Raw genomic sequence first — 114,106 nt, 5'->3', positions numbered from 1 at the left:
GTGCATACGGATAACTCCAACAATGGTTCAACTCTTGTAGATCGTTTTGCTACCCCACCAGATATCGTGGACTTCTTTCTAAGGTCAACGGGAACCACTCAAGACAGAACCTACAATGCAACTTTGTCCCAGGCAATTTTCAATGCCCCCGCCTGGTTCGATTACCAACAGGGCAAAAAGCTAACTGAGCAAGCCACTGCAGAGTTCAGCGCCAACCAGCAGGGCATGATGATCCGCGTGGCCACGGCCTATTTTGATGTACTGCGCGCCTACGATGTGCTGGAAGCGGCCATCGCCGAGGAGCAGGCCCTGGCCAAGCAGCTGGAGCAGACCCAGCAGCGCTTTGAAGTGGGCCTGACCGCGATCACGGATGTCTACGATTCCCAAGCCGCTTACGACAGCTCGGTTGCGCGCCGCCTCACCGCCCAGGACGACCTGCTCAGTGATTTCGATGCCCTGTCGGTACTGACCGGCGGCTACCACGACGCGGTGGCGCCATTGAATGCCGGGTTCCAGGTGGCGGCGCCGGTACCGGCGGAGCGTGCCGACTGGGTAGAGTTTGCCCTGGCCAACAACTTTGAACTCAAGGCGGCGCGACTCAATGCCGAGGCAGCCCGCTACAATGCCCGTTCCGCAGCCAGTGAACATCTGCCTACACTCACCGGGACGCTGTCCTATAACAAGTTCACCTCAAATGGCGAGATACGTGAAAAATATCGGGACTTCAGAGGAGAGGCGGTCACAAACTTTCCTCTGGATTTGGACAATCGAGACACCACAGCAGCGATCACCCTGGATATCCCAATCTATACTGGCGGGCTACTCAGCGCCAATCGCCGACAAGCCCGCAACCAGTCTTTCCAGGCCCAGGATCTGCGCAATCTGACCGAGCGCAATACCATCCAGACCACCCGCACCCTGCACCGCGTGGTAGTTACCGACGTTTCCCGGGTTTCGGCCCGCCAGCAGGCGGTGGTGTCCGCCAAAAGCGCCCTGGACGCTACCCAGGCGGGCTACGAGGTGGGCACCCGCAATATCGTCGATGTCCTGCTGGCTCAGCGCACCCTGTTCCAGTCCCAGACCGACTATGCCAATGCGCTTTACGACTATATTCTCAACACCCTGAACCTTAAGCAGGTCGCCGGTCTGCTGTCCCCCAAAGACCTGCAGGAGCTGGACGCCATGCTGAACCCCGCGCGCACTGTGCCCCGGGTTGCCGAGCCCAACCCCACCCGCCCGCCGGCATCCTCCCGGTAATCTCGACCGGTGAGTGGGCCTGGGTTCGCTCACCGGTCTAGGCCAGCGGCCAGGCCCTCAATCTCATCCAGCAAGCGCTGCAAAGCCCCTTTGTTTGCCTCCGCCACTCTCCTGCCCCGTTGACCGGCCCCTTTGCGGCGGGTATCGCTTTCCAGCCAGGCGCGCAACTGTCGCGCCAGGGATTCCGCATCCCTGGAGATCGCCATACCGCCGGCCTCCACCAACAGTTGCGAGACCGTGGCAAAATTGTGCAAAAACGGGCCGCAGACTACAGGTACACCCCAGGCCGCAGGTTCAATCATATTGTGCCCACCGACAGGCACCAGGCTGCCGCCGACAAAGGCCACGTCACAGGCGCCATAAAAACGCAGCAATTCCCCCATCGTATCGCCCAACAAAACCTGATCCCGCGCCACTGGCGCACTGCCTTCACTGCGCCTAACCACCCGCAAACCGCGCGCCCGGCACAGCTGTGCGACGCTGCTAAAACGCTGGGGATGGCGGGGTACCAGGACCAGCAGCAAATCCGCAAATGCCCGCTTCAATATTGAGAAAGCATCCAGGATAATGCCATCCTCGCCGTCGTGGGTGCTGGCCGCGAGCCACACCTTGCGATTGGCAAAACCGCGCCACTGGTGCGATAGCACCTGGGCTTCGCTCGCCAGGCCCAGATCAATATCCAGATCAAACTTAATATTTCCGCCGGCTACAACCCGTTCTTTAGGCAAACCCAGTGAAACAAAACGCTCTGCATCCATGGGGTATTGAGCCACTACCCGTTCGAGATCCCGCAGCATGGCGCGGGTAAATCCGGGAAGCCGCCCATAGCCGCGCGCAGATTTTTCACTCAAACGGGCATTGACGAGCAGGCTGGGGATGCCCTGCTTCCGACAAAGGCGCAACAGATTGGGCCACAGTTCGGTTTCCACAATCACCAACATACTGGGGCGCAGGGCTTCCAGAAACGGGACAAGGTATTCGGGCAGATCGTAGGGGAGATAATAGTGCAGCAGGCGTCCGCCCAGAACAGGACGCAGTGCCTCGCGCACCCGCTCAGAACCCGTGGGTGTACTCGTCGTCACCAGCCACTGCCACCTGGGGTGGCGTGCGGCGAGCCTATCTATCACTGGTATTGCCGCGAGGGTTTCCCCCACGGAAACGGCATGCACCCACATCAGGGGAGCGCGGCTGAGACGCCCGGGTACCTGCCCCAGGCGTTCCCGCAGACGCTCGCGGTACGCGGGATGACGGCGGCCCCGCCACCAAAGGCGAAAAAGAATAAACGGTAATGCGATGCGGAAAAACCAGGAGTAGAGCGTCAACATGAACAGGTGTTATCAAACATTCCGTACCCGCAGCCCGGTGCAGGCATCCAGGTTCTTATCTTACACCTAGAAAGCACCATCGAGCCCCAGGTATTTTGTGCTCAGCAATCGACAACACGATAAAAATCCGAACGCGCCCCAAAGACACCGCATGCCATACCGACAGAGCGACACAAACGCAACCAGGGCCGCGAGCCCAGGCGTCGCCCCCCCAGGATCAGCCCCAGTGCACAGCTCACTCCGGCCATCAGGAGCTGAAAAACCGCCGACATCAAAATGCTGAACCGACTCCGACCCGAGGCGAGCTTCTGCTTAGCCAGGGTGATGCCCGCTGAATATTTGCGCCGGGACAACCAGCGCATATTGGCGCGGCACTCCGGTACAGCCTCATACACCCTGGCCTCCACACAGTGCACGATCTCTCCCCCCCTGGCACTGTATTCTGTAAAAAACAAAACATCCTCCCCCCCCCCGAAAGGATCCCGTTCATCAAAGCGCAGGCCAAAGGTACGAATCGCTTCCATGGGAATAAGGACATTGTTGGTGGCGCAATAGTTAAGCCGGTCACCGGTTTCGCGTCGCTTGCGGGAAAAAAATCCGGAATAGAACTCAGGCACAGAGTCTGGCAACTGCCTCACCACACTGCCACTGACCACCGAGTGTCCGCCAATTGCCTGTGCGTAGCCAAACAAACGGATCAACCAGTCCTGCGCCACCCACTCATCATCATCAATAAAAACCAGGTAATCCGCCCCTTTGCGCTGTGCCTCAGAGATACAGCGATTGCGCGCATAGGGAATACCCCGGCGCTCTTCCAGAACACAGAGGATTGGCAGTGGAAACTCTACCGAAAGGGATTCGACCAGCTGCGCCCCCTCCCTGCCTACGGGATCATTGTCCACTACCGTCACAGTCACCGCGGCAGCTGGTGGCAGCTGGAGCACAGCGAGACTCTGCAAGGCACCACGCAGCTGATTCGGCCGTTTGCATGTGCAAATACAGATATCCAACAGTAATGGCAATGTAAACTCCAATGACAGCGGAGAATCGGCTGTGGGTTCGGCAATAGGCGGGCAGCCTATACCCGTCGCGATTGCCTGTCTATAATACTGTGCTTGCGAGATTGCCAAGCGCCCAGACGGGCTTGGCTAAGAGAGGCACAAATACTGGTAACCCCCGCACCCTATTCTCGGTCAATCCATCCATGAAAATTATGCAATTGCTGCCCGCTCTCAATGCTGGGGGCGTCGAGCGCGGCACGCTCGATTTGGCTCGTGCACTGGCTCGGGCCGGACACCAATCGACGGTAGTATCCAGTGGCGGCGCCATGGTGACACAACTGGAGTCCGAAGGGTCACAGCATTTTACACTCCCTATCCATAAAAAATCCTTTATCAGCTTATTACAGGTTCGTCCACTTAGACACCTTATCTCGAAAGAGCAGCCGGATATACTCCACGTCCGCTCGCGGGTTCCCGCCTGGCTCGCCTATTTAGCCTGGCGAAAACTCGATGCAATAGGTCGTCCGCACCTGATCAGTACCGCGCACGGCCTGTACTCCATCAATCCCTACAGCGCCATTATGGCGAAAGCAGAGCGGGTCATCGCTATTTCCGAATGTGTGAGCACCTATTTACTGGACAACTATGCAAGCTATCTGCAGCACCGCCCGGAAATTATCTATCGCGGGGTAGACACCGATGAATTCAATCCCGGCGTGCAGGCCCCAGCCGGTTGGCGCAACGACATTGAAGCAGCGTTTCCGAACTTGCGGGGCAAGCGCTGGTTGTTATTGCCCGGCCGACTGAGCAGATGGAAAGGCCAGGAAGACTTTATCCAACTGATCCTGCGCTTAAGCCGCACCCGCAACGACATCCATGGCATTATTCTCGGTAGTGCCGAGCCCAATAAGCAGCGTTACGCAAAAGAACTCAAGCAAGCGGTCACTGATCTGCATTTGGACCAACACCTCACATTTGTCGGCCATCGCAGCGATATCCGCTACTGGTACAGTGAATCCGCGCTGGTGTATAACCTGTCCAAACGGCCGGAACCCTTCGGCCGTACGGTGATTGAGTCCGCCGCTATAGGAACACCTATTATTGGTTACAATATCGGTGGCCCCGCTGAGTCACTCGGGGCCTGTTTCCCTCAGGGATTAGTAGATCAGAATGATACAGAAGTTCTTTTTACGCGCACCCAGGAGTTACTTGAAGGCCCCCGGCAAAGGGCCCGTCTTGCGGTCCAATTCACACTTCAAAGACAAGTCGAGCGCACACTTGCCGTCTACCGGTCCCTGCTCAACATATCCCCCGGAGACCACTCCGGTGATTGACCTGAGCCACAGCAGGCCCTTTGCCAGCGGCGGTAACCGCCTGTGCTATCGCCACCCCCAGGATTCGCGGTTATGTGTAAAGGTGATGCGCCCCGGACGGGCCGCCGAGCTGCTGGGCCGCGCACCCTGGTACAAGCGATGGCGTGGTGAGGTCAGATTTGATGACAACCTGCGTGAACAGCAGGGATATGCGCAAAGGGCGATACAGCGAAACCCCGAAGGCCTCTGGCAACACCTGCCGCGCTGGTACGGTATACAGGAGACCAGTCTAGGCCCGGCTGCAGTGACCGATATGATTCTGGATGCGAACGGCGCTCCCGCGCCCACCCTGCGCCAATACCTGAATAAACAGGGATTTGACCAGGAGGTGCGCGAAGCGCTACAGCGCTTTGCCCTCTGGCTGCTGAAATACGGTATATTGACCAAAAACCTGATTGCGCACAATCTGGTACTCTGCCGACAAAAGGGGCAACTGCAGGTCTATGTTATTGATGGCCTGGGCTGTGCCTCCCTATTGCCCCTCGCGAAAATTTCCAACTTCTTCGCCAAACGCTATATCCGGCGACGAATCCAGCGTATGTGGCTGAGAGCGGAGTGGGAGATCTCCGATAAGAAAGTGCCCTGGAGAAAGTTTGAGTCCTACGGCTTAAAGCGCTAGCGGATTGACAGTCCACAGCGGCGAAGCAGCGCCCGCGCACAAACAAGATACTGATCCAGGGGCACTCGTTCCGATTGCGCAATCACTTCCTCCCAGCGCTCGCCAACCACCCCCTGATCCACCAGCCTCTGCACCGCCGCCCGAACCTTATTGGCCCGAGAACGGCAGGGAACGCGGATAATCCCCACCCGCGCACGGCTCTGCAATGATTCGAAGAGCATCGAAATGCTGTCTTCACTCACCCAGATCTGTTCCGCCGCCGCCATTTGCGCATGCACCCAATCCGGGGAACAGGACCGCCAGTCAACCAAATGCGCTTCTCTCCCGGCAATGCTTTCCAGCAAGCCCTCAGGCGTGCGCCGGCTGTTCGACAGGTACCAGTCGAGGGGCTGTGATAACAACTGTTCTACCTGGCGGCGCACAGGCCCGTCATCCCAGCAGAAGTGCCTGCTCGGGCCACCGAGCAATATCAGACCGCACCCCGGCCGCGCGGCGTTACCGGGCAGGGGGCCTGTCAGGGCCCCCTGGCTGAGAATGACATTCTCCAGGGGCGGCGGACGATCATGTTCCGGGACAATCGCAAAATCAAACCAGCGAAATGGGAACTGGGGCCGATTGATAGCGACGGCACGTCCACCGTAGCGGTAGCGTGCCGCCAGCATCGGCAGGCGGGTTCTGCGACCAGTGCCAATATGAAAATCCGGTCTGGGCAGGCTGGAGAGCCCTTTGGCAAGCCCCATTACAATACCATGGGCGGTTACCGACAGGGGTATATCTACGCAGTTCAGCTGCCCGCCATAACTGCTGTCAAGACCACGGACCAGCGCCGCGCTCTGTTTTTCGTGCGCGCGATTACCGTCGAGAAAACGCCAAACTGTCAGCGGCAAGAGACCATCCCAGAGTACAAGCAGAGAAGGGAGCAGCCGAACGCCAGCCGCGTCCCGGAAGACCGAGAAAGCGCAATGCTACCGCAAGCCTTCCAGCTATTGAAGCCCAATGCCATTCCGGATAGTCTCGCGCCCCTGTTGGCTCCCCCAGGGTGCCGGGCACGATCCCAAATACTCACGGCTCCCGAGTGATTAGATGTTAGACCTATTACCTGTACCCTAAACTGCCGTCTGTCGTAAACTTTCACGAAAACCAACTCAGCGGTATGGCTTCAATAAGCAATGCCCTGCTACTGACTGTTAAACGTACTGAACACAATTACAATGATGTTTGAATCTGGAAGTACACCCCCCCGCTCTTTCCCAACTCCCTATCGGCAGCAGGAGTCCAAGTGGATTGCCGGGTTACTGCAACTGGCACGTCTGGGACTGTTTCTGCTGTTATGTGGTTTTTATCTGGCACCGAAAGTTTCAGGAGTGCAAACCAGTTTCTATTTGACTCTCCTGCCGGCCTCCCTGCTCCTGATGCTCTGGCGAAAGGACTTTCGCTTTGTGTGCTCATGGCAGTTCATCGCCTTCCTGAGCCTGCCGATAATACTTGCTTTATCGACGCTCTGGGCCAGCGGCGACAATGCCGATGTGCAGCGGGAGGCCCCTTACTACTGGAAGCTGGTACTCTACCTGGCTCTTTTTTACGCTGCCATTTACTTCCTACTGGAGCGCTTTGGGGATGCGGTATTGCACCAGCTGTTGCTGGCTCTGATTGCAGTGGGTCTGTTCTCCGGCCTCATGTCATTGGCAGTCTATGGATTTGCCGATGGCTTCCAGCGTCTCCACCGTATCGGCGGAATATCCTTGCAAGGCAATATCGATAAGACCGCGATGCTGTTTGGATTCCACAGCTTGTTTTGCTGCTACGGCATCGCCCGGACCTCGCAACTGTGGCGCATACTGTCCTGGAGCGGTTTGTGTGTTTCCTGTATTTACGTAGTCCTGTCACAAACCAAAATCCCCATCGCAATGGCGGGGGCGGCGGTGCTGCTCGCGGCCCTGATTACGCCATCACGCCTGCTAAAGGCATGGGTATTGTTGGCATTGCTCGTCGTTATTCCCGTGACCTACCTGATTCTGTTTGGCGATCTCCCCCTGCTGCACCGGGGCACGGCCTACAGCATTCGCCTGGAGCTTTGGGGCAAGGTCTACGATGAACTTATGCTCTCCCCAATCATTGGTTCCGGCCTGGTTCACAAGCAATTTATCGAGATGGGCCATCTGCTACCACACCCACACAACTACCTGCTGGATGTGGCGCGTTTTTCCGGGCTACTGGGCATCCTTGCCTGTGCCTGGCAGGGCCTTGGTGCCCTATCAACGGTATTGAGCAGGAAAAAGCTGCTGAGCTGGATTCCCGGCTTAGTTGTGGTCTGGTTTTTGTTTGGCGTTCTGGCCATGCTGGTGTATGCGCAACAGCCCCTGGTCAAACCCAGCTATATCTGGTTCTTCTACTGGGTGCCACTTGCCATCCTGTTGGCGCGCAGCTACCGGGAGTGCAATCAACCCGGGTCTGTGGAAGTACCCTGTCCCCAAGTATTTCGCAACCGCCATTATCCAACCAAAGAGTCACAGGTATGAACGTCACCGTTTTTGGCACCGGCTATGTGGGCCTGGTGCAGGCCGCCGTACTGGCAGAAGCCAGTAACCGGGTAGTTTGTATTGACATCGATACCGATAAAATCGCCCGCCTAAAACAGGGGGAGATTCCCATCTATGAACCCGGCCTTGAGCCGATGGTAAAAAACGGGATCGCCACGGGTAATCTGACATTTTCTACAGATGCCGCCTGCGGTGTAGAACACGGGGAGCTGCTCTTTATTGCCGTTGGAACCCCACCGGACGAAGACGGCTCTGCCGACCTGCGCCATGTACTGACCGTGGCCAGGACCATCGCCGCGCACATGGATTGCAAGAAATACATTATCAACAAATCCACGGTGCCTGTGGGTACAGCAGACAAAGTGCGTGTAGCGATCGGAGAACAACTGGCCAAGCGCGGCATACCCGACCTGCCATTTGATGTTATTTCCAACCCCGAGTTTCTTAAGGAGGGCTCTGCGGTTGCCGACTGCATGCGCCCGGACCGCATCGTGATCGGCACCTCGGAAGCAGAATCTGAGCAGAAACTCCGCCATTTGTATGCGCCTTTCAACCGCAATCATGAAAAGATTCTGGTAATGGACGTGAAAAGCGCCGAGCTGACCAAGTATGCCGCAAATTGCATGTTGGCAACAAAAATCAGCTTTATGAACGAGATCGCCAATATCGCCGATAAGGTTGGGGCAGATATTGAGGCGGTGCGCCAGGGGATTGGCTCGGACCCAAGGGTGGGCTACCAGTTTATTTATGCCGGCATCGGCTACGGTGGCTCCTGTTTTCCAAAAGACGTTAAAGCCCTGATCTCCTCCGCGCGACAACAGGGTCTGAGCGCAGATATTCTCACCGCAGTGGAATCTCGCAACGAGCGACAAAAACATTACCTGGCTGACAAAATCCTGGCCCATTTCAATGGCAACCTGAATGGCCGGGTCTTCGCGCTCTGGGGGCTCTCATTCAAACCCAATACCGATGATATGCGCGAAGCTCCCAGTCGCGTGCTTATGGATCGACTGTGGGGGCAGGGCGCTATAGTGCGCGCCTTCGATCCGCAAGCCATGGAGGAGTGCCTGCGGATCTATGGAGCACGGGATAACCTCGTGTTATGTGATTCAAAGAATGACGCCCTTCAAGGAGCAGATGCCTTGATCATCGCGACCGAATGGCAACAGTTTAAGGCCCTGAATACCGGCGAACTCAAAGCGGCACTCAAGACACCCGTGATTTTCGACGGGCGCAACCAGTACGAGCTCGATGAACTGCGTGAAGCCGGTTTTGAATATTACTGCGTGGGTCGACCGGATATCGCCACTGCCCGGTAAGCCAGCCAGTGCGCGCACCAAACCCATACAAAAACCGGCATCCGCCGGTTTTTTCTTCTCGGGAATATCCCCTCAGGCGATACGAATCTGTGTCTCAGCGGTATCGGTGACATCACTCAACCAACTCCGGTGTGCCGCACTGCGCCCGTGCACCACCTCAAAATAGAGGCCTTGCAACCGTCCCGTGATTGGCCCGCGCCTGCCGCGGCCGATGGTGCGCCCGTCAAGGGTGCTGATGGGCAACACTTCGGCGGCCGTGCCGGTAAAGAATGCCTCATCGGCTATGTAGGCTTCATCCCTGGTGATGCGCTTTTCTACCACGCGGTAGCCACATTCCCTGGCCAATTCAATTACCGTTGCGCGGGTAATACCATCCAGGCAGGAAGTGAGTTCCGGCGTATACAGGATGCCATCTCTGACAATAAACACATTCTCTCCGCTGCCCTCGGCCACATAGCCCTCGGGGTCGAGTAACAGCGCCTCTTCACAGCCGTTACGCACCGCCTCCTGCAGAGCGAGCATTGAATTGATGTAATTGCCATTGGCCTTGGCTTTACACATGCTGATATTGACGTGATGGCGGGTATAGGAAGACGTATTGACCTTGATACCCTGCTCCAGCGCCTCCGGGCTCATATAGCTGGGCCACTCCCAGGAGGCGACAATCACATGGGTGCTCAGACCCTCTGCACGCAAACCCATTCCCTCGCATCCGTAGAACACCATCGGGCGCAAATAGGCCTGTTGCAGATCGTTCTCTCTCACCACCAGACGCTGGGCCGCATTCAGGGTTGCGGCACTGTAGGGCATGGGCATATTCATAATTTTCGCGGAGCGGAATAACCGGCGGGTGTGATCCTGCAGACGAAAAATACTGGCACCGGACTCCGTGCCGTAGGCGCGCACACCTTCAAATACCCCCATGCCGTAGTGGAGGGTATGCGTCAGAACATGTACGCGCGCATCGCGCCAGGGAACCAGCGCTCCGTCAAACCAGATAACGCCGTCGCGGTCGGCAAAAGACATGGGGGACAACTCCTACAAGTCCTAAAAAACAGTGTAATCGGGCAACAGCATGTTGCCAGGCAGTTAACCGAGCAATTGCTGCCAGCTTGCTTGAACGGTCTTTCTCTCCGCCGTGAAGCGGTCATCGCGCACAATCCCCGGCAATTGTTGTAGTGCCAGGCGATGACCTTCAGATCGGTAGGCTTTGTAGGCATCGATCAGATAACCGGCCTGTTTGGCCGGCATCAGGCCCGCGTCAACAAGACTTTCGAGAATGCGAATCGTATCCGTGTAACGCACTATCGAGGGCGCAGTTGGCGCCCAGGCCAGAGCGGCATATTGAACCAAAAACTCAATATCGACAATACCGCCAACACCGTGTTTGAGGTCGAAACCTTTATCATTGCCCTGATCCAGATGGGCACGCATTTTATCGCGCATTGCGATCACATCTTTGCGTAATTTCTGCTCATTTCTCGCCTCGCAAAGCAATTTCAAGCGCAGCCTTTGAAAGTCGTTGCTCAGCCGGGTGCTGCCCGCCACCGGGCGTGCGCGCACCAGAGCCTGGTGCTCCCAGGTCCAGGCGCTCTCGCGCTGGTATTTTTCAAAAGCGGTCATGGTAGTGACCAGCAGCCCCGAATTTCCGGATGGGCGCAGGCGGGTATCCACTGCATAGAGCGGGCCACTCAAGGTGCGAGTTTGCAGGATATGAATCAATCGCTGCGCCAGCCGGGTATAAAAGCGCAAATTATCAATGCCAGTGCTGCCATCAGTAACGCCCTGGGGATCGGCATCGTGCACAAAAACAATATCCAGGTCCGAACCGTAGGAAAGCTCCAGGCCGCCCAGTTTGCCATAGGCGATAATCGCAAAGCGCATATCCCCCTCCGACGCCCCGGCGGGTAGCCCGTACTTTTCTACCATTTGCATCCAGGCCAGATGCAGGGCGTGCTGCAGTATCGCTTCAGCCAGCCAGGTGAGGGCGTCACTGACTTTCATTAGCGGCAGAGTGCCACTGACCTCCTGGGCGGCAATACGCAAACTCTGGCTCTGCTTGAAGTATCGCAGCACCTCCATCTGCCATTCCAGATCCGTGGAACCGGTGCGCAGCAGTTCACGGCGCAACTCGTCAGAGAGATCCGCCGCCGCAGCCGGCGCCAGCAAGCGGCGGGAATCCAGCAACTCATCCAGCAGGATCGGATGGCGTGCCAGTTGCTCGGCGATTCTCGGGCTGGCACTGCACAGGCGCACCAACTGGCTGAGTACCGGGGGATTTTCATTGACCAGGACAAGATAGGCGCTGCGGCGCAGTACCGAGCGCACCAGGGGGAGCACCCTGTTGAGCACCAGCAGGGGCTGTTGCTGCAATCCGGCAACCGCCAACAGCAATGGCATAAACTGGTCCAGGCGTGCGCGGGATGATGCCGGCAGTGCGACTACCATAGGGGCGACATTCAGATCCCGCAGCAGGTCCAATGCCTCCCGCGCCGGGGTAAAGCCGGCATTGTTCAGAGCCTGCAGGTTGATCTCTTCACTGCCGTCCTCACTGACACTGCCCCACAGAGTCTGCCACTCCTCCGCTACGCGGGGCTCGGCAATATCCGCCGGCGGTGCGATTACGGTATCGAATTCGCGCTCGACCACATTGCGCACCGCCGCCAGTTCTCCGAACAACTGCGCCGGGTTATCGCGCCCGAGGGCGTAGGCCAGTCGCGCACGTTCTCTGTCGTCCTGTGGCAGCGCTTGCGTCTGCTGGTCTCTCTGCGCCTGCAGTGCGTGTTCCACCCGCCGCAGCAGCCGATAGCAGTCCGCAAGCTCCCCGGCCACGCCCGCCTCCACGTGCCCTTCAGTTTCCAGCAGCGGTAACAGTTTCAGCAAGTTGCGTTCGCGCAGGGCGGGGTTGCGGCCGCCGCGAATTAACTGGAAAGCCTGGGCAATAAATTCCACTTCGCGAATGCCCCCACGGCCCAACTTGATGTTGTCGCTGAGCCCCCGGGCGCGCACCTGGCGCTGGATCAACGCTTTCATTTCGCGCAGCGCCTCGATGGCACTGAAATCGATATAGCGGCGGTAGGTGAACGGGCGCAGCAGTGCCATCAGCTCCGTTGCAAAGCGCTTATCACCGGCCACCGGACGCGCCTTGACCATGGCATAGCGCTCCCATTCGCGCCCCTGGGTCTGATAATAGTCCTCCAGTGCGCTGAAATGACTCACCAGAGGCCCACTGTCCCCATAGGGACGCAGACGCATATCCACACGAAACACAAAACCATCGGCAGTGATGGTATTCAGGGATTTGATCAGGCGCTGGCCCAGGCGCTGGAAAAAGGTCTGATTTTCCACGCACCGCTCGCCGTCGGTATGGCCCGGCTCGGGGTAGGCAAAGATCAGGTCGATATCTGAGGAGAGGTTCAGCTCCCGCGCACCCAGCTTCCCCATACCCAGCACCACCATGGACTGCACCTGCCCCCGGCTGTCGCGGGGCTCGCCATAGCGCTGTACCAATTGTCTGTGGTGCCACTGCAGGGCGGCATCAATACACAGCTCTGCCAGCGCACTGAGACGCAGGCAGGCCCGGGAGATATCCCATTGAGTGGCAAAATCCCGAAAGATCACCTCTGTTGTCACACGGTTGCGCAGCCGTCGCAGTGCGCAGTCGAGGGAGGCGTCGCTATCAAAATCGGGTAGAGCCAGCCCGAGATCCGCGCTTTGCAACAACCTCAGTAACAGCTGTGGCTGGCGGCAGCATTGCCGGAAAAAGAATTCGGAACCGGTCAAACTCCGCGCCAACCCCCGCTGCAGGGCCTGATCCCTCAACAGGTCCTCGGCCTGGCTGACGCGCGCTTTGCCCGCCTGCTCACACCAGTCGCGCCAGTGCGCCTGCAACTGGGGCTTCAGGGATTCGGGACAGTTGGCGCATTCAAACATGGGGGCATGGATCCTTAGTGCGGGCAAAGGGCCGGGAGGCGGTTTCTCTCTCGCCGCACCCCTGGAGGAGGAACCCGGCAGCCGATGAGCGGCCGGATTCAGCCATTACGCCATGTTCATTGCCCGGGTGCAATCCAGTGGCCACTATCCACTAAGAGACAATCTCTGGCGGCGGTGCCACACGCAGTACTTCCGCAACCGTGGTCACACCTGCCGCCACCTTTATCGCACCGGACAGGCGCAGGCTGTTCATACCCTCGCGCATGGCCCGGCGGCGCAGCTGTTGCAGGTCGCAGTCAGGGGTGATCTGCGCCTGTAGCGATTCGCTAAACGGCAGTATCTCGTAAATGCCCTGCCGCCCCAGATAACCAGTATTGCGACACGCCAGGCAGCCTTCAGGGCGGTAAATTCTCTCTGGCATCGGCGCCTTCCAGGGGCGTACCAAGGCGTGCCAGTCGGCCTCTTCAATCCTGTCCTCGCGCTTGCATGAGGGACAGAGCGTACGCACCAGGCGCTGCGCCATGACCCCAAGCACGGTGGACTTGAGCAGGTAGTGGGGCAGACCCAGGTCCAACAAGCGTGTGACCGCAGTGGGGGCATCGTTGGTGTGCAGGGTGGAAATTACCAGATGCCCGGTGAGGGCAGCCTGTACTGCCATCTGTGCAGTTTCCAGGTCGCGGATCTCACCCACCATAATAATGTCCGGGTCCTGGCGCATGAGAGTGCGGATACCGGCGGCAAAATCAAAGCCAATGGCATGGTGCACTTGGGTCTGGTTAAAACGCTCCTCCACCATTTCGATCGGGTCCTCCACGGTGGAGACATTGACTGCGGAGGTGGCAAGCTGCTTGAGGCCGGTGTACAGGGTGGTGGTTTTGCCCGAACCGGTGGGACCGGTCACCAGGACAATGCCGCTGGAATGCGACAGCATTTTCTGCCAGCGGGCCAGATCCTCACCGCCGAGGCCCAGGTCACTGTAGGTGCGCGCCAGCACCTCGGGATCGAAAATCCGCATCACCAGTTTTTCCCCAAACGCAGTGGGCAGAGTGGACAGACGCAACTCCACCTCACTGCCATCGGGGCGCTTGGTTTTGATACGGCCGTCCTGGGGTTTGCGCTTCTCCGCCACGTTCATACGACCGAGAATCTTCAGGCGGCTGGTGACCGCCGCATTCACCTGATCCGGCAGCTCGTGAATGGGGTGCAGCACCCCATCGATGCGAAAGCGGATACGCCCGACCTGCCGCCTGGGCTCGATATGGATATCACTGGCACGCTGGTCGAAGGCGTGCTGCAACAGCCAGTCGACAATATTGACAATATGCTGGTCGTTGGCCTCGGGATCCTTGAGGTTGCCCAATTCGAGCAGCTGTTCGAAATTATGCGCTGCAGAGGTCCCCTGCAGGCCACTGGCACCGGAAATGGAATTGGCTAGAGAATAAAACTCGATACAGCAGCGTTTGATATCCGCCGGATCTGCCACCACACGGCGCACCCGGCGGCCACTGGTATGGGCCAGCTGCTCCTCCCAGCCGTGAACGAAAGGCTGTGCCGTGGCAACCAGCAGCTCATCAGCGCCTGCTTCCACACACAGGATCTGGTGGCGCTTGGCAAACTGGAAACTCATTACCTCGGTCACCGCACTTACGTTTACCTTGAGCGGATCGATATGGTAGAGGGGGTGGGTGGAACTCTCGGCCAGCCAGGCGCTGAGTGTATCGCGATTCAACAGGGTACCCGGGGCCTTCCGGTTGGCCAGGTCGCAGCTGGCGATATAACTGAGGGGGTGCATCTGGGCCTGCTCCGCCGTGCGCGGGGTGCCCGCGATACGGTTGGCATCCTGCCGGCTCACATAGCCCTGGGTCACAAGATCCTCCAGCAGTCCGTGTAAATCCAGCAACCTGTCCGCCGCTTTGCTCTCTGTCATTGTCAACCTCCTGTATTTACCTGTGACGACGCATTGTAGCCCCATCGCCGCGGTGCAACAGTGCGTCGTTAACGCACCGTTACCGAAATTGGTTCTATTGGGGTACCATGCCGCGGTTTCGCACCCCGAGCAATGGAGCTAACCATGGTCCTGTCGAATATAGCCAACCTGTTTGGCCGCTCCCCGATCAAGCCGATTGAGCAACATATGGCTGCGGCCCACGAGGCTTCCGCCGACCTGGTCCCCTTCTTCGAGGCCCTGATCCGCGGCGATCTGGTCGAGGCAGAACAAATCCAACTGCGCATCTCCGCCACCGAGAACCGCGCCGATGACATCAAGAGAGACCTGCGTCTGCACCTGCCCGACAGCCTGTTTATGCCGGTATCCCGATCCGACCTGCTGGAACTGCTGCACGCCCAGGACGAGGTGGCAAATACCGCCCAGGATATCGCCGGCCTCGCCGTCGGCAGAAAGATGCAGATCCCGGCCAGCCTGCAGCCCTTGATGACGACTTTCGTCGAGAGTGCCGTGGCTACTTCCTCCCAGGCGCTGCGCGCCATCAACGAACTGGACGAGCTGCTGGAGAGCGGCTTTGCCGGGCGCGAGATCACGATTGCCCGGCGCATGATCGAAGAGCTGGACGAATTGGAACGCCAATCCGACAAACTCGAAGTTGAGATTCGCGCTGCGCTGTTTGCCATAGAAAAAGACCTGCCGCCGGTGGATGTGATGTTTCTCTACCGGATCATTGAATGGACCGGTGACCTGGCCGATCGCGCCCACAGCGTTGGCAACCGTTTGCAATTGTTGCTGGCACGTTAGGGGGTTGTGCGGTGGAGATTCTCAGTCAATACGGCCATATTTTGCTGGTTTTGGCCTGTGTGTCGGGCTTCTTTATGGCCTGGGGTGTGGGCGCAAACGATGTTGCCAACGCCATGGGCACCTCCGTGGGCTCGCGCGCATTGACGGTCAAACAGGCGATCCTGATCGCCATGGTTTTTGAGTTTGCCGGGGCCTACCTGGCCGGCGGGGAAGTTACCGCCACCATCCGCAAGGGGATTATCGATTCGGAGGTCTTTGCCGCGCAGCCCCAGTTGCTGGTGTACGGCATGCTGGCTGCCCTGCTCGCCGCCGGTACCTGGCTGCTGATCGCCAGCGTCCTCGGCTGGCCGGTATCCACCACCCATTCCATTGTCGGCGCCATTGTCGGCTTCTCCGCGGTGGGCATCTCCACAGAGGCGGTTGCCTGGGGCAAGGTGGGCAGTATTGTGGCGAGTTGGGTGGTCTCGCCGCTACTGGCCGGTACCATTGCCTTCCTGCTGTTTCGCAGTGTGCAGCGCCTGATCCTGGATACCGAAGATCCCTTCGCCAATGCCAAGCGCTATATCCCCATTTACATGTTCGCCGTGGGCTGGATGATCGCTATGGTCACCCTGACCAAGGGACTCAAGCATGTGTTGAAAGATGCCAATATCCAGCTCAGTTTCATCCAGGATGCCGGTATTGCGGCCCTCGCGGGCCTGTTGGTGATGGGCGTCGGCATCGCCATGCTCAAGCGTGTCAAACGCGACCCCGCCAGTGAATTGGGAAACCGCTTTGCCAGTGTGGAGCGGGTCTTCGCCATCCTCATGATATTCACCGCCTGCGCCATGGCCTTCGCCCACGGTTCCAACGATGTCGCCAACGCGGTGGGTCCGCTGGCCGCTGTGATCAACACCATCCAGTCCGGCGCGGTCACCGCCAAAGCCACCATGCCCTCGTGGATTCTGTTACTGGGGGGCCTGGGTATCGTGGTGGGCCTGGCCACTTACGGTTTCAAGGTCATGGCCACCATCGGCAGGAAAATTACCGAGTTGACCCCCAGCCGCGGCTTCGCCGCGGAACTGGGTGCCGCCGCCACCGTTGTACTCGCCTCCGGCACCGGTCTGCCCGTCTCCACCACCCACACCCTCGTGGGGGCGGTGCTCGGGGTGGGCCTGGCGCGGGGAATTGGCGCACTGAACCTGCGCATGATCACCACCATCGCCGCCTCCTGGGTTGTGACCCTGCCAGCAGGTGCCGGTATTGCCATTCTGTTCTTCTATTTCTTCAAGGGCCTGTTCGGCTGATCCCGCGGCCTTTTGCTTTTGCGCACGGGGGGAGCACACACGCTCCCTTTGTCGCCGCGAACCCCATCACCAGTTTACCCTTCCCCTCCCCTTGGTATTCACCCGATAATCCCACCCTGGCGCCGCCGTACTGGGTTGCCGGGTTTTCAAGGGCTCGCACCGGCTTAGGACCGGTGCGACAAGTGATGAGGATGCGCGTGATGGCGACTGTCAGGGTACCCGAGCTAAAGGAACAATTGCGCCAGCTGATTGCCTGCCCCAGTATCAGCTCCACAGATCCGGCGCTGGATATGGGCAACCGCCCCCTGGTAGAGCTGCTGGCTGCCTGGCTGGAAAGTCTGGGCTTCGGTGTGGCACTGATGCCCCTTGAGGGCAGCCCGCACAAAGTCAATATGATTGCCACCTTAGGCGGCTGCGCGGACAGCCACAGCGGCCTGGTATTGTCCGGGCACACCGATACAGTTCCATTTGACCAGGGGCGCTGGCAATCGGACCCGTTCACATTGCAGGAGCGCGAGAACCGCTTCTACGGGCTCGGTACCAGCGACATGAAAGGGTTTTTCCCCCTGGCCATTGAAGCGGCCAAATCCTTTGTGGATCAACCCCTGCGCCAGCCCTTGACGATACTCGCCACCGCGGACGAAGAGACCTCCATGGCCGGCGCCCGTGCGCTGGTTGCCGCAGGCCGCCCGCGCGCGCGCTATGCGGTAATCGGCGAACCCACCGGCTTGCGCCCGGTGCGCATGCACAAGGGCGTGATGATGGAGGCCGTGCGGATTACCGGCCGCTCCGGCCACTCGTCCGACCCGAATTTGGGCGCCAGTGCACTGGAGGCCATGCACACAGTGATCGATGCATTGCTGGCTCTGCGCGAAGAGTGGCAGCAGAAGTATCAGCACCGCGGCTTTGCCGTGCCCGTCCCCACCCTGAACCTGGGATGTATTCACGGCGGTGACAATCCGAACCGGATTTGCGCTGCCACAGAGCTGCAGTTTGATGTCCGCCCGCTGCCGGGCATGCGTCTGGCCGAATTGCGCGCAGAGCTGGGCAAGCGCATACAGGCCAGCGGCGCGCGCAGCGGCATCCACATCGAGATGCGGTCGCTGTTTCCCGGCACAGAGGCCTTTGAGCAGGATGCCCACTCGGACTTGGTGAAGGCCGCAGAGACCCTCTGCAGCCAGGGCGCCGACAGTGTCGCCTTTGGCACCGAAGCGCCCTATCTCAAGCGCCTGAATATTGACACCATCGTGCTCGGTCCCGGGGATATCGACCAGGCGCACCAGCCGGATGAATACCTCGGGCTGGAGCGTATAGTACCGATGACGGAGATACTGCGCGGCCTGATTGCCCGTTTCTGTCTCTGATCGCATACCATGAAGACAAAGGCGGCAACACTGCAACAGGCTTGCCCGCAAATCCCTTAACACGTCAACAGACAGTAGAGTAACCCGGTGAGTGACAATAACGGCTCCCTCAACTGGTTCCGCCACGCGGCACCCTATATCAATGACCTGCGCGGCCGCACCCTGGTGATCGGGCTGCCCGGCGATGCCCTTGCGCACGCCAATTTTCGCAACCTGGTGCACGACCTGGCACTGCTTGCCAGCCTCGGGGTACGTCTGGCCGTGGTCCACGGTGCCCGGGCGCAGATCAACCGCGCCCTCAGCGAACAGGGTATCAAGAGCCGCTTTCTCGACGGCAATCGCATCACCGACCGGGACAGCCTGGAAGTGATCAAAGCGGCGGTGGGCAGGCTGCGCTTCAATATTGAGGCGGCATTTTCCCAGGGGTTACCCGACTCCCCCATGGCCCGTTCAGCCCTGAAAGTGATCTCGGGCAATTTTGTCACCGCGCGTCCGAGCGGCGTGCTGGAAGGCGTTGACCTGCGCTGGACCGGCACCGTCCGGCGCATGGAGGTCAACACGCTGGAACAGGCCCTGCACCAGGGCGCCCTTGTCCTGCTGTCCCCCCTGGGCACCTCCCTCACCGGTGAGCTGTTCAATCTCAATTATCTGGATCTCGCCGCAGAGGCCGCACGGGTACTGCGCGCCGAGAAACTGGTGCTGTTTCGCGCTCCAGCCCAGCTTGTGGTGGATGGCGAAGTGGTACACGAACTGAGTCTTGTGCAAGCCGAGCAGGTGGCGGCACGGGTGCACAGCGATACCCTGCAGTGCGCCATTCGCGCCTGTAATGCCGGCACTGCCCGCATCCACCTGCTCAGCTACTGCCAGAACGGCGCCCTGATCCAGGAACTATTCCGCCGCGAGGGCGCCGGCACCATGATCTACCGGGACAGCTACGAAGTGGTTCGCCGGGCGCGTATCACCGATGTGGGGGGCATCCTCGGCCTGATCCGCCCCCTGGAAAAACAGGGAGTTCTGGTGCGCCGCTCGCGGGAAAAGCTCGAAGCGGAAATCGCGCATTTTACCCTGGTGGAGGTGGATGGCACCCCGGTGGCCTGCGCCGCGCTCTATCCCATCAAAGACAACAGCAATTTCACGGGCGCGGCAGAAATCGCCTGTGTCGCCATCCACCCGGCATTTCGCGGTGGCGGGCGCGGCGCCAAGCTGATGCGCCATCTGGAACGCCAGGCGCGTGCGGTCAATATCCGCGAACTCTATGTGCTCACCACCCAGACCGAGCACTGGTTTATCGAGCAGGGCTTTGTACAGGCCGACGTCGGCGCGCTGCCCGCTTCGCGCAAGTCCCTGTACAACCTGCAGCGCAACTCGCGGATTTTGTGCAAGCGCCTGTGACGGGCAATCTCAACTGAGCGACAAAGCTCGAAATCCTTATCCTAGATAAAAGAAGATAAAATCGATTTATTGCAAACACATCCCATTAAAGCCCGCTTTTGTTAAACTGTCGCTCTGTTTTGCCCAGCTGGAACCTGCGTCATGCCCGAATACCGATCCCGCACTTCCACCGCCGGCCGCAATATGGCCGGCGCCCGTGCCCTGTGGCGCGCCACCGGGATGAAGGATGAGGACTTTCACAAGCCCATCATCGCCATTGCCAATTCCTTTACCCAGTTTGTGCCCGGGCATGTGCACCTGAAGGATATGGGCCAACTGGTGGCAGAAGAAATTGCCCGGGCCGGGGGCGTGGCCAAGGAGTTCAACACCATCGCCGTGGACGACGGCATCGCCATGGGCCACGACGGTATGCTGTACAGCCTGCCCAGCCGCGAAATCATCGCCGACTCGGTGGAATACATGGTCAATGCCCACTGCGCCGATGCCCTGGTGTGCATTTCCAACTGCGACAAGATCACACCGGGCATGCTGATGGCCGCCCTGCGCCTGAATATCCCAGCGATTTTTGTTTCCGGTGGCCCCATGGAAGCCGGCAAAACCAAACTGGCGGATCACAAGCTGGACCTGGTGGATGCCATGGTGATTGCGGCGACCGAAACGGCCACCGATGCCGAGGTCGAGGCCTATGAACGCTCCGCCTGCCCCACCTGCGGCTCCTGTTCCGGCATGTTCACTGCCAACTCCATGAACTGCCTCACAGAGGCTTTGGGCCTGTCCCTGCCCGGCAACGGCACCCTGCTGGCCACCCATGCGGATCGCCGGGAGCTGTTTCTGCGCGCGGGCCGTGAAATTGTTGCCCTGACCAAGCGCTACTACGAGCGGGGCGACAATCGCGCCCTGCCCCGCAGTATTGCCAATCCCGGCGCGTTCACCAATGCCATGGCGCTGGACATCGCCATGGGGGGCTCCACCAATACCATCCTGCACCTGCTCGCCGCCGCCCGGGAAGGCGAGATTGACTTCACCCTGGCAGAGATCGACCGCCTTTCCCGCAAGGTGCCACAATTGTGCAAGGTGGCCCCCAACACGCAAAAGTACCATATTGAGGACGTCCACCGCGCCGGCGGTGTGATGGCCATTCTCGGCCAGCTGGCATCGGCGGGGCTGATCGATACCGCACAACCCACTGTCTATGGCAGCAGCTTGCAACAGGCGCTAGAGCAGTGGGACATCTCTCGCACCGACGACACAACCGTGCATGACTTCTACCGCGCCGGTCCCGCGGGTATTGCCACCCAAATCGCCTTCAGCCAGGACTGCCGCTGGCAGACTCTGGATAGCGACCGTGTCGGTGGCTGTATCCGCTCGGCAAAACACGCCTATTCCGCCGAGGGCGGCCTGGCAGTGCTGTTCGGCAATCTGGCTCCGCACGGCTGTGTGGTAAAAACGTCCGGGGTGGATGAATCCCTCTGGCGGTTCGAGGGACCTGCCCATGTGGTCGAAAGCCAGGAGGCGGCGGTATCCCGGATTCTGGGTGGCCAAGTGCGCAAGGGCGAAGCCCTTATCCTGCGCTACGAGGGCCCCAAAGGCGGACCGGGTATGCAGGAAATGCTGTACCCCACCAGCTACCTGAAATCCCGTGGGCTGGGAGAACACTGTGCCCTGATTACAGACGGGCGGTTTTCCGGCGGTACCTCCGGTCTCTCTATCGGGCACGTGTCGCCGGAGGCCGCCTCCGGAGGCAATATTGCCCTGGTGCGTGACGGCGACCCCATCCGCATCGATATTCCCGCGCGCAAAATTGAAGTGGTTATTACGGATACGGAACTCGAGAGGCGCCGGCAGGAAATGGCGCGCTTGGGGAAACGGGCCTGGCAGCCCGTGGAGGAGAGACCGAGAAAAGTCAGCAAGGCCCTGCGTGCCTACGCCATGCTGGCGACCAGCGCCGATCGCGGCGCTGTGCGGGAAATTGAATAATGAAAGGCAAAATACAGAAAAAGGCCCCGCCAGCGGAGCCGGTTTCCCCTTTTAGTCTGCCATTTTGTAGGTGATCCGGTTGCGCACACCATAGCGCTCCACTGGCTCGCCATCCGCCATCTGGGGCTGGTATTTAAAACGCTCGGCGGCGGCCAGTGCCGAGCGGTTAAACACCCTGGTGGGATTGCCGGCACTGTCGTAGCCTCCCACCACCCGGGCATCGCGTACCGCGCCTGTTTTAGTCACGGTGAATTCCACTACAACGTAACCTTCGATGCCCCTGCGCGCTGCCGCATTGGGATAGCGCGGTAAGGGCTTGTACACAGGCACGGGATCCCGCGTTACCGTCAGCATCGTGTCACTGCTCGGGACAGGAGCCCTTATCGTAATCGTCGTACCCACCTCTGTAGGCGGTATTTCTTCAGGAGTGGTGGTTAGTTGCAGCGGTGGGGTTTGCGGTTTTACCGGCGGTTCATCTTTTTGCGTGACGACTTTTTTGTCTTCAATATGCACCGGCTGGATTGACGGTAAATCATCCACCACCGGCGCCTCTAGATCACTGGCAATCAAACGGCTCATCAGAAAAATCAGCCCGAGAGTCATCATGGCCGCAAACGCAAGTCCTTTCGCATAACCGGCAAGTAGTTGAGGGGGAAAAAATACAGTGCTGGCAATTGGCGGGTAAGCTCTATCCATAACACCTCTCCTATTATTGTTAGGGTGCGAAACCGGCATCCAGAGTGCCGAAAATGGAAAAAGCTGATCAGCTGATACTTATTATTAGCCTATTGCGGGCATTCAGTAAAGCCCTTTTATACAGAATTTTCACGTAATCATTGATTGTTCGTTCGTGTAACTATTCCAGAAGAATGGCACCGCGATGGTTTCAGTGACGTCACAGCGCTGGCGCCAGGACGCCCGGCACAGAAAAATTTCAGCGTTAGAGACCCCTGCCGGTTTCATGAGCCTCGGTCAATCAACCTGTGCACCATCGGCCAGACGATAAGTTCGAAACCCTGTAGCGCAGTTGCCAGGATTTGTAGGGCAAACCTACCGATCCTTACCAGGTGAACACCAAGGTGCACTTCTGACAGCCCTTCGCTGCAAAGGGCTGATACTGTCATACAGTTATTGGGTGAGATTATCAAAGGAAAAGCCATTTTTCACGGATGAAGGAGGTTGAGCGAGCTATCTCTCAAAGATCCGGACAGGAAAAAATATTAGCTTTAAGAACACCCCTGAAAATTACTTATTAAGCGCCTCACTCCACCCTAGTTCGGAAATCTCCGCACATCAATATCGGGAAACACTTAATTTTCAGGGTGCCTCGTATTCCTTGACCCTGTATTTTTTACTGTTCGATGGAGTTTGGCTGCAAAATTATTTCCAGACTACTTCCTGCGGTCAGCTGTCCAACAGGAATCGTGCAATGGTACGCAGACCCTGGCCCTTGGCACCGGTTGCCCAGAGGTCATTGGCACTGGGCTGATAAGAACCGGACAAATCCATATGCACCCAGTTGCGCCCCGCGTCCCGCACAAAGTGTGCGAGGAATGCCGCCGCGGTAGACGCGCCGGGGCTGCCATCTGCGCCGATATTGGCAATATCGGCAAAGCCGGAGGGTATCTGCTCCAGGTGCATAGGCTCCAGCGGCAAACGCCAGGCTTTTTCGTTTTCCCGCCCGGCGGCATCCAGAACCCGCTGTGCCATGGCCGCCTCGAAGCTGAATACCGCATTGAACTCGCGCCCCACCGCCACCTTGGCAGCGCCGGTCAGGGTGGCGGCATCCAACAGCCAGCGCGGCTCTGCTTCGGAGGCCGCAATCAGGCCGTCGGCCAGCACCAGGCGCCCTTCCGCATCGGTATTGAGTACCTCAACTGCAATCCCATTTTTATACTGGATAATATCGCCCAGCTTATAAGCGTGGCCGGAAACCAGATTTTCGGCACAGCACAGATACAGTTTCACCCGCTTGTTCAGGCCGCGGGCAATGGCCAGGGCCAGACCACCGCTCACCATGGCCGCACCGCCCATGTCGGATTTCATGGTGGCCATATTGGCCGAGGGCTTGAGACTGTACCCACCGGAGTCGAAGGTAATCCCCTTGCCCACCAGGCAGGTATCCACCGGCGCGCCGGCATCACCACTGGGATTGTAATCCAGCTGCAGCATCACCGGCTCGCGCACACTGCCACGGCCCACACTGTGAATACCCACAAACCCTTCGCGGAGCAGATCCTCACCGGCTATCATATGGTAGCGCACAGCATCGGGGGCCAGTTTCTGCAGCATCTCCGCAGCACTCTCCGCCAGAACCCTGGGGGAAATCCCATCCGGTGTGCCATTGGTGATCTCCCGCACCCAGCGCGCAGCGCTTTCACGGGAAGCCAGCTCTTTGCGCTCTCCGACATCCTCGCTGCCCCAGTCAATTCTGTTGGCGGCTTTGGGGTTGAAATACCCCATCCAGAATGCCCAGCGCCGCTCGATATCCCAGCCCTCACCACTCAGAACAACCGCGCTCACCCCTAGACCATCCAGGCGCCGTGCCGCGCGCTGCGCGGCTATTAACGCATCACCCTTGGCCGCGCCAATATGAATCCATGCATCACTGCCATTAAAGCTGAGCAGTGCAGAAGTTCCCCAGGGCGCCCCCGCCGTACCTTCCACCAACTGAACACGCATTACCTTTGACATACAAACCCTTTTTAAAACTCATGTACCAACTTTTCTGTAATCCCAATCCGTATTCTAACAATACAGCAAAAATACTCGACGGTTGCACCGTCAACGGAGCGACCGATAAACTGGTGTATAAAAAGCAGAAACGTCAGGAAAAGAAAATCCCCCACAGCCCGCTGCGCAGACAGGCAGAGTCTTAGTGGGAGGTATTAATCAGCGCCCAGGCCACCGGTTGATCTGGCCGGCGTCACACCACATCTGCACGATTTGGGCTTCCCCTTACCAATGCTTCAAGGCCCGATTCCAAAAATACAGGCAGCGGGCAAAACCGTTGTAGGCCTTGTTGAGGCACCAGCGCAGGCCGGGTATCCTGGATACCCGCGCCTTCCACTGCTCACCGGGCGAGTTTTCCCAGATGGCAATAAATGCCTCATAACCCACCCGCAACCTGCCCTCGGTATCCACCAAGTGCAGCCGTTCGCGCACAAACTCTAAATCCAGATTCAGCGCTTTTACCCTGTTGTTATCCAGATGCACATCTTCCCAATCCACGGCGCACAGTGTGGATTTCCTTTTTTGCGCAGTGATACCCGCGTTGCACACCGGGCAGGCGGAGTTGTAGAGCACACGAATCTTGTCGGCCATCACGTTCACAGCAGGAGTTGGTTATTCACAGCAGCGGCCCTGTCAGTTATCGTGGATGGGTGATATCCACCAGTTCCCAGGGCAGGCCCCGGTTGTGGTACAGCCGTTTCCCTTTATTGGGGTAATCACAAATATCGTGGTCCAGGCGCTGGCCGACAACAATGCATACAAGCAGCTCGTCACAGGTATTTTTCATGGTGTGCGGCAGGCCACCCGCCGGATAGCCAATAAAATCCCCCTCGGCAACGGAGTATTGTTCCTCACCGATCTGGACCTCAGCTACCCCCTGCAAAATATACACACATTCGTCTTCAAATGTGTGGCGATGCAACTCGGTGGATTCACGCCCTGGTTCAATGGCAATCCTATGAAAGCCAAAACCGGTTATGCCGGTGTGGTCGCCAAGGGATTGATTCTGGCGCACCGCATTGGGGTTGAGAAAATGCACCTTGCTCTCCGCGGCCATTTCCAGGATTTCCCGCTTCTTCAAAATCGACTTGTGCATATTTTCTCCTTGTTAGCCGATGCCACAAAGCCATAGGGTATTGAGACGGTATTATCACCCCAAACTCTGTACCGCAGAGGCTACCATACCAATCAGGCCGGTCCGGATATCTCCATACTGTCGGTTAATCTCTTTATCTCGCGGGCGCGTCCCTCCTCTCCCATCCGCCGATAGTAATTGACTAGGCGCACACCTAACTTGGGTATCAGCGGGTGCTGTACGTTCTGCGAAGCCAGACGACACAAGAGCGCCTCCAGCCAGGGCCAGTCTGCCGCTTCAGCGGCACGACGCGCCAACAGCAGGCAGACTTTGGCAGTGAGGGCGCGGGGATTTCCGGTTGCCTGCAAGTAGCGGCGGTAACCCGCCGCAAGCACAGACACTGCAATGTCCGGGTTGGCCGCGAGGGCGAAAAGGGCGAGGTTGGCGCGGTGGAACGCCTCGCTGTCCGGGGTCATCGCGGTCAATTCAATCGTGCGCTCAATCAGCACCAGACTGTGCGGGTACTGTCGCACGGCCGCCGTGGCCGCAGCCGTCGCTTCGACCAGTTTGCCCTCTTCCTGGAAGCGGTCAATCCGCGTCAGTGCGCTCCTCTGCGGCGAGGGCAGGACACCCTCCCCTTCTTCCGGCAGGGCCTGTACCGGTGGGCGCCAGTAGAGCAGCAGCAGAGCCAGGGCAAACCCCGCCAGCAGTCCTCCAGTATGGGCCCAGTAGGCAATACCGGCATCGCCATAGAAATAGCCGAACAATTCCTTGCCCAGCCACAGGGGCAGCACCAGCAGCGCCGGTGCACTGAATTCTCCGAATATAAAGCCGAAAGTGTAGAAAAAGCGCAGGCGCCGCACACCGTAGATGGCCACAAACATCCCAATAACTGCCGATACGGCCCCGGAGGCGCCCACCATCGACACATGGCTGCCGGATTCCACCAGCATGTGCAAACCCGCCGCGGCCAGACCGCCAAGCAGGTAGAACACGAAAAACCAGCCTCCCCCCAGCGCCAGCTCCACCGACAGACCAAACAACAGCAGGAAGACCATATTGCCGATCAGGTGATCCCAGCTGCCGTGCAGGAACATATGGCCGAGCAGCCCGGCAGGGTTGGGCTCCGCCGGCGTCAGACCCAGGGCCAGGCTGCTCATGTGGCCGCGCAGCTCGGCAAAACGCAAACGCTGCTGCAGCCACAGGGTCTGACCCTCCTCTTCCAGCCCGGGCAGCAGCCAGCGGTGGAATTCCGGGTTCCACAACAGTTCGCGGTAGATGAACTCCTCTCCCTCCGCCCCCATCTGCAGGCGCCACTCGGGGTGTACCTCATCCACGTACACCAGAAAACGCTGCTCCTCCAACCCGGGCAGATCAGTGCTGAAATAGTATTCCTCGGCCTGGCGCCAGCGGGCCTTATCACCACTCTGATAACCGGCGAACACTACTAGATTGAGGAGAATCAACGCAAAACACATCAGGGGGGGGCGGCGCCAGTCCGGTTTGTTCTGAATGGGGATAATCAGCACGGGCGCTTCCTTATTGTTATTGCACGCCCCGCCACAAACCGCGGCAATACGGATAACAGGAGTGGGACCATTATGGAGGCCAGCGCCGGAAAAATACTACGCTTGTCGGCTAAAACTCAATAGCTGTCGAATGCTATTGGCTATTGCTTTGTGATGCGCGTGTTTTCTGTTGTCAGCAACAGACCAACTGGGCCCGGGCCACGTCCGCTTTTCGCAGGTAACAACGCCGCTTGCGGTGGGTTGTTGCCGGCTCAGGAGACCTGGCGCGGAGGAGGCGATGGTCAGGTAATGCTGAGCCTGGCGAACATCAGCAGGCTGGAAAAGCGTCCTTAGTCGGGCTCTGATTTGTGGTGATTCCCCTGCGAAAATCGACGGAGGTGTCGATTCAGGCTAGGGGAAGGTGTAGATGAGCCCCGCGCGGATTACCAGGATGGTGGATTGTCGGGTCTTTATTACCAGCATTCAGTAATATTTGAGCCGGTGGCATCTCTCTTGCCTGCCTGATCAAGACTGAGGGTTGTGCAGTGCTTGTCCCCTGCCTGGGGGGTACCCGACACCGCGGTTGCAGTGAGCACAAAGGTGGTCGGCGTCAGAACCCCGGCAATGGAATAATAGCCATGCTCGGAGTCAATTGTATTTCCACCACTAATCGCTCCAGCCACGGTGCAGGCACCATCATTGTAGACACTGTAAGCCGTAAAGCAGCGCTGAAGCCGCTGTGCCACATCGTTCAGGACCACCTTGGCCTCTGCACGATTGCTTTTTCGCACATACTCCATATAGGAGGGATAGGCAATGGCAGCGATAATACCAATAATGGCGACGACTACCATGACTTCTATCAGGGTGAAACCCAAATGCCCATGAACGTTTCGTTTTTTCATGCTATTCCTACTTTACCGTATCCGTTTCCAAGACATACGTTTTCCATTACCAAACAGCGTACCGGGGCCGATATTAAGGTTACCGGAAGTATCCCCACCCGGTATATAGACCTTCTTACCATCGAAGATAGCCTCTGGGAAACTGATTATTGCGCTCTCGTTCTTCTTATTACCCGACTCTTCTTTAAGAATCGATTCATTGGTATAGCGTTTGTCCCCAAAGGCAATGAGTTCCATGGTCCAGCCCGAGGCGCCAAATGTACAGGGGTCCTCCGAGGTGACCAATGTCGGGAAAATCAGCCTGTCGTAGATCAGTAGGGGCTTACTGATCACCCGCTCTCCGGTAATATTTGATGGAATCAGGTTAAAATCCAGGAACCAACCTGATGTTTTTCCCCACCAGCTTGTGTCTGCATCACGGGTGATGGTGCGAGAATTGCCACGCTCAACAATTGTTTTTTCCATCAGATTGCTTCTGTCCGTCGTCGTAATCGGCTTATTTGCATCCACTATGCCGTAAAAACTGTTGACTACACTCCCCGCCGCATTGTCACTTTGCGTTAAATAGCTCCCGGTACCAAAGTACACCATCAATGCTCCCTGCACTGCCGGATTTGGCCCTAGGGTTGCTGCCGCTGTAATCGGCTGGACACGTCCACTGGCGTCCCGGGCGGTAAATAAAGGAGAGTCGCCAAAGGCGCTACCCCAGTCTGTGACCGCACCACCGAGGTCGAACTTCCACATATTCCCCAGGAGGTCCCCGGCATAGGCCGCTTTCACAATACCACTACTATTAATCAGCAAAGACGGGGTTGTCATGCCGTTTTGAACGCTATCATTGGTTGGCAACACGCGGATATCGTTGGGATTGGCCAAATCCACAATCACCAGCGCGGCCCTGTCATTGCCGGAGTTATAGCCATTGCCGAATATCAACTTCCAGCCATCCAGCGTTGGCGCAATCAGGGGCTTCCCTACAATATTGCCAATATCCGGGTGGGTACCGTCGAGTTCAAACAGTACTCTGGGACTATTTGGGTTTGTGACATCCAGCACAAACAATCCCTTAGCGCCGGCACCATAAGTCCCTACCAGTACATTGGCCCATTTGGAGTTAAAGTAGGCATCGCTGATATAAAGGGGTCCATCAACCAGGTATTGATGCTGGTTGTCCGGCGTGCCATAGTCGCTTGCCGCCAGTGTGGGTAATTTCGGGTAGGCGCCGTTGGGGACATAGGCAAAAATCTCTCTCCCCGTATCTGCGTTAAAACCATGCAACATGCCGTCATTGGCGCTGGCGTAGAGTACCTGGGTACGCTCTTTCTTTTTATCAGCATGGTAAGTGGCATAGGTATCGCCCCCCAGTCGGGAAGGCAATTTGGCATAATAAAATTCCCGATCACCCGCCAGGGCCGGGCTTGCATTGACCACATCCCCCAGTAGAGTGGACCGGGTACGCAGGCCGGCAACCGTTTCCCCCCGCACCCAATCCAGTCGATCTTTACCGGTTTGTTCATCATCGGGTCCAATCAGTGCGGTTTTCTGGGCGGTGGTCAGGTTGTCCCAGAGAAACTCAACTGTACCCGAATCCGTATAAGTCAGGATTTTACGGCCGGTTGCTGGGATTTTTCCCGAATCCGAGGTACTCCACAGGGAGGTATTTGCCAGTGTACCATCTTCCTTGAGCCTGATTGCCCGCACTTCCCCACTCCAGTCATTGGAGTTGAATAAAGCCTGAAAAATTGCCGTATCCGTGCCCAAGCGGGTGGAGTTGGCGGCAACCGAAGAGGCGGACCCCTGCCTGCTGCCGATTTCACTCAACACCTTTGAGAGTTGTTGAGAAAAAGTCGTTGCATCACTGGCGCTGTAGAATCCTCCATAGCTGTTGACAGAGGCATGCAGCAGGTCATCCAGTTTTGCCGGGTTGCCTCCTTCCTTTGGGTTGGGCCAGGCTATGGGGGTTTTGTCCTCGATTGCCTTGAATGCACCCTCGGGATCTACACTGCCGGTCACTCCCAGGCCGACACCGAAGGTCACCATATGCTGCCAGGTCGCCGGATCCTTCTTGGTTTCTACTTTGTTGTCCAGACCCGAGTGTAAATCGTTTTCCCAATACTCCATGGCAATATCTGCCAGTGTATTCGAGTGCCCATCATTAAAGGGCGCGCCATCGTCTCCGTCCGCATTGCCAAAGCCGGAAACGCTCGAATAATCGCTGCCATACCCATCGGTCATCAGGATTGTATAACTTGCCCGGCAGGCCACCTGCGCACCGGCAGCGTTTGTGCCGGGCCTGGTTGCCCAGGGGCCTTTGCTATCTGCACGGCTATAGTAGTTACCGGCGCTGCGCAGCGCCGCCAACAGGGGGGTACCGGCATTGGGGATATCGCTTTCGTACAAGTTATCGAAAAAGTCCTCGCGATCCTGGCCGGAGAAAGTCCGAACGCCACTGATTATGGTACTTGTGGGTTCACCATCAACCTCTCTATTACCTGCATTCAAGGTACCAAACCCCACACGCAACTCACTGCCCTGGGAGGCAAAGGCCCGGCCGACACCGGCACGGGCAAGCAATCCACGGGAGCGGTAATAGCTGTACCAGTTGGCGAAATTCTGTATTTCCTCCTGATAGGTGCAGGCTGCGGGATCTGCACAATCGGACCGCTTGGTACCGCCGGGGTAGGTACGCCCGGGCTTTATTTCAATACGGGTATACTTGGCGGGATCGAATACACTGCCACTGCCACTGTATTGAAAGTAAGTGGCCGGGAAGAAAGACAACCTTCCGTTATAACACGCATTCCGCTTATCTGAATTCTTGCCTACCTGATTCTTTAACCAGCAGCGCGCAGTTTGGGAATCGTTTCTTGTCAGATCTCTCCAGCCCTTTGTGGGGTTGGCCGGGTTGTGATAGGCCCTTTGGGGCAGAGCTGCAGGCCAGAAGGTGCCATTCTCCCCGGCCCAGGGATCATAACGCTGAGCCGGGTTGTAATAGGTTTTATTATTCTGTGATGAGCGATAATAGGCCGCCCATTTATTATTTCTATCAAACTGGGGCACCGCTTGGTCCCCACCCTGCCAGTAATCACAGCTACGGGTTTGATTTTTTGCGTAGGGACAAACCCCGTTGGGATACACGTAGGCCACCCTGTCGAGGTTATTAAAGTAATTGACCCCTGCCGAGGGGGTCACCTCGAACTGCATCGATCCGGAGTCGTCCAGAATAAACATAATATTGGGGTCGGCACCGGTTCTCAGGAACAGGGGTTGCTGCGACAGCGGCACAGACAACGCGCTGTGTACAGTGGCCAAACCAAGCAGACCACCAAGCAGCGCAATACTGTTTTTTCTTAGCGTTTTTCTAATTAATATCATAAGTCCAGCCATCAATACTTAGGGTCTAAAGGTGGATTGCAAGATGACAACGGCATTTTCTGTACCACCCACTCCTCGGCTGGTAATCCGGTAAGTGGGTGTTGATGGTATTTTGTTCCTGCTTTCCTGATCGACGCCACTGCCATCTGCGCCGCTATTTACCAGTTGCGTGGTCACCCGCTCAATCACATAAACCGGCCGTTTCGCCACCCCTTGCGGCTTCAGGTTTGTAGAGATGGAAGCCCCCTCCCAGGTATATTCCAGCCAGAAGCCGCTGTTGGTTGCACCCGCCATATCCTCCACCTGCCCTGCGGTATTGCCGTTAAAAGTCATGGTGTTGAATGTATTGAGCACCCTGTTTTCAGCCTCCCGCAAAGCCGCTTCCGCGGCCTGAAAGGCCAGTTGCCGGTCGCGCATATTGCCCGCCATCAACTCCTGCATACCACTGCCGCGCATCGCTGCCAAACCGATAAATGTCATCAGCAGCAGTATGACCAGGCCAACCAGCAAGGTGGCTCCGCGCTGCGGATGCAGCATTGAGAAAGTGGATGTTTGCTGCATAGTAAGAAGCCTCCATTCAGGGTAAAAGGCCGCGAATTGCCACGGTCGTGCTAAATACCTGCCGCAGACGCCGGTCACCGGGATCATCTACCGGAACACCATTAAACGTATATCCCTGCGGCTCCTGCAATACATTGTCCTCTGTACTGGCCACTAGCAGTTCCAGCCGTACGCTGGACACGGACCCCCACTGGTTCGCCGCTATCTGGTGCGCCGGGCGGTAGGTATCTGGTGTCCCGTCACTATTCGTGTCCACGCCATAGGTCAACTGCATATCCTCAACTCCTTGCAATAACTCCTGCGGACCGTCCTTGTTGACTTGCCTGAACAGGCTCGGGTTATTAGTGGTATTATTGGCGATATAGTAAAAGATGTTTTGAATCGTCAGTATCTGTGCATCCTTACCAAAAGTCTGCCTCTCATCAATATCCTCCGCGCCCCAGGTTGCAACCCGATTTCCCGGAGTAAACGAGCTGTCGTCCGTGTGTTGGACTCCGATCTCGGCACTACCGGCGGAACCGGTAAACCCGGTGGCCTGAAAAACCCGCACACTGTCGCAATCCGCCACTGCCAGTATGTCACCGGCACAGAGGCCGCTGTACTTATCTGTCTTATTTGTACCGTTGTCACACTCACCCGTCTCAACACCGGTATTTTCTATAAACAACTGCGTAGGGTCATTTTTGCGAGCGATCCCCACATTGCGGCCGCTGGCACTGCGGATTAAAAGCGCATCGGTTCCTGCCAACACTCCCCCATTTGGAGGTTCTGGATATTCGTCTTTCACTTTAGAGGCATCCATGCCGTCCACTGCCACCTCGTAGTTATAGGCCAATGTAGTTTCGTCCTTGAGGAAGTTTCTAAAAAATTTATTATCTGGGCCGAATGAAGCTACATTCAAACACCCCATATGGCCGGCCATACGAATGTCTTCACTCATAAACTCCATTGCCAGACGGCCGGTTTCCTGAACCCGGGACATGGCCTGTTGGGTGGTAAAAGTCAATTTGCTGGATAAAAAGAGCTGTACCACTCCCGCCATAAGCACCAGGCCAACGGTAATGGAAACCATCAGTTCTACCAGGGAAATGCCCCATTGCTTATACATACCCACCCCTCTAGATCCGCGTCATATACTGAAACCTGCTCACCTCACCATCGCCATTTGCACCGGCGGCATCCTGCTCCCCCCACTGAATTGTTACCGTGCAAACACCCACTGCATCACATGTAATGCCACCGGTTCCCGCCGGCAACCGCTCTGCAAGCAGCCCCCGCCACTGCGCCAAATCCCTGTTGACCAGATTGCCGGATGTGGTGGGTGCCTTGGCGTCCACCGCTAAATCGTAAGCGGCCCTCTGAGTGCGATTTGCCCGGATGCGGTCGAATAAATCATAAGCCAGTACATTGGCCTGGGAGCGCATATAAGCACTGTGGTTATACTGCAAGGCGCGGTTTTGCAGGGCGGCCAAACCCAGCAGGGAAGTCGACAGGATCAATACCGTGACCATCACCTCAATTAAGCCAGCGCCTCGTTGGCCGGTGAGCAGTTTCATATTTTCCTCTCTAGCAATCCAATTTCTCGACTGAAATTACCCCTGCACCACCAATCGTGATATCGCGTGCACTCTTCCCGCTACAATCGGAAATTTTTGCAGTGATTTTCACCTCGGCAAAAGGCCCCAGAGTGCCCAATCCGGTAAAGCGGATAAACCTGGCTGCCCCACCCGGGCCGACAGTAATTATGGCTTTATTATGCTCGATCTTCTTGACCCTAAGCACCTGCCCCACAATAGGCGCTGCACTATCCGAGGCCGCGCTATCCACAAATACAATCCAGCCATTGGACCAGGTATTCGCCGCTGTACAACCTGTACCGTTACCGCTTGCACAGATAGATACCCGGGCGCCGCGCTTTACCGCTTCGCTGCGGGTAAAGTTCAATGCATTGACAAACGCTTCCGACAAAGCCACGGAGCGATTGTTGTTGATCATGTCTGTAAAGCTGGGCACGGCAACCGCAATTAAAATGGCCAGCACAGCCAGGGTTACCATCAGTTCAATCAGGGTAAACCCCACCTGCCGTCCGTGTAGCTTGGAATTGCTATCGCCTTGCCTATACCACATTTTTTTCTTCCGCCCAGTGAGAAAAACCAGGGTTTAGTTTGCTGCCAGTTACCTGGATACACGGCGACCGCAGCGATATAGTGGGGAAATTACCATGTCGCGACGCGCCCGCTCCATTGCGGGCCGACAAACGGTGATTTCGGCGGATTTAAAGGTTTTGAAGCTGAGACCTGTGTCAAAAAACCCGGAGCAGGGGGATGACTCGGCAGGGCTTTACACTACTCGAACTACTAATCACCCTCACTGTCCTGTCAGTGCTCTTGATGATGGGATTGCCTAGTTTTACCCAATGGGTCCACAGCATCCGACTGGACACTGCAACCGAAGCGCTGTCTGCCAGCGTACAGCTGGCGCGCTCCAGTGCCGTTATGCGTAACCAGCGAGTAACCATGCGCAACCTGGGCAACTGGGCATCGGGGTGGGAGGTCTTTGTGGATTTGGACAATGACGGAGCGCGCGGCGGTGGAGAACCACTCCTGTTGAGCCGTGGCGTACAAACGGGCATTCGCGTAATCGCAAACAGACCGGTTAGGGATTACATATCCTTTGTGGGCACCGGCGAGAGCCGCCTCGCAGGCGCGCCACTGGGCGGCTTTCAGGCCGGCACCCTGCATGTTTGCGCCCAAGACGGCGAGGCCGGTTACGCACTGATTTTAGCCCCCGGCGGACGTATGAGAATGGAAAAGGCCAGCGCGGCACATTGTGCTTGATTTCGTCACCCAAAGGGGCAATGTGAATGAAACCGCCGCCTCAGCGCAGCGCCTTCGGCAGGGAAAAGCGGATATCCTCCTCGCGCCCATGCATCTCTTGCGGCGCGCTGGCACCCAGCTGCTGCAGCCTGGCGATCACGGCCTGCACCAGCACCTCGGGAGCGGAGGCGCCGGCGGTAATACCGATGGACTGCTTTCCCGCCAGCCATCCGACAGCGATATCGTCGGCACCGTCGATCAGTTCGGCATCGGCACCGCAGCGCTGGGCTAGTTCTCGCAGGCGGTTGGAGTTGGAGCTGTTGGGGCTGCCCACCACCAGTACCAGGTCGCACTCCAGGGCCAGCTGTTTCACCGCATCCTGGCGGTTCTGGGTGGCGTAGCAGATATCATCTTTGCGCGGGCCGCGAATATTCGGGAAGCGCACCCGCAGGGCATCGATCACCCGCAGGGTATCATCCATGGACAGGGTGGTCTGGGTGACATAGGCGAGATTATTCTCGTCTTTGACCTGCAACCTGGCCACGTCCTCCACGTCCTCCACCAGATAGATGGCGCCACCACCGGCGCTGTTGTACTGGCCCATGGTGCCCTCCACCTCCGGGTGCCCGGCATGGCCAATCAAGACACATTCAATATCGTCACTGCTGAATTTGCTGACCTCAATATGCACCTTGGTAACCAGGGGGCAGGTGGCGTCGAAGACACGCAGGCCGCGCCGGTGCGCCTCGCGCTGCACAGCCTTGGACACGCCGTGGGCACTGAAGATAACAATCACGTCCTCGGGTACTTCCGACAGCTCATCCACAAACACGGCGCCGCGCTTGCGCAGACTTTCCACCACGAACTTGTTGTGCACCACTTCGTGGCGCACATAGATAGGCGCACCAAACACATCCAGAGCGCGATTCACGATATCGATCGCGCGATCGACGCCGGCACAGAAACCGCGGGGATTGGCGAGTCGGATTTGCATCTTTACTTCTGTACTCCGGTTGCGTGTTCAGGAGAGCTTCAATCCTACTGAATCGAATCCACTGCAATGATCTTGACGTGAAAGTTCAGTGTCTGCCCGGCCAGGGGGTGGTTAAAATCGACAGTAACCTCCTCTTCACCAATTGCGCGGATCACGCCGGGCAACTCGCCGCTGCCATTGTCAAAGGACACTACCAGGCCCTCCTCCAGCTTCATATCCGGCGAGAAACTGTCGCGGCGCACGGTTTGCACATTGGCGGGATTGCGCTGGCCAAAGCCCAGTTCCGGGGGAATTTCAATTTCAGCTTCATCACCGGTTTTCAGGCCGAACAGGGCCTTCTCAAACCCTGGCAGCAGGCTGCCATCACCGACACTGAAGGCGGCGGGCTCCCCTTTAAAGGTGGTATCCACCTCTGTGCCATCTTCTAGCCTCAGGCTGAAGTGCAGGGTGACACGGCTGTGCTCGCCGATAGCGCCATTACTCATAACTGGTTAAACTTCCGCGTTATTTTTGGCTTTTTCACGGCCTTTTTCCACAAAAAAGAGCATTTCAATGACCAGCATGACGGCGCCGATACTGATGCCCATATCCGCCACATTAAACACCGGGAAATGCCAGTTGCCGTAGTACACGGAAATAAAGTCCCGCACATACCCCAGCAGGATACGATCCCAGAGGTTGCCGAGGGCACCGCCGAGTATCAATGCCAGGGCACAGGATTCCCAGCGCTTTCTGGCAGGCAGGCGCCATAACCAGATACAGACAACAACACTGAAACCGAGCGCTATAACACCGAGTAACCAGCGCTGCCAGCCGCCGGCATCGGCGAGAAAACTGAAGGCGGCGCCATAGTTTTCCGCGTAAGTAAACTGCAGCAGCCCCGGTATTATTTGCAGCGCCGGGCCCTGCATAAACCTGTCCACAGCCCACACTTTGGTGGCCACATCGAGGGCCACCACCACCAGCGCGAGCCCGTACCAGCGCCAGGGATGGCCCAAAAGAAAATTGGCATTAGGCATAGCGCCTCACCTCGCCTTCGCCCACCAGATTCTCTACACAACGCGCACAGATAGCCGGATAGGCGCTGTTTTCACCCACATCCGCGCGGTAGTGCCAGCAGCGTGCGCACTTGGGATGCTCCACTTTACGCACACTGACCTTGAGGCCCGCCAACTCAGTGGCCTCAGCGCCAGCGGCATCGCTGAGCGGCTGTACGGAAGTGGAGGAGCAGATCAATACAAAGCGCAGTTCCCCTTCCAGCGCCAGCAGTTTCTCGCGCAGATCCTCGCTGGCAAACAGGGTCACGGCGGCCTGCAGTGAGCTGCCAATCACGCCCGCCGTGCGCTGCGCTTCAAATACCTTGTTGACCGCTGTTTTCACCGCGGCAATGACTGCCCAGTAATCCGGACCCATATCGGCGCCCGCCGGCAGTCTGGGCAGCGGATACCAGGTTTCAAGGAATACGCTGTCCGATTTGACCCCGGGCATAAACTGCCACAACTCTTCTGCGGTAAAACTCAGAATAGGCGCAATCCAGCGCACGAAGGCCTGCACAATATGATACAGCGCCGTCTGCGCGGAACGGCGTGCAGTGCTGTCCGCCCGGGTGGTGTACTGACGGTCCTTGATAATATCCAGGTAAAATCCCCCCATTTCCACCACACAGAAGTTGTGCAATTTCTGGTAGATCTGGTGGAACTGGTAGCTGTCATAGGCGGCCAGAATCTCATCCTGCAGGCGCGCGGCCCTGTCCAGTGCCCAGCGATCCAGCGCCAGCAACGTGTTTTCCGGCAGCAGGTCCCTGTCCGGGTCAAAACCCGCCAAATTGGACAGAAAGAAGCGCGCCGTGTTGCGCAGGCGGCGGTAGGAATCCGCTGTGCGCTTGAGAATTTCCTCGCTGACCGCCATCTCACCGTTGAAATCAGTCGCCGACACCCACAGGCGCAGTACATCCGCACCGAGTTTGTTAATCACATCCATAGGGGCGACGGTGTTGCCGATCGATTTCGACATCTTGCGGCCCTCGGCATCCACGGTGAAGCCGTGGGTCAGCACCTGTCGGTAGGGGGCACAGCCATTGATGGCAATGGACGTTTTCAGGGAGGACTGGAACCAGCCCCGGTGCTGGTCGGACCCCTCCAGGTACAGGTCTGCGGGGAAGCGCAGATCTTCACGGCGCTCAAGCACCGCGAAGTGGGTCACACCGGCGTCAAACCAGACATCCAGGGTATCGGTGACTTTTTCGTACTGGTCCGCCTCATCGCCGAGAAATTCGCGCGGGTCCAGTTCGAACCACACGTCCATACCCCGGGCGTCGACCCGCTCGGCCACTTGATCCATCAGCGCCGGCGTGTCGGGGTGGATTTCGCGGGTTTCCTTGTGCACAAACAGGGCAATGGGTACGCCCCAGGTACGCTGGCGCGAAATACACCAATCCGGACTGCCGTCCAGCATGGCATCAATACGGGCTTTGCCCCAGCCGGGTACCCACTGCACCTTATCGGCCGCTTTCTGAGCCTGTTCAAGCAGATCACTCTGTTGCATGCTGATAAACCACTGGGGGGTCGCGCGGTAAATCAGCGGCGTCTTGGTGCGCCAACAGTGCGGATAGCTGTGTTCCAGCTTGCCCCGATGCAACAGTCGTCCGCGCGCTTCCAGCAGGTCGACAATCCTGTCGTCCACTTTGTACACATGCTCGCCGGCAAACAGTGGCACCCCATCCCGATAGACTCCGTGATCGTCGATATAGTTGAGGGTTTCAATACCGTAGCGCCTGCCCACCTGGAAATCGTCCGGGCCGTGGTCCGGGGCCGTGTGTACACAACCGGTACCGGCCTCTGTGGTGACATGATCCCCAAGGACGATCGGCAGCAGCTTGTCGTAAAAGGGGTGGTGTACCTTCAGGTGCTCCAGCGCAGCACCGCGGATATGCCCGACCACCTCACCGGCAAGGCCCACACGGTCCAAAACGGCCTCTTGCAGCGCTTCCGCCACCAGCAGGCGGCCCTCGCCGGTCTGTACCACCACATATTCCAGTTCGGCATTGACAGAAACCGCCTGACTGGCAGGCAGGGTCCAGGGGGTCGTGGTCCAGATTACAACCGAGAGGGGGCCGTCTCCCGCATGGCCACCGGCAGCATCGGCAATGACCAGTGCGGTCTCTTCGGTGACGGGATAGCACACATCAATGGAGTAGGAGACTTTATCCAGATACTCGACCTCCGCTTCCGCCAGGGCAGAGCCACCCACCACACTCCAGTACACCGGTTTGAAGCCCCGCGCTAAGTGGCCATTTTTTACCACACGCCCAAGTGCACGGATGATGTCCCCCTCAAACTGGTAATCCATAGTGCGGTAGGGATGTTCCCAGTCACCGAGCACCCCCAGGCGCATAAAGTCTTTCTTCTGCCCCTCTACCTGCCCGGCGGCATAATCGCGGCATTTCTGGCGGAAGGTTTTGGTGTCCACCTTGGTACCGGCCTTGCCGACCTTCTTCTCCACCCGGTGCTCGATAGGCAACCCGTGGCAATCCCAACCGGGCACGTAAGGGGCATCGAAACCACTCAGGGTTTTCGACTTGACGATGATATCCTTGAGGATCTTGTTGAGGGCGTGACCGATGTGAATATCCCCATTGGCATAGGGCGGGCCATCGTGCAGGATAAACTGCGCGCACCCGGCACGAGCTGCGCGGATTTTTTCGTAGAGCTTTGCCTGCTGCCATTGCTTCAGAATCGCCGGCTCGCGCTGGGGCAAATTGCCGCGCATGGGGAAGCCGGTCTCGGGCAGGTTAAGCGTTGATTTATAATCAGTCATTGGCGGCCTACTTCAGCTCCAGTAGTAAGATAATGCGTTTCTTTTCCACTTATCGGGGTCAGTGCGGGTTCCGTGCAAGCCAGGCTTTGGCCGCTTCAATATCCCCCGCAATACGGGTCCTGAGGATATCCAGTGAGGCAAATTTTTCTTCGTCGCGCAATTTGTGGCAAAACACCACCGCCAACTCACGCCCGTAGAGGTCGCCACTGAAATCAAAAAGATTGACTTCCAGTAATGGCCGCGCGCCCGCCCCCTCAACGGTCGGACGAAATCCCACATTCGCGACTCCCGCTATCTCGCTACGCCCGGTCACAAGGTCTGTGCCATCGGTCGCATGGGTGCGCACGACATATACTCCCACCAGAGGGGAGCGGTAGCGGTGCAGGCGCACATTGGCTGTGGGTGCACCCAATTGGCGACCCAGAGAGCGGCCGGGCACAACTCTGCCGGTAATCCGGTAGGGCTGTCCGAGCAGGGCCTGCGCCAATTCGAAATCCCCCCGCTGTAGCGCCTCGCGGATACGGGTACTGCTGACCCGCTCGCCACGGATTTCCAGTGTTGCCGTGTCCTCTACCGTGAAACTGCTCTGGGCTCCCATCGATTGCAGCAAGCGGTAATCGCCGCTGCGATCACAGCCAAAACGGAAATCATCGCCAACCACCAGGTGGCGAATACCCAGCCCCTGCAACAATACGCAGCGAACAAACGCTTCGGCGCTGAGGCTGCGCAGGAAATCGTTAAACTGCAGGCACAACACCCGATCGACACCGGCATCGAACAGCGCCAGCACTTTTTCTTTGAAGCGCATCAGGCGCGCAGGGGCTTTCTCCACGGAGAGGAATTCGTGGGGTTGGGGCTCAAATATAATCGCCACTGAGGGCAGACCCCGCTCCTGCGCGCGCTGATTCAGTTGCGCGATCATCGCCCGGTGACCCAGGTGCACGCCATCGAACGAGCCGATGGTCGCCACGCTTCCCCAGTGGCGGGGACGCAGGTTGTGCAACCCGCGAATTAGTTCGCGCTGCCGGGCCAAAGCGACCTTCCCATCCTGATAAAATCGAGCCGCACAGTATAACGGATTCCAACGGGGCGGCCAGTGGCCACGGATACCCCGTAATCAATGCCCCGCACACCATCCGCGGTGCTAACTGGTCGCACGGAAATGGCCGGGGCGCAGACCCGACGCAAACAGGACCGCAACATAAGTCAGCCCACCGGCGGTGACCACCAGGCCCATGCGCCAGGCCCGGCCAGACCAGGACCAGTCGCCCCACGCAGACCAGAAATACAATGCGCCGAGCAATACCCCCACCATTGTGAGGTTCGCCAGCAACAGACGCAGCAGAAAAATCCCCCAGCCCGCCTCGGGCTTGTAGACATCATCCCTGCGCAAGCCCCGGTACAGCAACCAGGCGTTGATCCCAGCCTGGCACGCGGTGGCCAGCGCCAGGCCCATATGGCCGAGCTTGAAAAAATAGTTCAAGGGGATCACAAACAGCAGGCTCAATACCATCTTGGCAGAAATCGCGATCAGCCCAAAACGCATCGGTGTATAGGTATCCTGCCGGGAAAAATAACCCGGTGCCAGCACCTTAATCAGCATAAAAGCCAGCAGACCCAGAGCGTAGGCCCGCAGAGACCAGGCGGCCATCTGCATATCCCTCGGCTCCATGCGCCCATACTGAAATAGGGTGGTGAGCAGGGGTTCAGCCAGCACGATCAGAGCCACCGCTGCGGGCAGCGAGATCAGGGTAACACTGCGTAGTGCCCAGTCGAGTGTATGGCGGAAGCGGCGCGGGTCTCCGTCGCTGTGCTGGCGAGAGAGGCTCGGCAGTATCACCGTGGCCACAGCAACCCCGAATACCCCCAGGGGCAGTTCGGTCAGACGGTCCGAAAAATACAGCCAGGAGACACTGCCACTGGGCAGAAAGGAGGCCAGCAGTGTATCCAGCACCAGGCTGATCTGGGTGACAGAAACCCCGAACAGTGCCGGCCCCATGAGCCGCAGTATTTTACGTACACCGGGATGGCTCCAGTCCCACCTGGGCCGCGGCAGTAACCCTTCCCGGGCGAGAAAAGGCAACTGAAACAGCATCTGCGCCACACCGGCCGCCAGAACCCCCCAGGCCAGCGCCATGATTGGTGGCTCAAACCAAGTGCTGGCCACTGTCGCGGCTGCTATCAGCATCAGATTGAGGAGCACCGGCGTCAGTGCGGGAATGGCAAAGCGGTCGAAGCTGTTGAGGGTGGCACCGGTAAAGCCCGCTAGGGAAATCAACATCAGGTAGGGGAAAGTGATTCGCAGCATATCCGCGGTGAGATCGAACTTCTCCCGCTCACTGCCGTCCCACCACCATCCAAAAGCAAAAATACCCGCCACAGCTGGAGCGCACATCACGCCCAGCAGGGTAATCAGCAGCAATACACCACCGAGGGCTCCGGCGACGCGGTCATTCAACGCCCGGGCTGCGGCAATGCCACCCTTCTGGCGGTATTCCGACAGTACCGGCACAAATGCCTGGGCGAAGGCGCCCTCGGCAAACAGCCGGCGAAAGAAATTGGGAATTTTAAAGGCGACGAAAAAGGCATCGGCGGCATCTCCAGCCCCGGCAAAGCGGGCCAGGGCTATATCCCGCGCCAATCCGGCAACCCGTGACAACAGCGTCGCGGCGCCCACGACTGAGCTGCTGCGCAGCAGCCTGGAAGCACCGGATCTCTCAAGGGGTTGTTCCCGAACTGAGGATGGCTGAGGCAAAACATCGGCTCCTGGGGATCGGTAAAGTCTGTTGGCTGACCAGTCTACCGCAATTCGGCTGATTACAGGGCGGCACAGGGGCGCTGCGATAGGGAACTCGCGAGCCTATAATAGTTACGACTTGGTCACGCGTCCCATGGAAGCGGCGGCGCTGGGAGTGAAAGGATGACCATCAACGCTTTGATTATTGCTCTGGCACTGGCGATAGTGCTCTACATTGCAGTGATGCGCGGGCCCCGTCCCCGGCGAATCCGTGTCAGCGTAGAGGCACCGCGCGACCAGCGCTACCGCCGCCTCCAATAAGTGGACGGCCGCGCCCGGTTGCCACATTTCGTCACAATTGCGCTGTAGTTTGCCACTACCGCGCCACGCCAGCGCCTCCTTGCGGCTTTTTAATACCATTCAAGCGGGCCGGATACACAACGGGTCCAAAAGAGCCAACGCAAGCCTCCAAGGAGCAGAACAATGAAAAATGCATTGATGGTCGCCACCCTGAGTTCCCTGATTGCCGCCGGCGCCCAGGCACAGGAACACCGTGAATCAAAACTGACACCGGCCAAACAGGCCACGGTCTTTACCAGTGCCGCCATCGCCGGTGCAGCCATGGGCGGGCCGGTCGGGTTTATCGCCGGAGCACTCGGTGGCGCTTGGCTCGGCGAACAGATCAAGCAAGCGGAAGAGACAGATATGCTGGCAACACAATTAACCGAGAGCCGTGCGGAGCTCAACAACCTGGCACAACAACTGGATGCAGCCAGACTGTCCGCAAACAATGCCGGCCAACTCGCATTGGATTCTCTGCAATTCCAGCTGTTATTTACCACTGGAGAAGATGAACTTCAGGAAGGACAGCGGCAGCAACTGAGTGCCTTGGCCGACTTTCTCAGACGCCACCCGCACCTGCAGATCCACCTGGAGGGACACGCCGACCCCCGCGGTAGCGATGGTTACAACAATGTGCTGTCGGACCAGCGCGCCCTGAGTGTTGAGCAGGCACTGGTATCTTATGGAATCGACCCCGCGCGTATCAGTCGCCGCGCGATGGGTGCCACTTACTCCCGGGCACCCCGCGGTGATGTGGACGCCTACGCGATGGAGCGCCGGGTGGACATTCGCTTTTCTCTGCCGGAATCCACCGCCGGACGTTTCTAGCTGGTGGTGGAACAGTGGGTTTTCAACCATCTGCGCAACAAGCCCGGCAGTGATCACAGATCGCAATTCTGCTTGCCACTGCCCCCACCAACATTACCTCGCTGTGCCTGCGGGCCCTCAGTGCCCGCCTTTTTGCTATTTGTCAGCGCTTTCGTGCATGATTCCCTACATATAAGGAAAAAAGCCGGAATCTGTCATGAGTGCAACCATTGCCATTGTCGAAGACGAGCACGCGATCGCTGCAAACTATCGCGATGCCCTGCGCCGCAACGGTTATCGCGTCGACCTGTACAGTGCGAGAATCGAGGCCATGGCGGCCTTCCGGCAGCGCCTGCCGGATCTGGCAGTCATTGATGTGGGCCTGGGCAGCGAAGTGGAAGGCGGCTTCGAGCTGTGTCGGGAGTTGCGCGCCCTGGCGCCCAGCCTGCCAATTCTGTTTCTCACCGCCCGGGATTCCGAGTTGGATATTATCTCCGGTTTGCGCCTCGGTGCAGACGATTACCTGACCAAAGATATTTCCCTGCCCCATATGCAGGCGCGTATCAATGCCCTGTTGCGCCGGGTAGAGGTTCTGCGCAATCAGGGCGGGGATGGAGAAGCCCTGACCCAGGGCAAGCTCGCACTGGATCTATCCACACTGCACTGCCATTGGGACGGGCAACAGGTGGACCTCACTGTTACCGAGTTCTGGATAGTCCACGCGCTGGCCAGGCGGCCGGGCCATGTCAAATCCCGCAGTCAACTGATGGAGGCCGCCCAGGTGGTTCTGGATGACAATACCATTACTTCACATGTCAAGCGCATCCGCCGCAAATTTCAGGCGCTGGATGAAAAATTCAACGCCATAGGGACTGCCTACGGCATGGGCTATCGCTGGCAACTGTAACGCTTTCTCCCCTTTGCGTCGGGCGTCCACCCGATGCAAAAGCCTCCACGAGCACTACCGATGAAGCTTCGCCGCCAACTCCTGCTTGTCAGCCTCGTTGCCCTGGCCCTGCCCTGGGCCGGTTGCCAGTACCTGCGCCAGGTGGATGCAGCCCTCGCCCAGGGGCAACTGCAGGCGCTGGAGGCCACCGCGGCAGCCATCGCTGCACGCCTCGCCAGTGCACCACAGCTCATCGCCCCGGATCCACTGCGCCAGGCCCGCCCTCCAGGTGCCCAACTCTACCTCAACCCGTTGCCCCAAGCGCCCTTCGTGGACGGCTACGGGGACGAGTGGCGCTCTCTGGCACTGAAACCCAGGGCACTGCTCGACGCGCAGCGCTCACCTTTAGCACAGGTTACACTGGGGCAATTTGGTGAGCGCGTCTATCTTCTGCTGACCGTCAGTGACCCCACTCCAGCCTATCATGATCCCCGCACCGGCCTGCTCTCCGCAGGGGATACCGTCGAGCTGTATACCGGCAACCGGCATTACACGCTACCTGTGGCGAGCCAGGGCGCGGCCAGCGCCCTGTGGCACGATCCCAGGGCCGGCCACTACGAGCGCGAGCTGCGCCTGCACGGACGCTGGACCACTTCCCCCACCGGTTACCAGTTGGAACTGGCTTTGCCCTATGCACTGACTGGCGGCGCTCTGTCGATCCAGGTCCGAGATCGCGCCCACAGCGATGGCGGCGCGCCGGTGCGCGCAGCCAGCACACTGCCTGCAGACGGGATACCCGGCCACCTGGTGCGGCCCCTAGCGGATTTGCACACGGAACTGGAGCACTTCGTCCGCCCCGGCCTGCGTTTGGCGGTGGTGGACAGTGAGGGCTTTCTGCTCGCGAGCCATGGGCAGTTGCAAATCAATGACAAAGACGGGGAACCAACCCCCTGGCTGCGCAACTGGATTTACCGCAAACTACTGGCACAGGAAGACCTGTCTCCGTTAGCAGTCAGCGGCCTGCCAGCGAGTGCCGGCGCAGATCGCACTCCCTGGCGACAGTGGTTCAGCGGCCCCCTGCAGTCCCGCATCGGCGCCGTCAGCGTACCGGTGATCACCCGTGCCGATGACGTCGTCGAACGACCACTGCTGGGGCGGGTACTGGTACTTCAGTCCGGTGCTGTCATGCAGTCTGTGACAGAAGGGGCGGCACACCGCCTGTGGCTGATCAGTTGCGCCGCTGCTGCCACAGCCCTGCTGCTTTTACTGGCCTATGCCAGCTGGCTGTCCTGGCGAATTCGCAAACTGCATCGCGCAGCCCGCACCGCTGTGGATGCCAGCGGCAAACTGCGTGGCGACTTCCCCATATCCCGCGCAGGTGATGAACTGGGTGCCCTGAACCGCACTTTTGCCAGCCTGTTGAGTGAACTGGATCAATACCACCAGTACCTACGCACCCTGGCCGGCAAGCTGTCTCACGAACTGCGCACGCCCCTAGCCATTGTGCGCTCTTCTCTGGACAACCTGTGCGAGGGCAACCTGGACAAAAACAGCCGCCGCTATGCCGAGCGCGCAATGGACGGCAGTGCGCGCCTGTCGGGGATTCTCAACAGCCTCTCCGCCGCCAGTAACCTGGAGGCCAGCATCCAACAGGCCGAACGGGAACCCTTCGATCTGGCGGATTTCCTCAAGGTGATGGTGCAGTGTTACAGCGACGCCCACCCCAACTTCCGTTTTCACCTGGACGTCTCCCCCGGCGAACTGATCTGTCATGGCGCACCGGAACTGCTGGCACAGTTGCTCGACAAACTGGTGGACAACGCCTGCAGTTTTGCCCCCGCAGGCAGTGAAATACAGCTGTCTGCGCATACCGGAAGAGAGGGCTACACCCTGTCTGTCAGTAATCGCGGCCCATTGCTGCCCGGCGGCTCTGTGCACAAGCTGTTCGACTCTCTCGTTTCCGTGCGCAAGGGCGGCAACAACACAGGCCACTTGGGCCTGGGGCTGCATATCGCCAAGCTGATCGCAGACTTTCATCGCGGCAGGTTGCGTGCCGGTAACCGCGCCGATGGCAGTGGTGTGGTGTTCTGCCTGGAGTTGCCGGCCCGGTAACCGGTGCGGCCCCCCAAGCACTGTGGCGAGCCCGACCATGGTTGACAAGCCAGTAACTGTGGGGATAATGTCGCGACCCGATCGGGCCCCAGGGCCTGTTAGTTACAGATTCAGGATTCCAGACAGGAGCAACCGGTGGCCAACTCACCTCAAGCGAAGAAACGCGCGCGCCAGAACGACAAGCGCCGCATGCACAACGCCAGTCTGCGCTCCATGGTGCGCACCTACATCAAGAAGGTAGTAGCCGCCATTGATGCGGGCGATGCCGAAAAAGCAAAAACCGCCTACGCTGAAGCGGTTCCCGTGATCGACCGCATGGCGGACAAAGGTATTATTCACAAGAATAAAGCAGCTCGCCACAAGAGTCGCCTGAACGCCCAGATCAAAGCGCTGGCTGCCTGATCTCATCGGGTAGCAGACTCAAAAAAAGCCCCGCAATGCGGGGCTTTTTTGTCACCGGCAGCGGAGAACCGGCACTGACATCAGAGCAAAACCAGGTTGTCGCGATGAATCAGCTCATCATCGTCGCGGTAACCGAGCAAGTCGATAAATTTTTCCGAGGGTTGTCCCTGAATCCTGAGACTCTCCCGACTGTCATAATTCACCAGGCCCCGGGCGACCTCCCGCCCCGCGCTATTGCGGCAGGAAACCAGATCTCCCCGCCGAAAGCGGCCCTCCACGCCTGTGACCCCCACTGCCAGCAGGCTCCTGCCTCTCTCCAGCAGGGCTGTCTCTGCCCCCCTGTCCAGTACCACAGCACCGCGCACCTGCAACTGGCCGGCAAGCCAGCGCTTGCGCGCCGCGAGGGGGCCCGCCTCGGGCAACAGCAGGGTACCCAGCGGCTCCCCTGCGCAAACACGTGTTATCACCGCTTCCCTGGCACCGCCAGCAATCACTGTGCAGGCACCGGAACGCGCGGCCAGTTGCGCTGCCCGCACCTTGGTAGCCATACCGCCGCGCCCCAGGCCGCTGCGCGATTCCCCCGCCACCTGCAATAGCCTGGGGTCCAGCGCGGAAGCCTCAGCAATCAACTCCGCACGGGGATTTTCCCGGGGGTCTTCGCTAAAGAGCCCGTCCGCATCCGTCATAATCAGCAGGGCATCCGCCTCTACCAGGTTGGCAACCAGCGCCGCCAGGGTGTCGTTGTCCCCAAAGCGGATTTCATCGGTCACTACGGTGTCATTTTCATTGACGATAGGTACGGACCCCAAAGACAGAAGGGTTCGCAGGGTGCTGCGCGCATTGAGATAACGGGTGCGATTGGAGAGGTCGTCGTGATCCAGCAGGATCTGTGCGCTGGGAATGTCGAAGTCACCGAAGGCCTGCTCATAAACCTGTACCAGGTGACTCTGCCCCACTGCGGCGGCAGCCTGCAATTGGTGGATGGATTCCGGTCTGCGACGCCAGCCCAGCCGATCCATACCGGCGGCAACAGCGCCGGAGGAAACCAGGACCACCTCTATTCCACGCGCGCGCAGAGCTGCCATCTGCGCAACCCAGGCCGAGATCGCCGAGCGGTGTACACCGCGCCCCCCGTTGGTTAACAGGGCGCTGCCGATCTTTATCACCCAGCGCTGTCCCCTGCAAAGCCTCTGTCGTGAAACGGATATGGCGTTCATATTTTTCCTGGCCTTCCAAGGCCCTGTGACACTGTCGTAAGGGACACGCCTGGCTCGTGCGCCCGGACCAAACTGGCGAGCATACTCACGAAACTTTTACAGCACTATTTTTTATCCAGCTGCTGTGGTCGCATGAGGTTCATTACGGCTAAATATATCCAGCCCCCGATCCAGGTAAATCCCAAACAAAAGGTAACCGCCCCACTAGTCAGCATTGAGCGGTTTTGTTTTTTCGCCAATCGAATGGCAAATAATGTTGGTACCACTGCCGTAACAAGCAATATATATGGCATCAAACTTATACTGATATTCATAGTATTTTTCTTTTAAGCGAAAACTGTCTGGCTCTGATCATAAAAACAATCGTCTGATTGTCAAACGAGACTCAATGCCAGGCCGGTTTGGGGCGATGTGGTAGCACACTGTCATACCGATGCCATTCAGGGACGATACTCGATATCCACATCGTCATCGTCCCGGCCCTCATTTTCTTCCTCCGATCCCCTCGCGGCCCTGCGCCTGGCGCGATAACTGTCTCGCTGTGTCTCAATGCGCTCGCGCGCTTCGCGCTGCATCTGCTGCTGCACTTCCAGCTCTGCCTGGGCCAGTTGCGGAACCTTGCCCTCCGCCTCCCGACGGGCTTCCAGAAAGTCCATCAAGCAGCCAACCAGCACACCGGTGCCCTCCGCGCGGATCGCAGCCACCCGAAACACCGGCCCGGTCCAGTTCAGGGCTGCAACAATCGCTTCACAGCGCGCTTCCAACTCGGCCGCGGGTACCAGATCGGTTTTGTTGAATACCAACCAGCGCTCGCGCCCGGCCAGGGTGGCGCTGAAGCAGCTCAGCTCACGCTCAATGGCGCGAGCATTCTCAACGGGGTCGGAGCCGTCGAAGGGCGCCAGATCCACCAGGTGCAAGAGCACCCGGCAGCGGGTCAGGTGCTTGAGGAAGCGAATGCCCAGACCAGCGCCCTCGGCGGCACCCTGGATCAGGCCGGGGATATCGGCGATCACAAAACTGCGGTGCTGCTGTACCTGCACCACCCCCAGATTGGGCACCAGAGTTGTGAAGGGATAGTTGGCCACCTTGGGTTTGGCTGCGGAAACGGCGCGGATGAATGTGGACTTGCCGGCATTGGGCAAACCGAGCATGCCCACATCGGCCAGGACTTTCAGCTCCAGCTTGAGGTTGCGCGCCTCGCCCGCTGTCCCATTGGTGGTCTTGCGGGGAGCCCGGTTGGTACTGGATTTGAAGCGGGTATTGCCGAGGCCATGGAAACCGCCCCGCGCAACCAGAAGGCGCTCGCCGGCAGCAGTCAAATCCCCCAGGGTTTCACCGGTTTCCGCATCAATCACCGTGGTACCCACCGGTACCTTCAATACCAGATCCCCCCCCTTGGCGCCGGTGCAGTTGCGCCCGCGCCCCTGTTGGCCAGCCTCGGCGATATAGCGGGGCTGGTAGCGGTAATCCACCAGGGTATTCAGGGAATCGTCGGCTTCCAGGTAGACCGAACCGCCATCACCGCCATCGCCACCATCCGGCCCGCCCCGCTCGACAAACTTTTCCCGGCGAAAGCTCAGGCAGCCATTGCCCCCCTTGCCCGCCTGCACGTAGATGGGTGCTTCATCGACAAATTTCATAAATCACTCCACTACCTCGGCGATTGTCTATTCCGTATCCTGCCCAAGCCGGCGACACCCACCAACCGGACAGGAGGAGGTTCCCCAAAAAACAGGGACTTACCCCGGGTATTCCGTAACGGTTTACTGCCTTGCAACAAAAAAGCCCCGCAGCAAGCGGGGCTTTTTTGAAGCTTGGGCCAGATTCTGCTCAGACTGTTTCGATGGAAACAAACTTGCGGTTATTGGGACCTTTCACTTCAAACTTCACAACGCCGTCCGCCGTGGCGAACAGGGTGTGGTCTTTACCCATACCAACATTCACCCCGGCGTGGAACTTGGTGCCGCGCTGGCGAACGATGATATTACCTGCAACAGCAGACTGGCCGCCAAAACGCTTAACGCCAAGGCGTTTGCTCTCGGAATCGCGGCCATTTCGGGTACTGCCACCAGCTTTCTTGTGTGCCATGAATCGTTACTCCTCTTTATGCCTTGATACCGGTGATTTTCACCTCGGTATACCACTGGCGGTGACCCTGGCGCTTCATAGAGTGCTTGCGGCGGCGGAACTTGATGATTTTCACTTTCTCGCCGCGGCCGTGGCTGACCACTTCGGCAGTCACTGCTGCGCCATTGACAACGGGAGCGCCGATATCAATCTTGTCGCCATCAACTACCATCAGCACCCTATCGAAATCGATGGATTCCCCAGTCGCGACTTCCAACTTTTCAAGGCGAAGTATCTCGCCCGCTTCCACGCGGTGTTGCTTGCCACCGCTTTCAAAAACAGCGTACATATTTTTCTCTGCTCCGGTGTGGACGACACGAAGCAGCGGACGGACTGTTGGGTCATCAACCGCATTTTGGGAGCTTGCGCCGCGTTGTCTAAACATCTGTTGCCGACGGGTCCCAGACGGCCCAGACCAGAGCCGATCGGTACCCGCAAACGGCGGGGCGCAGATTCTAATCAATTCACCGGGTTGATACAATAGCACCCCTTTACCGTCCGGCTCCTTCGGGCGGCCTCTGTCAGTCGTATAAGGAACTCATGCATGCTGCCTTTCCACAGGGTCGCCGCCGAAGACTTTGCCGCAGTCAACCAGCGTATTCTCGATCAACTGCACTCGCACGTTCCCCTGGTGGAAAACATCGGCCACTACCTGGTGGAGGCCGGTGGCAAGCGCCTGCGACCCCTGCTGGTGCTGCTCTGCGCCAGGGCCTGTGGTTATCGCGGTAATCGCCATATCGACCTCGCCACCATTATTGAATTTATTCACACCGCCACGCTGTTGCACGATGATGTGGTGGACACTTCCGAACTGCGCCGAGGCCGCCTTACCGCCAATGCCAAATGGGGCAATGCCCCCAGCGTTCTGGTGGGCGACTTCCTCTACTCCCGCGCCTTTCAGATGATGGTTGCCCTGCAGGATATGCGCATCATGGCAATCCTCTCGGATACGACCAACACCATCGCCGAGGGCGAGGTAGAGCAGTTGGTCAACGCAGGCGATCCCGACGTGGGCGAAGACAGCTACTTCACCGTTATCCACAAGAAAACCGGCGCCCTTTTTGAGGCCGCCTGTGAAACTGCCGCAGCCCTGGCCGGATGCACCAACGAGGTACAAACCGCTCTGAAACTGTACGGCCGTCACCTGGGACTCGCCTTCCAACTGGTCGATGATGTGCTCGACTACCGCGGCACCCCGGAGGCATTGGGTAAGAATGTGGGCGATGACTTGGCCGAGGGCAAACCGACTCTGCCACTCATCTACACCATGGCCAAGGGGACCCGGGCCCAGGCGCAACTGGTCAGGGAAGCCATTGAACGGCACAGTGCAGAGCAATTGTCCGGCATCGTCGAAGCCATTGAGGCTTGCGGGGCACTGGATTACACCATGGAACACGCCCATGTTGCCGTCGATAACGCAAAAGCACAGCTGGCTTTTCTGCCCGACTGCGCACAAAAGACGGCCCTGCAACAATTGGCCAGCTTTGCAGTGGAAAGAGAGGTCTGAGGCCCCGGGAGATCGCGCCAATCCGACCGCCAAACGGGTTACCGGGGTAGGATGATGCGTGCAGGTGGTGCTCCAAAACGGTGACAGCCGGGCCACTGCGCGCATCTGCGCCGGCATTGCAAGGCAGGCAACTCAATAGCATTGAAGCGGAATTCAGGCGCGGATCAGTCTGAGTAACTCTTCGGTCTTCGCGCGCATCAGGGCCTTATCCCCCCGGGATTCCACATTCAGGCGGACGACCGGTTCAGTATTGGACATGCGAAGATTAAAACGCCAATCGGTATAGCCCACACTCAAGCCATCCACATGCTCCACGCACTCGGCATCGGGGCCATAGCTCGCTTCGACGGCTTTCAGTAGTGCTGCAGCATTCTGCACCCTGGTATTGATCTCGCCGGAGCAGGGAAATGCCTTCATGCCCTCCCCGACCAGTTCCGACAGGGGCTTGCCACTGCGGCTGACTAATTCAGCCACCAATAGCCAGGGGATCATACCACTGTCGCAGTAGGCGAAGTCACGGAAGTAGTGATGGGCACTCATCTCACCGCCGTAAACCGCGTCTTCCCTGCGCATACGCTCTTTGATAAAAGCGTGGCCAGTTTTGCTTTGCACCGGTACACCGCCCGCCCTGTAGACGATATCCCTGGTATTCCACAGCAGGCGGGGATCGTGAACCACTTTGGCGCCTTTATGCTTACGCAGAAAGGCGCCTGCAAGCAAACCGACCAGGTAGTAACCTTCGACAAACGCACCCTTTTCATCAAAGAAAAAACAGCGGTCGAAATCACCATCCCAAGCAATACCAAAGTCAGCCCCACTCTCACGCACCGCCGCCGCGGTGGGTGCACGATTCTCCGGCAGTATCGGGTTGGGGATACCATTGGGGAAATTGCCGTCTGGCTGGTGGTGTACCCGCACAAACTCAAAGGGCAGGTGTGGTGCCAACGCATCAACCACTGTGCCCGCGCCACCATTACCGGCATTGACCACCAACTTGAGCGGCCTGAGGACAGAGCGATCAATATACCCTAACAGATGCCGGACAAAGGCTGCGCGATGCTCAAAACGCTGCAAATCACCACGCTGAGTCACGGGGGGAAAGTTGTTCTCCTCCGCCAGGCGTTTGATATCCAGCAAACCGGTATCACCACTGATCGGGCTGCTGCCGGCACGGACAAATTTCATTCCATTGTATTCCATGGGGTTGTGACTGGCGGTCACACAGATACCGCCATCAAAGTCTCCATGAAAAGTGGAGAAGTAAATCTCTTCGGTTCCACATTCCCCGATATGAAACACTTCTGCCCCGGCATCGCACAGACCATTGGCCAGCGCTGCGGTCAGTTCGCCACTGGTCAGGCGTATGTCGTGCCCGACTACTACCCGGCGCGCGCCCAGGAACTGGGCAAAGGCTCGCCCCACCCGGTAAGCGATATCGACGTTCAGCTCTTCCGGTACCCGACCGCGCACATCATAGGCTTTAAAACAGGTGAGTTCGCGCACTTACTGCTTCTCCTGAGCGGGCTGGCCGGGAAGGTATACATTTTCATACACATGGTTCGTGGCCTCGATAAACCCTTCCACTGAACCACAGTCAAAACGGCGCCCCCTGAACGCGTAAGCCAGCACGCAACCCTGACGCGCCTGGGCCAGTAGGGCATCGGTAATCTGAACTTCCCCATTTTTGCCCGGGGGTGTATCGCGGATCAGGTCAAAAATATCCGGGGTTAAAATGTAGCGCCCGATAATCGCCTTATTGCTCGGCGCCTCTTCCACAGCGGGCTTCTCGATCATATCGGTTACCTGGTAGAGGCCCGGTTTGATCTCGTTGCCTGCGATCACACCGAATTTATGGATCTGCGTCATTGGGACTTCCTCGACGGCAACGATGCTGCAGCGAAACTGCTTGTAGAGCCGCACCATCTGCGCGAGCACGCCCAGGTCATCGTTCAGGCACAGGTCGTCTGCCAGCACTACGGCAAAGGCCTCATCTCCCACCAGGCGGCGCCCCTGCAGGATCGCATCGCCCAAACCCCGCATTTCCCCCTGGCGTGTATAGGAAAAGCTGGCACAGTCGATGACCTTGCGTACAGAATCCAGATAGCGCTCTTTGCCGGTTCCGGCAATCTGGTGTTCCAATTCAAAGTTGGTATCAAAGTGATCCTCGATGGCACGCTTGCCCCGGCCGGTGACAAAGCCAATTTCCGTCAGCCCCGCCTCAATGGCTTCCTCGACGCCGTACTGTACCAGCGGCTTATTCACCAGAGGTAGCATCTCTTTGGGCATGGCTTTGGTGGCAGGCAGGAAACGGGTGCCGTAACCGGCGACCGGGAACAGACATTTTTTGAGCATTTTACCCCCTTTGAACAAAAGCGTGTCTTCCGCTTCGGGCCGGCAATCTAACACAGTTGGCAAGCGGTATCATTTACATAAGATGACGCGAGTATCCCCAATAAGGCCAAAAATCCCCGATTCAATGCTCTAAGATTGTGAAAGCAATTATAGCGCCAGTCACAAAAACCGTTTTGCCTGACTGGACAAGCAAGACAGAGCCCTTAGAATGCCCGCTCTTGCAAAAACGCCCAGCCTCAATTGCACAACCACCCACTGATAGGGATAAGATGAGTAACTTTGTTCAAAAAAACAACTATAGCAGGGAGGAACTCCTGACCTGCTCCCAGGGTGAAATGTTCGGCCCCGGCAATGCCCAACTGCCCGCCCCCAATATGCTGATGCTGGACCGAATCACCCACATTTCCAAAGAGGGCGGCGCCTTCGGCAAGGGAGAGTTGATTGCAGAGCTGGACATCTCTCCCGATCTGTGGTTTTTCGACTGTCACTTTCCCGGCGATCCGGTCATGCCCGGCTGCCTCGGCCTGGACGCCATGTGGCAACTGCTCGGTTATTTCCTGGCCTGGAAAGGCAATCCCGGGCGCGGGCGCGCACTCGGCTGCGGCGAAGTCAAGTTTACCGGACAGATTCTGCCCACCAACAAAAAAGTAACTTACCATATCCAGATGAGCCGTATCGTCGAGCGCAGGCTCGTCATGGGAATCGGCAACGGCAGTGTCTCTGTCGACGGACGCGAAATTTACACAGCGAAGGATCTTCGCGTAGGCTTGTTTACCCGCACGGATAATTTTTAAACTGGCCGAAGACCAATACCGCTGAAAGTCTTCTGCCGACACGCTATGCTGGAGATCACTATGCGCCGGGTAGTCATTACCGGAATGGGAATCACATCCTGTATCGGTACCAACACAAAAGAAGTCACTGCCTCCCTGAAAGCCGGCCGCAGTGGCATTCGCTTTCAGGACGAATATCGGGATCTCGGACTGCGCAGCCAGATTGCCGGTCCGGTGGATATTGATTTCAAGGAACATATCGACCGCAAGCAACTGCGCTTTATGGGTGATTCCGCCGCCTATGCCTATATTGCCATGCGCGAGGCCATCGATCAGTCCGGCCTGGAGGAGAGCGATATTTCCAATCCACGCACCGGTATTATCATGGGCTCCGGGGGCACCTCCACCCAGCAGATTATCGATGCCGCTCACACCCTCAAAGAAAAGGGTGTGCGCCGTGTCGGCGCCTACCGGGTACCCCAGGTGATGGGCAGCACCGTCTCCGCCTGTCTCGCCACCCCGTTCAAAATCAAAGGCGTTAATTACAGCATCTCTTCCGCCTGTGCAACCAGCGCCCACTGCATTGGCCACGGAGCCGAACTGATCCAAATGGGCAAGCAGGATATTGTCTTTGCCGGTGGCGGCGAGGAACTGGCCTGGAGCCTGACCCATCTGTTTGATGCCATGGGCGCCCTTTCGAGCAAGTACAATGAAACCCCCACCAGAGCCTCGCGTCCCTACGATACGGATCGCGATGGATTTGTGATCGCCGGTGGCGGTGGCTGCCTGATACTGGAGGAGATGAATCATGCCCTGGCGCGCGGTGCCACCATCTATGCTGAGCTGACCGGCTACGGCGCCACCTCAGATGGTTACGACATGGTCGCTCCCAGCGGCGAGGGTGCGGTGCGCTGCATGCAACAGGCCCTGGCGGGCATGGATGGCGGTGGCCTGCGTGGCAGCGTGGACTATATCAATACCCACGGCACCTCGACCCCCGTGGGAGATGTGGCTGAACTCCGAGCCATGCGCGAAGTCTTTGGGGACAAGGGACCGGCTTTCGCTTCCACAAAATCGCTGACCGGCCACTCCCTTGGGGCTGCCGGTGTACAGGAGGCTATTTACAGCCTGCTGATGATGCAACATAATTTTATCGCCGCCTCGGCCAATGTAGACAACCGGGATCCCGCAGCCAAAGGCATGGATCTGGTGGTCGAACTGCGCGAATGCGAAATAAAGCGCGCCATGTCGAACAGCTTCGGCTTCGGCGGCACCAATGCCTGTCTGGTTTTCGATAAGGTGTAGGCCGAAAGCCCAACAGGGGTCTGCCTAACGGGCGCCTCTCACTTTGCAACACTTCCCCGGCAATCTCTCTTTTAGGGTGTTGACCTCTCCGCTTCCAGGCGCTCAAGCCAAAGCTCCACTTGCCGGGTGAGCCCCTGGCGCCAGCTGTGCTGCTGAATGCCGAAGACATCGCGCAGCTTGCCGCAGGCGAGAACAACACTGCGATCTCGCCGTTTCCCGCTATCCTCCAGCAGGCTCAACGGCACCAGCCGCTCTTCGTCATAGAAGGACCGGGCCCGCTCCACAACCTCCAAAGCAAACTCCATCGCAGTACAGCTGTCGGAGCTGCCGTAGTGGTAAATCCCGCTGGCACAGGCCCCACTGGCCAACTGCTGTGACACTGCCACCACCACACGCGCCAAATCCAAAGCGGTGACCGGATTGCCGCTGCTGCAGCTATCCAGGGCGATGGGCTCGCCCGTAACAAAACTGTGCAACACCCGCCCCAACAGCGCATCCCGGCTACTGTCCACCACCCAACCGAATCTCAAAATAGTCAGATGGTCCAAACCGCCCAGGGCCCGCTCACAAGTCAGCCACTGTCGCCCGCAACGGGCGCGGGGCTCCGCTGCCTCGTCTTCATCGTAGCGACGGCGTTCTCCGCCGGCAAAGACCTGATAGGAGGAGAGCTGGATCACATGCGCACAGGGATTCTGCGCGAGCAGTCTGGCCACCTGTAGCGCCTCCGGCATGCCCTGCGCATCGGCGCAGGCCGAGGCATTGATCACAAGAGAGCCCGGGCGCAATTGTTCGAGTTCAGATGGGGCCAACAGCTGGGTGCGCAGGCCGGCACGCTGCAGGCGTTTCTGCAACGCGCCGTCAATTTCATTGCCGGCCGTGATAACCGCAACGGTGCCCGGTTTGTAGCCGGAACTCAGTTCAAACACTGGACAGGCCAGCCTCAGAAGGGAATATCGTCGTCAAAGCTGTTGTCGAACCCACCGGCGGAGCCCTGGTTGGGCTGCTGCTTGTTGGGTGGTGCCGCCGGCGAAGGAGCGGTATTTGCCGGTGCAAAGGCGCCCTGACCACTCGTGGGGTGTGCACCGCTATCGGCGGCGCCCATTCCGGCACCACTCACACCCTGGCCAAAGCCGCCCGCTTCACCGCGGCCGTCGAGCATCTGCATCTCACTGGCGACAATCTCAGTGCTGTAGCGATCCTGGCCGGTGCTCTTGTCCTGCCACTTGCGTGTGCGCAGTGCTCCCTCAATATACACTTTGGAACCCTTGCGCAGGTACTCTCCGGCAATTTCGGCCAGGCGGTTGAAGAACACCACCCGGTGCCACTCGGTGCGTTCTTGCTGCTGGCCAGTCTGCTTGTCTTTCCAGCTCTCGCTGGTGGCCAGGCTTACGTTGGTTACGGCACCCCCACTCGGCATATACCGGGTTTCCGGATCATTGCCCAGATTGCCAATCAAAATAACTTTATTAATTCCCCTGGCCATGGCCCTCTCCTCTCTTCAACCCGGGTCCCGCCCGGGGCAATTATGATTCAGACGTTACCTGTGCACGCCTGCTCAAACACTGCCGTTGCACGATCGCCCCGGCAGGCAATCAGTGTATGTTTATCCAGCAGCATACAACAGTCGCCACCAGTTAGTAAGCACTGGCCCGCTCGCGCAGCCACCACCAGAGCAGCCCCCAGACCGATAACGCTGCAAAACCGAACCAGGCCACAGCGCTCGCGCCACCCACGCCGAACAGGTAGCCTCCCAGACTGCCGCCGACAAAGGTGCCGAAAAACTGCAGGGTTGCATAGAGACCCGAAGCGGCCCCGCGGGCATCCACCGGCGCCTTGCGGGTCAACTGGGCTGGCAACAGCGCCTCCAGCAGATTGAAACCGGTAAAGAAAATACCCAGCAGTACCACTGCAACCCAGGGGCCGGTCGCCAGCAACAGTGCCGCACTGCCCCCAGCCAGAGCCAGAGCTCCCAGGTTTAAGGCGAGCGGGGCTTTTTTACCGCACTCTGCCAGCCGCATCAGCGGCAGCATTAGAATAAAGGTGCCCAGCATCAGGGGGCCGTACAGTTTCCAGTGCTCCCCTGCCGGCCACCCCAGCCTGTTCACCAAAACCAGTGGCAGGGCGACAAATAACGCCGTCAGTAACAGGTGGGAAAAAAATGCCCCGGAAACCATCCTCCAGATGAGACCACTGCCCAGTACAGTGCGGAAACCACCGCTGGAAACTGCCGGGCGCCGCGCCACCGGTGGCGCTGGCACAACATACCAGACCAGCAGAATACCCAGCAAAGCCAATACCGCGGTGACCCAGAAGACAGCCGCCAGACCACCGGCGCCCGCCAGGGCCGGCCCCAGTACCACTGCCAGCATAAAGGCCACCCCGATTGACGCACCTACCACCGCCATGGCGATACCGCGCTTCTCGTCCCGGGTGAGATCGGCAACCAGCGCCATTACCGCTGCCGAAATAGCACCACAGCCCTGCAGCACCCTGCCGGCAATCAATCCGTAGACCGAGTCCGTCTGGGCCGCGATTACACTGCCGAGGGCAAACAGGGCGAGGCCCGTATAGATCACCGGCTTGCGCCCCCAGCGGTCGGATAGCAGCCCCAGGGGGATCTGCAGCACCGCCTGGCTCAGGCCATAGGCACCCAGGGCCAGCCCCAGCAGCAGGGGCGTGCTAGCGCGGTAATCCCCACCGTAAACGGTGAGCACCGGCAGCACCATAAACAGGCCGAGCATGCGAAAAACATACAGGGGGGCCAATCCACCCAGGGCGCGACGCTCAATGGCATTCATGCAAATCCCGCAACAGCATTCAATTGGGCGCGCATTGTACAGCGAGCTGCCAACGGGCTGTAGTGGAAGCTGCACAGATGCCCACCACGGCTAATTGCGGCCGTAATCATCGTCAAAGCGAACGATATCATCCTCACCCAGATAACTGCCGGATTGCACTTCGATCAACTCCAGGGGAATGGTGCCCGGGTTTTCCAGGCGGTGGACCACCCCCAGGGAAATGTAAGTGGACTGGTTCTCGGTGATCAGCAACTCCTCTTCGCCGCGGGTCACCCTGGCTGTGCCACGCACGACGACCCAGTGCTCGGCCCGGTGGTGGTGCATTTGCCGGGATAGCTGCTGACCAGGCTTGACCACGATACGTTTGACCTGGAAGCGCGGGCCCGCATCTATGGAGTCATAATAACCCCAGGGCCTGTAGACCTTGCGGTGGCGCCGGGCCTCGCTGCGCCCGGAACGCTTGAGATTGTGTACCAGCTTTTTCACCTCCTGAACCCGCTGCTTTCCGGCGATCAGCAGGGCATCATCGGTATCCACCACCACCAGATCCTTGACTCCCAGCAGGCTTACCAGGCGATTTTCAGCGCGCACCAGACAGCCCTCGCTGTCCTCCAGCAGCACATCGCCCTGCAACAGGTTGTCATCGGCATCCCGTTCGGCCAGTTCCCAGAGTCCGAGCCAGGAGCCCACGTCGCTCCAGCCGGCATCCATAGAAACCACGGCGGCGGTTTCGGTGCACTCCATCACCGCATAGTCCACCGACTCGTCGGCGCAGGCGGCAAAGGCCGTTTTATCCACACGGGTAAAATCCAGATCCCGCGCGGCGTGTGCACAGGCGCTCCGGCAGGCCGCGAGAATATCTCCGCGGTGTTGGCCCAGCTCTTCCAGATAACGGGAGGCGCGCAACAGGAAGATGCCACTGTTCCAGGCGTGCTCACCGCCGGCCAGGTAAGACTTCGCAGTATCGACATCCGGTTTCTCGACAAACGCCATCACCTTCCAGGCACGGTCCCCCAGAGCCTCTCCGCGGCGAATATAGCCATAGCCTGTCTCGGCGCGCGTCGGCGCAACACCAAAGGTCACCAAATATCCCTGTTCCGCCAGCGCCGCCGCTGCCTGCACCGCACTTTGGAAAGCCGGCACATCCGCCACTGTATGATCTGCCGGCAGCACCAGCAGCAGGGGGTCCTCACCGCACTCCAGCGCCGTCAACGCAGCCAGAGCAATGGCCGGTGCCGTATTGCGTGCACAGGGCTCCAGCAGGATCGACTGGGCCCCGTGCCCAATCTCCTGCAGTTGTTCTGCCGCAGCAAAGCGGTGCTCCTCATTGCACACCAGAATGGGGGCCTGCAATCGCTGCAGCCCCTCCAGACGCCGCACCGTAGCCTGCAACATGGTCTCACCGCCAATCAGCGGCAGAAACTGCTTTGGGTAGGCTTCGCGGGAGAGCGGCCATAAACGCGAGCCGGTACCACCGCAGAGAATTACAGGAACCATCACTTCAATCTGTCCAGCTGTTGGGTTTTTGCGGCAGACGATTTTGGCACATTGGCTGGCGAGTTTATACTGAGCTGTTTTTCGGCACCGCAGTTGTGATCGCCCTGCGCGGAGCAAGTCCGAGGCCCGACCCAGTATGACCAGCAGATAGGTAGAGCGTGGACACGATTTATGTAAGGGGTGCGCGCACCCACAACCTGAAAAATATCGACCTCGACATCCCCCGCGACAAACTGATCGTGATTACCGGACTGTCCGGTTCCGGCAAATCCTCCCTGGCATTTGACACCCTCTACGCCGAGGGCCAGCGCCGCTATGTGGAGTCCCTCTCCACCTATGCGCGCCAGTTCCTGTCGATGATGGAAAAGCCGGACGTGGACACCGTCGACGGACTGTCTCCAGCCATATCCATCGAGCAAAAGTCCACCTCTCACAACCCCCGCTCTACCGTGGGTACTATCACCGAGATTTATGATTACCTGCGCCTGCTGTTTGCCCGTGTGGGCGAACCCCGCTGTCCCGAGCACGCTGAACCGCTGCAGGCGCAGACAGTCAGCCAGATGGTGGATCAGGTACTGGCCCTGCCGGAAGGCAGCAAGATCATGCTGCTGGCACCCGTGGTGCGGGATCGCAAGGGCGAGCACCAGCATGTGTTCGAACAGCTGCGTCGCGATGGGTTCGTGCGCGCGCGTATTGATGGGGTGACCTGCGATCTCGATGACACCCCCAAACTGGACAAGCGCCGCAAGCATACCATTGAGGTCATCGTGGACCGCTTCAAGGTACGCAATGATCTGCAACTGCGTCTGTCGGAATCTTTTGAAACGGCCCTGAACCTCACCCAAGGCATTGCCTCCATCAGTTTTATGGAGGGCCATCAGGAAGACCGGCTCTTCTCTGCCCGCCACGCCTGCCCGGTGTGCGACTATTCCCTGGATGAGCTGGAGCCGCGTCTGTTCTCTTTCAACAATCCCGCCGGCGCCTGCCCGAGCTGCGACGGCCTGGGCGTCAAGCAGTTCTTCGACGAGGACAAGGTGATTCTCGATCCGCAGAGCAGTATTTCAGAGGGCGCCATCCGCGGCTGGGACCGACGCAATATCTATTACTATCATATGCTCGATGCCCTCGCTGAGCACTACGGCTTTGATCTGGACAAGCCCTGGAAAAAGCTGCGCAAAGCGCACCGCAGGATTATCCTGCAGGGCAGCGGCGATGAAGTCATCGACTTCAGCTATGTCAACGACCGCGGCGACGTCACCGTGCGGCGTCACACCTTCGAGGGCATTATTCCCAACTTCCAGCGCCGCTACCGGGATACTGAATCCCAGTCCGTGCGCGAGGAACTGGCCAAATACCTGAGCACGCAGCAGTGCCCTGAGTGCTGCGGCACCCGCCTGCGCCGCGAGGCCCGCCATGTTTTTGTAGACAACCGCACCCTGGCGGAAATCACCGCACTGCCGGTGGGCGATGCCTTCGATTATTTCGATCACCAACTGACTTTCGAGGGCGCCCAGAAAGAGATTGCCGACAAGATCCTGAAAGAACTGCGCGACCGGTTTCGCTTTCTCGTGGACGTGGGCCTCAACTACCTGACCCTGAACCGCAGCGCTGAAACCCTGTCCGGCGGCGAGGCCCAGCGCATTCGCCTGGCCAGCCAGATCGGCGCAGGCCTGGTGGGCGTGATGTATATTCTCGATGAGCCCTCCATCGGCCTTCACCAGCGCGACAATGCACGCCTGCTGAACACACTCACCCACCTGCGCGATATCGGCAATACCGTGATCGTGGTGGAACACGATGAAGATGCCATCCGCAACGCAGACTACATTGTCGATATCGGCCCCGGCGCCGGCGTACACGGCGGTGAAATAGTCGCCGTCGGTAGCGCGGACAGGATTGCCAGGTGCAAGAATTCACTGACCGGACAGTACCTCTCCGGCAAAAAGAAAATTGCCGTGCCAGAGGCGCGCTATGTACCCGAACCAGACTATATACTGCGTCTTGAGGGCGCCCGTGGTAACAACTTGCGGGACGTGGACCTGGAAATTCCCGTGGGCCTGTTCACCTGTGTCACCGGTGTCTCCGGCTCCGGTAAATCCACTCTGATCAACACCACCCTGTATCCGCTGGCAGCGACAGCCCTGAACAGAGCTACCACCCTGAAGGCTGCGCCCTACCGGGCAGTGTATGGGCTGGAGCACTTCGACAAGTGCGTGGATATCGACCAGAGCCCGATCGGGCGCACACCCAGATCCAACCCGGCCACCTACACCGGTATTTTCACCCCGATCCGCGACCTGTTTGCCGGCACCCAGGAAGCCCGTTCCCGCGGCTACAAGCCCGGTCGCTTCAGCTTTAATGTCAAGGGCGGTCGCTGTGAGGCCTGCCAGGGCGATGGCGTCATCAAGGTGGAGATGCACTTTCTTCCCGATATCTATGTGCCCTGCGACACCTGCCATGGTAAGCGCTACAATCGCGAAACCCTGGAAGTACACTACAAGGGCAAGAACATCCACGAGGTACTGGAAATGACCGTGGAAGACGCGCGGGAGTTCTTCGACCCGGTACCTGCAATTGCCAAAAAACTGCAGACACTGATGGATGTGGGTCTCTCCTATATCAAGCTCGGCCAGGCCGCCACCACCCTCTCCGGCGGTGAAGCGCAGCGGGTGAAACTCTCGCGCGAACTGTCCAAGCGCGACACCGGCCAAACCCTGTATATTCTCGACGAACCCACCACCGGCCTGCACTTTGCCGATATCCAGTTACTGCTGGATGTATTGCACCGACTGCGCGATCACGGCAATACCATTGTTGTCATCGAACACAATCTGGACGTCATCAAAACCGCTGACTGGATCGTTGATTTGGGCCCGGAGGGCGGTTCCGGCGGCGGTCAAATTATTGCAGCGGGTTCACCGGAAGAGGTTGCGGAAATGGAGTTGTCCCATACCGGGCAATTTCTCAAACCAATGCTCGAATAGCTTCATTCACAAAGGGTGCCGGATGACTCCGGCGCCCTGTTTACAAAGCATCACCTTTATTAGTCCATTCTGAGATCAGTAAAATGAAGTTCTTAAATAAAGAGAGACTGAATTTACTTATCGCACTCTGTGCCATTCTGATTTCCACAACCTCTTTCTACGCCACCTACCAACAGGCGAAGGCAGCCAACCTCCAAGTCAAAGTGATGACCATGCCGATTGTGGAGTTCTCCCATGGCAATTTTGACATTAAAGAAAAAAAGCCGCTCATTTCCTTTACACTCAAAAATGCCGGATCGGGACCAGCGATACTAAAATCCATTCAATTCAATTCAATTATAAAAACATTCTCTATTCCAATCATACCGATTTCTTAAAAGGCTGTTGCAAAAAAGAGTACAACGAGCTGATGAAAAATTTAGCAAGTGCAAAAAGAGAAGAGAGAAATATCAGCTTTGATTCTGGGGGAATTGTCAGCAGCCCAACAGAAAATACTATTATCCCGGCAAAGTCTGACTTCGAATTTCTAAGAGTCTACAGAGGGGATTTATCCATTGATCTTTGGGAAAAAATTGACCAAGAGAGATTCAATCTTTCCCTGATCGCCTGCTTCTGTTCGCCTCTTGGAGATTGCTATCAATCCAATTCAGAACATATTTCGGTAGAGGTTAATTCCTGCCCGGCAGGTTAATTCTCCATCCATATAAGCCTTTAAATGCACTCTCGCAAGGACAGCTATGCATATCGATATCAACTGTGATCTGGGAGAAGGCAACGATATCTCCAGTTGTGACCGCGATGCGAGTATCATGCCCTATATCTCCCGTTGCAATATCGCCTGCGGTGGCCATGCCGGAAACCCTGAAATCATGCGCCTCTCAATTGCCAACGCCCTTGGGCAGCAGTTGCGGATCGGCGCTCACCCCAGCTATCCCGACAGGGTAAATTTCGGACGCAAGTCCATAAAACTTTCCAGGAGTGAGCTGCTAGACTCTCTACAAGATCAAATCGGGCTGCTGCGCACATTCATTGCCGAAGCTGGAGCCGAGCTTGACCATATCAAGCTACACGGCGCGCTCTATAACGATGCGGAGTCGAATGAGGAACTGGCCGAACAAATTCTTATTTTCTTTGCACAGGAATATCCCAATATGAAGATTGTCGGCCTCGCCAATGGCGCGATGGAAGCCGTTGGCAAAAAGTTCAGCACTGCATTTATCCGCGAGGGCTTTATGGACCGGCGGTATCTGAGTAAGAAAAAACTGGCGCCGCGCGCACTGCCGGGATCTGTGATTACCAATCCGAAAAGCTGCCTTGATCAAGCACTTGCCCTGGCGCGGGGAGAAACATTTAGCGGCTACCGGGGTGAGCCCATACAGCTTTCTGTGGATACCATCTGCCTGCACGGAGACACGCCTACTGCTCCGATTATCGCAAAACAGTTAATGCGGCATTTGCGCAAAAATGGCCTGACTATACACTCGTGAATTCTTTTTATAGTAATACGGATCCCGACAGTTTCGGTTTCAAAGTTATGGCAAACGGGGACTGCGCGCTGGATATCTGCTTTGCATCCCCACCGAGTGAAGACCTGAGCCGCTGTATTATCGGGATCAGGCAGTCGATCCAAAAGCGGGACTTCCCCGGTCTGGTTGATCTGATTCCCGCCTACCAGTGCCTGACGATTACTTTCGATCCACTCACCTGTGATCGCAGGCTTCTCACACAACAGCTAATAGAACTGGCTCAGGGGGTCATAGAATCCCCCCCAAGGTTAAGCAGGAAGCCGCGTACCATCTCCATACCGGTTTGCTACGAAGAAGCATTTGCCCCGGACATGCACACAGTCAGTGAATACACAAAGTTATCCCGGGAGGAAATTATTGCCCTGCACACCCACCCACCCTATCTGGTGCATATGCTGGGCTTCTCCCCGGGGTTTCTGTACCTAGGCGGGCTGGACCCACAGCTGCATTGCCCTCGCAAGCACACACCGCGCCTGCGGATTTCAGCGGGTGCTGTAGGCATTGGCGGCAGCCAGACCGGGGTTTACCCCCAGGCAACGCCCGGTGGTTGGCAGATCATCGGACAAACCCCCATCAGCCTGTTCCACCCTGCCAGCGATACCCCCTGTATCGCTGAGCCCCTGGATATTGTCAAATTTCACCCGGTGGATATCACCCAGTTTGAGACGATTAGGCAAAGTTACCCCCGCGCAAAATACAGGGAAAAACGCTGATGAGCATCTGCTTTACCCGTGCGGGCCTGCAAACCAGCGTTCAGGACTGTGGCCGCCCCGGCCTGATGCACTACGGCATTCCCCCAGGTGGTGCCGCCGATCCCCTGGCGATGACACTGGCAAACCTGATACTGGGCAATGTGACAAACAATCCAGTGATCGAAATCACCCTGACAGGACCCCGGATCGAATTTGGTTGCGACATCTCCATTGCCATTACCGGCGCCCAGTTTAAGGTCACCCTCAATGGCAACGCCGTCAATAATTTTGAGACTATACAGATACAACAGGGCGACACCCTGGATTTCGCCCAGTTAATCAGCGGAGCCCGCGCCTATATTGGATTTTCCGGGAAAATGGTTGTACCGGAACTATTAGGCAGCGTTTCAACACACTTAATCAGTCACTTTGGCGGGCACCGGTATGGCGCCATTAAAGCTGGAGATACCATTGATTTTTGCAATATTCAAACAGCGAAAACCGTGCGCCTGGCCTCGCAGTTTCACCTTCACTACACACCACACCCACAATTTCGGGTGGTTTCTGGTCCGGATAAGCTCCTCTTTGACAACGATACCGTCGAGCAGTTTTACCACACCACTTACACGGTATCGGCACAGAGTAACCGCATGGGTATTCGCTTGCATCCCCCCTCCACCTCCTCCCCTCCGGCAAGAAAAGAACGCGTATTTGAACAAATGATTTCATCCGGGCTCTATCCTGGCAGCATTCAGATTCCACCCGACACCGAACCGATTATTGCATTTGTGGAAGGTCAAACCATTGGTGGCTATCCCCGCATTGCCCATGTTATCAAAGCGGATCGACACCGCCTCGGCCAGTTAAAAGCCCACGACAAGATCAGCTTCCACCCTGTTGGATTGGCACAGGCAGCGCGGATACTGAGGGAAAAATACCAGCGCCTGAGAGAGCTACAACAAAGCCTTACTACTGACAGCAAAGTCAGTTTGATGCTGTAGTATTTTAATTTTTTTTGTTATTTTCCTAAAATATTCTGGAAGGAAATAAGCAAAAATTAGCCCTGTTCGATTTCGCAATTGAGGTTATAAATGGCTTGAATGTTCGCTAAGCCACGTCGGCCCCGCACTAAAAGGGTTTCCACCAGGCACATTCTTCTTTTTCTTTCCGGGGTTAGCCTCTTCCAGCAGCCGTGTTACTTTGAAAAAGACTAAATAGTCTCCCATGACTAAATAGTTTTCATCAAAACTTCGCCTAGACCGCCGCAACATTATTAACTACCCTCTCTAAGCTTTACCAAATCAGCGATTTGGACAGGTGTCTATTTTGGCCCGCTGCAGAAGGAGGAATTACAACATCGGCATCTTGCCTTATACAACTCAGCGCTACCCAAATAGCCCGATCCAAAGAGAAAATACCAACTACCTGAAGGGGATTAATAATGATAAGAATTCTCCGTGGTTTAATGTCAGCCTTTATCGCCATCTCACTCCTGGTTGCCTCCTATGCACAGGCTGAGCCGGGAGATTACAGTCTCTGGACTACCCTAAAGCACCTGTTTGATCCTCCCGAGGCCAACGCACCGGTGACGCCTGCGCAGGCACAGGGCATGTACCCTCTCGCCCTGGATGACCCCAGTTTTAACGATGGGTTTAGCCCTGGAAAATATGATCACTGGCAAAAAGTAGATGTTCCCGCCGACACCGGCGCCATGTGCGGCAATGGCTCACCGTACAAATTTTTTGTTTACCGGGTACCGGATACCAGCAACACCATGTTTTATTTTGAAGGCGGTGGCGCCTGCTGGGATTATGAGAGTTGTTCGGGGGCTACCGGTATTCGCGGCGCACGCAATCCCAACGGTATTCCCGACAACTATGTACAGAACATCAATCTGCTGGATTTTCAAAATGCCGCCAACCTGGCCACCGCTGCGGTATCCCCGCTGATTTACACCCACCATCCCTACAACCAATTTAAAACCGGTGAATGGAATCTGGTGTATGTGCCCTATTGCACAGGGGACATCTATGTGGGAGACAAAACAGAGGTCTATGAGGACACCACTGGTGAGAACCCCGACCTGATATGGCACCACAACGGCGTGCGCAATGTACAGGCGGTGATCTCCTGGGTCAAAAACAATCTGCAAAAACCCAAACAGATGGTGGCGGCAGGCTGCAGCGCCGGCAGTATCGGGGCGCTGCTGAACTACTCCAAGCTGCGCGCGGACATGAACGTGGATTACGGTTACCTGATCGATGATTCCGGCCCGCTCTATCGTGCGCCGCTGGACAGCGGCGACAACAACAGCTATCCGTCCCTGCCCCTACACCAGAAAGTGTTGAACTCCTGGACCACTTACTCCGCCGGCGGTGATCCCGGCGATGTCAACCCAGTCAATATGCTCGCCAGCATTACTCCGGGGTTCGACAAAAATGAACTGGCCTCACTCTACTCGGCCCTGTCCAGCAAGTTTCCCAGTGACCGCCTCGGCATCACCCACTTCCTAGCTGACGGTAACTTCTCATCCTATTCCTACGAGCGTTTCTACGAAGATATTTACAACGACCCGGATCCACAGTCCCGTCTGAACAAACTGCGTAACAAATGGCAGAAGGACACTTTTGACAACCTGATTCCGCAGCTTGAGCAGACCAGCAACTGGGGCTACTATTTCCCGATGTACCGGGACTTCAATGAAAGTCACTGCACCACTATCCTGGATCTGGAATATGGCGAGATAGCCGAGCACGGTCTGGTATTGCGCGATTTTCTCAACAATATCGTCAACTACCAGGGTGGCGCTATGCTCCGCGCTTATGAATCAGATCAGGTTTCCGATTTCCAAAATAACCATAACTGGTTCTACGATTTGGTGGGAGGGCTGCTCTAACTGAGGTTTGGATCGAACCCGGCGACCAGGGTTGCCGGGCTCATAATAGAAACTGTGATCCATGGAATGCAACTGCCTCCATGGATTATTGATCACGGGTTATTTTGTCCTGAATACGCTTTTTCCCGCGCTTCCTGCAAACGCTGGCGGAGGTATTCCTGCTTGCTCATGCCTTCGGGAAAATGTGCCATACCCTGCACTTCCTCCACTATCTGCGCTTCCACCTGTTTGTACTCCGCAAACCCCGGCACCGCTTCGTATGGATCATAAGCCGCTGTATTCTGCTGGGATCGCCTCTGGTAACGCGCTACCAGATCACTGGCTGCCTGCTCGAATGCCTGCACACTGGCACTGTTACGCTCCAGCCAGGCCAACTTCAGGGCCAGCGCCTCATAGGCCATCACCCGCCCGTCGGACTCTATGGATTCAATCAGCTGCCAGACATCCTCAGCACTCGGCGGGGACTTTCCCTGGTTAAAATAGGCATCCAGCGCCTGTTTATCCCGCTCCCTGTCAAGGTAGGCTCTCACTCGCGGATCTGACAGCAACCTGGCAGCCTCTTTACCGTGCATTATTTTAGGAACTTGGCTGCGCAATCCCTGTGAATCCACCGAAGGAAGCTCTGCCTTCGCCCCAGGGCTTTTTCCAATATCCTCAGGTGGCGGAAAGAAATACCACCAGGTAGCAGCAGCACCCAGAACCAGAGTGATACCAAAAGACAGCAGAATTTTATTATTCATTATTACCATTTCCGCTATATCGGGATAACGGCAACAGTGTAATCAGCTTGGAGGAATGTGCAAGGCGCGCTGGATGATCTACTTCGAAGGCACGGCCAAATGATGTGATGAAAAGGAGTCGTTGGTTAACGAAAATCTCCCCCTCCCGTAAATAATGGTAAGCTCCACGGCAGCAACCGGTAAGCCGTGCAAACACTATACCCAGTTGAGTTTCTCCCCTTCGGTCCGCGGATTAGCACAGGGGGTTTCTTTGCGGGGCACAAAGCCCACGCGGGATTCCGGTGGCAGGTTGTGCTGCTCCCAACGAGCCACTGCCTCTCCACACCTGCGGCGTTGCGCACCAGTTAGTGCCTGCCCATTGGGCCATTTACCCAACTCAATAGCGCGCTTCAGGCTCCCTATAACGTATGGATTGAGCGCGTCGAGCAACTCTTCGAAAGACATGCAACGGTACTCTCAGTTGATAGATCCGATACAAAAAAGCCGGTCTTTGACCGGCTTTTTCCCATCAGAAGTGGCCGGGACCTAGGCCTCGGCTACTTCAGATTCATCTTCCACGGGGCGATCCACCAGTTCCACATAGGCCATGGGCGCCTTGTCGCCCGTCCGGAAGCCGCATTTCAAAATTCGGATGTATCCACCTGGGCGCGCTTCATAGCGGGGACCCAGTTCATCAAACAGCTTGCGCACAGTGTCCTTGTCACGAATACGAGCGAAAGCCAGACGGCGATTGGCAACACTGTCTTTTTTCGCCAGGGTAATCAGCGGCTCGGCCACACGGCGTAATTCCTTGGCCTTTGGCAGCGTGGTTTTGATCAGTTCGTGCTCCACCAGAGAGGCAGTCATGTTCTTGAACATGGCCTTGCGGTGGGCGCTGGTGCGGCTGAATTTACGGCCACTATAGCGATGACGCATGACTCAATTCCTTACGACCACAGTTGCTGTCACAGCAGGTCGTTCTGGAGCGGCGTCACACCTAACTGTGGCACCACTCGGGTTTTCTGTATTTGTCACGGCACTACCGCGACTACCAAATACTTACAAAGGGCTTAATTTACTGTCACCCTTGAGGCTGGCCGGGGGCCAGTTTTCCAGGCGCATACCCAGAGACAAACCCCGGGAAGCCAGTACGTCCTTGATTTCGGTGAGGGACTTTTTGCCAAGGTTCGGGGTCTTCAGCAATTCTACTTCGGTGCGTTGGATCAGATCACCGATATAATAGATATTTTCCGCTTTCAGACAGTTGGCCGAACGTACCGTGAGCTCCAGATCATCGACCGGACGCAACAGTACCGGATCGACCTCAGGCTCCTCTGTTTTCGGCTGTGCGTCCTTTTCACCTTCCAGATCTACAAATACTGCCAGCTGCTGCTGCAGAATGGTGGCAGCACGGCGGATCGCCTCTTCCGGGTCCAGGGTACCATTGGTCTCTAGATCCAGTACCAGCTTGTCCAGATCCGTGCGCTGTTCTACACGTGCACTCTCCACACTGTAAGCCACACGGCGAACCGGGCTGTAGGAAGCATCCAGTTGCAAACGACCGATTGTACGGCTTTCCTCCTCCTCGCTACGGCGGGCATCAGCGGGCTGGTAGCCACGACCGCGCGCGATGGTAAGACGCAGGCTGAGTTCCACACCCCCGGTGATATTGGCAATCACGTGCTCGGGGTTCACAATCTCGATATCGTGATCTATCTGGATATCCCCGGCCGTTACTGCGCCCGGCCCCCGCTTGCTCAGGCTCAATACCGCCTGATCCTTACCGTGCATCACAACCGCGATTTCTTTCAGGTTAAGCAGGATTTCAATAACGTCTTCCTGCACACCTTCGATCGCGCTGTATTCATGCTCAACGCCGTCGATTTCGACTTCGGTGACAGCACAGCCCGGCATGGAGGACAGCAGGATACGACGCAGTGCGTTGCCAAGAGTGTGGCCAAAGCCACGTTCCAGGGGTTCCAGAACCACCTTGGCATGATTCGGGTTGTACTCGGTGACGTCAATACGACGCGGTGTCAAAAACTCGTTGACAGCAGTCTGCATAGCCATACCTGTTACCAGTTGCACTCCATAAAGTGGACGAATTGTTACTTGGAGTACAGTTCCACGATAAGGTTTTCGTTGATCTCTGCAGGCAGATCGACACGATCCGGAATGCGCTTGAAAGTGCCTTCCAGTTTGCTCGCGTTCACGTCCACCCACTCGACATCGCCGCGTTGGGCAGCGAGGGATACAGAATTCTGGACACGCAGCTGTTTCTTGGACTTTTCCCGCACAGCGACGACATCACCTTCTTGTACTTGGTAGGAAGGGATGTTTACAGTGGTGCCATTGACCAAAATTGCCTTGTGTGAAATCAGCTGGCGCGCTTCAGCGCGGGTAGAGCCAAAACCCATGCGGTAAACCACATTATCCAGACGTTTTTCCAGAAGTTGCAACAGATTTTCACCCGTCGCACCCTTAAGACGTGCCGCTTCCTTATAGTAGTTGCGGAACTGCTTTTCCAGTACACCGTAGATGCGGCGAACCTTTTGCTTCTCGCGCAACTGAACGCCGTAGTCAGAGAGACGACCGCGACCAGCACCGTGCTGACCGGGCTTGGATTCTGCGCGACACTTGGAGTCGTGCGGACGCACGCCACTTTTCAGCTGCAGATCGGTGCCTTCGCGGCGGGACAGTTTACATTTTGGTCCAATATAACGTGCCATTTTATCAGCCCCCTCTTACACGCGACGTTTTTTCGGCGGACGACAACCGTTATGCGGGATCGGCGTCACGTCGGTGATATTGGTGATTTTGTAGCCGCAGTTGTTCAGTGCGCGAACAGCAGATTCGCGACCGGGGCCTGGGCCCTTTACTTCCACATCGAGGTTTTTCAGGCCATACTCCTGCGCAGCGGTACCTGCGCGCTCAGCGGCAACCTGGGCTGCAAACGGGGTGCTCTTGCGCGAGCCACGAAAGCCGGACCCACCTGCGGTGGCCCAGCTGAGGGTGTTGCCCTGGCGATCGGTGATGGTCACGATCGTGTTGTTGAACGATGCGTGGATGTGGGCAATACCGTCGACAACGGTCTTTTTGACCTTCTTGCGAACAGTTGTTTTTGGCTTAGCCATACCAGTATCCTAAATCCTGTATCAAATCCCCCTGTCCTGTCACCGGCAGGGAGCTTGTTAAACCGCGATATCGCGCCCTAATCCGGCTTATTTGCGAATCGGCTTGCGCGGACCCTTGCGAGTGCGGGCATTGGTCTTGGTGCGCTGTCCCCGCAGCGGCAAGCTGCGGCGGTGGCGCAGACCGCGGTAGCAGCCCAGATCCATCAAGCGCTTGATGTTCATGGAGACTTCGCGTCGCAGGTCACCCTCTACAGTGAGTTTGGCAACTTCACCGCGGATGGTTTCGATCTGCTCTTCAGACAGGTCGCGGATTTTGGTGGATTCAGCGATACCAACCGCTGCCAGAATAGTTTTAGCCGCAGTGCGACCAACCCCGTAGATGTGGGTCAGGGAAATCACCGCGTGCTTGTGATCTGGTACATTGACACCAGCAATACGTGCCATAGAGGCGTACTCCACGTATTGGGAGCCACTGCTATTCAGCAAGTGACTCTACTTTGTTTTCGGCGCTGACAGCGACTAAAAAACCGACGGCGCCACCAAAAAAGGCGCGCAAGAATAGCTTTTCAGACACCAATTTGCAATAGCCCGCATCCACTTCGGTCTCCCCAAGCGGATGCGGACGACAGTCAGCGCCCCCAGTTGGGAGCCTGCAAAACTGGCCGGACTCCCGCCCAAGCGCACATAACGCCAGGGTGTGCCACTCCCCAATACACTAGCGGGTGGCAAATTCTTTCAGATTTATACAGAGAAACCCGGATCGGCAACTCTGTACGGGGCTGCCCCTGGATTAGCCTTGACGCTGCTTATGACGCGGCTCAGCGCTGCAGATGACCCGCAGAACACCCTTGCGGCGTACGATTTTGCAGTTACGGCAGATCTTTTTTACAGAAGCGCGTACTTTCATGACCTTACCTCAATTCATTCAATCTGCGAGCAGGACGCACTAGCGACGGCCATAGCTCTGCAAATTCGCTTTCTTCATCAGCCCCTCATATTGGTGCGACAACAGATGGGACTGTACCTGTGCCATAAAGTCCATCACTACGACAACAACGATCAGCAGTGAGGTACCCCCCAGATAAAAGGGAACGTTAAACCCAACCACCAGGAACTGCGGCAGCAGGGATACCAGCGCAATATACACGGCACCAACCAGGGTGAGACGGGTCAGCACACTGTCGATATAGCGGGCTGTCTGCTCACCGGGACGGATACCGGGCACGTAAGCACCGGACTTTTTCAGGTTGTCTGCCACTTCATTCGGGTTGAACATCAAAGCCGTATAGAAGAAGCAGAAAAAACCAATCAGCAGTGCGAACAGGATAATATTCAGCGGCTGTCCCGGCCCCAGCTGCAACGCCATCCACTGCAGGATCTCGGCACCAATACCTTCGCCGCCCTGGCCAAACCACTGCGCCAGCGTGGCCGGGAACAGCAGGATACTACTGGCAAAGATCACCGGGATAACACCGGCCATATTCACCTTCAGCGGCAGGTGGCTCGCCTGCGCAGCTGGTGCGGCGGAGTAGCGCCCCGCCTGGCGCCGGGCGTGGTTAATAGTGATACGGCGCTGACCGCGCTCCATCACTACCACAAAGAACACCACGGCAATGGCGATAACACCGATGATCAGCAGCATCAGGATATGCAGTTCACCCTGCCGGGTCTGCTCAAATGCCTGGCCGATAGCACCGGGCAGCCCGGCCACGATACCGGCAAAAATCAGCATGGAGATACCGTTGCCAACGCCGCGCTCGGTGATCTGTTCACCGAGCCACATCATAAAGACTGCGCCGGTCACCAGTGAGGCGACTGCCACAAAGTAAAAGCCAAACGCAGGCTCAGGTGAGTAAGCCAGGTTTTGCCCTGCCAAGCCGAAGGTCATGCCGATTCCCTGGATCAGGGCCAGCACTACCGTCAGGTAGCGGGTGTACTGGTTGATCTTGCGCCTACCGGCCTCCCCCTCTTTTTTCAAAGCCTCTAGGGAGGGAGTCACCGCGCTCATCAGCTGCATAATGATGGACGCGGAGATGTAGGGCATGATCCCCAATGCCAGAATGCTCATTCTTTCCAGGGCACCGCCGGAGAACATGTTAAACAGTCCCAGAATGGTTCCCTGGTTCTGGTTAAACAGGTTTGACAGCTTTTCCGGATCAATACCGGGCACCGGAATATGTGTCCCCAGACGGTAAACAAGAATCGCTAGGAACAGAAAACGAAGGCGAGCCCAAAGCTCGCCCAATCCCTTGCTGCTGCCCAGGGGATTTCCACCGGATCCTGGTCGTGCCATTGGCGCCTCGATTAATCTTCTATTTTACCGCCGGCAGCTTCGATAGCCGCTTTTGCGCCTTTGCTCACTCCCAGCCCTTTCATGGTAACGGCTCTGGTCAGCTCACCGGAGAGAAACACCTTGGCGCGTTTAACATGGTTGCCGATAATATCGGCATTCTTCAGCGCTGCCAAATCAATTACATCACTTTCTACCTTGGCCAGCTCCGCCAGACGTACTTCAGCGCTGAAACGGGAAACACGCGCAGTGAAGCCGTACTTCGGCAGACGCTTCTGCAAAGGCATCTGACCGCCTTCGAAACCCGGCCGGACGCTGCCGCCGGAGCGCGCTTTTTGACCCTTGTGGCCGCGGCCAGCGGTCTTGCCCAAACCACTGCCGATACCACGGCCCACACGCTTGGCGCTGTGCTTGTGGCCCAGTGTGGGAGATAAGTCGTTCAAACGCATGCTACTCTCCCTCCACCTTAATTAGGTAGTTTACTTTGTTGATCATGCCGCGCACAGAAGGGGTGTCTTCCACTTCCACTGTATGACCGATGCGGCGCAGGCCCAGACCCGCAACACACGCCTGATGGCTTTTCAGGCGTCCGTTGATACTTTTGGTCTGGGTGACTTTAATGGTCTTTTTAGCCATGGTCTTAACCCACCAATAACCTTAAACCGGGGCTGTGATCAGCCCAGGATCTCTTCGACTGATTTACTGCGCTTGGCCGCCACATCCTCTGGGCTCTGCATTTGCTCCAGCGCCTTGAAGGTTGCGCGCACGACATTCACCGGATTGGTGGAACCGTAGCACTTGGCCAATACGTTGTGTACACCGGCCATTTCCAGAACGGAGCGCATGGCGCCACCGGCAATAACGCCGGTACCCTGGGAGGCGGGCTGCATGTAAATCTTGGAACCGCCGTGGCGGCCATTGGTAGCGTACTGGATGGTGTCACCATTCAGTTCTACCTGAATCATGTTGCGGCGCGCGGCTTCCATCGCCTTCTGGATCGCAACGGGCACTTCCCGCGCCTTGCCCCGACCAAAACCGATGCGACCGTTGCCGTCGCCAACGACAGTCAGTGCGGTAAAGGCGAAGATACGACCACCTTTCACCGTTTTGGCAACGCGATTGACCTGGACCAGCTTCTCCTGCAGGCCTTCGTCGTTGCTTTTGTCTTTCTCTCTAGCCATAACTCAACCCTTAGAATTTCAGACCGGCTTCGCGGGCAGCGTCAGCCAGAGCCTTAACACGGCCGTGGTACTTGTAGCCGCTGCGATCAAAGGCAACCTCTTCAACGCCTGCGGCCTTGGCGCGCTCGGCAATCAGCTTGCCAACCGCAGTGGCGGCGTCGACGTTACCGGTTGCACCTGCGCGCAGATCCTTGTCCAGGGTAGAGGCGGAAGCCAGTACCGTACTGCCTTCGGCGGACAGAACCTGTGCATAAATGTGGCGCGGTGTGCGGTTCACGGTGAGGCGAACAGCGCGCAGCTCACGAATCTTGGCGCGGGCACGACGTGCACGACGCAAGCGGGATGCTTTCTTAACGTTCATATCTATGCCCTACCTACTTCTTCTTGGCCTCTTTGCGATACACGCGCTCGTCGGCGTAGCGGACACCCTTACCTTTGTAAGGCTCCGGCGGACGGAACGCACGGATCTCGGCGGCCACCTGGCCCAACAACTGCTTATCGCTGCTCTTCAGTACGATTTCAGTCTGGCTCGGCGTTTCCGCAGTCACACCCTCCGGTAACTGATAATCGATCGGGTGGGAAAACCCCAGGGTCAGGTTAACCTTTTTCCCGGCGGCTTTCGCACGATAACCGACACCCAGCAACTGCAGTTTCTTCTCAAAGCCAGCGCTTACGCCAACCACCATGTTGTTCACCAGCGCACGGGTAGTGCCTGATAGCGCCTTGGCCTGCTTGGAATTATTACGCGCGGCGAACGTCAGCTGGCTGTCTGCCTGGCTCACTGTTACATCACCGTGAATAACCATACTCAGGTTACCGTTACTACCTTTTACCGCGATATCCTGACCTTTCAGGTCGATGCTTACACCTGCGGGGACAACTATCGGACTATTTGCTATTCGAGACATGTTAACCCCCGTTTAGAATACGGTGCAGAGCACTTCGCCACCGACACCCGCCTGGCGCGCAGCGCGATCGGTCATCACACCTCTGGAGGTGGAAACAATCGCGATACCCAGTCCGCCTCGCACGGTTGGCAGCGCTTTCTTACCGGAGTAAGCGCGCAGGCCCGGGCGGGAAACGCGATCCAGTTCGGCGATAACCGGCTTGCCCTGAAAATATTTCAGGACAATAGTCAGTTCAGGCTTAGCGCTTTCACTTATATTCAAGTCAGTGACGTAACCTTCGTCTTTCAGGACTTTAGCTACCGCCACTTTCAGTTTGGATGATGGCAGGGTAACCTCCGCCTTTCCGCGCGCCAGGGCATTGCGGATGCGGGTCAGCATATCTGCCAGCGGATCTTGCATACTCATTTATTGAGGCTCCTCAAATCTGCCTAAAACCGGTTCGCCATTACCAACTGGATTTCACCAGACCGGGCACATCACCGCGCATTGCCGCTTCGCGCAGTTTGTTACGACACAGGCCGAACTTGCGGTATACAGCGTGGGGGCGACCAGTGATACGGCAGCGGCGTTGCTGGCGTACCGGGCTTGCATCGCGCGGCAGTTTCTGCAGCTTGAGTTGAGCCTCCCACTGCTCCTCATCAGAAGCAGTGGCACTGGCGATGATCGCCTTCAGCTCTTGACGCTTGACGGCGTACTTAGCTGCGGTTCGAGCGCGCTTGTGCTCGCGCGCAATCATGGATTTCTTCGCCATGGAATCCTCTTAACCCTTGAGTGGGAAGTTGAACGCTTTCAGCAGTGCACGACCTTGATCGTCGTTTGCCGCTGTGGTGGTAATACAAATATCCAGGCCGCGGAGCTTGTCTATTTTGTCATAGTCAATTTCAGGGAAGATAATTTGCTCGGTCACACCCATTGAGAAATTGCCGCGGCCATCAAACTGCTTCGGGCTGATGCCACGGAAGTCGCGAACACGCGGGATTGCGATGTCGATCAAACGCTCCAGGAATTCGTACATGCGCTCACCGCGCAGCGTTACCTTGCAGCCGATCGGCCAACCATCGCGGATCTTAAAGCCTGCAATAGACTGACGCGCTTTAGTCACAATGGGCTTCTGACCAGTAATTGCTGTCATATCGTTGACAGCGTGATCCAGTACCTTCTTATCACCAATCGCTTCACCAACACCCATGTTGACGGTGATCTTGGTGATGCGCGGCACTGCCATCACATTCTCAAGGCCCAGCACTTCTTTGAGCTTGGGCGCGAGTTCTTTCGTGTAGAGCTCTTTAAGCTTTGCCATGATCTACCAACCTGCTTCTGCGCCTAATGCCCTAGATGGCTTCGCCGCTGGATTTGAAGACGCGAATCTTAGTGCCGTCTTCCAGTACTTTAAAGCCCACCCGGTCTGCCTTCTGGGTATTGGGGTTGAAGATGGCCACATTGGAAGCCTGAATAGCAGCTTCTTTTTCAACGATACCACCGGCAACGCCCAGTTGGGGATTCGGCTTTTGGTGTTTTTTGATCATTTGTATGCCGGAAACAATCAGGCGGCCGTCGTTCAGTACCTTACGTACCGACCCGCGCTTACCCTTGTCACGACCGGCGATAACGATCACTTCGTCATCACGCTTGATCTTGCGCATAACTCTTCTCCGCTCGAGGCCTAGATAACTTCAGGAGCCAGTGAGATGATCTTCATGAACTTCTCACCGCGCAATTCGCGAGTTACCGGACCAAAAATACGGGTGCCAACCGGCGCCAATTGCTGGTTCAGCAGTACCGCTGCGTTATCGTCAAATTTAATCAGGGAACCATCTGCGCGACGTACACCTTTTTTGGTGCGAACCACAACAGCGTTCATTACCTGACCTTTCTTTACTTTACCGCGGGGAATGGCTTCCTTAACGGTTACCTTAATAATGTCGCCCACGCCGGCATAACGACGATGGGAGCCGCCCAGCACCTTGATGCACATGACGCGGCGAGCCCCACTGTTGTCAGCTACTTCTAAGTAGGATTCCGCTTGAATCATTGTCTCTCTCCGAAACCTTTCAATTCGGCAGTCAATGCGCTAGGGGTTAAACCTTCGCCGCACGCTCTACAATTTTCTGCAAAGCCCAGGACTTGCTCTTGGACAGCGGACGAGATTCCTCAATGGTGACAACATCGCCGATATTGCATGCATTGCTCTCGTCATGCGCCTTGAGCTTGGTGGACTTATTTACAATTTTGCCGTAGATCGGGTGCTTAACACGGCGCTCGATCAAAACGGTGATGGTTTTGTCCATCTTGTCACTCACGACCTTGCCGGTGAGTGTGCGCTTCAGTTTTGCTTCCGCCATGATTAGTTACCTGCCTTCTCGGTCAACACAGTCTTAATGCGAGCAATGTCGCGACGAGTCTGCTTCAGCAGATGAGTCTGGGCCAGCTGACCGGTGGACTTTTGCATGCGAAGTTTGAACTGGGCTTCCAGTTGATTGAGAAGCTCCTGGTTCAACTCTTCAACTGACTTTTCGCGTAGATCTGCAGTCTTCATTACATCACCGAACGCTTAACGAAAGTTGTTTTTACAGGCAGCTTGGCTGCGGCCAGGGCAAAAGCCTCGCGAGCCAGCTCCTCGGACACCCCCTCCATTTCATAGAGGACCTTGCCCGGCTGGATCTGCGCTACCCAGTATTCAACGCCCCCCTTACCTTTACCCATACGGACTTCAAGGGGCTTGTTGGTAATGGGCTTGTCCGGAAACACGCGAATCCAAATCTTACCGCCACGTTTGACGTGACGAGTCATTGCGCGACGAGCCGCTTCAATCTGGCGTGCAGTAATGCGCCCGCGGCCGATAGATTTCAGGCCGAACTCGCCAAAGCTCACCTTAGAGCCGCGCTGGGAAAGTCCGCGATTGCGCCCTTTTTGTACCTTGCGAAATTTTGTACGCTTTGGTTGCAACATTTGCGTACCCCTTTATTTAGCAGCTTTCTTGCGGCTCTTCACCGGCTTTTCATCGGGTATTTCGTCACCGATGACTTCGCCTTTAAAGATCCACACCTTGATACCAATGATGCCGTAGGTAGTCATCGCTTCGGCGGTGGCATAGTCGATGTTGGCACGCAGGGTGTGCAGGGGCACACGACCTTCGCGGTACCACTCGGTACGGGCAATTTCTGCTCCACCGAGACGACCACTTACCTGAATCCGGATACCTTCGGCACCCTGGCGCATCGCGTTTTGTACCGCGCGCTTCATAGCGCGGCGAAACATAACGCGGCGTTCTAGTTGCTGGGCGACATTCTGGGCTACCAGAGCGGCATCCATATCCGGCTTGCGCACTTCTTCGATATCGATGTGTACCGGTACGCCCATCCGTGCACTCACTTCATTGCGCAGACGCTCTACGTCTTCCCCTTTTTTACCGATCACAATACCCGGTCGCGCAGTGTGAATCGTCACACGTGCGGTGTTGGCCGGGCGCTGGATCTCAATACGGCTCACAGAGGCGTGGGCCAGCTTCTTGCGAATGTATTCGCGAACTTTCAGATCCATGTACAGCTTGTCTGCGTACTCGTCGCTGCCGGCATACCAAACAGAAGTATGCTTTTTAACGATACCCAGACGAATGCCGGTAGGATGTACTTTTTGTCCCATGGTTTTCTCGCCTGCTCTGTTATTTCTCGGCCACTTTCACAGTGATGTGACAAGTACGCTTAAGAATCCGGTCGGCACGGCCTTTTGCACGCGGTTTAATGCGCTTCATGGTCATACCTTCATCCACAAAAATTGTGGAAATTTTCAGTTCGTCAACGTCGGCACCTTCGTTGTGCTCGGCGTTGGCAATGGCTGACTCCAAAACCTTCTTGACAATCGCCGCACCCTTTTTTTTGCTGAATGCAAGGATATCCAGGGCCTCTTCAGCGCCTTTGCCGCGCACCTGATCTGCTACCAGTCGCGCTTTTTGCGCCGATAGACGTGCGCCGCGTAATTTTGCTGCTACTTCCATCTTTTTAACCTCGGCTTAGCGCTTCTTCGCTTTTTTGTCCGCAGCGTGGCCGCGGTAGGTGCGGGTAGCAGCGAACTCGCCCAGCTTATGGCCAACCATTTCCTCGTTAACCAAAACGGGGACGTGCTGGCGGCCGTTGTGCACGGCAATTGTCAGTCCAACCATTTCCGGCATAATCATGGAGCGGCGGGACCAGGTTTTAATCGGCCGGCGATCATTGGCTGCAATCGCCGCCTCCACCTTCTTGATCAGATGCAGATCAATAAAGGGACCTTTCTTTAAGGAGCGTGGCACTGTCGATTCCTCTCTAGCTGCTCAGACACCGCGCGGCTTACTTGCCGCGGCGGCGTACAATCATCTTATCGGTGCGCTTGTTCTTGCGCGTTTTCTTACCTTTGGTCGGCACACCCCAAGGCGTCACCGGATGGCGTCCACCAGAGGTGCGGCCTTCACCACCACCGTGCGGGTGATCGACCGGGTTCATCGCCACACCGCGAACTGTCGGGCGAACACCACGCCAGCGCGCGGCACCGGCTTTACCCAGCTTGCGCAGGCCGTGCTCGGAGTTACCCACTTCACCCAGGGTTGCGCGGCACTCAGCGAGTACCTTACGTGTTTCTCCGGAGCGCAGGCGAAGGGTCGCGTACTGCCCTTCCCTGGCCACCAGCTGCACGGCAGCGCCGGCAGAACGGGCCAGTTGAGCACCCTTGCCCGGCTTCAACTCAATGGCATGGATTACAGAACCCACCGGAACATTGCGCAGGGGCAGGGTATTGCCCACTGCAATCGGGGCGGCATCGCCGGACTGGATAGTGGCACCTGCCTTGAGCCCCTTCGGTGCGATAATGTAACGGCGCTCACCATCGGCATAACACACCAGAGCGATGTGCGCGCTGCGGTTCGGATCGTACTCCAGACGTTCAACCCTGGCTGGAATGCCGTCCTTGTTGCGCTTGAAGTCGATGACGCGATAGTGCTGCTTGTGACCACCACCGATGTGACGGGTTGTGATTCGGCCAGCGTTGTTGCGACCACCGCTTTTGCTTTTACTCTCCAGCAAAGGTGCGTAGGGAGCCCCCTTGTGCAGGTCGGGGTTGACAACCTTTACCAGGTGACGACGACCGGCGGAGGTTGGTTTTGTCTTGACAATTGCCATTGTAACAGTCCCCTTTACTCAGCAGCTTCAAAGTTGATGTCGCTGCCTTCAGCCAGGCGCACGTAGGCTTTTTTCCAATCGTTGCGACGGCCCATACCGTGGCGGGTACGCTTGGTTTTACCTTTGACGTTGGCGGTGCGAACCTGCTCAACAGAGACGTTAAACAACTTCTCGACCGCAGCCTTGATCTCCGCTTTCCCGGCATCGGTGGAAACCTTGAAAACCACCTGGTTGGCGCTATCGGCCAGTGCGGCAGCTTTTTCGGAAATTACCGGGCCCAGCAGTACTTGGTAGAGTCGCTCTTGGTTCATCCCAGCACCTCCTCAATCTTCTTGAGCGCGGCCACGGTTATCACAACCTTGTCAAAACGGATCAGGCTGACAGGATCGATCGCCTGCACATCGCGGACATCGATCCTGTGCAGGTTGCGCGCGGCCAGATAGAGATTTTCGCTCACCGCTTCGGTCACGATCAGCGCTTCGGACAAGTCATACTGAGCCAGCTTGCTGACCAGTTGCTTGGTTTTAGGCGCCTCCACATCGAAGGATTCCACCACTACCAGGCGCTCCTGCCGAGCCAGTTCAGACAGAATACTGCGCAGGGCAGCGCGGTACATTTTCTTATTCAGCTTTACACCGTGATCGCGTGGCTCCGCGGCAAAGGTGACACCACCGGAGCGCCACAATGGACTGCGGATAGTACCGGCGCGCGCCCGCCCGGTGCCTTTCTGCCGCCAGGGCTTTTTGCCGCCACCAGAAACAGCGGAGCGGTTTTTCTGTGCCTTGGTGCCCTGACGTGCGCCAGCCATATAGGCGACAACGGTCTGGTGCACCAGATCCTGATTGAATTCACGCCCGAAAGTCACTTCAGAGACAGCTATTGTGCCTTTGGCGCCTTCGGGAGTAGCGATATTCAGTTCCATATCCATTTCCCCCAGACTTAGGCTTTCACTGCCGGACGAACGATAACGTTACCGCCGGGGGCACCGGGAACGGCACCTTTGATCAGCAGCAGGTTGCGTTCAGAATCGACACGCACCACTTCCAGGTTCTGCACAGTAACGCGTGCAGCACCCATATGCCCGGCCATCTTCTTACCTTTCCACACACGTCCCGGCGTCTGACACTGCCCGATAGAACCGGGGGCGCGGTGAGACAGGGAGTTACCGTGGGTGGCGTCCTGGGTGCGGAAATTCCAGCGCTTAACGCCGCCCTGGAAGCCTTTACCCTTGGAGGTGCCGGTGATATCGATCTTCTGGCCAGCTTCGAAACTGGAAACAGTGATTTCAGAACCGATCTCGAAAGTCTCTTCGGAATTGTCCGTGCGCAGTTCGAAAAGACGGGTGCCAGCCTCTACACTGGCTTTGGCGAAGTGGCCCGCTTCGGGCTTGGAGACATGGGAAGCCTTGCGCTTGCCCACTGCCACTTGGACAGCGGCATAGCCATCAGTTTCCACAGTTTTCACCTGGGTGACGCGATTCGGTGTTACCTCGATCACGGTGACCGGAATGGATACGCCATCCTCAGTGAAGATGCGAGTCATGCCGCTCTTGCGGCCGACAATACCTGTTGTCATCTTTATCAACCTCTCAGTGCACGGGGCTTTAACCCACTGCGGCCGCCCAGTTTCAGAGCGTTACACTACCCGGACCTTTTTCGCCCGGGATTCGGATTCGGTAGTTAGTAAAAGTGTTAGCCGAGACTAATCTGGACCTCAACACCGGCCGCCAGATCGAGCTTCATCAGCGCATCGACGGTTTTCTCGGTCGGCTCAACGATGTCCAGCAAGCGCTTATGGGTACGGATTTCGTACTGGTCGCGCGCGTCTTTGTTAACGTGCGGGGAAATCAGCACAGTGTACTTTTCTTTGCGCGTCGGCAGCGGGATTGGGCCGCGAACCTGGGCACCGGTGCGCTTGGCCGTCTCTACAATCTCCTGTGTAGACGCATCGATCAGCTTGTGATCAAAGGCCTTCAGGCGAATTCGGATACGTTGACCCTGCATGGAATCAAACTCCAACTGAAAAATAAAGAACGTCCTTTTACGCAGCCCCGTGGGCGGGCGAAAAGGAGCGCGAATTCTACGGGGCGTGCAGAAGGCTGTCAACCGCGCACCCGCACAAATTTCACCCGCTGAAACTACAATGGAGTATCCGCAGTGAAATGAGGAGAGTCCCACTATGACCATTGCCGCAAAACTGAGCCAATATCTTAATGACCAATCGGTCGACTATCATTTGATTCAACATCCCCACAGCCGCACCAGTCGCGAGAGTGCCCATGCCGCCCACGTCCGTGAGGACCAGGTCGCCAAGGCGATTCTCCTTCGCGACGAAGAGGGTCACGTGCTGGTGGTCATCCCCGCAAGCAGCAGCCTGGATATGCGCGCGGTACACGATGAAACCGGACGAAACGGTCTGGAGATGGTGGCGGAAAATGAGTTGGGCTCGATTTTCCCCGACTGCGAGTTGGGCGCCCTGCCCCCTCTGGGACAGGCCTATGGCATTACAACCATGCTCGACAGCAGCCTGGGCCACTGTGAAACCATTTACTTTGAGGCCGGCGACCACGAGGAACTGGTGGAGATGGATGGCCCCCTCTTCCTCAAATTATTCGAGGGCTGCCCGCGCTGTGACCTGAGCAAGGACTGGCCCTAGGGAAGCCGCCACTGAAGACCATAAGCTCCGCAGGGGGGCACCGCTGCGGAGTTCAAATTAGCCATTGCACCAATCCCGCCGCCTGAGCAACCGGTTCCACCTGCCGTTTCTCTGGGAAACAGCCCCTGCTACTACCCCCCCTTGCACCCCGATAGCAGAGCAGCCGCTCCCTTATCGACTTTACCGATCAGCACTGCGGCTATTCCCGAATCAGCCTATCAGCAGACACAGCCTAAACCCGGCGCCGTGAGGACCAGTAAGCACTTTAGGGTACAAGCGGGATAGGCAGTTGCACTGGCATTTCATACACTCATACCGCACGGGCTAAAAAAATCCGTATCATCTGGATAAACAACCATGACGGCGCAATCCCGGGCAACTTGCCCTGTCAGATCATCGCCTTCTTTATACGCCCTCACTGGCGGAGCATACCAAAGGCTGCCGAGCACTATCGACAATGGCTGCGCACTGCCGCCCGGCTTTCCCAGCGGGGCCAGGAGGCAGAAGATCTGTTACAGGAAGGCCTGCTCGCCGCTGTGGAGGCGCAGCGAACACCATTTCAAAATGCTGGGGATGCGGCCTGGTTTTACGGGGGTACTACGCAATCTCGCCGCCATGCAAACCCGCCATGCCGAGCGTCGACGGGTGCGCGAAACACGCTATGCTTCCGGCGAGGGTATATCCAGAGCAGATTCAACCATATTCGGCAAGGATGCTATCCCGTGCCTGCCCGCCGCACAGCGCTTGGTGCCGTTGCTGACATTGAATGGACTCAGCAAAAAGGAAATCTGTCGGGTACTCGGCGTTTCCGATGCCGCTCTGCGGCAGCGTCTCAGCGCCCTGCGAAAGAAGCTAACGTCACAGCAAGCAAACAGCGGGATCGACTCTGCAAACCTGGCTGCAGCCTATGCCGCGCGCCTGGATAACACAAACCCTTCCGGGGCCGGCCTCCTGCGAGCGGTCCTGGCACGGGGCCCCGCGTGCCTGCCCAGTTTCCGTTTCGGTATCACCGACCCCGACAGCAACCTCCTTGCGATCAGCCAGCCGAAAAAGCAATAGCACAGGCACCCTTCGTCGACTGCCCAGCCACTGCAATAGCAGGCCGCAATTGGGCTGCAAGGCCCAAAATTGGATAGGGTCGCTCACAAATTGCCAGGCAATGGCAACTAGTAGGCATCCGTCAGACGGATATACACCCTAAATCAATCGCAAACTGGAAAACAACATGTTGCAAAATTCACGTATCGAGGCCGTTGTCTTTTTTGTCAAAAACCTGCACAACACCCGGCAATTCTACGAACACACCCTCGGCCTCAAAACCACCTGGGCAGCAGGCGCAGAAGAGGGAGACAGCGGCGGCCACCTGATGGCCCATATCGGTGATTCCGTGCTGATCTTTTTTGAAGGGGATGAGAAACCCGCACGCACGCCTATCCTCGTTTTTTCGGTTGGCGACAATGAAATTCACCGCATGGTGGAACACCTGACCGCCCACCATGTGGAAATTCTGGCCCCGGTCCAGCATGCCCCAGACGGCGGATTGACAGCGGACTTTGCAGACCCGGATGGGCATGTACTGAGTATTTACCAGCGCCCAACATAAGTTTTTTGAAACCCCATAGAAATCAGGCACCAATTTGGGCACTGTGTGAGAAAAAACAAAAAAAAGCCGCAGCGTTTTAGCGGCGGCTTTTTTAGTCCGGTCAGGCGTAAAAGTTATTCGATGATCTTGGCAACCACGCCGGCACCGACAGTGCGACCACCCTCGCGAATTGCAAAGCGCAGGCCGTCTTCCATCGCAATCGGGGCAATCAGGGTGACAACCATTTGGATATTGTCGCCCGGCATGACCATCTCGGTACCTTCCGGCAACTCTACCGCACCGGTCACATCGGTGGTACGGAAGTAAAACTGCGGACGGTAGCCCTTGAAAAACGGGGTGTGACGGCCGCCTTCGTCCTTGGACAGTACATATACTTCCGCCTCGAACTTGGTGTGCGGTGTGATAGAGCCCGGCTTCGCCAGTACCTGTCCACGCTCCACCTCATCGCGCTTGGTACCGCGCAGCAGTGCACCGATATTTTCACCTGCACGACCCTCGTCGAGCAGCTTGCGGAACATCTCCACACCGGTACAGGTGGTGGAGGTGGTTTCCTTGATACCGACGATTTCGATCTCGTCACCGGTTTTGATAATTCCGCGCTCCACACGACCGGTCACTACGGTACCGCGACCGGAAATGGAGAAGACGTCTTCGATCGGCATCAAAAACGGCTGGTCTACCGCGCGCTCCGGCTCGGGAATGTACTCATCCAGGGTTTCAACCAGCTTCTTCACCGCGGTGGTGCCCAGCTCGTTGTCGTCTTCGCCGTTCAAAGCCATCAGGGCGGAACCGACAATGATCGGGGTATCGTCACCCGGGAACTCGTACTGGTCGAGCAGTTCGCGCACTTCCATTTCCACCAGTTCGAGCAGCTCTTCGTCGTCGACCATGTCCGCTTTGTTCAGGAACACAACGATGTAAGGGACGCCCACCTGGCGGGACAGCAGGATGTGCTCGCGGGTCTGCGGCATGGGGCCGTCAGCGGCGGAGCACACCAGAATCGCGCCGTCCATCTGCGCGGCTCCGGTAATCATGTTCTTCACGTAGTCGGCGTGTCCCGGGCAATCCACATGGGCGTAGTGGCGGGTGGGGGACTCGTACTCAACGTGAGAGGTGGCGATGGTGATACCGCGCTCACGCTCTTCCGGCGCATTGTCGATACCGTCGAAAGCCACTGCGTCACCGCCCCAGACCTCCGCACATACACGGGTCAGCGCTGCGGTCAGGGTGGTTTTACCGTGATCTACGTGACCGATAGTGCCCACGTTTACGTGGGGCTTGGAACGTTCAAACTTTTCTTTTGCCATCTTAGATGTCCTCTAGCTAAGTGTTTGCCAAAGAAACCCCGACCAAACGCCGGGACCCATTTGGGCAGAAGTGAATCAGGCCTTGTTCTTTGCGATGATGTCATCGGCAACGTTTTTCGGCGCTTCGGCGTACTTCAGGAACTCCATGGTGTAGGTAGCACGGCCCTGGGTGGCGGAACGCAGATCGGTTGCATAGCCAAACATTTCCGCCAGCGGCACTTCGGCATTGACCACCTTGCCAGCCGGGTTATCGTCCATACCCTGGATAAGACCGCGGCGTCGGTTAAGGTCGCCGACCACGTCCCCCATGTTTTCTTCCGGAGTAACCACCTCCACTTTCATCACAGGCTCAAGCAACACCGCGCCGCCCACGGAAGAGAGTTTCTTGGTGGCCATGGAACCGGCGATTTTAAACGCCATTTCACTGGAGTCCACATCATGGTAGGAGCCATCGTACAGGGTCGCCTTCAGGCCTAGCAGCGGGTAGCCCGCCAGAACTCCGTTTTGCATCTGCTCTTCAATACCCTTCTGTACCGCCGGGATATATTCCTTGGGTACAACACCGCCCACAATCTCGTTAACGAATTCCAGACCTTCCTGGGACGCGTCCTCGGCGGGCTCGAATTTCACCCAGACATGGCCGAACTGGCCGCGGCCACCGGACTGGCGGACAAACTTGCCTTCGATCTCGGAGGTATTACGAATCGCCTCGCGGTAGGCTACTTGCGGCTTACCAATATTCGCCTCGACGCTGAATTCCCGTCTCATCCGGTCAACGATGATATCCAGATGCAGCTCACCCATACCACCAATAATGGTCTGGCCGGTTTCCTCGTCGGTCTTCACGCGGAAAGAGGGATCTTCCTGGGCCAGCTTGCCCAGTGCAATACCCATTTTTTCCTGGTCCGCTTTGGATTTCGGCTCAACCGCAACGTGAATGACCGGCTCGGGGAACTCCATACGCTCAAGAACGATTTTACTCTTCTCGGCACACAGGGTGTCACCGGTGGTCACATCTTTCAGGCCAATTGCAGCGGCAATATCCCCGGCCAGCACTTCTTTGATCTCTTTGCGGTCATTGGAATGCATCTGCACCATACGACCGACGCGCTCCTTCTTCATTTTGACAGAATTGTATACCGCGGTACCGCTCTCCAGACGACCGGAGTAAACGCGGAAGAAGGTCAGGGTCCCCACAAAGGGATCGGTGGCAATTTTGAATGCCAGCGCGGCAAAGGGTGCGTCGTCATCTGCTTCGCGGGTCTCAATGGTTTCACCATCTTCCAACGTTCCCTCGATTGCCTTCACCTCGGTCGGTGCCGGCAGGTATTCGATCACCGCATCCAGTACCGCTTGTACACCCTTGTTCTTGAAGGCAGAGCCGCCCAGAACCGGTACAATTTCGTTGGCCAGGGTGCGCTGGCGGATGGCCGCCTTGATTTCCTCTTCGCTCAGTGAATCCCCTTCCAGGTATTTCTCCATCAGCTCTTCACTGGCTTCCGCCGCCGCCTCTACCAGGAACTCGCGCATTTCTTCGCATTCGTCCACCAGCTCTGCGGGAATGTCTTCGTAGGTGAAAGTCGTGCCTTGGTCGGCCTCGTTCCAGATAATGGCTTTCATCTTGACCAGGTCCACCACGCCTTTGAAGTCATCTTCAGCACCGATGGTCATCTGCAGCGGAACCGCATTGGCATTCAGGCGGTCTTTCAGCTGCTTTACGACGTTGCGGAAGTTGGCGCCGGCACGGTCCATCTTATTGACGAAGACCATACGCGGTACTTCGTACTTGTTGGCCTGGCGCCAGACAGTTTCGGTCTGGGGCTGAACGCCAGAGGAGCCACACAGCACAACGACAGCGCCGTCGAGCACGCGCAGGGAGCGCTCGACTTCAATTGTGAAGTCAACGTGTCCCGGGGTGTCGATGATGTTTACGCGGTGCTGGTCGAACTGCTGCTGCATGCCAGCCCAGAAGCAGGTGGTTGCCGCAGAAGTAATGGTAATACCGCGCTCCTGCTCCTGCTCCATCCAGTCCATGGTGGCGGCGCCTTCGTGCACCTCACCAATTTTGTGAGACAGTCCCGTATAAAAAAGTACGCGCTCTGTAGTGGTGGTTTTGCCAGCGTCTACGTGGGCGCAGATACCGATGTTGCGGTAGCGTGCAATAGGCGTTTTACGTGCCACAGTTGTATCCTCGATATAACGGCAAAAGGCAGCCAGGAAACTTCCCTGCTGCCTTTCGGTATTAATTTCCGATGTCGATCATCATCAGACTTAGAAACGGTAGTGAGAGAACGCCTTGTTGGCTTCCGCCATACGGTGTACATCTTCACGCTTCTTGACCGCGCCGCCCTTGTTCTGGGCTGCGTCGATCATTTCGTTGGCCAGACGCTGGGCCATGGACTTTTCGCCGCGCTTGCGGGAAAACTCCACCAGCCAGCGCATTGCCAGTGCCATACGGCGCGAGGGGCGCACTTCAACAGGCACCTGATAAGTTGCGCCACCCACTCGGCGGGATTTCACTTCCACCATCGGCGCGATGTTTTCCAGGGACTCTTCGAATACTTCGATGGGGTCTCTGTTGAGTTTTTCAGAAACCGAATCCAGGGCTCCGTATACGATACGCTCTGCGACGGACTTCTTGCCACTGATCATGACGTGATTCATGAACTTGGCCAGGGTGATGTTCCCGAACTTGGGGTCGGGGAGCACTTCGCGCTTGGCGACTACTCGTCTTCTCGGCATGGGAATTGCCTCTCTTCAGGGTTACTCTGAGACGCCGCCGTAACACCTTACAATCCGGCGAGCTCAGCCTTACTCCGGTTGGAAACCGAAACGCAAATGGTTACAGGGAATTAGCCTTTGGGACGCTTGGCACCGTATTTGGAACGGCCCTGCTTGCGATCGTTGACGCCGGCACAGTCCAGTGCCCCGCGCACTGTGTGATAGCGCACACCCGGCAGGTCTTTTACCCGGCCACCGCGTATCAGTACCACACTGTGCTCCTGCAGGTTGTGGCCTTCACCGCCGATGTACGAAGTGACCTCGTAGCCATTGGTAAGACGCACACGGCAAACCTTGCGCAGTGCGGAGTTCGGCTTCTTCGGTGTCGTGGTGTACACGCGGGTGCAAACTCCCCGGCGCTGCGGGCTGGCCTGTAGCGCGGGAACATCGCTTTTTTCAACTTTGCGTTTTCTCGGCTTACGAACCAACTGGTTGATCGTTGCCATTAAAAATCACTCCAAAAATAAAATGCCCCCACCTCTCACAGTGAGGGCCTGTCGTCTGTTTGTAACGCCGACCTGAAAGCCGGACAAAACACCCCGTAACAGCGGGGGCCGCATTCTATAGGCGACACCCCACCGAGTCAATCGGCGACGGGCGTTGTGCTTTCCGGCCCGGGCAGTCGCCCATACGCCCTTCACGGCAAATGTGCCTCAAACCCCTTCACGCTACCGGGGTGACGAGGCAGCAATATGGCCTATTCGCCAGAGGACTTCAGGGCCTCGGTCAACGCCGCTTCCACTTCTGCCGCGGAGGGGCCTTCGCCGAAGCTCTCTTCCAGCTGCAGGCTGCGCTTGCGTTTGCGCTCACTGTGGTAGGCCAGGCCGGTGCCTGCCGGGATCAAGCGTCCCACAACCACATTCTCCTTCAGACCGCGCAGGCTGTCTTCCTTGCCGGTCACTGCCGCTTCGGTCAGAACCCGGGTGGTCTCCTGGAAGGAGGCCGCAGACAGGAAGGACTCGGTGGCCAGGGATGCCTTGGTGATACCCAGCAACAGGCGCTCGAACTGCGCCGGCTGCTTGTTCTCGGCACGCAGTTGCTCGTTCTCCTCGATCACGCGCTGGTATTCCACCTGATCGCCCTTAATAAAGCCGGAATCGCCCATCTCGGTGATCTCCACCTTGCGCAGCATCTGGCGCACAATAGTTTCAATGTGCTTATCGTTAATGCCTACGCCCTGGAGACGATACACCTCCTGAATCTCGTTAGTGATGTAGCGCGCCAGTTCTTCCACGCCCTTCAGGCGCAGGATATCGTGGGGGTTAGACGGGCCATCGGAGATCACCTCGCCCTTCTCTACGGTCTCGCCTTCGAACACGGTCAGCTGGCGGTGCTTTGGTATCAGAACCTCGTAGTGGTCCTTGCCATTGGCCAGCGGCTTGCCATCGCGGGGGGTGATCTGCAGACGCACCTTGCCTTTGGTCTCTTTACCAAAGGAAACCGTGCCGGAAATTTCCGCCAGGATGGACGGCTCTTTTGGCTTGCGGGCTTCGAACAGGTCGGCAACCCGCGGCAGACCACCGGTAATATCCTTGGTACCGCCGGATTCCTGCGGGATACGGGCGATCACGTCCCCCAAATTGGCCTTGCTGCCATCGGCGAGGCTGAGAATCGCGCGCGCCGGCAGCGCATAGTGTGCAGGCGCATTGCTGTTGGCCAGGGTCAGCTCTTCGCCACTCTCGTTCACCAGGGTCACCGCTGGGCGCAGGTCTTTACCCGCGGCCGGGCGTTCGGCCGGATCAATCACCTCGATAGAGGACAAACCGGTGATCTCGTCGGTCTGCTTGCGGATTGAGAGCCCTTCTTCCATACCGGAGAGCTTCACCCAACCGGCTACTTCGGTAATGATCGGGTGGGTGTGCGGGTCCCACTTGGCCACGATCTGGCCACCATTGACCTCTGCACCCTCGTAGACGTTGATCACCGCACCATAGGGCAGCTTGTAGCGCTCGCGCTCGCGACCGGCACTGTCGGCTATCGCCAGCTCACCGGAGCGGGATACCGCCACCAGGGTACCGGCTTCCGTTTTGACCGTCTTCACATTGTGCAGGCGCACGGTACCGGCCTGTTTCACCTGGATGCTGTCCGCCGCAGAGGCGCGGCTCGCGGCACCACCGATATGGAAGGTGCGCATGGTCAACTGGGTGCCCGGCTCACCGATGGACTGTGCGGCAACCACCCCCACAGACTCACCCGAATTGGCGCGGTGACCGCGGGCCAGATCGCGGCCGTAACACTGAGCACAGATACCATGGGCGGTCTCGCAGGTGATTGGCGAGCGCACCAGCACCTCATCAATGCCCATGGCTTCGATACGCTCCACCCACTTCTCGTCGATCATGGTGCCGGCAGAAACCGCGATCTCGTCACTGCCGGGCTTAAGCACATCGCGGGCCACAACACGGCCGAGGATACGGTCGCCGAGGGACTCGATCACATCGCCGCCCTCAATCACCGGCGCCATGGTCAGGCCATCATCGGTACCGCAGTCCACTTCGGTGATCACCACGTCCTGGGCAACGTCCACCAGACGGCGGGTCAGGTAGCCGGAGTTGGCGGTTTTCAGTGCGGTATCCGCCAGTCCCTTGCGGGCACCGTGGGTAGAGATAAAGTACTGCTGTACGGTTAGTCCTTCGCGGAAGTTGGCGGTAATGGCGTTTTCAATAATGGAGCCGTCCGGACGGGCCATCAGGCCGCGCATGCCGGCGAGCTGGCGGATCTGCGCCTCGGAGCCCCGCGCACCGGAGTCCGCATACATATAGACGGAGTTGAAGGAATCCTGCTCGGTCTCCTTGCCTTCGCGATCGACCACCGGCTCTTTTTTGATGCCGGCCATCATGGCCTTGGTCACCTTGTCATTGGTGCGGGACCAGACGTCGATCACTTTGTTGTATTTCTCCCCCTGGGTTACCAGGCCGGAGGCGAACTGGCTTTCGATCTCCTTCACTTCCTCTTCCGCCACAGTGATCAAATCAGCCTTGGCAGCGGGAATCTCGAAGTCGTTCACACCAATGGAAGAACCGGATTTGGTGGAGAAATCAAAACCGGTGTACATCAGCTGGTCGGCAAAAATAACCGTCGCCTTAAGTCCCACCTTGCGATAGCACTCGTTTAGCACACGGGAAATGGGCTTCTTCTTCATGGGTTGGTTGACCAGCGCGAACGGCAGGCCTTCCGGCACGATATTCCACAGCAGTGCACGGCCTACCGTGGTGTCCTGTACGGAGATGGTTTCGTGTTTCTCGCCATCCTCTCCAAGAATCATCTCGCGGATACGCACTTTGACCTTCGCCTGCAGGCCAACCTGCTTGGCATAGAACGCGCGGCTGACTTCCTTGACGTCAGAGAAGTACATCCCCTCGCCCTTGTCGTTGACACGCTCGCGGGTCATCCAGTACAGCCCCAGAACCACATCCTGGGACGGCACAATGATGGGCTCGCCGTTGGCGGGCGACAGGATATTGTTGGTGGACATCATCAGCGCGCGGGATTCCAGCTGCGCTTCGATGGTCAGGGGTACGTGCACCGCCATCTGGTCACCGTCGAAATCGGCGTTATAGGCCGCGCACACCAGCGGGTGCAGCTGAATCGCCTTGCCTTCGATCAGTACCGGCTCGAACGCCTGAATACCCAGACGGTGCAGGGTCGGGGCGCGGTTGAGCAGTACCGGGTGCTCGCGGATCACTTCATCGAGGATATCCCATACCACCGCCTCTTCGCGCTCGACCATTTTCTTGGCTGCCTTGATGGTGGTGGCCAGGCCGCGGGCTTCGAGCTTGCCGAAAATAAACGGTTTGAACAGCTCCAGGGCCATTTTCTTGGGCAGACCGCATTGGTGCAGGCGCAGGGTCGGCCCCACCACGATCACGGAGCGGCCGGAATAGTCCACGCGCTTGCCCAGCAGGTTCTGGCGGAAGCGGCCCTGCTTGCCCTTGATCATGTCCGCCAGGGACTTCAGCGGGCGCTTGTTGGAGCCAGTGATGGCGCGGCCGCGACGGCCGTTATCCAGCAGCGCGTCCACGGACTCCTGCAGCATGCGCTTTTCGTTGCGTACGATAATATCCGGTGCATTCAGCTCCAGCAGGCGCTTGAGACGGTTGTTGCGGTTGATCACACGGCGATACAGGTCGTTCAGATCCGAAGTCGCAAAGCGGCCACCATCCAGGGGTACCAGCGGACGCAGGTCCGGCGGCAGTACCGGCAGGGCCTGCATGATCATCCACTCGGGGTTGTTGCCGGACTTGTAGAAGGCCTCCAGCAACTTCAGGCGTTTGGACAGTTTCTTGATCTTGGTTTCGGAGTTGGTGGCCGGAATCTCCTCCCGCAGACGCTGGATTTCCGCCGGCAGCTCGATATCGCTCATCAGTTCCTGAATCGCCTCGGCACCCATCTTCGCCTCGAACTCGTCAGCGAACTCCTCCATCGCCTCGAAGTACTGCTCATCGTTGAGCAGCTGGCCGCGCTCCAGAGTGGTCATGCCCGGCTCGGTCACCACGTAGGATTCAAAGTAGAGCACGCGCTCGATATCCCGCAGGGTCATATCCAGCAGCAGGCCGATACGGGACGGGAGGGATTTCAGGAACCAGATATGCGCAACCGGGCTGGCCAGTTCGATGTGGCCCATACGCTCCCGACGCACCTTGGCCTTTGTCACTTCAACGCCACATTTCTCACAGATAATGCCGCGGTGCTTCATGCGCTTGTACTTGCCGCACAGGCACTCGTAGTCTTTCACCGGACCAAAAATCTTGGCGCAGAACAAACCTTCGCGCTCAGGCTTGAAGGTGCGGTAGTTGATGGTTTCCGGCTTTTTCACTTCACCGTAGGACCAGGAGCGGATCATGTCCGGCGAGGCCAGACCGATGCGGATCGCATCAAACTCTTCCAACTGCTCCTGGGACTTCACCAGGTTTAATAAATCTTTCAAGGCCTTTCCTCCACTAGGGGGTAATCAACCCGGCTATAGACTGTGCCGGGTGGGCCGGGCCCCATTGCTCTCAGGGCGCCGGCGCTTGTCTCAATTCACCTGCTTGGCTTCTGTGCCCGTCAGTCCTACTCGTGCTCGAGCTCGAAGTTCATGCCGAGAGAGCGGATTTCCTTCACCAGAACATTGAAGGACTCCGGCATACCGGGCTCCATACGGTGATCCGAGTCCACGATGTTCTTGTACATCTTGGTGCGTCCTTCCACGTCGTCGGATTTGACCGTGAGCATTTCCTGCAGGGTGTAGGCGGCACCGTAGGCTTCCAGCGCCCAGACTTCCATCTCCCCGAAACGCTGACCGCCAAATTGTGCCTTGCCGCCCAGCGGCTGCTGGGTCACCAGGCTGTAGGAACCGGTAGAACGCGCGTGCATCTTGTCGTCCACCAGGTGGTTCAGCTTCAGCATGTACATGTAGCCCACGGTCACCGGGCGCTCAAAGGCATCGCCGGTGCGGCCGTCGTGCAGGGTGATCTGACCGGAATCGGGGATATCGGCAAGGCACAGCAGTTGCTTGATCTCGCTCTCATCGGCACCGTCGAAAACCGGCGTCGCCATAGGCACACCGCAACGCAGGTTCTGCGCCATCGCCATGACCTCCTCATCGGACAGAGCCTGCAACTCTTCGCGACGGCCACCGGTGGAGTTGTAAACCGCATCCAGGAATCCGCGCACCTTGGCGACTTCCTGCTGCTCCTTGATCATACGGTCGATTTTCACGCCGAGCCCCTTGGCGGCCATGCCCAGGTGCATTTCCAGAACCTGGCCGACGTTCATCCGCGAGGGTACACCCAGGGGGTTCAGGACGATATCCACCGGCTCGCCGTTTTCATCGTAGGGCATATCCTCGACGGGCTTGATCACGGAGATTACGCCCTTGTTCCCATGGCGACCGGCCATCTTGTCGCCCGGCTGGATGCGGCGTTTGATCGCCAGATACACCTTGACAATTTTCAGTACACCCGGGGCCAGATCATCACCGGACTCCAGTTTTTTCTTCTTGTCTTCGAAGGCTTCGTCAAGCAGTTTGCGGCGCTCTTTCAACTGGGCTTCCGCTTTTTCCAACTGTTCATTCAGGCTTTCGTCTTCCATGCGCAGCTTGAACCAGTCTTCACGCGGCAGCGCGCCCAGCGCTTCCGCGGTCAGCTCCTGCCCCTTGCTGATGCCTTTGCCACCGGCGGCTCTCTGATCCTGCAGCGCTGCCTGCAGACGCTCGAAGGTCGCACCCTCCACGATACGGTATTCTTCGTTCAGGTCCTTGCGTACTTCATCCAACTGCGCCTTTTCGATATCGATGGAGCGCTGGTCTTTCTGCAGGCCATCGCGGGTAAACACCTGTACATCGATTACGGTACCCCGGGTGCCACTGGGCGCGCGCAGGGAGGTGTCCTTCACATCGGATGCCTTCTCACCAAAAATCGCACGCAGCAGTTTTTCCTCCGGGGTCAGCTGGGCTTCCCCTTTCGGAGTGACCTTGCCCACCAGGATATCGCCGGCCCCCACTTCCGCACCGATATACACAATGCCGGACTCATCCAGTTTGTTCAGGGCGGACTCCCCCACGTTGGGAATATCCGCGGTGATTTCCTCACTGCCCAGCTTGGTGTCGCGGGCAATACAGGTCAGCTCCTGAATATGGATGGTGGTGAAGCGGTCTTCCTGTACCACGCGCTCGCTGATAAGGATGGAGTCCTCGAAGTTGTATCCGTTCCAGGGCATAAACGCGATGCGCATATTCTGGCCCAGGGCCAGCTCACCAAGATCGATGGAGGGACCGTCGGCGAGAATATCGCCGCGGGCCACGCGATCACCGGTATTCACGATCGGGCGCTGATTGATACAGGTATTCTGATTCGAGCGGATATATTTGGTCAGGTTGTAGATATCCACACCGGCATCACCGGTTTCCACCTCGGCATCCGCTACGCGTACAACCACACGGCTGGAGTCGACTCGCTCGATCACGCCACCGCGCTTGGCCACCACGCACACACCGGAGTCACGGGCTACGGTGCGCTCCATACCGGTGCCCACCAGTGGTTTCTCGGCGCGCAGAGTTGGAACCGCCTGGCGCTGCATGTTCGAACCCATCAGGGCACGGTTGGCATCATCGTGCTCCAGAAACGGAATCATGGCCGCGGCCACAGACACCACCTGCTTGGCAGAAACATCCATATACTGGATTTCGCCCGGTGCTTTCAGGGTAAATTCATTCTGGTAACGCACACTTACCAGATCATCGGTAAAGCGTCCTTCCCCATCAACCGCTGCAGACGCCTGGGCAATCACGTAATTGGCTTCATTGATAGCGGACAGATATTCGATTTCGTCAGTTACGTGACCGTCGATCACCCTGCGGTAGGCGCTCTCAAGAAAGCCGTAGTGGTTGGCGCGGGCGTAGGTGGCGAGCGAGTTGATCAGTCCAATATTCGGCCCCTCCGGGGTTTCAATCGGACATACGCGACCGTAATGGGTCGAATGGACATCGCGCACTTCAAAACCGGCACGCTCGCGGGTCAGGCCACCCGGACCCAGCGCGGAAACGCGGCGCTTGTGGGTCACTTCCGACAGCGGGTTGTTCTGGTCCATAAACTGTGACAACTGCGAGGAACCGAAGAATTCCTTGACCGCCGCCGCCACCGGCTTGGCATTGATCAGGTCCTGCGGCATCAGGCCCTCGGACTCAGCCATGGACAGGCGCTCCTTGACGGCGCGCTCAACGCGTACCAGTCCCACGCGGAACTGGTTTTCGGCCATCTCGCCCACGGAGCGCACCCGGCGGTTACCCAGGTGGTCGATATCGTCCACCATACCCTGGCCGTTGCGGATATCAATCAGCGTCTTGAGGACTTCGACAATATCCTCCTTGCTCAGGGTTCCCGGACCGGTCTCGTCTTCGCGGCCGAGGCGGCGGTTGAACTTCATGCGGCCAACGGCGGACAGGTCGTAACGCTCGTCGGTAAAGAACAGGTTTTCGAATAGGGACTCCGCTGACTCCTTGGTGGGCGGTTCGCCCGGGCGCATCATACGATAGATTTCTACCAGCGCTTCCAATTGGGTGCGGGAGGGATCTGCGCGTAGGGTATCGGAGATAAACGGGCCGCGATCGAGATCGTTGGTATACAGGGTTTCACAGTGTTTGACCTTGAGCCCCTGCAGCTTGGCGATGATCTCATCGGTAATCTCCGTGTTGCACTCGACCGCGATCTCGCCGGTAGATTCATCAATCACATCGTGCGCCAGAATACGCCCAAGCAAGTATTCCAGTGGCGCTTCCAGATTCTTGACGCCGGCTTTTTCCAACTGGCGGATATGGCGGGGCGTGATGCGTCGCCCCTCTTCCACCACCACCTTGTCTTTGCTGTCCTTGATGTCGAAGAAAGCCACATCACCGCGCAGGCGGGAGGGAATCAGCTCCAGGCTGACGCGGTCCTCCAGCAGTTCAAACCTGCTGGTTTCGAAAAACATCTCCAGCATTTCCTGGGAGCTGAAGCCCAGAGCGCGCAACAGGATGGTCGCCGGCAGTTTACGACGACGATCAATGCGTACAAACACCAGATCTTTCGGATCGAACTCGAAATCGAGCCAGGAACCGCGATAGGGAATAACGCGGGCGGCATACAACAGTTTGCCGGAGGAGTGGGTCTTGCCTTTGTCGTGATCAAAAAATACACCCGGGGAGCGGTGTAACTGGGAGACGATGACGCGCTCGGTGCCGTTGATTACGAAGGTACCGTTATCGGTCATGAGCGGAATCTCGCCCATGTACACTTCCTGCTCTTTGATGTCCTTAATGGACTTATTCGCAGACTCCTTATCGTAAATAATCAGGCGCACGCGCACGCGTAGGGGACAGGCGTAAGTCACCCCGCGCAGGGTGCATTCCTTGACATCAAAAGCGGGCTTACCGAGCGTATAGCTTACATACTCCAGGGCGGCATTGCCGGAATAGCTGACAATTGGAAAAACGGATTTAAACGCCGCCTGCAGGCCGATGTCCAGGCGGTCGTCGGGGCGCTTGTCAGCCTGTGTAAAATTGCGATATGAATCCAGCTGTATCGCAAGCAGGAAGGGCACATCCATGACCTTGGGCAGTTTGCCAAAATCCTTGCGGATACGTTTTTTCTCAGTATATGAGTAAGCCATTCAAATTCCCCAGCTTGATCGGTGGCAAGACTTCGTGGAACTCCACTCGGGAGCTTTTACGGGCGAGAAGCCTCTGAACAACACAGCTTCACTGTTCTGGTCAGAATCCTCTCCATATTTCAGGCAGTGCAGTCACTGCACGATAGTTGATGGGATTTGCCACGCTATTTCCGGCAAAACCCCAGCACTGCAAACGGCAAAAAGGCCGGCAGACAAAAGTCCACCAGCCTTACCGCCACCCACCGTATCAAACGACTGATAGCGGGAATCACTACAACTGAATTACTTCAGTTCTACAGATGCGCCGGCGTCTTCCAGTTCTTTCTTAGCGGCTTCGGCCTCGTCCTTGCTCACGCCTTCCTTCAGCGGGCTGGGAGCGCCGTCAACCAGGGCCTTGGCCTCCTTCAGGCCCAGGCCAGTGATGCCGCGAACAGCCTTGATCACATTTACTTTCTTGTCGCCTACTGCGGTCAGGATTACATCGAAAGCATCCTTTTCCTCAGCCGCCTCAGCAGCAGCCGGACCGGCCACCACTGCTGTTGCAGCAGTTACACCGAACTTCTCTTCCATCGCTTCGATCAGCTCGACGACGTCCTTGACGGACATTTCGGCAACTGCGTTGATGATATCTTCTTTAGTCAGAGACATGAGTCATTACCTGAATTAATTTGAGCAGTAACTGCTCGTATTTCGTTTTGAAACCGCGATTCACTTGTGCGAATACCTTACGCAGCTTCCTGCTCTTTTTGGTCGCGAATGGCCGCAATCGTACGAACCAGCTTGCCAGCAGATGCTTCTTTCAACACGCTCATCAGTTTGGCGATCGCCTCGTCAAATGTCGGCAGGCTTGCCAACAGGGCAACGTCGGTGATCGCACCCTCAAAGGCAGCCCCTTTCAGGTCCAGCTTGTCATTGCCCTTGGCGAACTGGCTCAGGATGCGCGCACCAGCACCCGGATGTTCGCTGGAAAATGCAATGATGCTGGGACCTACGAATTTGTCGGTCAGACATTCGTAATCGGTACCTGCCAGAGCGCGACGCGCCAAAGTATTGCGCACGACTTTCAACCAAACGCCGTTCTCGCGCGCCTCTTTGCGCAGGGCGGTCATGTCATTTACGGTAACGCCACGGGAATCCGCAACGACCGCAGACAGAGCGCCGGAAGCAGCTTGCTGGACTTCTGCGACAATCGCTTTTTTGTCTTCGAGTCCAATAGCCATAATGTCACTCCTGGATTTGAAAAAACCGGACGCAATCGTCCGACCCATTTCGGTGCATAAAGCGCAAATCCAGTAAAAATACTGGTTTGGGCGACACCGTCTGCGTAGGCTCGAACCTCTTGTTGGCCCGCCTGGCCGAAGTTCGGATTAAGCCAGATGCGTTCAACCTCAACGCACCGGGCACCTACGGTCTTTGACGGCCCACCCTTTTGCCAAAGCATAGGGGTGAGCCCCAAAGTTCACTGTACTGCCCAGCGGTATTTGCCACTGTGCAGTTTCAATTAGATGTTCAGGGAAGACTGATCGATAGTCAGGCCCGGGCCCATCGTGGTGCTCAGGGTGATCTTCTTCAGAAATACGCCCTTGGCAGAAGCCGGCTTGGCTTTCTTCAGATCAGCAACCAGCGCTTCCAGATTTTCTTTCAGTGCACTTGCGTCAAAAGCCACTTTACCGATACCGCCGTGAATGATGCCGCCTTTATCAGCGCGAAAACGCACCTGGCCCGCCTTGGCATTTTTTACCGCAGTAGCAACATCGGGAGTTACGGTTCCGGTCTTCGGGTTCGGCATCAGGCCGCGCGGCCCGAGAATCTGGCCCAACTGGCCAACAACGCGCATCGCATCCGGGGAAGCGATGACGACATCGAAGTCCATCTTGCCCGCTTTTACCTCAGCAGCCAGCTCGTCCATACCGATCAGGTCAGCACCGGCTTCCTTGGCCGCATCAGCGTTGGCGCCCTGGGTGAAGACAGCAACGCGCACCTCTTTACCGGTACCGTGCGGCAGTGTAGTCGCACCGCGAACAGCCTGGTCAGATTTGCGCGGGTCGATGCCCAGGTTGACAGAGGCGTCTACCGTCTCCGCAAACTTAACACTGGACAGCGTTTTCAGAAGCGCGATCGCCTCTTCGATGCCGTAAGCCTTGCCAGCTTCCACTTGCTCAGCGATAGCGCGCTGGCGCTTGCTCAATTTAGCCATATTACAGACCCTCCACTTCGATACCGGCGCTGCGTGCAGAACCGGCGATGGTACGCACGGCCGCGTCCATATCGGATGCGCTCAGGTCGGGCATTTTGGTGGTGGCAATCTCTTCCAACTGGGCGCGGGTAACCCTGCCCACCTTCTCCGTATTGGGGCGACCGGAACCGCTTTTGATCTTGGCAGCCTTGCGCAGCAATACTGCGGCAGGCGGGGTCTTCATAATGAAGGTGAAGGAGCGATCACTGTATACAGAGATTACAACCGGCACCGGCAGTCCCGGCTCCATACCCTGGGTCTGGGCATTGAAGGCCTTGCAGAATTCCATGATGTTTACACCGTGCTGACCCAGTGCAGGGCCGACGGGCGGACTGGGGTTAGCTTGACCCGCAGCCACTTGCAGCTTGATATAAGCTTCAACTTTCTTAGCCATTACAGCTCTCCTCTAGATGGGTGATAGCGCTTTTCCCAGGCAGCCCTGACGGCTGCAGGGATCTGCTCCCCGAATACCCGAAAAACACAATCCTGTTTTCCGGGGACGCGAAAATCCCCTTCTACCTTCCGGCAAAAGAGGGAAAAAAACGCACTGGAATCAGGACTTTTCTACTTGGCTAAACTCCAGCTCAACCGGGGTGGAACGCCCGAAGATCAACACTGCCACACGCAGGCGGCTCTTCTCATAGTTGACCTCTTCGACCACGCCGTTGAAATCATTAAATGGGCCATCGATCACCCGAACCATCTCACCGGGTTCGAACAGGGTTTTAGGCTTGGGCTTGTCTACAGAGTCGTCTATGCGATTCAGGATAGCCTGTGCCTCACGATCGGTGATAGGCGCCGGCCTGTCCGCCTTGCCACCAATAAAACCGAGCACACGGGGCGTTTCTTTCACCAGGTGCCAGGTGTCGTCATTCAGCTCCATTTCCACCAGGACGTAGCCCGGAAAAAACTTGCGCTCACTCCTGCGCTTCTGCCCAGCCCGCATTTCCACCACTTCTTCGGTGGGAACCAGCACTTCACCAAACAGATGGTCCATCTCGTGCAGCTCAATGCGTTCTTTCAAAGAGCTGGCGACACGTTTCTCATATCCCGAGTAAGCCTGGACCACATACCAATGCTTTGACATGTATCAACCTTTAGCCGATAAGTTTGGAAACTGCCCAACCCAAAGCGGAGTCCAGCCCCCAGAGAATTAACGCCATAATCAGCACAAACACCACCACGACCACTGTGGTCTGCGTTGCCTCTTGGCGGGTCGGCCAGACCACACGCCGAACCTCTGTTTGTGCTTCGCGCAACAATTGCCAGAGAGCATTACCTTTGGCGGTGTTCACTACCACGACCAAGGCAACCAGGCAGATGGCCGTCATCGCCAGTACGCGGTAAATCAAGGGGAATTCGGCGTAATAAGAGTTGCCTGCAACGGCACTGCCAACCAGCAGCACCACCAGAAACCACTTCAGGCCGTCGAGACGAAAGGATTTCGCTTCAGCTTTAGCATTCATATAAATAAGCCCTTGGCGCACTATCAATAAGCGCTTAGCGCTCAAAACACAAAATCCCCACTGACAGGCAGGGTTTTGCGACACCCCCAAGCTTATCCCAAGCGGAGTGATTTAAATGGCAGGCCAGGAGGGACTCGAACCCCCAACACCCGGTTTTGGAGACCGGTGCTCTACCAATTGAACTACTGGCCTGTACAGCACGAGTGTTCGGAGATAGAGAGTGTATCCACACCCTCTCCCATCTGATTCACCGTCAGAGAACCCGGCGATACGACGATCAAGGATTACTCAATGATCTTAGCAACCACGCCGGCACCGACAGTGCGACCACCCTCGCGAATTGCAAAGCGCAGGCCGTCTTCCATCGCAATCGGGGCAATCAGGGTGACAACCATTTGGATATTGTCGCCCGGCATGACCATCTCGGTACCTTCCGGCAACTCTACCGCACCGGTCACATCGGTGGTACGGAAGTAAAACTGCGGACGGTAGCCCTTGAAAAACGGGGTGTGACGGCCGCCTTCGTCCTTGGACAGTACATATACTTCCGCCTCGAACTTGGTGTGCGGTGTGATAGAGCCCGGCTTCGCCAGTACCTGTCCACGCTCCACCTCATCGCGCTTGGTACCGCGCAGCAGTGCACCGATATTTTCACCTGCACGACCCTCGTCGAGCAGCTTGCGGAACATCTCCACACCGGTACAGGTGGTGGAGGTGGTTTCCTTGATACCGACGATTTCGATCTCGTCACCGGTTTTGATAATTCCGCGCTCCACACGACCGGTCACTACGGTACCGCGACCGGAAATGGAGAAGACGTCTTCGATCGGCATCAAAAACGGCTGGTCTACCGCGCGCTCCGGCTCGGGAATGTACTCATCCAGGGTTTCAACCAGCTTCTTCACCGCGGTGGTGCCCAGCTCGTTGTCGTCTTCGCCGTTCAAAGCCATCAGGGCGGAACCGACAATGATCGGGGTATCGTCACCCGGGAACTCGTACTGGTCGAGCAGTTCGCGCACTTCCATTTCCACCAGTTCGAGCAGCTCTTCGTCGTCGACCATGTCCGCTTTGTTCAGGAACACAACGATGTAAGGGACGCCCACCTGGCGGGACAGCAGGATGTGCTCGCGGGTCTGCGGCATGGGGCCGTCAGCGGCGGAGCACACCAGAATCGCGCCGTCCATCTGCGCGGCTCCGGTAATCATGTTCTTCACGTAGTCGGCGTGTCCCGGGCAATCCACATGGGCGTAGTGGCGGGTGGGGGACTCGTACTCAACGTGAGAGGTGGCGATGGTGATACCGCGCTCACGCTCTTCCGGCGCATTGTCGATACCGTCGAAAGCCACTGCGTCACCGCCCCAGACCTCCGCACATACACGGGTCAGCGCTGCGGTCAGGGTGGTTTTACCGTGATCTACGTGACCGATAGTGCCCACGTTTACGTGGGGCTTGGAACGTTCAAACTTTTCTTTTGCCATTGCAGCCTCCTAGTATAGGCGCGCCAATAACGGCATCACCCACGTCCAGAACATGCGAATCCGGCCCGGAAACCCAGACCCCGATACAAACAGCCACAAGAGCCTTTCACTCTTGCGGCTATCGAAAAATGGAGCTCATGGGCGGATTTGAACCGCCGACCTCACCCTTACCAAGGGTGTGCTCTACCCCTGAGCTACATGAGCCAGTTATCACCAATCCGGGTGACCTTCCTATAGCGGGTCGCTCGGGAGCACTCTCGAGCCGCGCTCTTGCTTGGAGCGGGCAGCGGGAATCGAACCCGCATCATCAGCTTGGAAGGCTGAGGTTCTACCATTGAACTATGCCCGCTTGCGAGAACTTGTACCCGAACCCTCTTTACTACTTGGCCGGCCACATATTACGGTATAAATATGGTGCAGGGGGGTGGATTCGAACCACCGAAGCTTTCGCGTCAGATTTACAGTCTGATCCCTTTGGCCACTCGGGAACCCCTGCTCTAAGCGGCGTGCATTTTCCACACCTCTCTCCGGTGAACTCAACGTCTTTCTTTGGATTTCAAGGAGTTACCTGAAATGCTCATGCCGAGTCGCGCCGGGGTAAGAATGGAGCTGGCGAGAGGAGTCGAACCCCCGACCGGCTGATTACAAGTCAGCTGCTCTACCAACTGAGCTACGCCAGCTCTTTCCCGTTCACCTTCAGGGCCAAACTGAGCCCCGTCAGTGGAGGCGGGATTCTATGGGAAGTTATCCTGACAAGCAACACCCTTTATACAGATAAATCAGAATTCTTTTGTCGCCAATTACCTTGTTTCGACGAACTCAGTCCTCCAGGGAGCGGCGATCAGAATTTAGGTCTAAAGGCAGGTCAAATATCATCCAGCCACTTCAGAACAGAGATTTTGACGTCGATCCAATTCGGGATATTCCTCTCCAAGTTGCTGCCAAAACTCCGTGGCCAAATGCTCCAGAGCCCCCGGCTTCAAGACGATCCATCGCTCCAGGTAAGTCTGCGGCTCTTCGCGGAATTTTGCACCAATACCCTTGCTGCTGAGTTCCGCCACGAGCAGTTCGGCGCGAGCACGCTCGCTGAAAATGCCAAAAGAGATCCCATCGGCAAGTGTACCTTTGGGGATAACATAGCTATCGATACCCTGAGCCTGCAGCTCACGCAACTTGTTGAAAGCCTCGCGCCGCGAATGCAACGGGGGCAGAAACACCCAGTAGCGCATCTGTCCCTGCATCTCTATTTCGCGCAAATCCCCTTGAACCTGCAGGGCCTTCAGGCGCTGCATAATGTCCTGCCCCCGGTAGATCTGCGGAAAGGGGCCAATCAGGGTGCAGTGTTGTTCCTGCGCAGTGACAGCGGAGATTGACGCGGATGCCGCCTCGGCTGCTGGCAGCGCCCCCGGCGACGCTTCACTGATCATAACAAGGCGCCGCCCCTGCCCAGTCCCGTCTTCGCCCGCGACCCCGGTACCGCCCTCGGACGGAGGGGTGGCCATGTACCAGGTAAAAAGACCAAGATTCAGCAGCAGGAGAAAAAAAGCTATCCAACGCATATTCAGTGTCATTCATTCACGGGTTGCTCAAAGAAAGGCCATCCAGCACCAGATCCGGGACCAGGCGATGTTCTCGCCGGCAGAACGTCGACAGCAGCGGCGCATCGCCACCGGTGAGCCAAAGGAGCGATTCGCGCCCGGCACTGTGTTGCAACTCCTCCAGAGCGCGATCAATGGCGCCGAGCACCATCAATAGCAACCCCCGGTTTACCCCTTCATCGGTCGTGCGCCCGGCACACAGGGGGTCGTTCAGAGCAATGTCTCGCGCGCTTCTCGCAGCGTGCGTATCCACGCGCAGGGAGCGCTGCATCAGACCGATGCCGGGTGCGATATATCCACCAAGATGGCGTCCGTCATTATCCAGCAGATCCAGGGTCACCGCGCTGCCACAATCGACAATCAAGGCGGCCCGCCGAGATTGCCCATAGGCCGCTAGCATGGCGAGCCAGCGATCTGCTCCGAGCAAGCTGTGGTTGTCGTACCCACAAACGACACCGGCGCACTCCGACTCCACCTGTGAAAACTCTACCTCCAGAGAGAACAGATTCCACACATGATTCACTAGCAACTCAGCTACAACAGGGCCCGCCACATTCACAGCGCGCACCCGTGTGGGGCGAAGCTCACCCCAATCCCCGGGTAATCTACCCGCGGCGAGTGCAGCAACGTCAAAACCACCCCGCAACCCCACCTTTTCCCCGGCGAGCAAACGCCATTTTCCCCGGCTATTACCGATATCTAGTTCGAGAATCACACCTGTCCCCGCAATGAGATCTCCCCTCCATGGAAGTACTTCAATTCACCGGCCATCTCCAGTATCAGGGCCCCTTTGTCACTCACGCCCGCCGCCGTGCCACGCCAGGTTTCGGTTCCGGACTGCAGGACCACTGGCTGCCCTGCAAACTGGTCCAGGGCGGCCCAGGCATCGCGGTAGGCACGGAAGCCCTGTTCCGGGTAATCTTTCAGCAATGGCAACAATTCGTCCAGTATGGTCGCTGCCAGGAGATTGCGCGGGATACCCGGGCACACCCGCTGCAGATCCGCCCAGGGCTGATCAATTGCACCGGCAGCCTGACCGCGCAAACCGCTATTCAGGCCGATACCAATCACCACCCCACAGCGATCGGTGAGATCGCCCTTTAATTCCAGCAAAACTCCGGCCAGCTTGCGCCCCCGGCACCAGATATCATTGGGCCATTTGAGGCGAACACCGGGAACTTCAAAGCGCCCCAAAGCCCGCGCAAGCGCTACTCCAACAGAGAGACTTAACCCTTCCAGACTCTGTACGCCACCGCTAAATTCCCAGCCAACCGAAAGGAGGATTCCGGCACCAAAAGGACTGACCCAGTGGCGCCCGCGGCGTCCGCGGCCAGTGCTCTGGTACTCGGCAAACATCACTACAGCGTGCCCGGTACCCGCTTCCATTAATGCCAGTAATTGGGCATTTGTGGAATCCACCTCGTCACGCAGGATCAGCGAGTGCAAAAGCGACCTGCTCCGGTCACCCAGCGCCGCATGAATTTTCTCCGCCGCGAGCAGGTCCAGCCCCCCGCGCAGACAGTAGCCGCGCCCTTTGACCGACTCCAGTACCAGACCGTATTGCCCGAGCTTCTGCAACTGCTTCCAGACCGCTGCTCGGCTTATCCCCAGGGCAGCGCCGAGAGATTCACCGGAATGCATCCTGCCATCTGCCAGCAATGACAGAACGGGGCGCAACTGCGCCAGCGGACTTTTTACGGTACTGTCTTGCAACTTGATCAACCTTTTATATATAGCGACGGAAATAGCGATGGCCCAGGCTGGTCAACACTTCATAACCAATGGTGTCCGCATATTGCGCCACCTCATCCACAGTCAGGTCCTGATTAAGGATTTCGATCGACTGCAGGGACTCGCGCTCTTTCGCCGAAAGCGCGGAGATATCAAACGTGGTGGAATCCATGGATATGCGCCCCACAATCGGCAGCTTGCGACCACAAGCCCAGCCGTGACCGCGCCCCCCTTGGGCACGCATTATACCGTCGGCATAGCCACCACGGGCCACCGCTAGCCAACTCCCCGCCGCCATCCGCTGGGTAGCACCATAACCGACAGATTGTTCTTGGCTTAGATGCCGCTTTTGCACTATGGGCAGGCTGAGTGTCACGGTGGACCGCATGGGGTTGGGGATGCCGGGTACCGGGTTGATGCCATAGAGTGCGGAACCGGGACGCACGATATCAAAGTGATAATCCTTCCCAAGGAAGATACCCGATGAATTGGCGAGGCTCAGCTGGATATTCGGGCAAAGTGTTCGCAGCCTCTGCCCTGCCTCTTTGAAACTGCGCAGTTGCTGTATATTTTGCGCGTGTTGCGGCTCATCTGCACAAGCCAGGTGACTGAGTAGTATGCGAATATCTGCCAGGCGCAGGAGCTCGCGATCCCGCAACAGGTGCTCGAACTCTTCCGCACTCAACCCCAATCGGGTCATCCCCGAGTCCACTTTCACAGCACAGGGCGCCTCCAACCCAGCGCGGGCGCATGTCCCCACCCAGTGGCGCAATTGTTCGAGTGTGAACAGCGTCGGCATAAGCCCTGCGCGGGCGCACTCCAGCTCCGCCCCAGCACGTACACCGGTCAGAATGACGATAGGGACATCATCACCCAGCGCGTCCCGAAGGCTCTCCCCCTCCGCCTGGGTTGCAACAAAGAAGTCGCGACACCCCTGCCGATAAAGCGTCGGTGCCACATGGGACATACCCAGGCCGTAGGCATCTGCCTTGACCACCGCGCCACAACGGGCGCCGCCTGCCACCCGAGTGACCAGGTCCTGATAGTTATCTGCAATGGACTGCAAATTAATGCTCAGCAGCCCCTCGCGAGAATCGGTCATAGCATCACAAGCCTCGACTTACCTGCTAGGTCGCCCCCAGCAAGCGCTCGCGCTGTAGGGCACCGGCACCCACTAATATACACAGCCCAGCCATAGAAAGGGTGACCAGAGAGCCAGCGATTGCCAGCGGTAAAGATATTGTCTCGCCTACCAGCAGCGCCTTTAGCCACTGTTGCTGCCCCACTAATGGCACAAGCTGCCAGACTGGAGCCTCAAGATCCACTTTGGACATATCCAGGCCAAACAGTATTAACAGTGGCACAATTTGCAATAGCCCCAGTTGCATTTGGGCATCTTTAAACGATTGGGAGCGCAGCGCCAGGAGAATCTGGGCCACGGCTACCAACAGGGACAAGGGCAGCAACAGCAGTCCCATCACAGGGATTGCATAGAGGGAAACCGAATACTGGATCCCCAGCTCTGATAAAGGCAGTAGTGGCAGCACAGATACCATACCGGCAATCCCAACAAGACCGCTGAGCCAGCCGATACTGGATACCGCCAAAACTTTCGCCAACACGATCTGCGAGCCCGCCAGGGGTTGCTGTAACAATACCTCCAGACTGAGACGTTCCCGCTCCCCCGCGGAGCTGTCTATGGATGCGCCAAGACAGGCTACAAAGATGCCCAGTATCAGCATACTGGGCATCATGGTAAGAAGCAGCGCGCCCCGCTCTGAAGGCGCACTCACATCCCGAACCTCCAACTGCCACGGGATCAATACTTGGGGGGCAACGCCTCTCGCTATCAATCGCTGTCTCGCCACTATTGACTGAAATTCACCCAAGTGCCTTTGGAGGTAAGAGACCTGTTCATGAATACCTTTTGCTGAGCTATCCATATAAAGATACAGTTTAGGCACCAGAAGGTTTCGAAATGCTGAGTTAAAATTGTCACCCACTTCCAGAACCAGATCGAACCCATTTTCGAGCAGTGCCTTGGGCGCGCCCTCTTGGATGGTTTTCACCTCAAGGCGAGCGCCCGCTAACTGCCGCTCCAAAAAGGGGACTGCTTCCCTGGAAAGCAGCGCCAACCGCAATCTATCCTCTGCATTGTTTTTGACCGCATAAACGATCCCGCCAATACTCAGAGTTGGGAGCAACAAGCAGGTGATCATTGCCGTAAATACGGCCCGGCGATCACGCCATATCTCCAGACACTCCTTGCGCAGTAATGCAAAGCTCTGCTGCCACACCAAACTCCTGCCAAAATTCATACCAGCACCCCCTCACCATGGCTTGTCCCTTTAATGCCATAGGCAAGAGCGACGAAACTCTCTTCCAGGCTGCCTGTTCCTGAAAGATGCATCAGTTCTTCCGGTGCACCATGACCAACAATGACCCCTTCCGACATTACCAAGACAGAATCTGAAAGCTCAGAGACCTCCGCCATCACATGGCTCGAGAATAAAATGGCAGTCCCTTGTGCGCGCAGTTGCAACAGTGTTTTACGCAACAGGCGCGCAGCGAGCACATCAAGGCCGCGGGTGGGCTCATCGAGAATCAGGTGACCTGGGCGGTGAATGAGTGCGCGAGCAAGGGAAACCTTCATGCGCTCCCCCTGGGAAAACCCCTTGGTGCGGCGATTCCAAACACTATCCAGCTCCAGCTCAACACGCACAGATTCCAGCGCTCGCTCCAGTGCCTCTCCGGCAAGCCCCTGGGCACCAGCGAAAAAGGTCAAATACTCTTCAACGGTCAGACGCTCATACAAGCCTTCCCGATCCCCCACAATGCCCAACTGTCGTCGAGCAGCCAAGCGGTGCCGGGCGACATCCAAACCACCCACGGAGACCTTCCCACTATCGGCTTTAAGCAGCCCGGAAATAATGCGCAGACAGGTCGTCTTGCCTGCACCATTTGCTCCCAGTAGCGCGGTGATTTGGCCATCGGGTACGGAAAAGCTGAGGTTTTTTAAAACACTTCTACTGGCAAACTGTTTTTCAACCGATTCAACCCTGATCACAGATGCTCTCCCCCAAGATTATTTTCACCTTCCACCAACGGCGTCTTTCTTCCTGGTGCCGGACCAAACCCATCGACCATAAATGGTGGCCTGTGAATTTCCTCCATGCACCCCTGTTCCAACGGCTTGTCCGGCGCATGCAGAAAGTCGGCAATCAGCTCAGGGATACACCCGCGGCCCGTATTGGAATGCCCACCGCCTGCAATGATCAAGTGCTGTTTATTGGAGAGATATTGCAACTGCTCATCGACATACCGAGGGGGCGTAATTGGGTCCGCCTCCCCGGAAATCAGCAAAACCGGGTGACTTCTGAGCTCTGGTTTGGTGTATGGTTTTTCGGATACCGGCCATACCTGGCAGCCTCGCTCAAACATTTCCAGGAAGGCATTACCCAGGAAAGTACCTGCCTCATCCCTGGCAACTTCCTCAGGGCTAATTCTGTTTAACTCCTCAGCACAGGCAACTGAGAAGGTCAGTCCCAGGGACATGATGTTCTGGCGAAGCAGCCCTTCTATCGCCGAGAGCGGCAGATAGTTGCCGCGACTGGCCTGCTTGATGGCATAGGGCAGTAGTGCCGCTGTTTCCGGATGGTAGAGAGCCCCCCGGATGACATTCTGTAAAACCCAGCGCGGTACTGGCTCTTCAGAGAGAACGCCGGTAAATGGGTCGGGAAACGGTATGGCAGTAGCTTGCCAGTTTTCCAACAAGTCGTTGAGTTCGGTTCGCCAATCACCCAGTTGGGCACAGGCTCTATCTTTCAAGCAATCCCGCTCCAGTGCCTGTAGGGCGCCCTCTGCCGCCTGTGCGGTTAAAAACACCTTGGTTTCTATTGGCGCTACCGCATCCAGAACCAGCACACTCAAGCTCTCGGGATACCATTGCTGGTACAGCAATGCAGTGCGCGTACCCCAGGAGACACCCCACAGAGCAATCTTCCGGTGCCCCAGATGTTTTCGCACCCTCTCCAGGTCATTGACTGTTTGGCGACTACTCAGGGAATTGGCAAAGCTTTTCTGTTCCAGGTAGCAATCCGCCAACTCCGAAGAAAAAACCTCCAGGTCCGTGGGAAGCATCAGCTTCCAGCCACAATCCAACGACTGTGAAAGCCCTGCACCACGGCGATCTACGAGTACAATCGCACGCTCCCGATTGACCCTGCGAAAAAGATTCAACATCGGAGCCAGATCGCTGGCGGCCTGGCCTGGCCCACCGGCCAGTAAATAAAGCGGTGCCTTATCGCTCTCGCTCACAGCAGGCGCTACCATCACCGCCAAAGACACCCTTGTATCCCCTTTACCAACGGTGAGCCGTGAACACCGAAGCGTATTCCTCCAGCCATCCAGGTAGCAATCGCGAGATTCCGCCACCTCTGAATCGGCCCAAGCCATCGGAGATACAACCCCGCAAAGCACGGCTGCACTCGTGAGCACCCAGCGTATCCCGATCATGACCACCCCTCTTCACTCAAAAGTCGTATGTGACAGTGTACCGAACCAGGTCCGGGCATGTCGCACTTGTAGCATGTCGGCCAATTACATTAGCGCCCATCTCCCTGCAATGTTAAGGTTTCGGTTTTACGCTGCCCATGACTATACCCATGAGCTTCTCAGACCGTGAAAGGCACTTGATTCGGGCCGCCTTTGCCTGGGGCCAGATCACCCAACAGGAAGGTTATACCCTTTCCGATCTGGAGATCGAAAAGTCGGTATTATTTCGCCGCCTGCTCGGCGGTCGCCCACCCCTGGCCTTCCCGCCACCTTTGCGCCACGGTTTTCCCTGGTACGATGTGATCGAAGGCCGCAGTGAACATATTGTCAATGCCTCAGAGGCCTCACCCGAGTGCAGCATTATCGCCCCGGACTGCAACCCTGGTGATATCTGTATACTGATCGATGGGACCTTTTGGCGTGTCGTGGATACCATTCGTGAACAGGAGGAGTATGTCGTCGAATGGGGCCAATACCCCATGCAATGGCGTCTGAAAAAGCACTGGGAAGTCAACTACGAGATGACCCAGCAATTACACAGCTTTCGCAGGAACAACCCCTCCACAGAAGTCAGTTTTGACCATTATCTCGGTCAGCGTGAATATCGGGAATTTCGCATTGGCGATGACCAGACGGTATGGCTATGCGAATGGCAGTTAAGCCGTATTAGTCTCTCCGGCTGGGTCTGGGTTGGCACCGTGCTTCCCCCTATCGAAGATAACCTTTCCACAATCTCCGAAGACGCTTTAGGACCAGTGATTCTTGGCAAAAAAGGTACAGATACAGGCGATGCCTGGCTGCGTATTGAACAGGCTGAGCGGGAATCCCGCCTGGTCAGACTGACGGGGCAGCACGATTACCAGTTGCTGACCTCAGCCAGTGCTGCGGAGCTCAAAAGTTTGCTACACAGCTTGCAAGAAGAAAGCGGGTATGTCGAAGTCCTGGACTGGTGCGAATGCAGGCCTCTTCGCCGCTTCTCCCTCCCCACCCAGTTTGTCCCTCCGGAGACACTAAATCTAACAGGGATCAATTACGACTTGGTGCCTGACAATGCTTACGACCAGTAAGAAAAAGCAATGGCCAGACAATAGACCTCAAATTGTCAGACGCCACAAATACTGATCCTCGGTATCTGGAATGTGGTCAAATCGCAGCTTGCAGAGTGTAATCCAGTCTTCACAGACTGCAATCCCTACGGCACTCATACTCAATATCCTACCTCACAAAAACCTATCGTTGCAGTTCGTTTGAACTGAAGTAACCAATCGGGGGCAGCCTTTATCCTTTTGCGGGTGTAATAAAGATACGAAA

General features: G+C 57.3%; 115 protein-coding genes, 5 tRNA genes and 1 pseudogene (1 of these 121 cut by a window edge). 31 read left to right on the top strand and 90 right to left on the bottom strand.

The genetic code is table 11. The annotated features are described in order from the left end of the window. A protein-coding gene (locus Q5Y71_RS01915; RefSeq protein ID WP_306039605.1) for a TolC family outer membrane protein crosses the window boundary here: on the top strand, positions 1-1,257 show its 3' portion. Its footprint begins 255 nt before the window's first position; only the last 1,257 of its 1,512 coding nucleotides appear in the window; the start codon falls outside the window, past its left edge; it ends in the stop codon at positions 1,255-1,257. A gap of 29 nt (positions 1,258-1,286) precedes the next feature. On the opposite strand, the gene waaA is transcribed toward Q5Y71_RS01915, so the two are convergent. Both waaA and Q5Y71_RS01905 read right to left on the bottom strand, forming a co-directional pair. Then, positions 1,287-2,582, bottom strand: coding sequence for a lipid IV(A) 3-deoxy-D-manno-octulosonic acid transferase (gene waaA / locus Q5Y71_RS01910; RefSeq protein ID WP_306039604.1), 1,296 nt, complete (start codon positions 2,580-2,582; stop codon positions 1,287-1,289). A 101-nt stretch (positions 2,583-2,683) separates the two neighbouring features. Then, positions 2,684-3,604, bottom strand: a complete 921-nt coding sequence (locus Q5Y71_RS01905; protein ID WP_306039603.1) for a glycosyltransferase family 2 protein — start codon at positions 3,602-3,604, stop codon at positions 2,684-2,686. A gap of 182 nt (positions 3,605-3,786) precedes the next feature. On the opposite strand from Q5Y71_RS01905, the gene Q5Y71_RS01900 reads away from it, so the two are divergent. Continuing rightward, positions 3,787-4,917, top strand: coding sequence for a glycosyltransferase family 4 protein (locus Q5Y71_RS01900; RefSeq protein ID WP_306039602.1), 1,131 nt, complete (start codon positions 3,787-3,789; stop codon positions 4,915-4,917). Next, positions 4,910-5,575, top strand: coding sequence for a YrbL family protein (locus Q5Y71_RS01895; RefSeq protein WP_306039601.1), 666 nt, complete (start codon positions 4,910-4,912; stop codon positions 5,573-5,575). Before Q5Y71_RS01900 ends, Q5Y71_RS01895 begins: the two co-directional genes overlap by 8 nt. On the opposite strand, the gene Q5Y71_RS01890 is transcribed toward Q5Y71_RS01895, so the two are convergent. Further along, entirely contained in the window at positions 5,572-6,462 is an 891-nt protein-coding gene (locus tag Q5Y71_RS01890; protein WP_306039599.1) for an ELM1/GtrOC1 family putative glycosyltransferase, read from the bottom strand. The genes Q5Y71_RS01895 and Q5Y71_RS01890 overlap by 4 nt on opposite strands. A 324-nt stretch (positions 6,463-6,786) precedes the next feature. On the opposite strand from Q5Y71_RS01890, the gene Q5Y71_RS01885 reads away from it, so the two are divergent. Together Q5Y71_RS01885 and Q5Y71_RS01880 are read left to right on the top strand one after the other, a co-directional pair. Further along, positions 6,787-8,094, top strand: coding sequence for an O-antigen ligase (locus tag Q5Y71_RS01885; RefSeq protein ID WP_306039598.1), 1,308 nt, complete (start codon positions 6,787-6,789; stop codon positions 8,092-8,094). After that, entirely contained in the window at positions 8,091-9,434 is a 1,344-nt protein-coding gene (locus tag Q5Y71_RS01880; protein ID WP_306039597.1) for a UDP-glucose/GDP-mannose dehydrogenase family protein, read from the top strand. Before Q5Y71_RS01885 ends, Q5Y71_RS01880 begins: the two co-directional genes overlap by 4 nt. A 72-nt stretch (positions 9,435-9,506) precedes the next feature. On the opposite strand, the gene Q5Y71_RS01875 is transcribed toward Q5Y71_RS01880, so the two are convergent. From Q5Y71_RS01875 to Q5Y71_RS01865, 3 genes are all read right to left on the bottom strand, one after another. After that, positions 9,507-10,460, bottom strand: a complete 954-nt coding sequence (locus Q5Y71_RS01875) for a branched-chain amino acid transaminase (protein ID WP_306039596.1) — start codon at positions 10,458-10,460, stop codon at positions 9,507-9,509. A 63-nt stretch (positions 10,461-10,523) separates the two neighbouring features. Then, the gene (gene glnE, locus Q5Y71_RS01870) at positions 10,524-13,367 is read right to left on the bottom strand and encodes a bifunctional [glutamate--ammonia ligase]-adenylyl-L-tyrosine phosphorylase/[glutamate--ammonia-ligase] adenylyltransferase (protein ID WP_306039595.1); all 2,844 of its coding nucleotides are present in this window, start codon (positions 13,365-13,367) and stop codon (positions 10,524-10,526) included. Positions 13,368-13,518: 151 nt separating this feature from the next. Continuing rightward, positions 13,519-15,294 carry a GspE/PulE family protein gene (locus tag Q5Y71_RS01865; RefSeq protein ID WP_306039594.1) on the bottom strand — a complete coding sequence of 592 codons (1,776 nt, stop codon included), beginning with the start codon at positions 15,292-15,294 and terminating at the stop codon, positions 13,519-13,521. A gap of 144 nt (positions 15,295-15,438) precedes the next feature. Here Q5Y71_RS01865 and Q5Y71_RS01860 point away from each other — a divergent pair, with 144 nt between their 5' ends. The 5 genes from Q5Y71_RS01860 to ilvD all read left to right on the top strand — a co-directional run bounded on the left by Q5Y71_RS01860 (position 15,439) and on the right by ilvD (position 22,135). Beyond that, a complete protein-coding gene (locus Q5Y71_RS01860) occupies positions 15,439-16,116 on the top strand; it encodes a TIGR00153 family protein (RefSeq protein ID WP_306039593.1) in 678 nt (225 codons plus the stop codon). Between the two features lie 11 nt (positions 16,117-16,127). After that, positions 16,128-17,402, top strand: coding sequence for an inorganic phosphate transporter (locus Q5Y71_RS01855; protein ID WP_306039591.1), 1,275 nt, complete (start codon positions 16,128-16,130; stop codon positions 17,400-17,402). 200 nt (positions 17,403-17,602) lie between these two features. Further along, the gene (gene argE, locus Q5Y71_RS01850; RefSeq protein ID WP_306039590.1) at positions 17,603-18,766 is read left to right on the top strand and encodes an acetylornithine deacetylase; all 1,164 of its coding nucleotides are present in this window, start codon (positions 17,603-17,605) and stop codon (positions 18,764-18,766) included. An 87-nt stretch (positions 18,767-18,853) separates the two neighbouring features. Beyond that, positions 18,854-20,158 carry an amino-acid N-acetyltransferase gene (argA, locus tag Q5Y71_RS01845; protein WP_306039589.1) on the top strand — a complete coding sequence of 435 codons (1,305 nt, stop codon included), beginning with the start codon at positions 18,854-18,856 and terminating at the stop codon, positions 20,156-20,158. Positions 20,159-20,299: 141 nt separating this feature from the next. Beyond that, on the top strand, positions 20,300-22,135 hold the full coding sequence (ilvD, locus tag Q5Y71_RS01840; RefSeq protein WP_306039588.1) for a dihydroxy-acid dehydratase: 1,836 nt from the start codon (positions 20,300-20,302) through the stop codon (positions 22,133-22,135). Positions 22,136-22,186: 51 nt separating this feature from the next. On the opposite strand, the gene Q5Y71_RS01835 is transcribed toward ilvD, so the two are convergent. The 11 genes from Q5Y71_RS01835 to Q5Y71_RS01785 all read right to left on the bottom strand — a co-directional run bounded on the left by Q5Y71_RS01835 (position 22,187) and on the right by Q5Y71_RS01785 (position 34,419). Beyond that, complete coding sequence (locus Q5Y71_RS01835; RefSeq protein WP_306039587.1) at positions 22,187-22,831, bottom strand: energy transducer TonB; 645 nt, start codon at positions 22,829-22,831, stop codon at positions 22,187-22,189. Between the two features lie 708 nt (positions 22,832-23,539). After that, complete coding sequence (gene pepB / locus Q5Y71_RS01830) at positions 23,540-24,829, bottom strand: aminopeptidase PepB (protein ID WP_306039585.1); 1,290 nt, start codon at positions 24,827-24,829, stop codon at positions 23,540-23,542. 264 nt (positions 24,830-25,093) lie between these two features. Then, positions 25,094-25,459: a DUF393 domain-containing protein gene (locus tag Q5Y71_RS01825; RefSeq protein WP_306039584.1), complete on the bottom strand. Its 366-nt coding sequence runs from the start codon at positions 25,457-25,459 to the stop codon at positions 25,094-25,096. A 46-nt stretch (positions 25,460-25,505) separates the two neighbouring features. Next, positions 25,506-25,964: a cupin domain-containing protein gene (locus Q5Y71_RS01820; protein ID WP_306039583.1), complete on the bottom strand. Its 459-nt coding sequence runs from the start codon at positions 25,962-25,964 to the stop codon at positions 25,506-25,508. 92 nt (positions 25,965-26,056) lie between these two features. Further along, a complete protein-coding gene (locus Q5Y71_RS01815) occupies positions 26,057-27,472 on the bottom strand; it encodes a rhomboid family intramembrane serine protease (RefSeq protein ID WP_306039581.1) in 1,416 nt (471 codons plus the stop codon). A 452-nt stretch (positions 27,473-27,924) separates the two neighbouring features. Next, positions 27,925-28,356, bottom strand: coding sequence for a type IV pilin protein (locus Q5Y71_RS01810; RefSeq protein ID WP_306039578.1), 432 nt, complete (start codon positions 28,354-28,356; stop codon positions 27,925-27,927). A gap of 12 nt (positions 28,357-28,368) precedes the next feature. Then, positions 28,369-31,731, bottom strand: a complete 3,363-nt coding sequence (locus Q5Y71_RS01805; RefSeq protein WP_306039576.1) for a pilus assembly protein — start codon at positions 31,729-31,731, stop codon at positions 28,369-28,371. An 18-nt stretch (positions 31,732-31,749) separates the two neighbouring features. Next, the gene (locus Q5Y71_RS01800) at positions 31,750-32,292 is read right to left on the bottom strand and encodes a pilus assembly protein (RefSeq protein WP_306039574.1); all 543 of its coding nucleotides are present in this window, start codon (positions 32,290-32,292) and stop codon (positions 31,750-31,752) included. 16 nt (positions 32,293-32,308) lie between these two features. Then, on the bottom strand, positions 32,309-33,400 hold the full coding sequence (locus Q5Y71_RS01795) for a PilW family protein (protein ID WP_306039572.1): 1,092 nt from the start codon (positions 33,398-33,400) through the stop codon (positions 32,309-32,311). Positions 33,401-33,410: 10 nt separating this feature from the next. Then, a complete protein-coding gene (gene pilV, locus Q5Y71_RS01790) occupies positions 33,411-33,848 on the bottom strand; it encodes a type IV pilus modification protein PilV (protein WP_306039570.1) in 438 nt (145 codons plus the stop codon). A gap of 10 nt (positions 33,849-33,858) precedes the next feature. Then, on the bottom strand, positions 33,859-34,419 hold the full coding sequence (locus Q5Y71_RS01785; protein ID WP_306039568.1) for a GspH/FimT family pseudopilin: 561 nt from the start codon (positions 34,417-34,419) through the stop codon (positions 33,859-33,861). Between the two features lie 197 nt (positions 34,420-34,616). Between Q5Y71_RS01785 and Q5Y71_RS01780 the strand changes: the two genes are divergently transcribed. After that, positions 34,617-35,129 (top strand): GspH/FimT family protein, encoded by a 513-nt coding sequence (locus Q5Y71_RS01780; RefSeq protein ID WP_306039567.1) that lies wholly within the window; start codon positions 34,617-34,619, stop codon positions 35,127-35,129. A 40-nt stretch (positions 35,130-35,169) separates the two neighbouring features. Here the strand turns inward: Q5Y71_RS01780 and ispH are convergent, their stop codons facing one another. The 6 genes from ispH to murJ form a co-directional block, all read right to left on the bottom strand. Beyond that, positions 35,170-36,102, bottom strand: a complete 933-nt coding sequence (gene ispH / locus Q5Y71_RS01775) for a 4-hydroxy-3-methylbut-2-enyl diphosphate reductase (protein WP_306039566.1) — start codon at positions 36,100-36,102, stop codon at positions 35,170-35,172. A 44-nt stretch (positions 36,103-36,146) separates the two neighbouring features. Then, positions 36,147-36,587, bottom strand: a complete 441-nt coding sequence (locus Q5Y71_RS01770) for a peptidylprolyl isomerase (RefSeq protein WP_306039564.1) — start codon at positions 36,585-36,587, stop codon at positions 36,147-36,149. A 6-nt stretch (positions 36,588-36,593) separates the two neighbouring features. Further along, positions 36,594-37,121, bottom strand: coding sequence for a signal peptidase II (lspA, locus tag Q5Y71_RS01765; protein WP_306039562.1), 528 nt, complete (start codon positions 37,119-37,121; stop codon positions 36,594-36,596). Beyond that, positions 37,114-39,918 carry an isoleucine--tRNA ligase gene (gene ileS / locus Q5Y71_RS01760; RefSeq protein ID WP_306039560.1) on the bottom strand — a complete coding sequence of 935 codons (2,805 nt, stop codon included), beginning with the start codon at positions 39,916-39,918 and terminating at the stop codon, positions 37,114-37,116. Before ileS ends, lspA begins: the two co-directional genes overlap by 8 nt. A gap of 58 nt (positions 39,919-39,976) precedes the next feature. Continuing rightward, complete coding sequence (ribF, locus tag Q5Y71_RS01755; protein WP_306039559.1) at positions 39,977-40,951, bottom strand: bifunctional riboflavin kinase/FAD synthetase; 975 nt, start codon at positions 40,949-40,951, stop codon at positions 39,977-39,979. 111 nt (positions 40,952-41,062) lie between these two features. Next, a complete protein-coding gene (murJ, locus tag Q5Y71_RS01750; protein ID WP_306039557.1) occupies positions 41,063-42,673 on the bottom strand; it encodes a murein biosynthesis integral membrane protein MurJ in 1,611 nt (536 codons plus the stop codon). Positions 42,674-42,838: 165 nt separating this feature from the next. On the opposite strand from murJ, the gene Q5Y71_RS01745 reads away from it, so the two are divergent. The 5 genes from Q5Y71_RS01745 to rpsT all read left to right on the top strand — a co-directional run bounded on the left by Q5Y71_RS01745 (position 42,839) and on the right by rpsT (position 47,204). Then, complete coding sequence (locus Q5Y71_RS01745; RefSeq protein WP_301415117.1) at positions 42,839-42,976, top strand: hypothetical protein; 138 nt, start codon at positions 42,839-42,841, stop codon at positions 42,974-42,976. Positions 42,977-43,138: 162 nt separating this feature from the next. Further along, the gene (locus Q5Y71_RS01740) at positions 43,139-43,825 is read left to right on the top strand and encodes an OmpA family protein (protein WP_306039555.1); all 687 of its coding nucleotides are present in this window, start codon (positions 43,139-43,141) and stop codon (positions 43,823-43,825) included. A 196-nt stretch (positions 43,826-44,021) separates the two neighbouring features. After that, a complete protein-coding gene (gene pdsR, locus Q5Y71_RS01735; RefSeq protein ID WP_306039554.1) occupies positions 44,022-44,711 on the top strand; it encodes a proteobacterial dedicated sortase system response regulator in 690 nt (229 codons plus the stop codon). Positions 44,712-44,771: 60 nt separating this feature from the next. Further along, complete coding sequence (locus tag Q5Y71_RS01730; RefSeq protein WP_306039553.1) at positions 44,772-46,802, top strand: ATP-binding protein; 2,031 nt, start codon at positions 44,772-44,774, stop codon at positions 46,800-46,802. Between the two features lie 135 nt (positions 46,803-46,937). Beyond that, a complete protein-coding gene (gene rpsT, locus Q5Y71_RS01725; protein WP_108731693.1) occupies positions 46,938-47,204 on the top strand; it encodes a 30S ribosomal protein S20 in 267 nt (88 codons plus the stop codon). A gap of 80 nt (positions 47,205-47,284) precedes the next feature. On the opposite strand, the gene proB is transcribed toward rpsT, so the two are convergent. From proB to rplU, 5 genes are all read right to left on the bottom strand, one after another. Next, on the bottom strand, positions 47,285-48,421 hold the full coding sequence (gene proB / locus Q5Y71_RS01720) for a glutamate 5-kinase (RefSeq protein ID WP_306039550.1): 1,137 nt from the start codon (positions 48,419-48,421) through the stop codon (positions 47,285-47,287). A gap of 104 nt (positions 48,422-48,525) precedes the next feature. Continuing rightward, positions 48,526-48,735: a hypothetical protein gene (locus Q5Y71_RS01715; RefSeq protein ID WP_306039548.1), complete on the bottom strand. Its 210-nt coding sequence runs from the start codon at positions 48,733-48,735 to the stop codon at positions 48,526-48,528. 126 nt (positions 48,736-48,861) lie between these two features. Then, positions 48,862-50,061, bottom strand: a complete 1,200-nt coding sequence (gene cgtA, locus Q5Y71_RS01710) for an Obg family GTPase CgtA (RefSeq protein WP_306039546.1) — start codon at positions 50,059-50,061, stop codon at positions 48,862-48,864. A 190-nt stretch (positions 50,062-50,251) separates the two neighbouring features. Beyond that, positions 50,252-50,509 (bottom strand): 50S ribosomal protein L27, encoded by a 258-nt coding sequence (rpmA, locus tag Q5Y71_RS01705; RefSeq protein WP_306039545.1) that lies wholly within the window; start codon positions 50,507-50,509, stop codon positions 50,252-50,254. A gap of 16 nt (positions 50,510-50,525) precedes the next feature. Further along, a complete protein-coding gene (gene rplU / locus Q5Y71_RS01700; RefSeq protein WP_301415124.1) occupies positions 50,526-50,837 on the bottom strand; it encodes a 50S ribosomal protein L21 in 312 nt (103 codons plus the stop codon). 255 nt (positions 50,838-51,092) lie between these two features. Here rplU and Q5Y71_RS01695 point away from each other — a divergent pair, with 255 nt between their 5' ends. Beyond that, positions 51,093-52,055 carry a polyprenyl synthetase family protein gene (locus tag Q5Y71_RS01695; RefSeq protein ID WP_306039543.1) on the top strand — a complete coding sequence of 321 codons (963 nt, stop codon included), beginning with the start codon at positions 51,093-51,095 and terminating at the stop codon, positions 52,053-52,055. Positions 52,056-52,208: 153 nt separating this feature from the next. Here the strand turns inward: Q5Y71_RS01695 and Q5Y71_RS01690 are convergent, their stop codons facing one another. Together Q5Y71_RS01690 and galU are read right to left on the bottom strand one after the other, a co-directional pair. Further along, positions 52,209-53,558 (bottom strand): phosphomannomutase, encoded by a 1,350-nt coding sequence (locus tag Q5Y71_RS01690; RefSeq protein ID WP_306039541.1) that lies wholly within the window; start codon positions 53,556-53,558, stop codon positions 52,209-52,211. After that, entirely contained in the window at positions 53,559-54,407 is an 849-nt protein-coding gene (galU, locus tag Q5Y71_RS01685) for a UTP--glucose-1-phosphate uridylyltransferase GalU (protein ID WP_301415127.1), read from the bottom strand. 269 nt (positions 54,408-54,676) lie between these two features. Here galU and fabA point away from each other — a divergent pair, with 269 nt between their 5' ends. Continuing rightward, positions 54,677-55,201, top strand: a complete 525-nt coding sequence (gene fabA, locus Q5Y71_RS01680; RefSeq protein ID WP_301415128.1) for a 3-hydroxyacyl-[acyl-carrier-protein] dehydratase FabA — start codon at positions 54,677-54,679, stop codon at positions 55,199-55,201. A 60-nt stretch (positions 55,202-55,261) separates the two neighbouring features. Next, a complete protein-coding gene (fabB, locus tag Q5Y71_RS01675; RefSeq protein WP_306039536.1) occupies positions 55,262-56,485 on the top strand; it encodes a beta-ketoacyl-ACP synthase I in 1,224 nt (407 codons plus the stop codon). A 71-nt stretch (positions 56,486-56,556) separates the two neighbouring features. Here fabB and Q5Y71_RS01670 read toward each other — a convergent pair whose 3' ends face one another. The 4 genes from Q5Y71_RS01670 to Q5Y71_RS01655 form a co-directional block, all read right to left on the bottom strand. Continuing rightward, positions 56,557-57,411, bottom strand: a complete 855-nt coding sequence (locus Q5Y71_RS01670; RefSeq protein ID WP_306039534.1) for a sugar nucleotide-binding protein — start codon at positions 57,409-57,411, stop codon at positions 56,557-56,559. Between the two features lie 14 nt (positions 57,412-57,425). Continuing rightward, the gene (ssb, locus tag Q5Y71_RS01665; RefSeq protein ID WP_306039532.1) at positions 57,426-57,968 is read right to left on the bottom strand and encodes a single-stranded DNA-binding protein; all 543 of its coding nucleotides are present in this window, start codon (positions 57,966-57,968) and stop codon (positions 57,426-57,428) included. A gap of 151 nt (positions 57,969-58,119) precedes the next feature. Further along, positions 58,120-59,283, bottom strand: coding sequence for an MFS transporter (locus Q5Y71_RS01660; protein ID WP_306039531.1), 1,164 nt, complete (start codon positions 59,281-59,283; stop codon positions 58,120-58,122). Positions 59,284-59,373: 90 nt separating this feature from the next. Then, positions 59,374-60,780 carry a mannose-1-phosphate guanylyltransferase/mannose-6-phosphate isomerase gene (locus Q5Y71_RS01655; protein WP_371876978.1) on the bottom strand — a complete coding sequence of 469 codons (1,407 nt, stop codon included), beginning with the start codon at positions 60,778-60,780 and terminating at the stop codon, positions 59,374-59,376. Between the two features lie 158 nt (positions 60,781-60,938). Between Q5Y71_RS01655 and uvrA the strand changes: the two genes are divergently transcribed. The 7 genes from uvrA to Q5Y71_RS01620 all read left to right on the top strand — a co-directional run bounded on the left by uvrA (position 60,939) and on the right by Q5Y71_RS01620 (position 68,878). Then, positions 60,939-63,764, top strand: a complete 2,826-nt coding sequence (gene uvrA / locus Q5Y71_RS01650) for an excinuclease ABC subunit UvrA (protein WP_306039527.1) — start codon at positions 60,939-60,941, stop codon at positions 63,762-63,764. 83 nt (positions 63,765-63,847) lie between these two features. Then, positions 63,848-64,141, top strand: a complete 294-nt coding sequence (locus Q5Y71_RS01645) for a hypothetical protein (protein ID WP_306039525.1) — start codon at positions 63,848-63,850, stop codon at positions 64,139-64,141. A gap of 32 nt (positions 64,142-64,173) precedes the next feature. Beyond that, positions 64,174-64,455, top strand: coding sequence for a hypothetical protein (locus Q5Y71_RS01640; protein ID WP_306039523.1), 282 nt, complete (start codon positions 64,174-64,176; stop codon positions 64,453-64,455). 46 nt (positions 64,456-64,501) lie between these two features. Next, on the top strand, positions 64,502-65,251 hold the full coding sequence (gene pxpA / locus Q5Y71_RS01635) for a 5-oxoprolinase subunit PxpA (protein WP_306039521.1): 750 nt from the start codon (positions 64,502-64,504) through the stop codon (positions 65,249-65,251). Between the two features lie 47 nt (positions 65,252-65,298). Then, positions 65,299-66,003 carry a 5-oxoprolinase subunit PxpB gene (pxpB, locus tag Q5Y71_RS01630; protein ID WP_306039519.1) on the top strand — a complete coding sequence of 235 codons (705 nt, stop codon included), beginning with the start codon at positions 65,299-65,301 and terminating at the stop codon, positions 66,001-66,003. Continuing rightward, the gene (locus Q5Y71_RS01625) at positions 66,003-66,983 is read left to right on the top strand and encodes a biotin-dependent carboxyltransferase family protein (protein WP_306039517.1); all 981 of its coding nucleotides are present in this window, start codon (positions 66,003-66,005) and stop codon (positions 66,981-66,983) included. Before pxpB ends, Q5Y71_RS01625 begins: the two co-directional genes overlap by 1 nt. Positions 66,984-67,423: 440 nt before the next feature. After that, a complete protein-coding gene (locus Q5Y71_RS01620) occupies positions 67,424-68,878 on the top strand; it encodes a pectin acetylesterase-family hydrolase (RefSeq protein ID WP_306039515.1) in 1,455 nt (484 codons plus the stop codon). A gap of 92 nt (positions 68,879-68,970) precedes the next feature. Here the strand turns inward: Q5Y71_RS01620 and Q5Y71_RS01615 are convergent, their stop codons facing one another. From Q5Y71_RS01615 to rpsJ, 31 genes are all read right to left on the bottom strand, one after another. Further along, the gene (locus Q5Y71_RS01615; protein ID WP_306039513.1) at positions 68,971-69,618 is read right to left on the bottom strand and encodes a hypothetical protein; all 648 of its coding nucleotides are present in this window, start codon (positions 69,616-69,618) and stop codon (positions 68,971-68,973) included. Between the two features lie 195 nt (positions 69,619-69,813). Beyond that, entirely contained in the window at positions 69,814-70,062 is a 249-nt protein-coding gene (locus tag Q5Y71_RS01610; protein WP_306039511.1) for a DUF1315 family protein, read from the bottom strand. An 81-nt stretch (positions 70,063-70,143) separates the two neighbouring features. Beyond that, positions 70,144-70,533 (bottom strand): 50S ribosomal protein L17, encoded by a 390-nt coding sequence (rplQ, locus tag Q5Y71_RS01605; protein ID WP_301415142.1) that lies wholly within the window; start codon positions 70,531-70,533, stop codon positions 70,144-70,146. Positions 70,534-70,656: 123 nt separating this feature from the next. After that, a complete protein-coding gene (gene rpoA, locus Q5Y71_RS01600; protein WP_306039649.1) occupies positions 70,657-71,661 on the bottom strand; it encodes a DNA-directed RNA polymerase subunit alpha in 1,005 nt (334 codons plus the stop codon). 44 nt (positions 71,662-71,705) lie between these two features. Beyond that, positions 71,706-72,326, bottom strand: a complete 621-nt coding sequence (gene rpsD, locus Q5Y71_RS01595; RefSeq protein ID WP_301415143.1) for a 30S ribosomal protein S4 — start codon at positions 72,324-72,326, stop codon at positions 71,706-71,708. A gap of 15 nt (positions 72,327-72,341) precedes the next feature. Further along, positions 72,342-72,731: a 30S ribosomal protein S11 gene (rpsK, locus tag Q5Y71_RS01590; protein ID WP_020411406.1), complete on the bottom strand. Its 390-nt coding sequence runs from the start codon at positions 72,729-72,731 to the stop codon at positions 72,342-72,344. A gap of 87 nt (positions 72,732-72,818) precedes the next feature. Further along, a complete protein-coding gene (rpsM, locus tag Q5Y71_RS01585; protein WP_299946522.1) occupies positions 72,819-73,175 on the bottom strand; it encodes a 30S ribosomal protein S13 in 357 nt (118 codons plus the stop codon). Between the two features lie 31 nt (positions 73,176-73,206). Then, positions 73,207-73,329 carry a hypothetical protein gene (locus Q5Y71_RS01580; RefSeq protein WP_306039510.1) on the bottom strand — a complete coding sequence of 41 codons (123 nt, stop codon included), beginning with the start codon at positions 73,327-73,329 and terminating at the stop codon, positions 73,207-73,209. Positions 73,330-73,521: 192 nt separating this feature from the next. Continuing rightward, positions 73,522-73,638, bottom strand: coding sequence for a 50S ribosomal protein L36 (gene rpmJ / locus Q5Y71_RS01575; RefSeq protein WP_010133825.1), 117 nt, complete (start codon positions 73,636-73,638; stop codon positions 73,522-73,524). Between the two features lie 39 nt (positions 73,639-73,677). Next, positions 73,678-75,024 (bottom strand): preprotein translocase subunit SecY, encoded by a 1,347-nt coding sequence (gene secY, locus Q5Y71_RS01570; RefSeq protein ID WP_306039507.1) that lies wholly within the window; start codon positions 75,022-75,024, stop codon positions 73,678-73,680. A gap of 11 nt (positions 75,025-75,035) precedes the next feature. Further along, positions 75,036-75,470 (bottom strand): 50S ribosomal protein L15, encoded by a 435-nt coding sequence (rplO, locus tag Q5Y71_RS01565; RefSeq protein ID WP_306039506.1) that lies wholly within the window; start codon positions 75,468-75,470, stop codon positions 75,036-75,038. Position 75,471: 1 nt separating this feature from the next. Further along, on the bottom strand, positions 75,472-75,657 hold the full coding sequence (gene rpmD, locus Q5Y71_RS01560) for a 50S ribosomal protein L30 (RefSeq protein WP_143729413.1): 186 nt from the start codon (positions 75,655-75,657) through the stop codon (positions 75,472-75,474). A 38-nt stretch (positions 75,658-75,695) separates the two neighbouring features. After that, positions 75,696-76,202 carry a 30S ribosomal protein S5 gene (gene rpsE / locus Q5Y71_RS01555; RefSeq protein ID WP_301415149.1) on the bottom strand — a complete coding sequence of 169 codons (507 nt, stop codon included), beginning with the start codon at positions 76,200-76,202 and terminating at the stop codon, positions 75,696-75,698. A gap of 10 nt (positions 76,203-76,212) precedes the next feature. Next, complete coding sequence (gene rplR, locus Q5Y71_RS01550) at positions 76,213-76,563, bottom strand: 50S ribosomal protein L18 (protein ID WP_301415151.1); 351 nt, start codon at positions 76,561-76,563, stop codon at positions 76,213-76,215. Between the two features lie 13 nt (positions 76,564-76,576). After that, positions 76,577-77,110, bottom strand: a complete 534-nt coding sequence (rplF, locus tag Q5Y71_RS01545; protein WP_306039503.1) for a 50S ribosomal protein L6 — start codon at positions 77,108-77,110, stop codon at positions 76,577-76,579. 12 nt (positions 77,111-77,122) lie between these two features. Next, positions 77,123-77,515: a 30S ribosomal protein S8 gene (gene rpsH, locus Q5Y71_RS01540; protein WP_306039501.1), complete on the bottom strand. Its 393-nt coding sequence runs from the start codon at positions 77,513-77,515 to the stop codon at positions 77,123-77,125. Positions 77,516-77,555: 40 nt separating this feature from the next. Continuing rightward, positions 77,556-77,861, bottom strand: coding sequence for a 30S ribosomal protein S14 (gene rpsN / locus Q5Y71_RS01535; protein ID WP_306039500.1), 306 nt, complete (start codon positions 77,859-77,861; stop codon positions 77,556-77,558). A 9-nt stretch (positions 77,862-77,870) separates the two neighbouring features. Further along, positions 77,871-78,410 (bottom strand): 50S ribosomal protein L5, encoded by a 540-nt coding sequence (rplE, locus tag Q5Y71_RS01530; protein ID WP_306039498.1) that lies wholly within the window; start codon positions 78,408-78,410, stop codon positions 77,871-77,873. 31 nt (positions 78,411-78,441) lie between these two features. Then, a complete protein-coding gene (gene rplX, locus Q5Y71_RS01525; RefSeq protein ID WP_020411395.1) occupies positions 78,442-78,753 on the bottom strand; it encodes a 50S ribosomal protein L24 in 312 nt (103 codons plus the stop codon). Positions 78,754-78,773: 20 nt separating this feature from the next. Continuing rightward, entirely contained in the window at positions 78,774-79,142 is a 369-nt protein-coding gene (gene rplN / locus Q5Y71_RS01520) for a 50S ribosomal protein L14 (RefSeq protein WP_067151032.1), read from the bottom strand. A gap of 46 nt (positions 79,143-79,188) precedes the next feature. Then, entirely contained in the window at positions 79,189-79,452 is a 264-nt protein-coding gene (gene rpsQ, locus Q5Y71_RS01515; RefSeq protein WP_301415158.1) for a 30S ribosomal protein S17, read from the bottom strand. Between the two features lie 2 nt (positions 79,453-79,454). Then, positions 79,455-79,646 (bottom strand): 50S ribosomal protein L29, encoded by a 192-nt coding sequence (rpmC, locus tag Q5Y71_RS01510; RefSeq protein WP_020411392.1) that lies wholly within the window; start codon positions 79,644-79,646, stop codon positions 79,455-79,457. Then, a complete protein-coding gene (rplP, locus tag Q5Y71_RS01505; protein WP_301415159.1) occupies positions 79,646-80,059 on the bottom strand; it encodes a 50S ribosomal protein L16 in 414 nt (137 codons plus the stop codon). The genes rpmC and rplP overlap by 1 nt, the downstream gene beginning before the upstream one ends. Before the next feature lie 12 nt (positions 80,060-80,071). Then, positions 80,072-80,752, bottom strand: a complete 681-nt coding sequence (gene rpsC, locus Q5Y71_RS01500) for a 30S ribosomal protein S3 (protein ID WP_306039494.1) — start codon at positions 80,750-80,752, stop codon at positions 80,072-80,074. A gap of 19 nt (positions 80,753-80,771) precedes the next feature. Beyond that, the gene (gene rplV, locus Q5Y71_RS01495; RefSeq protein WP_306039492.1) at positions 80,772-81,104 is read right to left on the bottom strand and encodes a 50S ribosomal protein L22; all 333 of its coding nucleotides are present in this window, start codon (positions 81,102-81,104) and stop codon (positions 80,772-80,774) included. Between the two features lie 15 nt (positions 81,105-81,119). Then, positions 81,120-81,398: a 30S ribosomal protein S19 gene (rpsS, locus tag Q5Y71_RS01490; RefSeq protein WP_069946924.1), complete on the bottom strand. Its 279-nt coding sequence runs from the start codon at positions 81,396-81,398 to the stop codon at positions 81,120-81,122. Between the two features lie 37 nt (positions 81,399-81,435). Further along, the gene (gene rplB, locus Q5Y71_RS01485) at positions 81,436-82,260 is read right to left on the bottom strand and encodes a 50S ribosomal protein L2 (RefSeq protein ID WP_306039489.1); all 825 of its coding nucleotides are present in this window, start codon (positions 82,258-82,260) and stop codon (positions 81,436-81,438) included. A gap of 14 nt (positions 82,261-82,274) precedes the next feature. After that, positions 82,275-82,571 (bottom strand): 50S ribosomal protein L23, encoded by a 297-nt coding sequence (rplW, locus tag Q5Y71_RS01480; RefSeq protein ID WP_306039487.1) that lies wholly within the window; start codon positions 82,569-82,571, stop codon positions 82,275-82,277. Then, positions 82,568-83,182: a 50S ribosomal protein L4 gene (gene rplD, locus Q5Y71_RS01475; protein ID WP_306039485.1), complete on the bottom strand. Its 615-nt coding sequence runs from the start codon at positions 83,180-83,182 to the stop codon at positions 82,568-82,570. Before rplD ends, rplW begins: the two co-directional genes overlap by 4 nt. 17 nt (positions 83,183-83,199) lie before the next feature. Beyond that, positions 83,200-83,835, bottom strand: coding sequence for a 50S ribosomal protein L3 (gene rplC, locus Q5Y71_RS01470; protein ID WP_306039484.1), 636 nt, complete (start codon positions 83,833-83,835; stop codon positions 83,200-83,202). 116 nt (positions 83,836-83,951) lie between these two features. Beyond that, a complete protein-coding gene (gene rpsJ / locus Q5Y71_RS01465; protein ID WP_010133849.1) occupies positions 83,952-84,263 on the bottom strand; it encodes a 30S ribosomal protein S10 in 312 nt (103 codons plus the stop codon). A 175-nt stretch (positions 84,264-84,438) separates the two neighbouring features. On the opposite strand from rpsJ, the gene Q5Y71_RS01460 reads away from it, so the two are divergent. The 4 genes and pseudogenes from Q5Y71_RS01460 (at position 84,439) to Q5Y71_RS01450 (ending at position 86,518) form a co-directional block, all read left to right on the top strand. Then, a complete protein-coding gene (locus Q5Y71_RS01460; RefSeq protein ID WP_301415169.1) occupies positions 84,439-84,915 on the top strand; it encodes an aminoacyl-tRNA deacylase in 477 nt (158 codons plus the stop codon). 380 nt (positions 84,916-85,295) lie between these two features. Next, positions 85,296-85,415: pseudogene (locus tag Q5Y71_RS17470) on the top strand (hypothetical protein); the annotation flags it as partial. 64 nt (positions 85,416-85,479) lie between these two features. After that, on the top strand, positions 85,480-85,974 hold the full coding sequence (locus Q5Y71_RS01455) for a sigma factor-like helix-turn-helix DNA-binding protein (protein WP_371876977.1): 495 nt from the start codon (positions 85,480-85,482) through the stop codon (positions 85,972-85,974). Positions 85,975-86,140: 166 nt separating this feature from the next. Then, on the top strand, positions 86,141-86,518 hold the full coding sequence (locus Q5Y71_RS01450) for a VOC family protein (protein WP_306039477.1): 378 nt from the start codon (positions 86,141-86,143) through the stop codon (positions 86,516-86,518). Between the two features lie 113 nt (positions 86,519-86,631). Here the strand turns inward: Q5Y71_RS01450 and tuf (Q5Y71_RS01445) are convergent, their stop codons facing one another. The 25 genes from tuf (Q5Y71_RS01445) to Q5Y71_RS01325 all read right to left on the bottom strand — a co-directional run bounded on the left by tuf (Q5Y71_RS01445) (position 86,632) and on the right by Q5Y71_RS01325 (position 112,696). Then, positions 86,632-87,825 (bottom strand): elongation factor Tu, encoded by a 1,194-nt coding sequence (tuf, locus tag Q5Y71_RS01445; RefSeq protein WP_306039457.1) that lies wholly within the window; start codon positions 87,823-87,825, stop codon positions 86,632-86,634. Positions 87,826-87,900: 75 nt separating this feature from the next. Next, on the bottom strand, positions 87,901-90,006 hold the full coding sequence (gene fusA / locus Q5Y71_RS01440) for an elongation factor G (RefSeq protein WP_301415179.1): 2,106 nt from the start codon (positions 90,004-90,006) through the stop codon (positions 87,901-87,903). Between the two features lie 90 nt (positions 90,007-90,096). Beyond that, positions 90,097-90,567: a 30S ribosomal protein S7 gene (rpsG, locus tag Q5Y71_RS01435; RefSeq protein WP_301415181.1), complete on the bottom strand. Its 471-nt coding sequence runs from the start codon at positions 90,565-90,567 to the stop codon at positions 90,097-90,099. A gap of 110 nt (positions 90,568-90,677) precedes the next feature. Further along, complete coding sequence (gene rpsL, locus Q5Y71_RS01430; protein ID WP_067150990.1) at positions 90,678-91,052, bottom strand: 30S ribosomal protein S12; 375 nt, start codon at positions 91,050-91,052, stop codon at positions 90,678-90,680. Between the two features lie 251 nt (positions 91,053-91,303). Next, entirely contained in the window at positions 91,304-95,533 is a 4,230-nt protein-coding gene (gene rpoC / locus Q5Y71_RS01425; protein ID WP_306039469.1) for a DNA-directed RNA polymerase subunit beta', read from the bottom strand. Positions 95,534-95,658: 125 nt separating this feature from the next. Beyond that, the gene (gene rpoB / locus Q5Y71_RS01420; protein ID WP_306039467.1) at positions 95,659-99,732 is read right to left on the bottom strand and encodes a DNA-directed RNA polymerase subunit beta; all 4,074 of its coding nucleotides are present in this window, start codon (positions 99,730-99,732) and stop codon (positions 95,659-95,661) included. Between the two features lie 282 nt (positions 99,733-100,014). Continuing rightward, the gene (gene rplL, locus Q5Y71_RS01415) at positions 100,015-100,380 is read right to left on the bottom strand and encodes a 50S ribosomal protein L7/L12 (protein WP_306039465.1); all 366 of its coding nucleotides are present in this window, start codon (positions 100,378-100,380) and stop codon (positions 100,015-100,017) included. A gap of 77 nt (positions 100,381-100,457) precedes the next feature. Continuing rightward, positions 100,458-100,952, bottom strand: coding sequence for a 50S ribosomal protein L10 (gene rplJ, locus Q5Y71_RS01410; protein ID WP_306039463.1), 495 nt, complete (start codon positions 100,950-100,952; stop codon positions 100,458-100,460). Between the two features lie 281 nt (positions 100,953-101,233). Then, positions 101,234-101,929, bottom strand: coding sequence for a 50S ribosomal protein L1 (gene rplA, locus Q5Y71_RS01405; RefSeq protein WP_306039461.1), 696 nt, complete (start codon positions 101,927-101,929; stop codon positions 101,234-101,236). Between the two features lies 1 nt (position 101,930). Then, positions 101,931-102,362: a 50S ribosomal protein L11 gene (rplK, locus tag Q5Y71_RS01400; RefSeq protein ID WP_301415189.1), complete on the bottom strand. Its 432-nt coding sequence runs from the start codon at positions 102,360-102,362 to the stop codon at positions 101,931-101,933. 159 nt (positions 102,363-102,521) lie between these two features. Beyond that, on the bottom strand, positions 102,522-103,055 hold the full coding sequence (gene nusG / locus Q5Y71_RS01395; RefSeq protein WP_306039459.1) for a transcription termination/antitermination protein NusG: 534 nt from the start codon (positions 103,053-103,055) through the stop codon (positions 102,522-102,524). Positions 103,056-103,065: 10 nt separating this feature from the next. Continuing rightward, entirely contained in the window at positions 103,066-103,434 is a 369-nt protein-coding gene (gene secE, locus Q5Y71_RS01390; protein WP_301415191.1) for a preprotein translocase subunit SecE, read from the bottom strand. 116 nt (positions 103,435-103,550) lie between these two features. Then, positions 103,551-103,626 (bottom strand) — tRNA-Trp (locus Q5Y71_RS01385). A gap of 92 nt (positions 103,627-103,718) precedes the next feature. Next, a complete protein-coding gene (gene tuf / locus Q5Y71_RS01380; RefSeq protein WP_306039457.1) occupies positions 103,719-104,912 on the bottom strand; it encodes an elongation factor Tu in 1,194 nt (397 codons plus the stop codon). A 129-nt stretch (positions 104,913-105,041) separates the two neighbouring features. Further along, positions 105,042-105,116, bottom strand: a tRNA-Thr gene (locus Q5Y71_RS01375). Between the two features lie 71 nt (positions 105,117-105,187). Continuing rightward, positions 105,188-105,261, bottom strand: a tRNA-Gly gene (locus tag Q5Y71_RS01370). A 63-nt stretch (positions 105,262-105,324) separates the two neighbouring features. Continuing rightward, positions 105,325-105,408, bottom strand: a tRNA-Tyr gene (locus tag Q5Y71_RS01365). A 108-nt stretch (positions 105,409-105,516) separates the two neighbouring features. Continuing rightward, a tRNA-Thr gene (locus tag Q5Y71_RS01360) sits at positions 105,517-105,592 on the bottom strand. A 192-nt stretch (positions 105,593-105,784) separates the two neighbouring features. Next, positions 105,785-106,471 carry an SPOR domain-containing protein gene (locus tag Q5Y71_RS01355; protein WP_306039455.1) on the bottom strand — a complete coding sequence of 229 codons (687 nt, stop codon included), beginning with the start codon at positions 106,469-106,471 and terminating at the stop codon, positions 105,785-105,787. A gap of 16 nt (positions 106,472-106,487) precedes the next feature. Beyond that, complete coding sequence (locus Q5Y71_RS01350) at positions 106,488-107,225, bottom strand: type III pantothenate kinase (RefSeq protein ID WP_306039453.1); 738 nt, start codon at positions 107,223-107,225, stop codon at positions 106,488-106,490. Beyond that, on the bottom strand, positions 107,222-108,223 hold the full coding sequence (gene birA / locus Q5Y71_RS01345) for a bifunctional biotin--[acetyl-CoA-carboxylase] ligase/biotin operon repressor BirA (protein WP_306039452.1): 1,002 nt from the start codon (positions 108,221-108,223) through the stop codon (positions 107,222-107,224). Before birA ends, Q5Y71_RS01350 begins: the two co-directional genes overlap by 4 nt. Positions 108,224-108,236: 13 nt before the next feature. Beyond that, the gene (alr, locus tag Q5Y71_RS01340) at positions 108,237-109,343 is read right to left on the bottom strand and encodes an alanine racemase (RefSeq protein WP_306039450.1); all 1,107 of its coding nucleotides are present in this window, start codon (positions 109,341-109,343) and stop codon (positions 108,237-108,239) included. A 25-nt stretch (positions 109,344-109,368) separates the two neighbouring features. Continuing rightward, positions 109,369-110,559, bottom strand: a complete 1,191-nt coding sequence (locus tag Q5Y71_RS01335; protein WP_301415198.1) for an ABC transporter permease — start codon at positions 110,557-110,559, stop codon at positions 109,369-109,371. Further along, entirely contained in the window at positions 110,556-111,308 is a 753-nt protein-coding gene (locus tag Q5Y71_RS01330; protein WP_306039446.1) for an ATP-binding cassette domain-containing protein, read from the bottom strand. The genes Q5Y71_RS01335 and Q5Y71_RS01330 overlap by 4 nt, the downstream gene beginning before the upstream one ends. After that, the gene (locus tag Q5Y71_RS01325) at positions 111,305-112,696 is read right to left on the bottom strand and encodes an alpha/beta hydrolase (protein ID WP_306039445.1); all 1,392 of its coding nucleotides are present in this window, start codon (positions 112,694-112,696) and stop codon (positions 111,305-111,307) included. Before Q5Y71_RS01325 ends, Q5Y71_RS01330 begins: the two co-directional genes overlap by 4 nt. Before the next feature lie 209 nt (positions 112,697-112,905). On the opposite strand from Q5Y71_RS01325, the gene Q5Y71_RS01320 reads away from it, so the two are divergent. Further along, positions 112,906-113,862: a hypothetical protein gene (locus Q5Y71_RS01320; protein WP_306039443.1), complete on the top strand. Its 957-nt coding sequence runs from the start codon at positions 112,906-112,908 to the stop codon at positions 113,860-113,862. Positions 113,863-114,106 lie beyond the last annotated feature (244 nt).

This window comes from Microbulbifer sp. 2205BS26-8, assembly GCF_030731025.1.
Lineage (GTDB): Bacteria > Pseudomonadota > Gammaproteobacteria > Pseudomonadales > Cellvibrionaceae > Microbulbifer > Microbulbifer spongiae.
The sequence above is the reverse complement of the archived record's forward strand: the minus strand, read 5'-3'. Positions and strand labels throughout refer to the sequence as shown.

Bases quoted from the DNA above. Each gene is read 5' to 3' on its own strand.
- waaA (WP_306039604.1), bottom strand. From the start codon at position 2,582: ATGTTGACGCTCTACTCCTGGTTTTTCCGCATCGCATTACCGTTTATT.
- Q5Y71_RS01900 (WP_306039602.1), top strand. From the start codon at position 3,787: ATGAAAATTATGCAATTGCTGCCCGCTCTCAATGCTGGGGGCGTCGAG.
- Q5Y71_RS01885 (WP_306039598.1), top strand. From the start codon at position 6,787: ATGATGTTTGAATCTGGAAGTACACCCCCCCGCTCTTTCCCAACTCCC.
- Q5Y71_RS01880 (WP_306039597.1), top strand. From the start codon at position 8,091: ATGAACGTCACCGTTTTTGGCACCGGCTATGTGGGCCTGGTGCAGGCC.
- Q5Y71_RS01875 (WP_306039596.1), bottom strand. From the start codon at position 10,460: ATGTCTTTTGCCGACCGCGACGGCGTTATCTGGTTTGACGGAGCGCTG.
- glnE (WP_306039595.1), bottom strand. From the start codon at position 13,367: ATGTTTGAATGCGCCAACTGTCCCGAATCCCTGAAGCCCCAGTTGCAG.
- Q5Y71_RS01865 (WP_306039594.1), bottom strand. From the start codon at position 15,294: ATGACAGAGAGCAAAGCGGCGGACAGGTTGCTGGATTTACACGGACTG.
- Q5Y71_RS01860 (WP_306039593.1), top strand. From the start codon at position 15,439: ATGGTCCTGTCGAATATAGCCAACCTGTTTGGCCGCTCCCCGATCAAG.
- argE (WP_306039590.1), top strand. From the start codon at position 17,603: ATGGCGACTGTCAGGGTACCCGAGCTAAAGGAACAATTGCGCCAGCTG.
- ilvD (WP_306039588.1), top strand. From the start codon at position 20,300: ATGCCCGAATACCGATCCCGCACTTCCACCGCCGGCCGCAATATGGCC.
- Q5Y71_RS01835 (WP_306039587.1), bottom strand. From the start codon at position 22,831: ATGGATAGAGCTTACCCGCCAATTGCCAGCACTGTATTTTTTCCCCCT.
- pepB (WP_306039585.1), bottom strand. From the start codon at position 24,829: ATGTCAAAGGTAATGCGTGTTCAGTTGGTGGAAGGTACGGCGGGGGCG.
- Q5Y71_RS01825 (WP_306039584.1), bottom strand. From the start codon at position 25,459: ATGGCCGACAAGATTCGTGTGCTCTACAACTCCGCCTGCCCGGTGTGC.
- Q5Y71_RS01820 (WP_306039583.1), bottom strand. From the start codon at position 25,964: ATGCACAAGTCGATTTTGAAGAAGCGGGAAATCCTGGAAATGGCCGCG.
- Q5Y71_RS01810 (WP_306039578.1), bottom strand. From the start codon at position 28,356: ATGAAAAAACGAAACGTTCATGGGCATTTGGGTTTCACCCTGATAGAA.
- Q5Y71_RS01805 (WP_306039576.1), bottom strand. From the start codon at position 31,731: ATGATATTAATTAGAAAAACGCTAAGAAAAAACAGTATTGCGCTGCTT.
- Q5Y71_RS01800 (WP_306039574.1), bottom strand. From the start codon at position 32,292: ATGCAGCAAACATCCACTTTCTCAATGCTGCATCCGCAGCGCGGAGCC.
- Q5Y71_RS01795 (WP_306039572.1), bottom strand. From the start codon at position 33,400: ATGTATAAGCAATGGGGCATTTCCCTGGTAGAACTGATGGTTTCCATT.
- pilV (WP_306039570.1), bottom strand. From the start codon at position 33,848: ATGAAACTGCTCACCGGCCAACGAGGCGCTGGCTTAATTGAGGTGATG.
- Q5Y71_RS01785 (WP_306039568.1), bottom strand. From the start codon at position 34,419: ATGTGGTATAGGCAAGGCGATAGCAATTCCAAGCTACACGGACGGCAG.
- Q5Y71_RS01780 (WP_306039567.1), top strand. From the start codon at position 34,617: ATGACTCGGCAGGGCTTTACACTACTCGAACTACTAATCACCCTCACT.
- ispH (WP_306039566.1), bottom strand. From the start codon at position 36,102: ATGCAAATCCGACTCGCCAATCCCCGCGGTTTCTGTGCCGGCGTCGAT.
- Q5Y71_RS01770 (WP_306039564.1), bottom strand. From the start codon at position 36,587: ATGAGTAATGGCGCTATCGGCGAGCACAGCCGTGTCACCCTGCACTTC.
- lspA (WP_306039562.1), bottom strand. From the start codon at position 37,121: ATGCCTAATGCCAATTTTCTTTTGGGCCATCCCTGGCGCTGGTACGGG.
- ileS (WP_306039560.1), bottom strand. From the start codon at position 39,918: ATGACTGATTATAAATCAACGCTTAACCTGCCCGAGACCGGCTTCCCC.
- Q5Y71_RS01745 (WP_301415117.1), top strand. From the start codon at position 42,839: ATGACCATCAACGCTTTGATTATTGCTCTGGCACTGGCGATAGTGCTC.
- Q5Y71_RS01740 (WP_306039555.1), top strand. From the start codon at position 43,139: ATGAAAAATGCATTGATGGTCGCCACCCTGAGTTCCCTGATTGCCGCC.
- pdsR (WP_306039554.1), top strand. From the start codon at position 44,022: ATGAGTGCAACCATTGCCATTGTCGAAGACGAGCACGCGATCGCTGCA.
- Q5Y71_RS01730 (WP_306039553.1), top strand. From the start codon at position 44,772: ATGAAGCTTCGCCGCCAACTCCTGCTTGTCAGCCTCGTTGCCCTGGCC.
- proB (WP_306039550.1), bottom strand. From the start codon at position 48,421: ATGAACGCCATATCCGTTTCACGACAGAGGCTTTGCAGGGGACAGCGC.
- Q5Y71_RS01715 (WP_306039548.1), bottom strand. From the start codon at position 48,735: ATGAATATCAGTATAAGTTTGATGCCATATATATTGCTTGTTACGGCA.
- cgtA (WP_306039546.1), bottom strand. From the start codon at position 50,061: ATGAAATTTGTCGATGAAGCACCCATCTACGTGCAGGCGGGCAAGGGG.
- rpmA (WP_306039545.1), bottom strand. From the start codon at position 50,509: ATGGCACACAAGAAAGCTGGTGGCAGTACCCGAAATGGCCGCGATTCC.
- rplU (WP_301415124.1), bottom strand. From the start codon at position 50,837: ATGTACGCTGTTTTTGAAAGCGGTGGCAAGCAACACCGCGTGGAAGCG.
- Q5Y71_RS01695 (WP_306039543.1), top strand. From the start codon at position 51,093: ATGCTGCCTTTCCACAGGGTCGCCGCCGAAGACTTTGCCGCAGTCAAC.
- galU (WP_301415127.1), bottom strand. From the start codon at position 54,407: ATGCTCAAAAAATGTCTGTTCCCGGTCGCCGGTTACGGCACCCGTTTC.
- fabA (WP_301415128.1), top strand. From the start codon at position 54,677: ATGAGTAACTTTGTTCAAAAAAACAACTATAGCAGGGAGGAACTCCTG.
- fabB (WP_306039536.1), top strand. From the start codon at position 55,262: ATGCGCCGGGTAGTCATTACCGGAATGGGAATCACATCCTGTATCGGT.
- ssb (WP_306039532.1), bottom strand. From the start codon at position 57,968: ATGGCCAGGGGAATTAATAAAGTTATTTTGATTGGCAATCTGGGCAAT.
- Q5Y71_RS01660 (WP_306039531.1), bottom strand. From the start codon at position 59,283: ATGAATGCCATTGAGCGTCGCGCCCTGGGTGGATTGGCCCCCCTGTAT.
- Q5Y71_RS01655 (WP_371876978.1), bottom strand. From the start codon at position 60,780: ATGGTTCCTGTAATTCTCTGCGGTGGTACCGGCTCGCGTTTATGGCCG.
- Q5Y71_RS01645 (WP_306039525.1), top strand. From the start codon at position 63,848: ATGAAGTTCTTAAATAAAGAGAGACTGAATTTACTTATCGCACTCTGT.
- Q5Y71_RS01640 (WP_306039523.1), top strand. From the start codon at position 64,174: ATGAAAAATTTAGCAAGTGCAAAAAGAGAAGAGAGAAATATCAGCTTT.
- pxpA (WP_306039521.1), top strand. From the start codon at position 64,502: ATGCATATCGATATCAACTGTGATCTGGGAGAAGGCAACGATATCTCC.
- pxpB (WP_306039519.1), top strand. From the start codon at position 65,299: ATGGCAAACGGGGACTGCGCGCTGGATATCTGCTTTGCATCCCCACCG.
- Q5Y71_RS01625 (WP_306039517.1), top strand. From the start codon at position 66,003: ATGAGCATCTGCTTTACCCGTGCGGGCCTGCAAACCAGCGTTCAGGAC.
- Q5Y71_RS01620 (WP_306039515.1), top strand. From the start codon at position 67,424: ATGATAAGAATTCTCCGTGGTTTAATGTCAGCCTTTATCGCCATCTCA.
- Q5Y71_RS01615 (WP_306039513.1), bottom strand. From the start codon at position 69,618: ATGAATAATAAAATTCTGCTGTCTTTTGGTATCACTCTGGTTCTGGGT.
- Q5Y71_RS01610 (WP_306039511.1), bottom strand. From the start codon at position 70,062: ATGTCTTTCGAAGAGTTGCTCGACGCGCTCAATCCATACGTTATAGGG.
- rplQ (WP_301415142.1), bottom strand. From the start codon at position 70,533: ATGCGTCATCGCTATAGTGGCCGTAAATTCAGCCGCACCAGCGCCCAC.
- rpoA (WP_306039649.1), bottom strand. From the start codon at position 71,661: ATGCAGACTGCTGTCAACGAGTTTTTGACACCGCGTCGTATTGACGTC.
- rpsD (WP_301415143.1), bottom strand. From the start codon at position 72,326: ATGGCACGTTATATTGGACCAAAATGTAAACTGTCCCGCCGCGAAGGC.
- rpsK (WP_020411406.1), bottom strand. From the start codon at position 72,731: ATGGCTAAGCCAAAAACAACTGTTCGCAAGAAGGTCAAAAAGACCGTT.
- rpsM (WP_299946522.1), bottom strand. From the start codon at position 73,175: ATGGCACGTATTGCTGGTGTCAATGTACCAGATCACAAGCACGCGGTG.
- rpmJ (WP_010133825.1), bottom strand. From the start codon at position 73,638: ATGAAAGTACGCGCTTCTGTAAAAAAGATCTGCCGTAACTGCAAAATC.
- secY (WP_306039507.1), bottom strand. From the start codon at position 75,024: ATGGCACGACCAGGATCCGGTGGAAATCCCCTGGGCAGCAGCAAGGGA.
- rplO (WP_306039506.1), bottom strand. From the start codon at position 75,470: ATGCGTTTGAACGACTTATCTCCCACACTGGGCCACAAGCACAGCGCC.
- rpmD (WP_143729413.1), bottom strand. From the start codon at position 75,657: ATGGCTAAAAAGACCATTAAAGTCACCCAGACCAAAAGTATCAACGGA.
- rpsE (WP_301415149.1), bottom strand. From the start codon at position 76,202: ATGGCTAGAGAGAAAGACAAAAGCAACGACGAAGGCCTGCAGGAGAAG.
- rplR (WP_301415151.1), bottom strand. From the start codon at position 76,563: ATGAACGTTAAGAAAGCATCCCGCTTGCGTCGTGCACGTCGTGCCCGC.
- rplF (WP_306039503.1), bottom strand. From the start codon at position 77,110: ATGTCTCGAATAGCAAATAGTCCGATAGTTGTCCCCGCAGGTGTAAGC.
- rpsH (WP_306039501.1), bottom strand. From the start codon at position 77,515: ATGAGTATGCAAGATCCGCTGGCAGATATGCTGACCCGCATCCGCAAT.
- rpsN (WP_306039500.1), bottom strand. From the start codon at position 77,861: ATGGCGAAGAAATCCATGATTGCGCGCGAGCACAAGCGCGCTCGAACC.
- rplE (WP_306039498.1), bottom strand. From the start codon at position 78,410: ATGGCAAAGCTTAAAGAGCTCTACACGAAAGAACTCGCGCCCAAGCTC.
- rplX (WP_020411395.1), bottom strand. From the start codon at position 78,753: ATGCGCAAGATCAAGCGTGATGACGAAGTGATCGTTATCGCCGGTCGT.
- rplN (WP_067151032.1), bottom strand. From the start codon at position 79,142: ATGATTCAAGCGGAATCCTACTTAGAAGTAGCTGACAACAGTGGGGCT.
- rpsQ (WP_301415158.1), bottom strand. From the start codon at position 79,452: ATGGCGGAAGCAAAACTGAAGCGCACACTCACCGGCAAGGTCGTGAGT.
- rpmC (WP_020411392.1), bottom strand. From the start codon at position 79,646: ATGAAGACTGCAGATCTACGCGAAAAGTCAGTTGAAGAGTTGAACCAG.
- rplP (WP_301415159.1), bottom strand. From the start codon at position 80,059: ATGTTGCAACCAAAGCGTACAAAATTTCGCAAGGTACAAAAAGGGCGC.
- rpsC (WP_306039494.1), bottom strand. From the start codon at position 80,752: ATGGGACAAAAAGTACATCCTACCGGCATTCGTCTGGGTATCGTTAAA.
- rplV (WP_306039492.1), bottom strand. From the start codon at position 81,104: ATGGAAGTAGCAGCAAAATTACGCGGCGCACGTCTATCGGCGCAAAAA.
- rplB (WP_306039489.1), bottom strand. From the start codon at position 82,260: ATGGCAATTGTCAAGACAAAACCAACCTCCGCCGGTCGTCGTCACCTG.
- rplW (WP_306039487.1), bottom strand. From the start codon at position 82,571: ATGAACCAAGAGCGACTCTACCAAGTACTGCTGGGCCCGGTAATTTCC.
- rplD (WP_306039485.1), bottom strand. From the start codon at position 83,182: ATGGAACTGAATATCGCTACTCCCGAAGGCGCCAAAGGCACAATAGCT.
- rplC (WP_306039484.1), bottom strand. From the start codon at position 83,835: ATGACAACAGGTATTGTCGGCCGCAAGAGCGGCATGACTCGCATCTTC.
- rpsJ (WP_010133849.1), bottom strand. From the start codon at position 84,263: ATGCAGGGTCAACGTATCCGAATTCGCCTGAAGGCCTTTGATCACAAG.
- Q5Y71_RS01460 (WP_301415169.1), top strand. From the start codon at position 84,439: ATGACCATTGCCGCAAAACTGAGCCAATATCTTAATGACCAATCGGTC.
- Q5Y71_RS01455 (WP_371876977.1), top strand. From the start codon at position 85,480: ATGCTGGGGATGCGGCCTGGTTTTACGGGGGTACTACGCAATCTCGCC.
- Q5Y71_RS01450 (WP_306039477.1), top strand. From the start codon at position 86,141: ATGTTGCAAAATTCACGTATCGAGGCCGTTGTCTTTTTTGTCAAAAAC.
- tuf (WP_306039457.1), bottom strand. From the start codon at position 87,825: ATGGCAAAAGAAAAGTTTGAACGTTCCAAGCCCCACGTAAACGTGGGC.
- rpsG (WP_301415181.1), bottom strand. From the start codon at position 90,567: ATGCCGAGAAGACGAGTAGTCGCCAAGCGCGAAGTGCTCCCCGACCCC.
- rpsL (WP_067150990.1), bottom strand. From the start codon at position 91,052: ATGGCAACGATCAACCAGTTGGTTCGTAAGCCGAGAAAACGCAAAGTT.
- rpoB (WP_306039467.1), bottom strand. From the start codon at position 99,732: ATGGCTTACTCATATACTGAGAAAAAACGTATCCGCAAGGATTTTGGC.
- rplL (WP_306039465.1), bottom strand. From the start codon at position 100,380: ATGTCTCTGACTAAAGAAGATATCATCAACGCAGTTGCCGAAATGTCC.
- rplJ (WP_306039463.1), bottom strand. From the start codon at position 100,952: ATGGCTATTGGACTCGAAGACAAAAAAGCGATTGTCGCAGAAGTCCAG.
- rplA (WP_306039461.1), bottom strand. From the start codon at position 101,929: ATGGCTAAATTGAGCAAGCGCCAGCGCGCTATCGCTGAGCAAGTGGAA.
- rplK (WP_301415189.1), bottom strand. From the start codon at position 102,362: ATGGCTAAGAAAGTTGAAGCTTATATCAAGCTGCAAGTGGCTGCGGGT.
- nusG (WP_306039459.1), bottom strand. From the start codon at position 103,055: ATGTCAAAGCATTGGTATGTGGTCCAGGCTTACTCGGGATATGAGAAA.
- secE (WP_301415191.1), bottom strand. From the start codon at position 103,434: ATGAATGCTAAAGCTGAAGCGAAATCCTTTCGTCTCGACGGCCTGAAG.
- tuf (WP_306039457.1), bottom strand. From the start codon at position 104,912: ATGGCAAAAGAAAAGTTTGAACGTTCCAAGCCCCACGTAAACGTGGGC.
- Q5Y71_RS01355 (WP_306039455.1), bottom strand. From the start codon at position 106,471: ATGCGTTGGATAGCTTTTTTTCTCCTGCTGCTGAATCTTGGTCTTTTT.
- alr (WP_306039450.1), bottom strand. From the start codon at position 109,343: ATGACCGATTCTCGCGAGGGGCTGCTGAGCATTAATTTGCAGTCCATT.
- Q5Y71_RS01335 (WP_301415198.1), bottom strand. From the start codon at position 110,559: ATGAATTTTGGCAGGAGTTTGGTGTGGCAGCAGAGCTTTGCATTACTG.
- Q5Y71_RS01325 (WP_306039445.1), bottom strand. From the start codon at position 112,696: ATGGCTTGGGCCGATTCAGAGGTGGCGGAATCTCGCGATTGCTACCTG.
- Q5Y71_RS01320 (WP_306039443.1), top strand. From the start codon at position 112,906: ATGAGCTTCTCAGACCGTGAAAGGCACTTGATTCGGGCCGCCTTTGCC.